97 protein-coding genes and 1 pseudogene (2 of these 98 running past the window's edge) are annotated in these 115,343 nt (G+C 65.6%); 45 read left to right on the forward strand and 53 right to left on the reverse strand.

Annotated elements, in window-relative coordinates:
• A protein-coding gene (locus tag APT59_RS20870; protein WP_059316591.1) for a glycosyltransferase family 4 protein crosses the window boundary here: on the forward strand, positions 1–283 show its 3' portion. Its footprint begins 806 nt before the window's first position; 283 of the gene's 1,089 nt are visible here — the last part of the coding sequence; the start codon falls outside the window, past its left edge; its stop codon occupies positions 281–283.
• Positions 284–391: 108 nt separating this feature from the next.
• Here the strand turns inward: APT59_RS20870 and APT59_RS22495 are convergent, their stop codons facing one another.
• On the reverse strand, positions 392–706 hold the full coding sequence (locus tag APT59_RS22495; protein WP_156428978.1) for a hypothetical protein: 315 nt from the start codon (positions 704–706) through the stop codon (positions 392–394).
• Here APT59_RS22495 and APT59_RS20880 point away from each other — a divergent pair.
• Complete coding sequence (locus APT59_RS20880; RefSeq protein WP_059316593.1) at positions 686–1,885, forward strand: glycosyltransferase family 4 protein; 1,200 nt, start codon at positions 686–688, stop codon at positions 1,883–1,885. The two genes, APT59_RS22495 and APT59_RS20880, sit on opposite strands and share 21 nt — an antisense overlap.
• 3 nt (positions 1,886–1,888) lie before the next feature.
• On the opposite strand, the gene APT59_RS20885 is transcribed toward APT59_RS20880, so the two are convergent.
• Entirely contained in the window at positions 1,889–2,752 is an 864-nt protein-coding gene (locus tag APT59_RS20885) for an isocitrate lyase/PEP mutase family protein (RefSeq protein WP_059316594.1), read from the reverse strand.
• A 272-nt stretch (positions 2,753–3,024) separates the two neighbouring features.
• Between APT59_RS20885 and APT59_RS20890 the strand changes: the two genes are divergently transcribed.
• The 19 genes from APT59_RS20890 (at position 3,025) to APT59_RS20985 (ending at position 31,006) form a co-directional block, all read left to right on the forward strand.
• Positions 3,025–4,263 (forward strand): methyltransferase, encoded by a 1,239-nt coding sequence (locus APT59_RS20890; protein ID WP_059316595.1) that lies wholly within the window; start codon positions 3,025–3,027, stop codon positions 4,261–4,263.
• Positions 4,264–5,081: 818 nt separating this feature from the next.
• The gene (locus APT59_RS20900) at positions 5,082–6,491 is read left to right on the forward strand and encodes an undecaprenyl-phosphate glucose phosphotransferase (RefSeq protein ID WP_059316597.1); all 1,410 of its coding nucleotides are present in this window, start codon (positions 5,082–5,084) and stop codon (positions 6,489–6,491) included.
• Positions 6,492–6,651: 160 nt separating this feature from the next.
• The gene (locus tag APT59_RS22310) at positions 6,652–7,089 is read left to right on the forward strand and encodes a low molecular weight protein-tyrosine-phosphatase (protein ID WP_082696400.1); all 438 of its coding nucleotides are present in this window, start codon (positions 6,652–6,654) and stop codon (positions 7,087–7,089) included.
• Between the two features lie 15 nt (positions 7,090–7,104).
• A complete protein-coding gene (locus APT59_RS20910) occupies positions 7,105–9,321 on the forward strand; it encodes a polysaccharide biosynthesis tyrosine autokinase (protein WP_059316599.1) in 2,217 nt (738 codons plus the stop codon).
• A 204-nt stretch (positions 9,322–9,525) separates the two neighbouring features.
• Entirely contained in the window at positions 9,526–10,401 is an 876-nt protein-coding gene (locus APT59_RS20915) for a glycosyltransferase family 2 protein (protein ID WP_059316600.1), read from the forward strand.
• A complete protein-coding gene (locus APT59_RS20920) occupies positions 10,394–11,134 on the forward strand; it encodes a WecB/TagA/CpsF family glycosyltransferase (RefSeq protein WP_059316601.1) in 741 nt (246 codons plus the stop codon). Before APT59_RS20915 ends, APT59_RS20920 begins: the two co-directional genes overlap by 8 nt.
• Before the next feature lie 83 nt (positions 11,135–11,217).
• Positions 11,218–12,495 (forward strand): hypothetical protein, encoded by a 1,278-nt coding sequence (locus tag APT59_RS20925; protein ID WP_059316602.1) that lies wholly within the window; start codon positions 11,218–11,220, stop codon positions 12,493–12,495.
• 55 nt (positions 12,496–12,550) lie between these two features.
• Positions 12,551–13,822: a flippase gene (locus APT59_RS20930; RefSeq protein ID WP_237140548.1), complete on the forward strand. Its 1,272-nt coding sequence runs from the start codon at positions 12,551–12,553 to the stop codon at positions 13,820–13,822.
• 30 nt (positions 13,823–13,852) lie between these two features.
• Positions 13,853–14,887, forward strand: coding sequence for a glycoside hydrolase family 5 protein (locus APT59_RS20935; protein ID WP_059316603.1), 1,035 nt, complete (start codon positions 13,853–13,855; stop codon positions 14,885–14,887).
• A gap of 284 nt (positions 14,888–15,171) precedes the next feature.
• Positions 15,172–16,284 (forward strand): polysaccharide biosynthesis/export family protein, encoded by a 1,113-nt coding sequence (locus APT59_RS20940; protein ID WP_059316604.1) that lies wholly within the window; start codon positions 15,172–15,174, stop codon positions 16,282–16,284.
• A 335-nt stretch (positions 16,285–16,619) separates the two neighbouring features.
• Positions 16,620–19,370 (forward strand): bifunctional glycoside hydrolase 114/ polysaccharide deacetylase family protein, encoded by a 2,751-nt coding sequence (locus APT59_RS20945; protein ID WP_059316605.1) that lies wholly within the window; start codon positions 16,620–16,622, stop codon positions 19,368–19,370.
• Entirely contained in the window at positions 19,351–22,947 is a 3,597-nt protein-coding gene (locus APT59_RS20950; protein ID WP_059316606.1) for a tetratricopeptide repeat protein, read from the forward strand. The genes APT59_RS20945 and APT59_RS20950 overlap by 20 nt, the downstream gene beginning before the upstream one ends.
• Before the next feature lie 22 nt (positions 22,948–22,969).
• Positions 22,970–23,485, forward strand: a complete 516-nt coding sequence (locus tag APT59_RS20955; protein ID WP_059316607.1) for a hypothetical protein — start codon at positions 22,970–22,972, stop codon at positions 23,483–23,485.
• On the forward strand, positions 23,485–24,858 hold the full coding sequence (locus APT59_RS20960) for a PelD GGDEF domain-containing protein (RefSeq protein WP_059316608.1): 1,374 nt from the start codon (positions 23,485–23,487) through the stop codon (positions 24,856–24,858). Before APT59_RS20955 ends, APT59_RS20960 begins: the two co-directional genes overlap by 1 nt.
• Complete coding sequence (locus APT59_RS20965) at positions 24,836–25,825, forward strand: tetratricopeptide repeat protein (protein WP_059316609.1); 990 nt, start codon at positions 24,836–24,838, stop codon at positions 25,823–25,825. Before APT59_RS20960 ends, APT59_RS20965 begins: the two co-directional genes overlap by 23 nt.
• A complete protein-coding gene (gene pelF, locus APT59_RS20970) occupies positions 25,822–27,345 on the forward strand; it encodes a GT4 family glycosyltransferase PelF (protein WP_059316610.1) in 1,524 nt (507 codons plus the stop codon). Before APT59_RS20965 ends, pelF begins: the two co-directional genes overlap by 4 nt.
• Position 27,346: 1 nt before the next feature.
• Positions 27,347–28,717, forward strand: coding sequence for an exopolysaccharide Pel transporter PelG (pelG, locus tag APT59_RS20975; RefSeq protein ID WP_059316611.1), 1,371 nt, complete (start codon positions 27,347–27,349; stop codon positions 28,715–28,717).
• 80 nt (positions 28,718–28,797) lie between these two features.
• On the forward strand, positions 28,798–29,409 hold the full coding sequence (locus APT59_RS20980) for a hypothetical protein (protein ID WP_059316612.1): 612 nt from the start codon (positions 28,798–28,800) through the stop codon (positions 29,407–29,409).
• 103 nt (positions 29,410–29,512) lie between these two features.
• Positions 29,513–31,006: an aldehyde dehydrogenase gene (locus tag APT59_RS20985; protein ID WP_059316613.1), complete on the forward strand. Its 1,494-nt coding sequence runs from the start codon at positions 29,513–29,515 to the stop codon at positions 31,004–31,006.
• 47 nt (positions 31,007–31,053) lie between these two features.
• On the opposite strand, the gene APT59_RS20990 is transcribed toward APT59_RS20985, so the two are convergent.
• From APT59_RS20990 to APT59_RS21005, 4 genes are all read right to left on the reverse strand, one after another.
• Positions 31,054–31,659 (reverse strand): hypothetical protein, encoded by a 606-nt coding sequence (locus APT59_RS20990; RefSeq protein ID WP_059316614.1) that lies wholly within the window; start codon positions 31,657–31,659, stop codon positions 31,054–31,056.
• 12 nt (positions 31,660–31,671) lie between these two features.
• Positions 31,672–32,166 carry a hypothetical protein gene (locus tag APT59_RS20995; RefSeq protein ID WP_156428979.1) on the reverse strand — a complete coding sequence of 165 codons (495 nt, stop codon included), beginning with the start codon at positions 32,164–32,166 and terminating at the stop codon, positions 31,672–31,674.
• Positions 32,167–32,760: 594 nt separating this feature from the next.
• Entirely contained in the window at positions 32,761–33,381 is a 621-nt protein-coding gene (gene gmk, locus APT59_RS21000; RefSeq protein WP_059316616.1) for a guanylate kinase, read from the reverse strand.
• 10 nt (positions 33,382–33,391) lie between these two features.
• On the reverse strand, positions 33,392–34,252 hold the full coding sequence (locus APT59_RS21005; protein WP_059316617.1) for a YicC/YloC family endoribonuclease: 861 nt from the start codon (positions 34,250–34,252) through the stop codon (positions 33,392–33,394).
• Positions 34,253–34,425: 173 nt separating this feature from the next.
• Here APT59_RS21005 and rph point away from each other — a divergent pair, with 173 nt between their 5' ends.
• From rph to APT59_RS21020, 3 genes are all read left to right on the forward strand, one after another.
• On the forward strand, positions 34,426–35,148 hold the full coding sequence (gene rph, locus APT59_RS21010; RefSeq protein ID WP_058791176.1) for a ribonuclease PH: 723 nt from the start codon (positions 34,426–34,428) through the stop codon (positions 35,146–35,148).
• Between the two features lie 10 nt (positions 35,149–35,158).
• Positions 35,159–35,521, forward strand: coding sequence for a DUF4870 domain-containing protein (locus APT59_RS21015; RefSeq protein WP_007161419.1), 363 nt, complete (start codon positions 35,159–35,161; stop codon positions 35,519–35,521).
• A gap of 283 nt (positions 35,522–35,804) precedes the next feature.
• Entirely contained in the window at positions 35,805–37,097 is a 1,293-nt protein-coding gene (locus APT59_RS21020; RefSeq protein WP_059316964.1) for a hypothetical protein, read from the forward strand.
• A 102-nt stretch (positions 37,098–37,199) separates the two neighbouring features.
• Here APT59_RS21020 and garD read toward each other — a convergent pair whose 3' ends face one another.
• From garD to APT59_RS21065, 10 genes are all read right to left on the reverse strand, one after another.
• A complete protein-coding gene (gene garD, locus APT59_RS21025) occupies positions 37,200–38,756 on the reverse strand; it encodes a galactarate dehydratase (RefSeq protein WP_059316618.1) in 1,557 nt (518 codons plus the stop codon).
• A gap of 21 nt (positions 38,757–38,777) precedes the next feature.
• The gene (locus tag APT59_RS21030; RefSeq protein ID WP_059316619.1) at positions 38,778–40,136 is read right to left on the reverse strand and encodes an MFS transporter; all 1,359 of its coding nucleotides are present in this window, start codon (positions 40,134–40,136) and stop codon (positions 38,778–38,780) included.
• A gap of 166 nt (positions 40,137–40,302) precedes the next feature.
• The gene (locus APT59_RS21035; protein WP_059316620.1) at positions 40,303–41,340 is read right to left on the reverse strand and encodes a LacI family DNA-binding transcriptional regulator; all 1,038 of its coding nucleotides are present in this window, start codon (positions 41,338–41,340) and stop codon (positions 40,303–40,305) included.
• Positions 41,341–41,690: 350 nt separating this feature from the next.
• Positions 41,691–42,731, reverse strand: a complete 1,041-nt coding sequence (locus APT59_RS21040) for a low specificity L-threonine aldolase (protein ID WP_059316621.1) — start codon at positions 42,729–42,731, stop codon at positions 41,691–41,693.
• Positions 42,728–44,539 carry an aminopeptidase P family protein gene (locus tag APT59_RS21045; RefSeq protein ID WP_059316622.1) on the reverse strand — a complete coding sequence of 604 codons (1,812 nt, stop codon included), beginning with the start codon at positions 44,537–44,539 and terminating at the stop codon, positions 42,728–42,730. The genes APT59_RS21040 and APT59_RS21045 overlap by 4 nt, the downstream gene beginning before the upstream one ends.
• A gap of 120 nt (positions 44,540–44,659) precedes the next feature.
• Positions 44,660–44,830: a hypothetical protein gene (locus APT59_RS22605; protein ID WP_167348573.1), complete on the reverse strand. Its 171-nt coding sequence runs from the start codon at positions 44,828–44,830 to the stop codon at positions 44,660–44,662.
• A 119-nt stretch (positions 44,831–44,949) separates the two neighbouring features.
• A complete protein-coding gene (locus tag APT59_RS21050) occupies positions 44,950–45,891 on the reverse strand; it encodes a LysR family transcriptional regulator (protein WP_059316623.1) in 942 nt (313 codons plus the stop codon).
• A 213-nt stretch (positions 45,892–46,104) separates the two neighbouring features.
• Complete coding sequence (locus tag APT59_RS21055) at positions 46,105–49,155, reverse strand: efflux RND transporter permease subunit (RefSeq protein WP_059316624.1); 3,051 nt, start codon at positions 49,153–49,155, stop codon at positions 46,105–46,107.
• Entirely contained in the window at positions 49,152–50,222 is a 1,071-nt protein-coding gene (locus tag APT59_RS21060) for an efflux RND transporter periplasmic adaptor subunit (RefSeq protein WP_059316625.1), read from the reverse strand. Before APT59_RS21060 ends, APT59_RS21055 begins: the two co-directional genes overlap by 4 nt.
• On the reverse strand, positions 50,219–51,322 hold the full coding sequence (locus tag APT59_RS21065; RefSeq protein WP_156428980.1) for an efflux RND transporter periplasmic adaptor subunit: 1,104 nt from the start codon (positions 51,320–51,322) through the stop codon (positions 50,219–50,221). The genes APT59_RS21060 and APT59_RS21065 overlap by 4 nt, the downstream gene beginning before the upstream one ends.
• A gap of 308 nt (positions 51,323–51,630) precedes the next feature.
• Between APT59_RS21065 and APT59_RS21070 the strand changes: the two genes are divergently transcribed.
• Complete coding sequence (locus tag APT59_RS21070) at positions 51,631–51,858, forward strand: hypothetical protein (RefSeq protein WP_059316627.1); 228 nt, start codon at positions 51,631–51,633, stop codon at positions 51,856–51,858.
• A 126-nt stretch (positions 51,859–51,984) separates the two neighbouring features.
• Here APT59_RS21070 and APT59_RS21075 read toward each other — a convergent pair whose 3' ends face one another.
• Together APT59_RS21075 and gabP are read right to left on the reverse strand one after the other, a co-directional pair.
• On the reverse strand, positions 51,985–52,194 hold the full coding sequence (locus APT59_RS21075; RefSeq protein WP_059316628.1) for a DUF1127 domain-containing protein: 210 nt from the start codon (positions 52,192–52,194) through the stop codon (positions 51,985–51,987).
• A 351-nt stretch (positions 52,195–52,545) separates the two neighbouring features.
• Positions 52,546–53,934: a GABA permease gene (gene gabP, locus APT59_RS21080; protein WP_059316629.1), complete on the reverse strand. Its 1,389-nt coding sequence runs from the start codon at positions 53,932–53,934 to the stop codon at positions 52,546–52,548.
• 574 nt (positions 53,935–54,508) lie between these two features.
• Between gabP and APT59_RS21085 the strand changes: the two genes are divergently transcribed.
• The 6 genes from APT59_RS21085 (at position 54,509) to gpmA (ending at position 60,666) form a co-directional block, all read left to right on the forward strand.
• Positions 54,509–55,240 (forward strand): gluconate 2-dehydrogenase subunit 3 family protein, encoded by a 732-nt coding sequence (locus APT59_RS21085; RefSeq protein WP_059316630.1) that lies wholly within the window; start codon positions 54,509–54,511, stop codon positions 55,238–55,240.
• Complete coding sequence (locus APT59_RS21090) at positions 55,240–57,027, forward strand: GMC family oxidoreductase (protein ID WP_059316631.1); 1,788 nt, start codon at positions 55,240–55,242, stop codon at positions 57,025–57,027. Before APT59_RS21085 ends, APT59_RS21090 begins: the two co-directional genes overlap by 1 nt.
• An 11-nt stretch (positions 57,028–57,038) precedes the next feature.
• Positions 57,039–58,382 (forward strand): cytochrome c, encoded by a 1,344-nt coding sequence (locus APT59_RS21095; RefSeq protein WP_059316632.1) that lies wholly within the window; start codon positions 57,039–57,041, stop codon positions 58,380–58,382.
• Positions 58,383–58,438: 56 nt separating this feature from the next.
• Positions 58,439–59,059, forward strand: coding sequence for a DUF2268 domain-containing putative Zn-dependent protease (locus tag APT59_RS21100; protein WP_059316633.1), 621 nt, complete (start codon positions 58,439–58,441; stop codon positions 59,057–59,059).
• 504 nt (positions 59,060–59,563) lie between these two features.
• Entirely contained in the window at positions 59,564–59,791 is a 228-nt protein-coding gene (locus tag APT59_RS21105; protein WP_059316634.1) for a hypothetical protein, read from the forward strand.
• Positions 59,792–59,919: 128 nt separating this feature from the next.
• Positions 59,920–60,666, forward strand: coding sequence for a 2,3-diphosphoglycerate-dependent phosphoglycerate mutase (gene gpmA / locus APT59_RS21110; protein WP_044341142.1), 747 nt, complete (start codon positions 59,920–59,922; stop codon positions 60,664–60,666).
• 191 nt (positions 60,667–60,857) lie between these two features.
• On the opposite strand, the gene APT59_RS21115 is transcribed toward gpmA, so the two are convergent.
• The 4 genes from APT59_RS21115 to APT59_RS21130 all read right to left on the reverse strand — a co-directional run bounded on the left by APT59_RS21115 (position 60,858) and on the right by APT59_RS21130 (position 64,920).
• Positions 60,858–61,847, reverse strand: coding sequence for a YihY/virulence factor BrkB family protein (locus APT59_RS21115; protein ID WP_059316635.1), 990 nt, complete (start codon positions 61,845–61,847; stop codon positions 60,858–60,860).
• Between the two features lie 127 nt (positions 61,848–61,974).
• Complete coding sequence (locus APT59_RS21120) at positions 61,975–62,817, reverse strand: glycosyltransferase family 2 protein (protein WP_059316636.1); 843 nt, start codon at positions 62,815–62,817, stop codon at positions 61,975–61,977.
• Positions 62,814–63,851, reverse strand: a complete 1,038-nt coding sequence (locus APT59_RS21125) for a hypothetical protein (protein WP_237140549.1) — start codon at positions 63,849–63,851, stop codon at positions 62,814–62,816. Before APT59_RS21125 ends, APT59_RS21120 begins: the two co-directional genes overlap by 4 nt.
• On the reverse strand, positions 63,844–64,920 hold the full coding sequence (locus APT59_RS21130) for a glycosyltransferase (protein ID WP_059316637.1): 1,077 nt from the start codon (positions 64,918–64,920) through the stop codon (positions 63,844–63,846). The genes APT59_RS21125 and APT59_RS21130 overlap by 8 nt, the downstream gene beginning before the upstream one ends.
• Before the next feature lie 187 nt (positions 64,921–65,107).
• Between APT59_RS21130 and APT59_RS21135 the strand changes: the two genes are divergently transcribed.
• Positions 65,108–65,839, forward strand: a complete 732-nt coding sequence (locus tag APT59_RS21135; RefSeq protein ID WP_059316638.1) for a glutathione S-transferase family protein — start codon at positions 65,108–65,110, stop codon at positions 65,837–65,839.
• 50 nt (positions 65,840–65,889) lie between these two features.
• On the opposite strand, the gene APT59_RS21140 is transcribed toward APT59_RS21135, so the two are convergent.
• Positions 65,890–66,081, reverse strand: a complete 192-nt coding sequence (locus tag APT59_RS21140; protein WP_059316639.1) for a CsbD family protein — start codon at positions 66,079–66,081, stop codon at positions 65,890–65,892.
• A gap of 244 nt (positions 66,082–66,325) precedes the next feature.
• Between APT59_RS21140 and gloA the strand changes: the two genes are divergently transcribed.
• Together gloA and APT59_RS22790 are read left to right on the forward strand one after the other, a co-directional pair.
• Positions 66,326–66,850: a lactoylglutathione lyase gene (gene gloA / locus APT59_RS21145; protein ID WP_059316640.1), complete on the forward strand. Its 525-nt coding sequence runs from the start codon at positions 66,326–66,328 to the stop codon at positions 66,848–66,850.
• A 240-nt stretch (positions 66,851–67,090) separates the two neighbouring features.
• Positions 67,091–67,213 carry a hypothetical protein gene (locus tag APT59_RS22790; RefSeq protein ID WP_257721103.1) on the forward strand — a complete coding sequence of 41 codons (123 nt, stop codon included), beginning with the start codon at positions 67,091–67,093 and terminating at the stop codon, positions 67,211–67,213.
• A 42-nt stretch (positions 67,214–67,255) separates the two neighbouring features.
• Here the strand turns inward: APT59_RS22790 and APT59_RS23065 are convergent, their stop codons facing one another.
• Positions 67,256–68,128 (reverse strand): methyl-accepting chemotaxis protein, encoded by an 873-nt coding sequence (locus APT59_RS23065; RefSeq protein WP_420480531.1) that lies wholly within the window; start codon positions 68,126–68,128, stop codon positions 67,256–67,258.
• 30 nt (positions 68,129–68,158) lie between these two features.
• Positions 68,159–68,881, reverse strand: a pseudogene (locus APT59_RS23070) (MCP four helix bundle domain-containing protein); the annotation flags it as partial.
• 670 nt (positions 68,882–69,551) lie between these two features.
• Here APT59_RS23070 and APT59_RS21155 point away from each other — a divergent pair.
• The 3 genes from APT59_RS21155 (at position 69,552) to APT59_RS21165 (ending at position 72,722) form a co-directional block, all read left to right on the forward strand.
• A complete protein-coding gene (locus APT59_RS21155; protein ID WP_059316642.1) occupies positions 69,552–70,262 on the forward strand; it encodes a carbonic anhydrase in 711 nt (236 codons plus the stop codon).
• A 210-nt stretch (positions 70,263–70,472) separates the two neighbouring features.
• Positions 70,473–72,032, forward strand: coding sequence for a SulP family inorganic anion transporter (locus tag APT59_RS21160; RefSeq protein WP_059316643.1), 1,560 nt, complete (start codon positions 70,473–70,475; stop codon positions 72,030–72,032).
• 414 nt (positions 72,033–72,446) lie between these two features.
• Positions 72,447–72,722: an HU family DNA-binding protein gene (locus APT59_RS21165; protein WP_017639309.1), complete on the forward strand. Its 276-nt coding sequence runs from the start codon at positions 72,447–72,449 to the stop codon at positions 72,720–72,722.
• An 85-nt stretch (positions 72,723–72,807) separates the two neighbouring features.
• On the opposite strand, the gene APT59_RS21170 is transcribed toward APT59_RS21165, so the two are convergent.
• The gene (locus APT59_RS21170; protein WP_007161456.1) at positions 72,808–72,975 is read right to left on the reverse strand and encodes a rubredoxin; all 168 of its coding nucleotides are present in this window, start codon (positions 72,973–72,975) and stop codon (positions 72,808–72,810) included.
• A gap of 175 nt (positions 72,976–73,150) precedes the next feature.
• Here APT59_RS21170 and APT59_RS21175 point away from each other — a divergent pair, with 175 nt between their 5' ends.
• Positions 73,151–74,299, forward strand: a complete 1,149-nt coding sequence (locus tag APT59_RS21175; RefSeq protein WP_059316644.1) for an MFS transporter — start codon at positions 73,151–73,153, stop codon at positions 74,297–74,299.
• Between the two features lie 55 nt (positions 74,300–74,354).
• Here the strand turns inward: APT59_RS21175 and APT59_RS21180 are convergent, their stop codons facing one another.
• From APT59_RS21180 to APT59_RS21195, 4 genes are all read right to left on the reverse strand, one after another.
• A complete protein-coding gene (locus tag APT59_RS21180) occupies positions 74,355–75,131 on the reverse strand; it encodes a MetQ/NlpA family ABC transporter substrate-binding protein (RefSeq protein ID WP_059316645.1) in 777 nt (258 codons plus the stop codon).
• Between the two features lie 71 nt (positions 75,132–75,202).
• Positions 75,203–75,982, reverse strand: coding sequence for a MetQ/NlpA family ABC transporter substrate-binding protein (locus APT59_RS21185; protein ID WP_059316966.1), 780 nt, complete (start codon positions 75,980–75,982; stop codon positions 75,203–75,205).
• A 104-nt stretch (positions 75,983–76,086) separates the two neighbouring features.
• Positions 76,087–76,752, reverse strand: coding sequence for a methionine ABC transporter permease (locus APT59_RS21190; RefSeq protein ID WP_017639302.1), 666 nt, complete (start codon positions 76,750–76,752; stop codon positions 76,087–76,089).
• Complete coding sequence (locus APT59_RS21195) at positions 76,752–77,759, reverse strand: methionine ABC transporter ATP-binding protein (RefSeq protein WP_059316646.1); 1,008 nt, start codon at positions 77,757–77,759, stop codon at positions 76,752–76,754. The genes APT59_RS21190 and APT59_RS21195 overlap by 1 nt, the downstream gene beginning before the upstream one ends.
• 283 nt (positions 77,760–78,042) lie before the next feature.
• Here APT59_RS21195 and katE point away from each other — a divergent pair, with 283 nt between their 5' ends.
• On the forward strand, positions 78,043–80,172 hold the full coding sequence (gene katE / locus APT59_RS21200; protein ID WP_059316647.1) for a catalase HPII: 2,130 nt from the start codon (positions 78,043–78,045) through the stop codon (positions 80,170–80,172).
• A gap of 454 nt (positions 80,173–80,626) precedes the next feature.
• On the opposite strand, the gene APT59_RS21205 is transcribed toward katE, so the two are convergent.
• The 8 genes from APT59_RS21205 to glcD form a co-directional block, all read right to left on the reverse strand.
• The gene (locus APT59_RS21205; RefSeq protein ID WP_059316648.1) at positions 80,627–81,007 is read right to left on the reverse strand and encodes a RidA family protein; all 381 of its coding nucleotides are present in this window, start codon (positions 81,005–81,007) and stop codon (positions 80,627–80,629) included.
• A 59-nt stretch (positions 81,008–81,066) separates the two neighbouring features.
• Entirely contained in the window at positions 81,067–83,226 is a 2,160-nt protein-coding gene (gene spoT / locus APT59_RS21210; RefSeq protein ID WP_059316649.1) for a bifunctional GTP diphosphokinase/guanosine-3',5'-bis pyrophosphate 3'-pyrophosphohydrolase, read from the reverse strand.
• Positions 83,227–83,229: 3 nt separating this feature from the next.
• Complete coding sequence (gene rpoZ / locus APT59_RS21215; protein WP_007161465.1) at positions 83,230–83,502, reverse strand: DNA-directed RNA polymerase subunit omega; 273 nt, start codon at positions 83,500–83,502, stop codon at positions 83,230–83,232.
• A 154-nt stretch (positions 83,503–83,656) separates the two neighbouring features.
• Positions 83,657–85,831, reverse strand: coding sequence for a malate synthase G (locus APT59_RS21220; RefSeq protein WP_059316650.1), 2,175 nt, complete (start codon positions 85,829–85,831; stop codon positions 83,657–83,659).
• Between the two features lie 37 nt (positions 85,832–85,868).
• On the reverse strand, positions 85,869–86,273 hold the full coding sequence (locus APT59_RS21225) for a heme-binding protein (RefSeq protein WP_017639294.1): 405 nt from the start codon (positions 86,271–86,273) through the stop codon (positions 85,869–85,871).
• Positions 86,274–86,287: 14 nt separating this feature from the next.
• Positions 86,288–87,520, reverse strand: coding sequence for a glycolate oxidase subunit GlcF (gene glcF / locus APT59_RS21230; protein WP_059316651.1), 1,233 nt, complete (start codon positions 87,518–87,520; stop codon positions 86,288–86,290).
• A 12-nt stretch (positions 87,521–87,532) separates the two neighbouring features.
• The gene (gene glcE, locus APT59_RS21235; protein ID WP_059316652.1) at positions 87,533–88,579 is read right to left on the reverse strand and encodes a glycolate oxidase subunit GlcE; all 1,047 of its coding nucleotides are present in this window, start codon (positions 88,577–88,579) and stop codon (positions 87,533–87,535) included.
• The gene (gene glcD, locus APT59_RS21240) at positions 88,579–90,078 is read right to left on the reverse strand and encodes a glycolate oxidase subunit GlcD (RefSeq protein WP_059316653.1); all 1,500 of its coding nucleotides are present in this window, start codon (positions 90,076–90,078) and stop codon (positions 88,579–88,581) included. Before glcD ends, glcE begins: the two co-directional genes overlap by 1 nt.
• A gap of 208 nt (positions 90,079–90,286) precedes the next feature.
• Here glcD and glcC point away from each other — a divergent pair, with 208 nt between their 5' ends.
• Both glcC and APT59_RS21250 read left to right on the forward strand, forming a co-directional pair.
• Positions 90,287–91,054 carry a transcriptional regulator GlcC gene (gene glcC, locus APT59_RS21245; protein ID WP_059316654.1) on the forward strand — a complete coding sequence of 256 codons (768 nt, stop codon included), beginning with the start codon at positions 90,287–90,289 and terminating at the stop codon, positions 91,052–91,054.
• Between the two features lie 136 nt (positions 91,055–91,190).
• Complete coding sequence (locus APT59_RS21250) at positions 91,191–92,555, forward strand: hemolysin family protein (RefSeq protein ID WP_059316655.1); 1,365 nt, start codon at positions 91,191–91,193, stop codon at positions 92,553–92,555.
• 12 nt (positions 92,556–92,567) lie between these two features.
• On the opposite strand, the gene APT59_RS21255 is transcribed toward APT59_RS21250, so the two are convergent.
• Together APT59_RS21255 and APT59_RS21260 are read right to left on the reverse strand one after the other, a co-directional pair.
• Positions 92,568–94,466 (reverse strand): sensor domain-containing diguanylate cyclase, encoded by a 1,899-nt coding sequence (locus APT59_RS21255; protein ID WP_059316656.1) that lies wholly within the window; start codon positions 94,464–94,466, stop codon positions 92,568–92,570.
• A 186-nt stretch (positions 94,467–94,652) separates the two neighbouring features.
• The gene (locus APT59_RS21260) at positions 94,653–95,540 is read right to left on the reverse strand and encodes a M23 family metallopeptidase (protein WP_059316657.1); all 888 of its coding nucleotides are present in this window, start codon (positions 95,538–95,540) and stop codon (positions 94,653–94,655) included.
• 350 nt (positions 95,541–95,890) lie between these two features.
• Between APT59_RS21260 and APT59_RS21265 the strand changes: the two genes are divergently transcribed.
• Positions 95,891–96,691, forward strand: a complete 801-nt coding sequence (locus APT59_RS21265; protein ID WP_059316658.1) for a helix-turn-helix domain-containing protein — start codon at positions 95,891–95,893, stop codon at positions 96,689–96,691.
• Positions 96,692–96,718: 27 nt separating this feature from the next.
• On the opposite strand, the gene APT59_RS21270 is transcribed toward APT59_RS21265, so the two are convergent.
• From APT59_RS21270 to APT59_RS21300, 7 genes are all read right to left on the reverse strand, one after another.
• On the reverse strand, positions 96,719–97,618 hold the full coding sequence (locus APT59_RS21270; RefSeq protein ID WP_059316659.1) for a peptidoglycan DD-metalloendopeptidase family protein: 900 nt from the start codon (positions 97,616–97,618) through the stop codon (positions 96,719–96,721).
• A gap of 77 nt (positions 97,619–97,695) precedes the next feature.
• Positions 97,696–98,616 (reverse strand): response regulator, encoded by a 921-nt coding sequence (locus APT59_RS21275; protein WP_059316660.1) that lies wholly within the window; start codon positions 98,614–98,616, stop codon positions 97,696–97,698.
• A gap of 72 nt (positions 98,617–98,688) precedes the next feature.
• Entirely contained in the window at positions 98,689–99,414 is a 726-nt protein-coding gene (gene phoU / locus APT59_RS21280) for a phosphate signaling complex protein PhoU (RefSeq protein ID WP_059316661.1), read from the reverse strand.
• Between the two features lie 57 nt (positions 99,415–99,471).
• Positions 99,472–100,299, reverse strand: a complete 828-nt coding sequence (gene pstB / locus APT59_RS21285) for a phosphate ABC transporter ATP-binding protein PstB (protein WP_156428981.1) — start codon at positions 100,297–100,299, stop codon at positions 99,472–99,474.
• Between the two features lie 22 nt (positions 100,300–100,321).
• Positions 100,322–101,992, reverse strand: coding sequence for a phosphate ABC transporter permease PstA (pstA, locus tag APT59_RS21290; RefSeq protein ID WP_174523155.1), 1,671 nt, complete (start codon positions 101,990–101,992; stop codon positions 100,322–100,324).
• A 28-nt stretch (positions 101,993–102,020) separates the two neighbouring features.
• Positions 102,021–104,306 carry an ABC transporter permease subunit gene (locus tag APT59_RS21295; protein WP_059316663.1) on the reverse strand — a complete coding sequence of 762 codons (2,286 nt, stop codon included), beginning with the start codon at positions 104,304–104,306 and terminating at the stop codon, positions 102,021–102,023.
• Positions 104,307–104,400: 94 nt separating this feature from the next.
• The gene (locus APT59_RS21300; protein WP_059316664.1) at positions 104,401–105,372 is read right to left on the reverse strand and encodes a PstS family phosphate ABC transporter substrate-binding protein; all 972 of its coding nucleotides are present in this window, start codon (positions 105,370–105,372) and stop codon (positions 104,401–104,403) included.
• 267 nt (positions 105,373–105,639) lie between these two features.
• Here APT59_RS21300 and APT59_RS21305 point away from each other — a divergent pair, with 267 nt between their 5' ends.
• From APT59_RS21305 to APT59_RS21315, 3 genes are all read left to right on the forward strand, one after another.
• The gene (locus tag APT59_RS21305; RefSeq protein ID WP_059316665.1) at positions 105,640–106,938 is read left to right on the forward strand and encodes an MFS transporter; all 1,299 of its coding nucleotides are present in this window, start codon (positions 105,640–105,642) and stop codon (positions 106,936–106,938) included.
• Between the two features lie 11 nt (positions 106,939–106,949).
• Positions 106,950–108,131, forward strand: coding sequence for a M20 aminoacylase family protein (locus tag APT59_RS21310; protein WP_059316666.1), 1,182 nt, complete (start codon positions 106,950–106,952; stop codon positions 108,129–108,131).
• 101 nt (positions 108,132–108,232) lie between these two features.
• Positions 108,233–109,099 (forward strand): hypothetical protein, encoded by an 867-nt coding sequence (locus APT59_RS21315; RefSeq protein WP_059316667.1) that lies wholly within the window; start codon positions 108,233–108,235, stop codon positions 109,097–109,099.
• Between the two features lie 20 nt (positions 109,100–109,119).
• Here the strand turns inward: APT59_RS21315 and APT59_RS21320 are convergent, their stop codons facing one another.
• The 6 genes in view from APT59_RS21320 to arnD are tightly spaced (each overlapping or abutting the next) and all read right to left on the reverse strand, a layout consistent with a single transcriptional unit that may run on beyond the window.
• On the reverse strand, positions 109,120–110,802 hold the full coding sequence (locus tag APT59_RS21320) for an ArnT family glycosyltransferase (RefSeq protein ID WP_059316668.1): 1,683 nt from the start codon (positions 110,800–110,802) through the stop codon (positions 109,120–109,122).
• Entirely contained in the window at positions 110,802–112,199 is a 1,398-nt protein-coding gene (locus APT59_RS21325; RefSeq protein ID WP_059316669.1) for a UDP-glucose dehydrogenase family protein, read from the reverse strand. The genes APT59_RS21320 and APT59_RS21325 overlap by 1 nt, the downstream gene beginning before the upstream one ends.
• The gene (arnF, locus tag APT59_RS21330) at positions 112,196–112,597 is read right to left on the reverse strand and encodes a 4-amino-4-deoxy-L-arabinose-phosphoundecaprenol flippase subunit ArnF (protein WP_059316670.1); all 402 of its coding nucleotides are present in this window, start codon (positions 112,595–112,597) and stop codon (positions 112,196–112,198) included. The genes APT59_RS21325 and arnF overlap by 4 nt, the downstream gene beginning before the upstream one ends.
• Positions 112,594–112,935, reverse strand: a complete 342-nt coding sequence (locus APT59_RS21335) for an EamA family transporter (RefSeq protein WP_059316671.1) — start codon at positions 112,933–112,935, stop codon at positions 112,594–112,596. Before APT59_RS21335 ends, arnF begins: the two co-directional genes overlap by 4 nt.
• Positions 112,932–114,587, reverse strand: coding sequence for a lipid IV(A) 4-amino-4-deoxy-L-arabinosyltransferase (gene arnT / locus APT59_RS21340; RefSeq protein ID WP_237140550.1), 1,656 nt, complete (start codon positions 114,585–114,587; stop codon positions 112,932–112,934). Before arnT ends, APT59_RS21335 begins: the two co-directional genes overlap by 4 nt.
• On the reverse strand, positions 114,584–115,343 hold the 3' portion of the coding sequence (gene arnD, locus APT59_RS21345) for a 4-deoxy-4-formamido-L-arabinose-phosphoundecaprenol deformylase (protein ID WP_059316968.1). It continues 122 nt past the right edge of the window; the window shows 760 of its 882 coding nt (coding positions 123–882); the start codon falls outside the window, past its right edge — the gene reads right to left on this strand; the stop codon is at positions 114,584–114,586. The genes arnT and arnD overlap by 4 nt, the downstream gene beginning before the upstream one ends.

The following is a 115,343-nucleotide window of genomic DNA, read 5'->3' on the forward strand; positions in this document are numbered from 1 at the left end:
CCTCGAAGCCCAGGCGTGCGGCTGCCCGGTGATCTCCGCCAACACCGCCTCCATGCCAGAGGTGCTGCAGGACAGCGTGCTCTACTTCGATCCCCACGAGACCTCCAGCATCACCACGGCGATGTGGACCATCCTGCAGGACGAGCAACTCAGGAACACGCTGCGCACCAAGGGCCTGGCCAATATCCAGCGCTTCAACTGGCAGACCTCCGCGAGCAAGGTCTCCGCGCTGCTGGACAAGGCCCTGGCAACGGCACCCAAGACCACCGACAGGGCTGCCTGAAAACACATCACGACACTAGATCAGTGACCAAGAAAACTCATGGAAGAGACATGCAAAGCCTTGGAAGGCCAGAGTCGTTTTTCTGCCTCCCTGACTCTCGAGAACGCCTCATGCGAGTCCAGACACGTCGTGCAGGCCGCTGATCGCCACGTCCTGGAAGGTGGCTCGAACAACACTGCGGTCGCGGCCGCGGAGCACCTGGAAAACGCCTACTTTTTCGAAAAGCCTGCAACCGACGCCGTCTTTGCGAAAAGCCCAAACATCAAGTTGCACGAACTCGAAAGCGCCGTGGAAGGCATCGAGATTACTCGGCTGCCCTGGGGATATGCAGTGACCAGAAAAACCAGCACTCCATGAATCAGCACCAGCACTTGATTTCATTTCACGCTTAAGGAAGACGACATGAAAATCGCCATCGTTCACGACTGGTTGGTAACCTTTGCTGGCGCCGAACGCGTGCTTGCTGAACTGCTCGATATCTGGCCGGAGGCCGACCTGTTCAGCGTGATCGACTTTCTGTCGGACGAGGATCGGGCGCTCCTGCAAGGCAAGCAGGCGACCACGACCTTCATCCAGCGTCTGCCCCAGGCCAAGAAGCGCTATCAGACCTATCTGCCGCTCATGCCGCACGCCATCGAGCAACTCGACCTGTCCGGCTATGACCTGATCATTTCCAGCAGCCATGCAGTGGCCAAGGGCGTCCTGACCGGCCCGGACCAGCTGCACATCAGCTACGTCCACTCGCCCATCCGCTACGCCTGGGACCTGCAACACCAGTACCTCAAGGAAGCCGGTCTGGACCGCGGCCTCAAGGGCAAGCTGGCGCGCGTCATCCTGCACTACATCCGCATTTGGGATCAGCGCACCGCCGCTGGCGTGGACGCCTTCGTGGCCAACTCCTACTTCATCGCCCGTCGCATCAGCAAGGCCTATCGCCGCGAAGCCAAGGTCATCTACCCGCCGGTCGACATCAGCCGCTTCACCCCGGCTGGCGACAAGGACGACTTCTACCTGACGGCCTCGCGCATGGTGCCCTACAAGCGCATGCCCATGATCGTCGAAGCCTTCAGCCAGATGCCCGACAAGAAGCTGGTGGTGATCGGCGCCGGCCCCGAGTTCGAAAAGGCCAAGGAAGTCGCCGGCCCCAACGTCACGCTGCTGGGTTACCAGGACTTCGACTGTCTGCTCGATCACATGCGCCGAGCACGGGCCTTCGTCTTCGCCGCCGAGGAAGACTTCGGCATCACCCCCATCGAAGCCCAGGCCTGCGGTACGCCCGTCATCGCCTATGGCCGGGGTGGCGTGCTGGAGACCGTGCGGGGCCTGGAAACTCAGCATCCCACCGGCGTCTTCTATCCGGAGCAGAGCGTAGCCTCACTCTGTGCCGCCGTGCGCCAGTTCGAAGCCCTGGAAACGCCGATCAGCCAGCAGGCGTGCCGACAGAACGCCGAACGCTTCGCGACCAAGCGTTTCCGTCAGGAAATGCGTGCCTTCGTCGAAGCCCGGGTTGCCGCGCTGCATCTGCCAACCGACCTGGATCTGGATATCGTGACGCCCTTTCCCAGCAAGGGCCTACAGCCGAGTTCGCTGAACACGGCCTGATCGTTACTCCTTCACGTCCATGAATTCCCGCGCCCAGACTCGATATTCCTGCAATGTCGAGTACTTGGTGGACAGCTCGGAAGCGGACAGATCGGACGCCGTGATGTCGCGCTGCTCTCGCAGGCAATCGTAGGTCGCCTTGATCGCGGCGAAGTAGGCGGCATGACCATTCACCACCACCCGTACCCCGGCCTTGGCCAGGCGTGCGTTGTCGCGCAGCTGGGGATTGCCGTAGGTCACCAGCATCACCGGGACGGTCAGGTGCTGGGTAATCTCTTCCAGATGATCGAAGTCGCGAATGCCGACCATGCAGATGCCATCCGCGCCCGCCGCCTCGTAGGCCTTGGTGCGGGAGATGACTTCCGCGGTGCTCAGTTCGGTGGCATTGGTGCGAGCGAAGATGCTCAGGGCTTCGTCGATACGGGCTTCCAGCGCACCCTTAATCTTGCCGATGCCCTCTTCGACGCTCACCAGGTCGGTGGATTTGCGACCATAGCCAGCCGGCAGCACGGTGTCCTCGATGGTCAGGGCCGCTACCCCGGCCCGTTCGAGCTCGGTGATGGTACGCATGACGTTCAGGGCATTGCCGTAGCCGTGATCGGCGTCGGCGATGATGGGCAGGCGTGCGACCCGGCCAATGCGCGTGGCCTGTTCGACGAACTCGCTCAGGGTGATCAAGGCGAAGTCCGGTGCCGCCAGGACCTGCAGGGAAGCCACCGACCCGCCGAGAATGCCCATTTCGAAACCGAGGTCGTTGGCGATGCGCGCCGACATGGGATCGAAGACGGACGCCGTGTGGTAGCAGCTGTCCGATTTCAGCAGGGCTCTGAACGCTAAACGCAGCTTGTGCGGGGAGGTTGGCTTCATAGGATTTTCCTTCTGGGAGTTACCGAACAGACAATGTTAGCGCGACAAGTAGTGGTCACACGACCAGATGTCTGGCTTTGAGATAAATCGATTCATCAATCTGACTCATGGTCGACACTCAGCCTCGCGTCCGCGATCGCCAGGAGCTAAGGACCCTCGCCGTATCAAGGACCAGGCCGATGGCCACTCCTGTACCGGCGCCGAGAGCCGGAAATTTCGATACCCAAGGCGCCCGGGCGACGTGACAATAGCGGCCAGGTCCTGTCTCTCTCCTGCCGATTCTGTCATTGCCTACTGCCATCATGCTCGCCGATGCCTTTCTAGAACGCTTCACCGCCCTGGATCTCTTTCTGACCCGGCATCAGCATCTCTGGCGACCCAGACCCTTCGTCGAACGGGCGCTGGACTGGGAGGCGGGCTACCCGGAGCTGGCCAGCTGGTTGCGGGCCCGCAGTCTGGAAGAGGCCGAAGAGGCCCATAATACGCCGCAACTGCTGGAGGCGCCTGAACCCTTCCGCGGCCTGGCAGCGACGTCGTTGGCCCTCACCCAGGTCAGCGAACACCCAGACAGCCTGGGCGGCGACCTGCCTGGCAGGCAGGACGTCGACGTGCCGGGGCGCAAATGGCTGCAGATCGAAGCCTTCACCCGCAAGCTGGATTTCCAGCAGCCCGTGCAGCGCTGGGTCGACTGGTGCGCCGGCAAGGGACACCTGGCCAGGCACCTGACCCATCGAGGGGCACCGGCCATCTGCCTGGAGGTCGATACGGCGCTGGTCGAGGAGGGAGAAAGGCTCAGCCATCGGGCTCATGCGCCCGTGCACCATTATCAGGCCGATGTGCTCCAACCGCTGGCAACGGCTCAACTCGGCACCCGCGACACGCCCGTCGCCTTGCACGCCTGTGGCGACCTGCACGCACAGCTGCTCAAGGTAACGGCGGAACGCGGGTGTCAGCAGCTGGCCCTGGCGCCCTGCTGCTATGACCGGATCACCGCCGAGGTCTATTGCCCGCTGTCCACGGCAGCCAGGGAGTCGTCGCTTCGCCTGGACCGTGAAGCCCTGCGACTGGCCCTGTGTGAAACCGTCACCGGCGGACAGCGAGTGCGGCGTGACCGGGATCTGTCCATGGCCCGGCGGTTGGGATTCGATCTCTTGCAGCGCGAGCTCAGCGGATGCGATGTCTATCTCAACACCCCACCGCTGCCCAGCCATTGGCTACGCCAACCGTTCTCGGCCTTTGGCGCAGAGCTGGCACGGCGCAAGGCGCTGACCCTTCCCGCCGGTATCGACTGGTCGCTCTGGGAACGTCGGGGCTTCCAGCGACTGGCGGAAGTTCGTAATCTCGAACTGTTGCGTGGCCTGTTCCGCCGTCCGCTGGAGCTCTGGCTGGTACTGGATCAGGCGCTGTTCCTACAGGAACAAGGTTACAGCGTGAAGTTGGCGACCTTCTGCCCGGCCAGCCTGACACCGCGAAATCTGCTGCTGACCGCGGAAAAGCCTGTCTTGGCCTAGGCCACAGCCGCTCTATCCTGCACGTTTGTCGGAATCTGAGCAGGGAAATGTAAAAAATACCTTTTGGTGATGGACTTCTCACAAAGTCTGCACAATAGTTAGATTGCAATCTCGCAAAAAGCAGGAATAACAAAAATGCGCTACTACCTGCCCGTTTGGACCGGCGTCGCCGGTTGCCTCGTCTTCGCCCAAGCCCAGCTGCCCTGGCTTGCGGTGGCCTCGCTCCTAGTCAGCTGGTCTTTCCTGTTGTTCTCTCCGGATAACTCCAGAAGCTCGGCCTGGCACTCCAAGATTTCCACCCTCCCCGTCAATTCCCCCTTGAGCTTTCAGTCCCACCATCGCCATTGAGGCGTTCCGCAGGCCAGGGACTGGCCTACATCCGATCTGAGCATTCAGCCTGTCTCAATGTTTAGTGAACAGGATCACAAATCCTACATCCCGCGCTCAAGTCCGACGGAACGTTTTCCCCTCTCGTGCTGCCCAGATAAACCACTCATCGCGCCTTGATGCGATAGAAGTGTGCCACCCGTCCGGCCGCGCTGTGACGCACTCCCCCCTTCTTCACATCCCCTCTCCCGCCGCACCTCGTCTGGCGTGCTATTTGCCCTGATTTGGGCTAGCTCGACAGCGCCTCCCTGCCTTTCTACCGTGTGAACCTCTTAATCAGTGCCGAGTCCTAACGTCGCTACAGCCATCATGGCATTTAGCGATCGGTGGTCAGTCATCGGTCCTAGAGCGCCATAGTGAACATTTCATACGCTGGTAGCTGCCCCGCCCAGTTGAAAGTTCGTGCACGGTATACGCACAAGGATGGAACCATGAATTTGAAAGAACGCGGCATTTTGCATACGAATTCCTCGGCAATCTCGCTCGCACACCGCCTGCTCGACCTCGCCGTGATCACGTTGAGCGCCTATGTGGCAGGTACCTGGGCGTCGGAAACCGGCATGCGTCCCGAGCATTGGGTCGTCATCTTCCTGTCCTTGCTGATCTTCCATTTCCTCACCGAGCTGAACCATGTCTATGGTTCCTGGCGCGGTGAGCGCATCACGGATGAACTGCTCAAGATCGCCACCTACTGGGTGCTGACCTTTGCGACCGTATTCATGGTCGACTACTTCTTCTTCGACCAGTCCTACCTCTCGCCCGGCGTGATGCAGGGCTGGCTGGGCCTGACGCTGGGTACGCTCTGCGGCTATCGCGTGCTGTTGCGCTCGATCATGCACTCGCTGCGCAAGGCCGGCATCAATACCCGCCACGTCGCCATCGCCGGCAACGGCATGGTCGCGCAGCGTCTGGCGCACACCATCAGCACGGCGCCCTGGATGGGCCTGCGCATCGCCGGCTTCTATAGCGACAACCAGGACACCGGCGAAGAAGGCGTGCCCAGCCCAGCCCTGAACGGCGGTCTGGACCAGCTCATGCAGGACGTCCGCTCCGGCCAGGTCGACAAGGTCTACATCACCCTGGGCATGGCCGACCAGAGCAAGATCAACTGGCTGGTCCAGGAGCTGAGCGACACCACGGCGTCCGTCTACATCATTCCGGACATCTTCATGTTCCACCTGCTGCACGCCCGCAGCGAGAGCCTGGATGGCCTGCCCAGCATCAGCATCTTCGATACGCCGATGGATGGCGCCAGCCACATCGTCAAGCGTATCGAGGACATCGTGCTGTCCTCCATCATCCTGGCCATGATCTCCCTGCCCATGCTGGCCATCGCCATCGGCATCAAGATTACCTCGCCCGGCCCGATCTTCTTCAAGCAGAAGCGCTACGGTATGGACGGCAAGCCGATCGAGGTGTGGAAATTCCGCAGCATGAAGGTCATGGAAAACGGTGCCAAGGTTACCCAGGCGACCAAGAATGACACCCGGATCACCCCGTTTGGTGCATTTTTAAGACGTACTTCTCTCGATGAATTGCCTCAATTCATTAATGTACTCCGCGGCGAGATGTCCATCGTCGGCCCGCGCCCCCACGCGGTCGCTCACAACGAGCAATACCGCAAGCTGGTGCAGGGCTACATGCTCCGCCACAAGATGAAGCCCGGCATTACCGGTTGGGCCCAAGTCAATGGCTGGCGCGGCGAAACCGACACCCTGGACAAGATGCAGAAACGGGTCGAGTTCGATCTGGACTATATCCACCACTGGTCTTTCTGGTGGGACGTCAAGATCATCTTCCTCACCCTGTTCAAAGGCTTCATCAATAAGAACGCATACTGAGATACGGCCGGGGCCACGGGCCCCGCTACTCAGCACGACGATCTGGAGCCTGGACTCCTGACTCTAATTACATCGGCAGCGAGCAACGCCTGAAGACAGGCCATTGCTGGGCTATCTGCCGTCGATACCTGTTGTCCGGACAACAGGAAGGTTTTGAAGAATGATCAAGTCAATATTGGTTGTATGCGAAGGGAACATCTGCCGCAGCCCGGTCGCAGAAGCACTACTGGCCAAGGCACTGGAAGGCCGTGACGTCCAGGTCAGCTCCGCTGGTATCAGGGCGCTGGTTGGTCATGGCATTGAGAAGACTGCACAGGAGGTACTCCGGGAAAACGGTATCGATTCCACTACCCACAAAGCTCGCCAAGCGGATGCGGAAATGCTGCGCAAGGCGGATTTGATTTTGACCATGGAAGAGTTTCACTCACGCTCCGTCGAAAGTATTGCTCCTGAAGTCAGGGGTAAGGTTTTTCTGATCGGGAAATGGTTGAGCAATCAAGAAGTACCAGACCCTTATCGCCTTTCTAAAGAGATGTTTCAAAATGTGCACATACTTTTGACGCGCTGTGTAGACAGTTGGCTTCCATACATCAAATAGGGAAGAAGGAATTTCATGACTACGATGCCTCGCTTTACTCCCGAAGTTAAGAACGAGTCGGATATTAACTTTTCCGCACTCTTTGGTATGTTGATCGATTACAAATGGCAACTCCTGTCGGTAATCGGTATTTTCGCCGCGCTCGGTATTGGCTACGCCATATTGGCCACCCCGATGTATTCATCCAACGCCATGATCCAGATCGAACTGGAAAAGAAGGGCGTTACCCGACTGACCGATACGTCCACCGGCATGCCGCCGCCCATGCCCGAGGCGGTGACCGAGATCGAGCTGCTCAAGTCGCGCTCGGTGATCGGCAAGGCGATCGAGAACCTCAAGCTGGATATCGAGGTCAAGCCGCGTTATTTCCCGATGATCGGCAACTTCGTCGCCCGTCGCTTCGAGCCGCAGAATGACACCGACGTCGCCTCCCCCCTGCTCGGCCTGAACAGCTTCGCCTGGGGCGGCGAGAAACTGGTCATCGATCAGCTGGAAGTACCTGACAGCAATCTCGACAAGCCGATGAAGCTGAAGGTCGAGGACAATCAGAACTTCACCGTCTTCAACGCCGATGACGAAGTGGTGCTGCACGGTGGCGTTGGTCAGCCCGTGAATAACGCCGGCTACCAGATCAAGGTCGCTACCCTGCAAGCGCGTCCGGGTACCGAGTTCACCATTACCAAGAAGCGCTTCTCCAAGACCATCCAGGAATACCAGGGCCGTATCGTGGCCGGTGAACGCGGCAAGATGTCGGGCATCATCGGCGTCGGCCTGCAGGATCCGGATCCGCTGAAGGCCCAGGCCATCGTCCAGGAAGTGGCGGACATCTATGTTCAGCAGAACATCGATCGCAACGCTGCCGAATCGACCCAGAGCCTGGAGTTCCTGCGCGCCCAGATCCCGGTGGTGAAATCCGACCTGGAAAAGGCCCAGTCCGCGCTGAACTACTACCAGACCAACAAGAAGTCGGTCGACATCGACAGCGAGACCAAGGGCGTCCTGGAACAGACCGTTTCCCTGGATAACCAGATCTCCGAGCTGAACCTCAAGCGCACCGAGATGGACCGCAAGTTCACTCGTCAGCACCCGGCCTACCAGGCGCTGATGAGCCAGTTGGGTCAGCTGCAAGCTGAGCGTGCCAAGCTGCAGAAGCGCGTCGAAGTGCTGCCGGAAACCCAGCAGGAACTGCTGCGCCTGAACCGCGACATCGAGGTGACTGGTCAGACCTACGCCCTGATGCTGAACAAGGCCCAGGAGCTGGAAGTCATTCGCGCCGGTACCGTGGGTAGCGTCCGCATCATCGACAATGCCAACGCCAACGTCGACGATCCTTCGGCCCCCAACAAGCCGCTGATCATCGCCGTCGCCATCATCCTGGGCGGCATCGTCGGCCTGGCCATCGTCTACACCCGCCACACCCTGCGTCGCGGTGTCGAGACCCCGGAAGCCATCGAGCAGATCGGCCTGCCGGTATACGCCTCGATTCCCTACAGCAAGAACCAGGCGGATACCACCAAGGTACTGGGCACCAAGAAGCCGGGCGAATCCTCGCTGACCGCCCTTACCCATCCGACCGATCTGAGCACCGAGGCGCTGCGTAGCCTGCGTACCAGCCTGCACTTCGCCATGATCGAGGCCAAGAACAACATCCTGATGATCTCCGGTCCCAGCCCGGGCGTCGGTAAGTCCTTCGTGTCCTCGAACCTGGCTGCGGTAATCGCCGAGTCCGGTCAACGCGTGCTGCTGATCGACGGCGACATGCGCAAGGGCTACCTGCACAAGCTGATGAACACCAAGCAGCAGGACGGCCTGTCCGATCTGCTCAGTGGCCGTATCGCCCTGAACGATGCCATCAAGAAGACCGAAGTCGGCAGCCTGGATTTCGTCTCTTGCGGCCAGTTCCCGCCGAACCCGTCGGAACTGCTGATGAGCCTGAGATTCACCACCGTGCTGAAGAAATTCAGCGAGCTGTACGACATCGTGATCATCGACACCCCGCCGATCCTGGCAGTGACCGAGGCGGGCATCATCGGCAGCCACGCCGGTACCAGCCTGATCGTCGCACGTTTCGGCGTGAACAGTGTCAAGGAGCTGGAAGCGACCAAGCGCCGCTTCGACCTCAACGGCATTCCGCTCAAGGGTGTGATCTTCAACGCCGTGGAGCGCAAGGCCAGCAACTATGGCTCCTACGGCAACTACCACTACTCCTATGAGCAGGGTAGCCAGAGCTGATGCAGTACCCCGGCTGGGCGGCCTGACCGCCGTCCAGCCAATCCCTTCAGGGATCGCGGCAGTATTCGTACAGGCGCATCGAACGACAAGAAACTACCTAACACAGCGAATTCGAAGGGTTCGATCTGGAACCCGGCCACGCTTGGCAGCCTTGGATCTCGACGCTGTACCGGATTGATGATTCTGAAGAACAGGAACACGCCAATGAACGTAGTCATGGTGCTTAACTACAAGGCTCCCAACGAAACCATCAGTTGCGTGGAGAGCATCCTCAAGCACTGTCCGTCCATCGATCATGTGGTGGTAGTGGACAATGATTCCCAGGACGTCTCCATCGACGTCCTGCAGCGCTGGCAGGCCGACCATGGCTTGAGCCAGGTCACCGTGCTCGCCAGTCCGCGCAACGACGGCTACGCCGGCGGCAACAACTACGGCATGCGCTGGGCGCTGGACAACCTGCCGGTCAAGCATTTCTGGGTCGTCAACAACGACGCCTACGTCAAGGACGATGCCTTCGCTCCGCTGCTGGCCGAGCTGCAACGCGCACCCAGGACGATCGTCGGCTCGGTGATCCTGAGCTCCCAGACCGGTCGCCTGGAATGCTATGGCGGCGGCATCCTCTATCCGCTGCTGGGCAAGTCCAAGCTGCTGGGCAAGGACATCGCCGTCAGCGACATCTCCACGCTGGACCGTGAACCCGACTACATCATGGGGTGCAGCATGGCCTTCTGCGCCAGCCTGCTGACCGAGATCGGGTTCATGGACGAGGCGTACTTCATGTACTCCGAAGAAGTGGACTGGCAGCACCAGGCCAAGCGCAAGGGCGTCGTGCTCAAGGTTTCGCGCACGAGCCATCTTTTCCACTACGGCTCCATGAGCTCGGGCGGACGCAGCGCCTTCTATCACTATTTCCGCAATCGCGCGGCGACCCGGTTCAATCGCAAATTCCACGGCACCTCCTATGCACTGGTGTCCGCGGTGCTGCTGTCCGGCATCACCGTGCTCAAGGAATTCAAGCATCCGAAACTGGCCTGGTCCGGAGTCAAGGGCGCCTTCAAGGGAGCGACGATGCATGTCTAGCCTAAGCACCCAAGCGTTCGGTATCGAGTTCTTCACCGGTACCAAAGACGAGTTGATGAACGCCATCGACCAGGACATCCACCGGCCCTACAGCTATATCGTCACGCCGAACATCGACCATGTCGTGCAGCTGCAGAGCAATGCGGACATGCGCGAGTCCTATCAGCGGGCCGGCAAGCGCATCTGCGACAGCCGCATCCTGATGCCCATCCTCAAGTCGCTGGGCGTCGCCGTGCCCGAGGTCATCACTGGCAGTGACCTCACCCTGAGCATCCTGCGCAAGGCCAACGACGAGCACCTGTCGGTGGTGCTGATCGGCTCGAGCGAGAGTGACGTGGGCAAGCTGCGGCGGATGTATCCCCATATACAGCTGGCGCACTACAACCCGCCGATGGGTTTCATCAACGACCCGCTGGAAACGCAGAAATGCGTCGATTTCGTGATGCGCAACCCCTCCGAGTTCATCCTCTATGCCGTGGGTGCCCCGCGTCAGGAAAAGCTGGCCCGCCAGATCGACAGCAGCAAGCGCACCGGTGTCGGCCTGTGCATCGGGGCCTCCATCCTGTTCGCCGTCGGCACCGTCAAACGGGCGCCGCGCTGGATGCAGAAGGCCAGACTGGAGTGGCTGCATCGGCTGTGTTCGGAGCCCAAGCGTCTGGCCAAGCGTTACGTGCACGATGCCCTGAGCATCCTGCCCATCTATCTCAAGGAACGCAGCAGTCGACGCACCTGAGAGGCTGCTTCGCAGTTTCTTGGCCGCAAGGAAGATGACCACCGGACCAACTGTCCGGTGGTCCCGTCTGGATGGGTAGGTCTATGAGCATTCTCCGTAAAAGTACCGTTTCCTTCGTTCTCCTGATCCCGTTGCTGATCCTGCATCTGGACGTGTTCGGCGAAAGCCCGCACAACCCGGTCGGCATTCTCTATCTGAACGAGCTGTATCTGGCCATCTGCATGGCCTTCACCTTCTTCTACCTGCTGACCAGCATTGGCACCCAGCAGCGTGAATTCAAGATCCTGATGACCTACGCCGTCTATTCGTCGGTGGTCTTCATCGGGCTGCCGGCGATCTTTTCCTTCCTGTTCTATGGCCAGCCGTTGTTCTACGGCCTGATCGAAGAACGGCGGATCCTGTTCAGCTTCGGCTTCGCCACCCTGATGTTCCTGGGGCGTAACATGAGCGCCTCGCAATTCGAGAAGGCCCTGCTGATCACGGCACTGCTGGCCGCCGTCATGGCCTGGATGTTCAAGTTCGGCGTCCTGCCCGACCTGCGTGACAAGCAGTCGTCCTTCGACCGTCCGGATCGCTCCTCCATCGGGGCACCCGCCCTGTGCCTGGCCTATTTCTATTGCATCCAGACCTGGAACAAGGGCATCTCGCCGATCGATGGCTCGCCGCGCAGCAAGACCATCCACATCGTGCTGGCCATGGTCTTCCTGCTGACCCTGGTGTTCGGTACCCAGACCCGGCAGCTGATCGTGCTGGCGCTGTGCTTCACGGTGTTCTGCCTGAAGAGCAAGTCGATCGTCTGGATCTGTGTGTCGGCGTTGCTGCTGTCGCCCTTCTTCATCTTCCCCGACCTGATGAAGGTGCTGGGGCTGAATCTGGACTTCTATGCCCAGTCGGTAGAAGACGGCCCCACCGACGGCGTGCGCGAGCAGACCATCGGCTACATCTTCTCCCACCTCAGCCAGAATCACTGGTTGCCCAGCGGCTCGCTGTCGCTGATGTGGAACAACGGCTTCATCCCCTACTTCGGCGAGTACTTCTTCCTGTCCGACGTGGGCGTGTTCGGTACCCTGTTCCGCTTCGGCTTCCTGGCCTTCATCATCGTCCCGGTCTCGCTGTTCCTCTACTATCGCTGGGCGAAGATGCTGCACCCCGATACCGGCTTCGTGGTGACCGCCACCCTGGCCCAGCTGGTGATCTGGCCGCTGGCCGGCTTCTTCGAGTACCTGCAGGCCACCATCTGCTACCTGATGGTGATCCAGGCCCTGCGCGCGCTGCACCACTACAGCTCCGCTCCCGTCCAGGAGACCTACGTCAGCAGCCCCTACCCGCGCCCGAGCAGCCAGCTGGCCCGCCCGGTCTGATCCCTCGTGCCGCCCGGCGTCTGCCGGGCGGCCCCAAGGAGTTTTCACCCCCACGATGTCGATGATCAAAAACAGCACCTGGAACATCCTGGGTGTCATCATCCCCAGTGCCATCGCGCTGCCCACCATGGGCGTGCTGTCGCGCCTGCTGGGCGTCGAGCAGTTCGGTCTCTTCACCCTGGCCTTCGCCATCGTCGGCTATGCGACGCTGTTCGATGCCGGTCTGTCGCGCGCGGTGATTCGTGCCATCGCCATGCACCATGGCGACAAGCCGCTCAACCGGCTGGTCATGGGCACGGCTACCGGCGCCGTCATCGGCCTGAGTCTGCTGGCGACCCTGCTGCTGTGGTTCGGCGCAGGCAAGGTGGTGAGTCTGCTGCACGTCTCGCCCGAGCATTTCGACAACGCCGTCGCCGGCTTTCGCTGGCTGAGCCTGTGCGTGCCGCCCTTCCTGCTGGCCACGGTCTGGTTCGCCTACCTGGAGGGCAACGAGCGCTTCGGCGAATTCAATATCCTGCGGACCTTCTCCAACAGCCTGCTGGCGATCGCGCCGCTGATCGCCGTGCTGATCGAGCCGAGCTTTTCCGCCACGGTGATCGGCCTGGTGCTGGCGCGGGTGGTGTCCATGGCGCTGGCCTACTGGCCGCTGCACAAGGATTTCCCCGAAGGCATCCGCACCTTCAAGGTCGAGGTATTCAAGGAACTGCTGAGATTCGGCAGCTGGATGACGGTGAGCAACATCATCAGTCCGCTGATGGTCTACTTCGACCGCTTCGTGCTCTCGCACATGGTGGGCGCCAGCCGGGTGTCCTTCTACACCGCTCCCGCCGAGGCGGTCTCGCGGATGCTGATCATCCCCAACGCCGTGGCCCGGGTGGTGTTCCCGCTGCTGAGCAAGAGTGGTAGCGATGCCGCCCGCCAGGCCAACAAGGCCTTCTGGGGCCTGCTGCTCATCAGCCTGGCGATGGTGCTGCCGATCCTGCTTCTCGCGCCCTGGATCATGACCGTCTGGATGGGTCCCGAGTATGGCGGCGATGCGGCGCAGATCTTGCGCATCCTCGCGGTGGGCTTCATCTTCAACGCCCTGGCGCAGATTCCCTTCGCCAAGATCCAGGCCCGGGGTCATTCGCGCACCACGGCGATGATCCACCTGGCCGAACTGCTGCCCTATCTGGGCCTGCTGGTGGTCTGCATCCAGCACTTCTCCATCATGGGCGCCGCCATCGCCTGGACGGTGCGGGTGACCGTGGACTACCTGGCCCTGGAATATTTCGCCCGTCGCACCGCGCCCCTGGTGCAGACGCCGGTTTATCAACAGACCCCTTGAATGGATATAGAGGTGCTGTCCGTGTCACGAGTGAAACGTCGTATCGGTCGTGGCCTGCTGGCCACCGCATTACTGTCCGCGGCGCTTTATGGCAAGGCTCAGGCAGAGCCAGCGACAGCCAAGGTGGATCTCATCGGCATCAACATGTCGGCCGCCGGCTTCGCTGGTCAGGTTCTACCTGGCGTGGAAGGTACCAACTACTTCTATCCCACCGAGGATTACTTCCGCCGCTACAGCGCCAAGGGGATCCGCTTCATCCGTTTCCCCTTCCTCTGGGAGCGGGTGCAGCCCCAACTCGGCGGCGAACTGGATCAGGCACAGGTCGCCCTGCTCAAGCGCACCCTGGATTTCGCCGACAAGTACGGCATCCGGGTGATCCTGGACATGCACAACTATGCGCGCTATCGCGGCCAGCTGATCGGTTCGCCGCAGGTGCCCTATAGCAGCTATGCCGACGCCTGGAAGCGCCTGGCCCAGACCTTCCAGAAGCATCCGGCGCTGTACGGCTACGACGTCATGAACGAGCCCCATGATACCCAGGGGCTCTGGCCACGGGCCGCGCAGACGGCGGTGGACAGCATTCGCAGCCTCGACATGCAGACCCCGATCTTCATCGCCGGCGACAGCTGGTCCAGCGCCCAGCGCTGGCCCCAGGTGAACGGCGACCTGCTGATCAAGGATCCGGCAGACAACCTCATCTATGAGGCCCATATCTATTTCGATGAAGATTCCAGCGGCAACTACGCCTCTGGCACCAAGGGCGTCCATCCCATGATCGGGGTGGAAAGGACCCGACCCTTCATCGAGTGGCTGAAACAGCACAATTTGCGCGGTTTCATTGGCGAATATGGGATACCTGCACACCCACAATGGCTCGAAGCCATGGACAATCTGCTGAGCTATCTGGGCGAACAATGCGTACCCAGTGCCTATTGGGCAGCCGGTCCGGGCTGGGGCGATTACCCCCTGGCCATCGAGCCCAAGAACGGTACGGAAAAGCCGCAGACCGCGCTGCTGGAAAAGCACCTGCACAAACATGACTGCCAGGTCATCGGACCTCGGTAGCGGAGAAGCGACAGATTTCGAACCGCGTCACCTTTTTCCGCCTCTGACGCGCTGAACTCGATGGCTAAAGGCCAGTCTCAGACCAGCAGACTCAGGTGCTCGTACAACTACAAGCTGGGACCCGAGCTCACTCGCACACTGGATAGGCCAGCCGCATGGAACCCGGTCCACTGTCGAAGACCGCCAAGTCTCGCGAAGGAACACCATGAATAACCGGCTCGTTGCTTCTACCTTCCGATTTATTCCTCTTGCTCACACTCAATCAGCAATCAAGGACGAATGACATGAAAACCAAATTTACCGCTCTGGCCTTGCTGTCCGGCATCGTCCTGCAGGGTTGTGCCTACTCCCCGGGTCAGTACCTGGACCAGGACGACCTGAAGAGCGATCCAAGCATCCAGGGCACCAAGGTCCAGCTGATCCCGATCACTAGCTCGCTGCTGATGAGCCAGGATTCCGCGGCCCTGTCCAAGGCTCCCGACCTCAAGCCCCTGCTGGACTACAAGCCGCAGGCTTACCGCGTCGGTGCGAGCGACCTGCTCTACATCACCGTCTGGGATCACCCCGAACTGACCGCTCCGTCCGGCGCCCAGCAGCAGCTGGAAGCCAACGGTCGCCTGGTCCGTCCGGATGGCACCCTGTTCTACCCCTACGTCGGCACCGTGCGCGCCGCCGGCAAGACCCTGGAAGAGATCCGCACCGATATCTCCCGCCGTCTGGCCACCTTCATCGACAATCCCCAGATCGACGTCAGCGTGCTGAAGTTCGGCAGCCAGAAGGTCACCGTCTCCGGTGCCGTGAACAAGGGCGATGCCATTCCGCTGACCACCAAGCCCATCACCCTGGTGGAAGCCCTGGGCCAGGTTGGCGTGGCCAACACCGGTGGTGCCGACCTGACCGGCGTGACCCTGGTTCGCGACGGCAAGGAATACCGCCTGGATACCGACAGCCTGAACCGCAAGGATTCCAAGCTGTACGGCATCTACTTGAAGGACGGTGACAGCATCCACCTGCCCTACAACGATGCCCGCAAGGTCTATGTGGTCGGTGAAGTCCGCACGCCGTCCGCGGTCAGCTACAAGATCACCAACCTGAACCTGATGGAAGCCCTGAGCCAGGCCGGTGGCATCCAGCAGGAAACCGCCAACGCCGATGCCGTCTACGTCATCCGTGGCCCGGAAGACCTGAAGGCTCCGGGCGCCACTGCCCAGGTCTTCCACCTGGCGGCCAAGAACCCCACCGCCTACGTGCTGGCGCAGAATTTCCATCTGCAGCCGCAGGACGTGGTCTTCGTCGGCCCGGCCGGTATCACCCGTTGGAACCGCTTCGTCAGCCAACTGCTGGGTTCCACCAACGTCCTCTCCTCCAGCGCCAGCCTGAACAGCAGCTTCAAGTAATAGTGCCCGCTTGCCGTCATGCCGGTTACCGCCGCGCATGACGGCAATTTCTCTGACTTTTCGCTCCACCCCTCTCTTATCCCCGCCTCATACCCTCTTTATTCTTCCCGCCTGAAAACCTCTAGCTAGACGATTTTCCAGGCAGGGCATTACTTATCTCGATACCTATTTATCCCGGTTTTACTGCCACTCAGCTTGGCAGCGACAGTTTTTCGTCACGCTTTTGCGTAATGTAGCTACCCTGATAGCGAAGTCGGCTCGTGTAAGGACTGGGTGTGGCGTCAGGCAAGGCAACAAGGGCGGTGCCCCGCTTCGGTGGGTGGCGCAAGCTGACAATGTGGTTGTTGGGCTATCTGTCCTTCATGGGCACGGCCCTGGCTGCGCCAGCCAGCGTGGCTTTCTGGTACGCGGAAAAACCACCGATCTCCGAACTGGCCCAGTTCGACTGGGTAGTCCTAGAACCCGGGCACGCCGGCGCTGACGATGTCCGCACCCTGCGGGAAGCCGGCGCCCAGCCATTCGCCTACCTGTCCATCGGTGAGTTCGCCGGAGACGCCGCCGCGCTGCAAAAGGCTGGCCTCAGTGCCGGCGCCAGTCCGGTGGCCAACAAGGCCTGGGGGAGCCAGGTGATGGATCTGGCCTCTCCGGTCTGGCGGAATCATCTGCTCGGGCGGGCCGCCGAGCTGGCCAAGGCCGGCTATACCGGACTCTTTCTGGATACCCTCGACAGCTTTCAGCTGGTCGCGGAAGACCAGCGGGACGCTCAGCGGCTGGCGTTGAAAAGCCTGCTCGCCGAGCTGCATCGCCGCCAGCCCGCACTCAAGCTGTTCTTCAATCGCGGCTTCGAGGTGCAACCGGAACTGCCAGGCGTTGCCGCGGCCATGGCGATGGAGTCCATCTATGCAGGCTGGGATGCGGGCAAGAAGGTCTATCGTCCGGTCAGCGCCCAGGATCGCGAGTGGCTCAAGCCGCGAATCGAGGCGGCCCGCAGTGCTGGTATCCCGGTCATCGCCATTGAATACCTGCCGCCGGAGCAGCGCGACGAGGCTCGACAGCTGGCCAAGCGGCTGCGCGACGAAGGGTACGTGCCCTACATCACCACCCCCGATCTCAATACCCTGGGCATCAGCTCGGTCGCCCTGCAGCCACGGCGCCTGGCGCTGCTCTACGACGGTCGCGAAGGCGCCCTGCGGCAATCGGCGGTGCACCGCTTCCTGGGCAGCGCTCTGGAATATCAGGGCTATCGACTGGACTATTTCGACGCCTCCAAGCCGCTACCGGCCACCTGGCCCAGTGCCCTCTACGCTGGCGTGGTGGTCTGGATGACCAGTGGCCCGCCGACCGACTCGCGGGCCTTCAGCGACTGGATCAGCCAGCGCCTGGACGAAAAGACGCCGCTGCTGATTCTTGGTGGATTGCCGCTGGACAACGAAGCCCTGCTCAAGCGGCTGGGCCTGGGTGTCAGTCGCAAGCCCCTGCCCGACAACCTGACGCTGAAGGTGGCGGACCCTGCCCTCGCCGGCAACTTCGAGGCGCCGGTCAAGTTGCGGACCCGTGGCCTGCCCGCCGTGCAGACGCTGCCGGGCGGACCGACCCCGGTCGTCACCCTCGCCGGCCAGGGTGAGAGCTTCGTGCCCATGGGTGTGGCCAGCTGGGGCGGTTTCGCCTTCACTCCCTACGTGATGGAAGATGGCCCCGAAGCCAGTCGCTGGATCATCGACCCCTTCGTCTTCACCGCCAAGGCGCTGCAGCTCCCCCCCCTGCCGGTGCCCGACCCGACCACGGAAAACGGCCGCCGGATCGCCACGGTGCATATCGACGGTGACGCCTTCCCGTCCAAGGCCGAAGTACCCGGCGCGCCCTATGCCGGTCAGATCGTGCTGGAGCGGTTCATCCAGCCGCATCCCTTTCTGACCTCGGCGTCGATCATCGAGGGCGAGGTCGGCCCCAAGGGCCGCTACCCGGAGCTGACCGCACAGCTGGAGCCCATCGCCCGTCGACTGTTCGCCGATCCCAAGGTGGAGGTGGCCACCCATACCTTCAGCCACCCGTTCTTCTGGCAACCGGCGGTCTCCGAGCAGAGCGAGAACTTCGAAGCCCAGTACGGCTACATGATGCAGATCCCCGGCTACGACAAGATCGATTTCACCCGGGAGATCGTCGGTTCGACGCGCTACATCAACGAACGGCTGACCACGCCGCAGAAGCCGGTGAAGATGGTGTTCTGGTCCGGTGATGCCCAGCCGGACGCCGCCACCCTCAAGCTCGCCTACGACAATGGCCTGCTCAACGTGAACGGCGGCAACTCGCACATCACCCGCGCCCAGCCTTCGGTGAGTGGACTCTATCCCTTCATCCGCCCCACACCGGGCGGCTTGCAGTTCTATGCGCCCATCATCAACGAGAACGTCTACACCAACCTCTGGCGCGGCCCCTATTACGGCTTTCGCGATCTGCTCTATACCTTCGAACGTACCGAACACCCGCGGCGGCTGCGCGGCCTGAACCTCTACTATCACTTCTACTCGGGTACCAAGCAGGCGTCGCTCAAGGTCATGGAAGAGATCTACCAGGGCATGGCCGCCGAGCGACCGCTGTCCCTTTGGATGAGCGACTACCTGCGTCGGCTGCATGGCTTCTACACCGCCAGCCTGGCCCGGGAGGCCGACGGCAGCTGGTCGATCAAGGCCCTCGACGGTCTGCGCACCCTGCGCCTGGATCCGCGCCTGGGCTGGCCGGATCTGCAGCGCTCCCAGGGCATCGCCGGCGTACACGACCTGCCGCAGGGGCGCTATGTCCATCTGAGCGGCGATCAGGCGCGACTGGTGTTGCGCGACAGTCGCGACCCCACCCCCGCCCTCGAAGAGGCCAACATCCCGCTGCAGCGCTGGGACTACCTGTCGCCGACCCGGATCCGCTTCGCCTTCGCCGGGCAGTTCCCGCTGGAGCTGACGCTACGGGCGGCGTCGACCTGCGAGGTCCGCGTCGGTCGCGAGCGCTACAAGGGCCAGCCGGGACAGGCTGGCCTCTGGACGTTCAAACTTCCGCTAACACGAGTGAGTGACGGTGAGATCGTCTGCGGCTAAGAAAACCCGACTCCTGAGTGGTTGGACACTGCTGGGGCTCGCGCTCATCACCGCGGTGGTGCTGGTGCTGACCTTTCATGGCAAACAGGTGTTCCTGCCCGGCGAAGAACCGGCGGACCAGGTGTCCATCAGCTACGCCCAGGTGCTGCTCAAGGCGACCCCGGAGGACACCGGGCTGCGCATGAAACTGATCGACCAGCTGATCGCCCTGGGTCGCATCGACGAGGCGCGTCGCCAGCTGCAGCTGTTGCCGCAGCCCCTGGCCTCGACGCCCTTCTATGCGCTGGAACTGGACATTCTCCAGGCGGAATCCCAGCCGCAGGGTCTGGGCGAAGCCGATCGCGAGCGCCTGGCGCAACGGCTGAGCGCTCTGGATGTGGCGACCCTGAGCATGCCTCAGCTGCAACGGGTGGCCGAACGCGCCTTGCAGCTGGCCGACCCGGCCACGGCGGCGCAGCGTTACGTCGAACTGGCCCGGCGCGATCCGCCGCGCCGCCAGCAGTGGCTGGAGCAGGCGGCGCGCTGGAGTCTGGCCGGTGGCCGTCAACAGGAGGCCGCGCGTCTCTATCTGCGCCTGGCCGACCTGGCCACGTCGGCCGAGCAGCGCCAGGGCTATCGGCACCAGGCGTTCGATGCCTGGCTCGCCGCCGGCCAGGGCGCCGAAGCCGCCGCTCTACTGGAGCAGGAGCTGCCGCGACTGCAACCCGACGCCAGTGGCCTGGCCTGGCTGCAAGCCGGGGTCGCCGCCGCCCAGGGCAGCGGCCGCCTGGACCTGGCCCAGCGGCTCATCGACCGCTGGCGCGAGTGGCAACCGGACGACCCCGCCGCGCTGGAGGCCGCCTATCGACTGGCTCTGGCGCGCGGCGAAACCGAGCGCGCCTGGGAAGAAGGTCAGCAGCTGCTGGCGCTGCGTCCCGACGACGAAGAACTGCTCGCTCAGCTGGCCCAGCTGGGCGAATGGACCGATCATGTGGACGAAGCCCTCGATCTCTGGTTGCGCCTGCTCGCCCGCCAGGACGACCCGGCCCGGCGCGACCATGCCTGGAAGCTGGCCGCCCGAGCCTTTCGTTTCGATGCCGTGGTCGAGCTGCTGGACGTAGCCTCGCAGGAGCGCCAGCTGGATAAGACCGAACTGGATGCCCTGATCTTCGCCTACGAATCCCTGGGCGATCCCGCGGCCGAGGAAAACTGGCTGCGCGGCTACCTAAAACGTCAGCCGAAACAGCGCCTGGCCTGGGAGCGCCTGCAGCAGCTGTTGGCCCGTACCGAACAGGGCGAGGCCGAAGTGGCGGCCTGGGCCGCCTTCGGCAAGCGCTTCCCGCTGACCAATGCGGAGTATCTCGCCTGGGCCGGCACCCTCTGGAAGTTGTTCAAGCCGGAGGAGGCCTGGGCCGTGCTCGAACACCTGCCGGCCAAGCAGCGGCAGGGCGACGACTACTGGCGCCTGCGCGCGGAACTGGCCTGGGAACTGGAGCGCGATAGCGAAGCCCAGTTGGCCTTCGAGCGCCTGGCTGCGAGTAGCAAGGGACTTGCAGCGACCGACGAGGATCGGCTGCTGGAGATCTACCAGCGTACGGCACCGCGCAAGGCGTTGGCGCTGCTGGAAAAGAGCTGGGAGAAGCACAGGAACCAGGAGCGCCTGACCCAGGCGCTGCAATGGGCCGAGCAACTCAAGGACACCGCGGCGCTGGAGCGCCTGCTGGCCAGTGCGGCGCGCGAGCCGGCTTCTGCCAACAATCCCGCGGTCTGGCTGGCGCGGTCAGGTCTCGACTTCCAGCGCGGCCGGATCAGTCAAGCCGAAGAAGGTTATCGGCAGGCGCTGCAACGTTTCCCGGACGACGACCGATTCCGCGAACGCCTGCTGTGGCTGCTCATCGACCAGAATCGCCAGACCGAGCTGGCGACGTTCCTACGCGACTGGAAGGGTCGAGCCCGTGACAGCGACGTACTCTGGCTGCCCTTCGGCAGTGGCCTGGTGCTGCTGGGTGAAGCAGAGGAAGCTCTCAGCTGGTATCGCCGCTATCTGGACGCCCATCCCCAGGACTGGCTGGTCCAGGCGGCCTATGCCGACGCCCTGGACGCCGCCGGCCACCAGGACGCGGCGCTGCGTCTGCGCAAGGCGGTGACGCCGCATCTCGCCAACGACGAAGTGCCGCCCACTCCCGAGCGCTATGCCACCTACCTGCGGCTGCTGTCCAGCCTGCGCGGCCCCCAGGCGGCCCTGGCCCAGGCGCGCGCCTGGCAGGACGGCTCGCCGAGCATGCTGCAGCTGTGGTTCGACCAATGGCTCGACGCCCTCAGCCAGAACAACGACGACGGCCTCAAGGGCGAATGGCTGGCCTGGGCCAAGAGCCGTGGCCTGAAGGTCCGTCAGTACGAGCAGCTGCAAGAGGTGCTGCGCCGGCAGAATCGTGGCGAGCTGGAAAAATTGCTGGCGGCGGGTGATCTGGATCCGGCGCAACGCGTCGAGGTGCTGCAGCGTCTCGGCCACGCTGGCGATGCCCAGGCAGCGGCGCTGACGGCCGCCGGTGACGAGCCGCCTGAGGTCATCCAGCGGCAGCTGCTGCGCCAGGCCACCGAACAGGCCGAGCGCACCCCCAATGGGGTCCAGGCCGGCTGGGAACGGCGCGACTATGGCGGCCTCGTCGAACAGGGCGCCGAGGTACGCGCAGCCCGCCGCCTCGCCGATGACGTCTATGCCGATGTCCAGCTCAAGCAGAATCGCCTGGAGGGCAATGGCCTCAAGTCCGACGCCCTGGGCAACGAGCACCAGATGCTGCTCAAGGTGCTGAAAGACCTGTCCGATGGCGGCCTGGAGACCACCGTGGACGCCAGCCAGCGTGCCGACAGCAATCGCCTGGGCGTGGGCGTCGCCCGCACCTGGCGTATCGATGGCAACACCGAGATCGAGGCGGCGCTGGACTGGCACCGGCAACCCGACGAGAGCGGCTATCTGCGCGCCCTGGGCCGGCGCGACAGCGTCAGCCTGGCCGGCCGCCACAACCTCACGCCGCGGGACCAGCTGAGCTGGCGGGCGGCGCACAACCGCTATTCCAGTCGCGATGGCGATGCCCTGGGCAGTGGCTTCGCCTTCAACCTGGAGCTGAGCCATATGATCTTCTTCGAAGGCCCGACCTGGCAGGTGCGCAGCGGCGTCACCTACCAGCAGAACAAGGCGCGCAGCACCCTGCCCGACAGCGTCACCCGCTACCTGCAGCCCCTGGCCGGCAGCGGCGAGAACGGCGAGATCACCGTGGCCGACCTGGAGGCGCTGGGCGGCACCCAGCTGCTGCAGGATCGCTATGGTCAGCTCTATGTCGGCAGCAGCTGGCGGCGCGGTATTCCCGGTTCGCTCAACCGCACCCATCCCCAGTACACCTGGCTGGTGGATACCCTGGTCGGCTGGCAGTGGACCGAGCGCGAATTCAACTACGGTTTGAATGTCGGCCTGGGCATGGCAGTGCTCGGCGACGACGAACTGGCGTTCACCGCCGGCTACCAGTCCGCACCTCAGGGCAGTGGCGGTCAGGCCGGCAGCACCCTGGGCATTCAATACAGCAATCGAATCGGCCGCTAGGTCGTTTCAAGGGAGAGACCTCATGAACATCACGCGTCTGCTCGCCGCCAGTGTCGCCACCGTGCTACTGGCCGGCTGTTCGAGCTTTACCCGCCCCAGTGGCGAGGCCCTGCCCAAGGATGCGCGCTGGGGCCTGGTGCCGCTGGCCAACTACGCCCAGGCGCCCATGGCCGGCGATCGCGCGGCACAGATCCTGGTCAGCGTGCTCGGCGAGCGTGGCATCCGCCCGCAGGTCTATGACGATAGCCAGGGTGGCAATCCCACCGATGACGAGAAGGCGCGCCAGCGCGCAGCCCTGGACTGGGCGCGCCAGCAGAATCTGCAATACGTGCTCACTGGCAGCGTGGACGAGTGGCAGTACAAGAACGGCCTGGACGGCGAACCGGCAGTGGGCGTGACCCTCCAGGTGGTCGAGCCGGCCAGCGGCCGGGTGGTCTGGAGCAACAGCGGCGCGCGCTCCGGCTGGTCGCGCGAGAGCCTGGCGGCCACCGCGCAGAAGGTCCTGCGCGGCACCGCGCAAGAGCTGCAGCTGCGCTGATGGCCCTGCAATCCGTCCACAAGGACTACACCCTGGCGCCTCGCGCCAGTGGCCGCCTGTCCTGGCTGGAAACCCTGCTGGTCACGGCGGCCGCCCTGGGCCTGGGCTTCTGGCTTGTGCCGGAAGACCCCTTGATGGTCGGCCTGGCCTTTCCCTGGGTGGTGTTCGCGCCCATCCTCATGGGGGTGCGCTATGGCTTCATGCGCGGCCTGGTAAGCGCCGCGCTGCTGGTGGTGGCGCTGCTCTACCTGCACCGCCAGGGCTATCCGGCCTACGAAGAGATTCCACCGTCCTTTATCGTCGGCGTGCTGCTCAGTGCCATGCTGGTAGGCGAATTCCGCGATCTCTGGGACCGTCGCCTGGAGCGGCTGGACCTGGCCAACGACTATCGCCAGCTGCGCCTGGACGAATTCACCCGCGCCCACCATCTCTTGCGCATCTCCCATGATCGCCTGGAGCAACGCGTCGCCGGCAACGACCTCAGCCTGCGCAGCTCCCTGCTGGACCTGCGTCGCCAGCTGCGCGAGGTGCCGCGCGAGCAGGATGCGCTGCAGGCCCTGGCCGAGCCCATCGTCGGCCTGCTGGCCCAGTACGGTTCGTTGCGGGTAGCCGGGCTCTATCGGGTCGACGGCAACGGCCGAGTGGATCGCCGCGCCCTCGCCAGCCAGGGCGAGATGCCCGGCATCGATCCCGACGACCTGCTGGTGCGCCTGACCCTGGAGCGCGGCGAGACCCTGAGCATCCGCCAGGCGCTGCTGGAACGCGGCGAGACCCAGCATTCGGCGCTGCAGGCCTGCGTGCCGCTGCTGGATACCGAGGAGCGGCTGCTGGCGGTGCTAGCCATCGAGCAGATGCCGTTCTTTTCCTTCAATGAGCGCACCCTCAATCTGCTGACCATCCTCGCCGGCCACATCGCCGACCTGCTGGGCAGCGATCCCCAGGCGCTGGCCCTGGCCGACGATGACGCCCAGCAGTTCTCCCAGCACCTCAAGCGCTCGCTGCGCGATGCCCAGCAGCACGCGCTGCCCGCCTGCCTGTTCTGCTTCGAGATGACCGAGGCCGACGGTGGCGAACGGGCCTTGGCGCTGCTGGAAGGCAGCCGCCGCGGCCTCGACCTGCAGCTGCGCCTGACCAATCAGGCTGGCCACCCCTGCCTGCTGGTGCTCCTGCCGCTGACCTCCTCCGATGGCCTGGAAGGCTATCGCCGCCGCCTGCGCCAGCTGCTGGCCGAGCGCCATGGTCAGGACAGCACCCTGGAAAGCCTGGGCGTGCGCAGCCATGAACACGAGCTGCTGCCCAAGACCCGCGCCCAGGAGTTGCGCGTCTTCCTGTTCAACGAGTGTGGTCTGCATGAACAGCAAGTGGCTGTTTAGCGGCGCCTTCGCCTTCGAGGCCAGCAGCTGGGCGCTGCTGTTCGCCAACCTGCCGGTGGCGGCGGCCGCCCTGGCCTTCGCCACCGCCCATGCCGCCGGCAGCGCCCTGCTGGCAGGCGGTGCCTGGCTGCTGCTGCCCAAGCGCTACCAGCGACCGCTGCCCTGGAGTCCGCTTTTTCTTTTCGCCCTGGCCTTCTTCATTCCGCTGCTGGGCGCGGCCGGGGTGATCGCCGCGGTCTTCCCGGCGCTCTATCTGCCGCGCAAGCATCGCGAGATCGCCTGGGAGGCGCGCAGCATGCCCAATCTGCCGTTCCGCCCGCTGGAGCGACGCGAGGAGATGCTGTTCAGCGACGGCGGTCTGCAGGACGTCCTGCGTCATGCGCCCAGTACCGACAAACGCCTGACCGCCCTCTTCGCCACTCGCCGCATGCCCGGACGCGATGCCATCCCCATCCTCAAGCTGGCCCTGCGCGATCCAGCCGACGACGTGCGGCTGCTCGCCTATTCGATGCTCGACCAGCAGGAAAGCCAGATCAACCAGCGCATCGAGACCCAACTCGGCGAACTGGCCACGACCCCGGCCGAGCGCCAGCCGGCGCTGCACGGCACCCTTGCCCGTGGCTACTGGGAGCTGGCCTATCTGGGCCTGGCCCAGGGCAGCGTCCTGCGCCACGTGCTGGGTCAGGCGCGCGAGCACATCGAGCTGGCCCTGGCCGGTGAAGAAAACGAAGAACTGCGCATCCTGGCCGGCCGCATCGCCCTGGAGCAGGGCGAGCCCGAGCGCGCCCTGGAATTCTTCCAGGCGGCCGAGGCGGCTGGGGTACCGACCGCCCAGCTGGCGCCCTTCCGCGCCGAAATCGCCTTTTTGCGCCGCGACTACGCGGTCATCCCGGCGCTGCTCGACAGCCTGCCGGCAGATCTGAAGAAGCGGCCGCCGTTCGCCGCGCTGGTGAAGTACTGGTTATGAAAGACGCCCCCGCCGCGACCGTCACGCCCGATGTCTGCCTGCTGCTGGAGGGCACCTGGCCCTATGTCCGCGGCGGGGTGTCGAGCTGGGTCAACCAGTTGATCCTTGGCCTGCCGGAGCTGACCTTCTCGGTGTTCTTCATCGGCGGCCAGCGCGAGAACTACGAGAAGCGCCACTACGCCATCCCGCCCAACGTGGTGCACATCGAGGAGCACTTCCTGGCCGGCTCCTGGGTGCCCAAGGGCGCGCCCATCAGCCCGCGGCGCCAGGCGCCGGTGCAACTGCTGCGCGATCTGCACGCCTTCCTGCACCACCCCGACGAGCCCAGCGCCGCCCAGGGCGATGCCCTGGTGGACGCCTTCGCCCAGGGCAGCGTGAACCTGGACGACTTCATGTACAGCCGCGCCAGCTGGGAAGCCATCACCGAGGGCTACGAGCGCTATTGCACCGACCCCTCCTTCGTCGACTACCTCTGGACCCTGCGCGCCATGCAGGCGCCCCTGCTGATGCTGGCCGAAGCCGCGCGCCGCTTGCCCCGGCCACGGATGATCCACTCCATTTCCACCGGCTATGCCGGCATGCTCGGCGCCATCCTGCAGCGCCGCTGGGGCTGCAACTTCCTGCTCAGCGAGCACGGCATCTACACCAAGGAACGCAAGATCGACCTGGCCCAGGCCAAGTGGATCGCCGAAGGGCCGGACGAAGCCCTGCGCACCGGGCTGGACGTGGATGTCAGCTACATCCGCCGACTGTGGATCCGCTTCTTCGAACGTATCGGCCTGCTCACCTACAAGGCGGCCGATCCGATCATCTCGCTCTACGACGGCAACCGCCGCCGGCAGATCCAGGACGGCGCCGATCCCGCGCGCTGCCGGGTGATCCCCAACGGCATCAGCCTCACCCAGTGGCAGGACGCCCTGGAGCGCCGCCCGGAAGGCGTACCGCCAGTGGTCGGGCTGCTTGGCCGGGTGGTGCCGATCAAGGACGTCAAGACCTTCATCCGCGCCATGCGCGGGGTGATCAGTGCCATGCCCGAGGCAGAGGCCTGGGTGGTCGGCCCGGAAGACGAAGACGAGGAATACGCCGCCGAATGCCACAGCCTGGTCACCAGCCTGGGCCTGGAGGGCAAGGTGAAATTCCTCGGCTTCCAGAAGATTGGCGACATCCTGCCCAAGCTCGGCCTCATGGTGCTGACCTCCATCAGCGAGGCCCAGCCACTGGTGATCCTCGAAGGCTGGGCGGCTGGCGTGCCGGTGGTGAGCAGCGACGTGGGTTCCTGCCGTGAGCTGATCGAAGGCTCGATTCCCGAGGACCGGGCCCTGGGCACCGGTGGCAGCGTGGTCGCCATCGCCGATCCCCAGGCCACCGCCCGTGCCATCCTCGCCCTGCTGCGCAACCCCGGTCGCTGGCAGGCTGCCCAGCGCACGGGCCTGGCCCGGGTCAATCGCTACTACACCGAGCCGCTGATGCTGGAACGCTATCGCGAGCTCTACCAGGACGCCATCGGGAGGAGCCTCTGACATGGCCGGCATCGGCTTCGAACTGCGCAAGATCCTCGCGCGTGACTCCTACACCGCCACCCTGCGCGCCTATGTCTATGCCGGCCTGATCAGTTCCGGCCCCTGGGTGCTCTCGATCATCAGCGTCATGCTGATCGGCGTGCTGGCCACCGGCATCGTCACCCCCAGCGTGCTGATCCGCCAGTTCCTGGTCACCGTGACCTACCTCATGGCCAGCTCGCTGATCCTGACGGGCGGCCTGCAGCTGTATTTCACCCGCTTCGTCTCGGACCGGCTGTTCGAGGAGAAGCAGACCAGCATCCTGCCCAATCTGGTGGGCATCCTGCTGCTGGTGACCCTGGTCGCTGGCGGCCTGGGCTTCGTGCTGCTGGCCACCCTGTTCGACCAGCCCTTCGCCTACCGGCTGCTGGTGCTGGCCAACTTCGTCACCCTCTGCGACCTCTGGCTGGTGATCATCTTCCTGTCCGGGATGAAGGCCTACAACCGCATCCTGGTGGTGATGACCCTGGGTTACGCCATCATGATCGCCGCCGCCTTCGTGCTGCGCTTCCTGGGCATGGACGGCCTCTTGATGGCCCTGCTGCTGGGCCACGCCGCCCTGCTGTTCATGTTTCTCTACGACATCATCCGCGAGTACCCGGCCGATCGCCTGGTGGCCTTCGACTTCCTCGACCGCAAGCAGATCTTCCTCAGCCTGCTGGCGACCGGGCTGTTCTACAACCTGGGCATCTGGGTCGACAAATTCATCTTCTGGTTCAATCCGCTGACCTCCGATGCCGTCATCGGCCCCCTGCGCGCCTCCATCCTCTACGACCTGCCGATCTTTCTCGCCTACCTCGCCATCATCCCCGGCATGGCGGTGTTCCTGGTACGCATCGAGACCGATTTCGCCGAATGGTACGAGCGGGTATTCAACGCGGTGCGCGGCGGCGAGACCCTGCAGCACATCAGCCAGCTCAAGGAGCAGATGATCCTGGCCATCCGCCAGGGCCTCCTGGAGATCTGCAAGGTCCAGGGCCTGACCCTGGTCCTGGTGTTCCTGCTGGCGCCGCAGCTGCTGGCTTGGCTCGGCATGTCGCACTACTACCTGCCGCTGTTCTACATCGACGTGGTGGGCGTGAGCATCCAGGTGGTGTTCATGGCGCTGCTCAACGTCTTCTTCTACCTGGACCGGCGCGACACCGTGCTGATGCTCTGCACCCTCTTCCTGGGTTTCAACCTGGCGCTGACCCTGCTCAGCATCGAACTGGGTCCGAGCTTCTTCGGCTACGGTTTCACCGTCTCCCTGGCCTGCTGCGTGCTGCTCGGCCTGCACCGGCTGGATCGGGTACTGGACGACCTGGAATACGACACCTTCATGCTGCGGCACTGATGGCCGCTGGCACCGGACGAACGGTGTGACCCGCTAACCCTGGAGGCGTCCAACACAGCTCACCCCTGCAGGACCCTGCCATGAATACCGCCGCCTTGCGCCTCGTGATCCAGACCACCCAGGTGCGTGCTCGGGACAGTGGCGAGGCCAGCCGCACCTTCGCCGACCAGGCGGCGCGCACGGCCAGCGCCGATGCCACCCGCGGCGCGGCCCTGGAGCGCTTCGCCAGTGCCTATGTCGACAAGGTGCCCGACGCCCTCGAAGCCCTGCTGCTGCAGGCGCGGGCAGTGGCCTTCGAAGCACCGCTGGCCGGGGTCCTCGAACGTGCCCTGGCCGGTTTCGCTCCGGCCGCCCTGGCCCAGGCGCCCTCGGCCAGCCTGGCGCTGCTGGCCGCGGCCTACCGCGTCCACCGCCTGCTCGAAGGCATCCAGGAGCGCTTCGCCGCCTGGTGGGGCGCTGCCCGCGCGCCGGCCGCCCCCAGCCTGGGCAATCTCATCGCCCACCAGGTGCTGGGGCAGCTCACCGTCGCAGCCCTGGAAGATGCCGTCGATGGCTGGCTCGATGACCTGGACGCGACCGTCGAATCGCCGCTCACTCGCCAGTGCTTCCAGCCGCGGCAGCGCCGTGTCGCCCTGGCGACCGCCCGCCCAGCCTTGACCTTGAGTCGTCAGCGGCAGCGCAGCGTTCGATAAAACGCACGTTTCGACGCTCCAGCCGGCCAACTGTCAAATATATTGATAACCCTTCCGGGCCGGTTTAGGGTGGCTGCTCACCGCCATTAGCGAGGAGTCACCCATGAGCTTGCCCAGCCGCGCCGAGTGGGAGCAGCGCTTCCAAGGTTTCACCCTGGAAGGTCGCGCCTTCATCGACGGCGCCTATGTCGACGCCGCCTCCGGCGCCATCTTCGATTGCCTGAGCCCGGTGGATGGGCGCTTCCTCGCCAAGGTCGCCAGCTGTGACGCCGCCGACGCCGACCTGGCCGTGGCCGCCGCCCGCGCCGCCTTCCAGAAAGGCACCTGGGCGCACCTGGCGCCCGCCCAGCGCAAGCGTGTGCTGATCCGCTTCGCCGACCTGCTGCTGGCCAATGCCGAAGAGCTGGCGCTGCTGGAAACCCTGGACATGGGCAAGCCCATCGCCGACTCCCTGAAGATCGATGTGCCCGCCTCGGCCAACGCCATTCGCTGGAGCGCCGAGGCCATCGACAAGCTCTACGACGAGGTCGCTCCCACCCCCCACGATCAGCTCGGCCTGGTCACCCGCGAAGCCGTGGGCGTGGTCGCCGCCGTGGTGCCCTGGAACTTCCCCCTGATGATGGCCTGCTGGAAGCTCGGCCCGGCGCTGGCCACCGGCAACTCGGTGGTGCTCAAGCCCTCGGAGAAATCGCCGCTGACCGCCATCCGCGTCGCCCAGCTGGCGCAGCAGGCCGGCATCCCGGCCGGGGTGTTCAACGTGCTTCCGGGCTACGGCCATCAGGTCGGCAAGGCCCTGGGCCTGCACGCGGACGTCGACACCATCGTCTTCACCGGCTCCACCCGGGTCGCCAAGCAACTGCTGGCCTATTCCGGCGAATCCAACATGAAACGGGTCTGGCTGGAGGCCGGTGGCAAGAGCCCCAACATCGTCTTCGCCGATGCTCCCGACCTCAAGGACGCCGCCGCGGCCGCCGCCAGCGGCATCGCCTTCAATCAGGGCGAGGTCTGCACCGCCGGCTCGCGCCTGCTGGTGGAGCGCTCCATCAAGGAAGAGTTCCTGCCGCTGGTGATCGAGGCCCTCAAGGGTTGGAAGCCCGGCCACGCCCTGGACCCGGACACCAACGTCGGCGCCCTGGTGGACACCACCCAGCTGGAAACCGTGCTGCGCTACATCGAAGCCGGCCATGCCGAAGGCGCCACCCTGGTGGCCGGTGGCAAGCGCACCCTGGAGGAAACCGGCGGCGTCTATGTCGAGCCGACCATCTTCGATGGCGTGAGCAATGCCATGAAGATCGCCCGTGAAGAGATCTTCGGCCCGGTACTCTCGGTGATCACCTTCGACACCGCCGAAGAAGCCGTGCAGATCGCCAACGACACCCAATACGGCCTGGCCGCCGCGGTCTGGACCCGCGACATCTCCAAGGCGCACAAGACCGCCCGCGCCCTGCGCGCCGGCAGTGTCTGGGTCAACCAGTACGACGGCGGTGACATGACCGCGCCCTTCGGCGGCTTCAAGCAGTCCGGCAACGGCCGCGACAAGTCCCTGCACGCCTTCGACAAGTACACCGAGCTCAAGGCGACCTGGATCAAGCTCTGATCGCAAACCGACCGGGTCGCAACGACCCGGTCGGCACCCTGCCCCGCCTAGCGGTAGACGTGGTAGGTGGCGTAACGGCTGACCTCCAGGTTGCCGCTCCAATTGCCGATCACCCGCTTGGAATCCCACTCGTACCAGTGACGGCCTGCCGGTTGGCCTACACCTACCGAACAGCTGCCATTCTGTACCCAGGCACCGCGGAACTGGCCGCTCTTCCAACGGCGCTCGATCACCTGAATCGGCTGCACGCGATAACCCGGCTGCACCCTGACACTCCAGGTAAAGGAGGTGCTCATCGAGCGATCCTGTTTGTAGCTGCCATCGACACCGAGAATGGTGAGGTATTTGCCGACGAAGGGCAGCTTGTCCGGGTTGATCTTGACCCCTACCGACCAGCCATAACTGGATGTCTTGGTCTCGCCCCAGGCGTAGGTACAGTCGACGGTGCCTCTGCTCGAACACACGAAGAGCGGTCCGCGCCAGATCCAGTCTTCCCACTTGTTGCGTGCCTGCTGGGTAGCGAAGGCGCGAGACCCATCGCCTAGCATCGCCGGCTCCGTGTGATCGGTGAAGCATTCGCCAGCCTGGACCAGCCCGGTCGAAAGCACGAAGCCGAGCGCACCGTCCAGAGTCGATTTCACGAAGGTATTCATGGCTTCCACTCCCTAGATACCAAAGACATTTTCGATGGTGTTTTCCGTTTCCTGCTTCTTGTTGCTGGCGACTTTGCTTTCGGACAGCGCATCGGACTGCCGCGGGCGATCGACGGGGGTCATCAGCAGCCCCGTCGCATCCTTGGGCTTGTGCACCATCAGGGCGTCCGCCTCAACGCTCATGCCGAGTGCCTTGGCCGCGTTCTCGGTGGCGACCTGCTGTCCAGGCTGGTTGTCAAAAAGTACCCGCTTACCTTGATCGAGGGCGTTGTTGATCTCCCTCTTGATGTTCTCATCGACAACCACGCTAGGGCCAACCACCAGGCAGTCATATTCACTGCCCGAGACGATCTTGGTATCTGCCACCCTCAATCTTTTCAGCACGAAGCCTTCATTACCCAACACCTTCAATCGCAAGTAAGGATCGCTATTCCCAGACTCCGCGGCCTGAACCGTGGACCCCAGTGCGGCGGACAACAGTAGAGCTGCCATAACTTTCAACTTCATGTCGAAATCTCCCTTTATTGCATTAGCGTGAGAACAGCACTTCTTTGGCATGGATACCGAATAGATCCGCCAAACACGCGACTTAGAAGCCTTTACAGAAATGACGGACAGGTGAGTCCCTTATCACAAGGCTGCCCCCGCGAATCCTGTTCACGCTTTAAAACATCGCATGTCATTCGACCAGACGCCGGCAATATCGAAATGGCTTCATTCATGAAAGCAGTTTCGATGCCGCGCCACTAACAAGGCTAGCTGCACTTTTTTAAAACAAATAGAAAAGATTATGACGGGTTAATCGCCATAGTTACGCCGGGCTAACAACCTTCACGCAACAGCGCTTTATAAAGCTATATAAAACCCTGGGAAATACTTTATAGGCAGCGAAGCTAATCCACTAACGACGGAAAAGCTGCATATAAAATAAGATGAATCAATTGGATGCCAAAAAATCGACATGCGCCGATCAGGGTCCAAATCGCCGGACACAGATGTAACAAAATATCTCTAGACCCTTTGCAAAGGGTCCTGCAGACACAGGCGGGGTAACGGGAAACAAGGCGACCCGCGTTGATGGCGCGGGTCGAGGGACGGGCATCAGCCCAGCAGATCCACCAGCAGGTCGTCGTGGCGGCGCTGTTGGCGATCCAGGCGCAGCTGGCGGGTGCGGAAGATCGACTTGAGATCCTCCAGGGCGCTGGCGAAGTCGTCGTTGATGATCAGGTAGTCGTACTCGACATAGTGACTCATCTCGCTCACCGCCTCGCGCATACGGCGTTCGATGACCTCGGCGCTGTCCTGGCCACGATTGTCCAGGCGCTGGCGCAAGGCGGCCTGGCTGGGCGGCAGGATAAAGATCGACTGGGCGTGGGGCAGCTTGCGACGTACCTGCTCGGCGCCCTGCCAGTCGATTTCCAGGATCAGGTCGTGGCCTTCGGCGAGGTCGCGCTCCAGCGCGGCCTGGGAGGTGCCGTAATAGTTGCCGAATACCTCGGCGTGTTCGAGGAAATCGCCGTGTTCGAGCAGGCTGGTAAAGGTCGCGCAGTCAACGAAGTGGTAGTTCACGCCGTCCGCCTCACCCGGGCGCATGGCGCGGGTGGTGTGGGAGACCGACAAGCGAATGTCGGGCAGGGCGTCCAGCAGGGCCTTGACCAGGCTGGTCTTGCCAGCACCGGAGGGCGCGGAAACGATGTAGAGGGTGCCGGGAAGGGCTGTCATGGAGGTCCGCCTATTCGATGTTCTGCACTTGCTCACGCATCTGTTCGATGAGCACCTTGAGATTGATGGCTGCCTGGGAGGCACGGGCGTCGATGGCCTTGGAGCCCAGGGTGTTGGCCTCGCGATTGAGTTCCTGCATGAGGAAGTCCAGGCGCCGCCCGGCCGCGCCGCTGCCGGCCAGGACCCGCCGCACCTCGGCCACATGGGTCTCCAGGCGGTCCAGCTCCTCGGCCACGTCGCTCTTTTGCGCCAGCAGCACCAGTTCCTGCTCCAGTCGCGCCGGCTCGAACTCGACGCCGGCCTCGGCGCAGCGCTCGAGGATACGCCGCCGTTGCAGGGCCAGCAGCTCGGGCAGCAGCGCCCTGAGTGTCGCCACCTCCGCCAGCAACTGAACCAGCCGCTCTTCGATCAGCCGGCCAAGTTCATGGCCCTCGCGGAGCCGACCTTCGAGCAATTCATCCAGCGCCGTCTCGAACAGCGCCAGGGTCTGGGCCTTGAGCTCGGCGCCATCCACCTCGGCACCCGCCAGCACGCCCGGCCAGGCCAGCACGGCCAGGGGATCGAGCTTGGCAGGGCGGGCGATCAGCGCCGCGACGTCCTCGGCGGCCGCCACCAGTTGCGCCGCCCGGCGGGCATCGACACGCAGGGCCGCGCTCTCGTCGCGCGCCTCGCGCAGCACGCATTCCACCTTGCCCCGCGACAGACGGCGCCGCAGCGCCTCGCGCACCCCGGATTCGAGGTCGCGAAAGGTCTCGGGCAGCCGCAGGTGCGGCTCCAGGTAACGGTGATTGACCGAGCGCAGCTCCCAACTCAGGGTGCCCTGGGGCCCCGGCTGCTCGACCCGGGCGAACGCCGTCATGCTGTGCACCATGGCAGGATCCTCGTCTGGCGATGCGCGGGATCCGGAGCGATCCGGACCTCCCACGCACGTAAAACGCACGATTCTAGCGCACCTGATCGGAGCGACCCAACGCATCCGTGTCGCATGAGCCGGACGCTCCCTATACTATGGACCTGATACCCATGCCTTACAGGAAGCCCGCAATGAAGCGTCCCAGTGGCCGCGCCGCCGATCAGCTGCGCCCCATCCGCATCACCCGTCAATACACCAAGCACGCCGAGGGTTCGGTCCTGGTGGAATTCGGCGACACCAAGGTGATCTGCACCGCCAGCGTCGAAGCCGGGGTGCCGCGCTTTCTCAAGGGCAAGGGCCAGGGCTGGCTCACCGCCGAATACGGCATGCTGCCCCGCGCCACCGGCGAGCGGAACCAGCGTGAAGCCGCCAAGGGCAAGCAGGGTGGTCGCACCCTGGAAATCCAGCGTCTGATCGGCCGTTCGCTGCGCGCCGCCGTGGACCTGTCCAAGCTGGGCGAGAACACCATCTACATCGACTGCGACGTGATCCAGGCCGATGGCGGTACCCGCACCGCCTCGGTGACCGGTGCCTGCGTCGCCCTGGTCGATGCCCTGGGCGCGCTCAAGCGCCGCGGCAACCTCAAGGGCAATCCGCTCAAGCAGATGGTGGCCGCCATCTCCGTGGGCATCTACCAGGGCACCCCGGTACTCGACCTGGACTACCTGGAAGACTCCGCCGCCGAGACCGATCTCAACGTGATCATGACCGATGCCGGTGGCTTCATCGAAGTCCAGGGCACCGCCGAAGGCGCGCCCTTCCAGCCAGCCGAACTCAACGCCATGCTCGAACTGGCCCAGGGTGGCCTGCGCGATCTGTTCGAGATCCAGCAAGCCGCCCTGCGCGGCGAGTAAGGAAGTCCTCATGCACGATCTCGTCCCCGCCCCCAGCGCCGAAGCCCGGCGCTGGGCCATGCTCTGTCACTACGCCGCCTTCCTGGGCTTCGTCGTGCCCTTCATCGGCAACGTCATAGGCCCGCTGGTGGTCTGGCAGTTCAAGCGCGAGGACGACCCCTTCATCGACCGCCAGGGCAAGGAGGCGCTGAACTTCCAGCTCACCGTCACCCTGCTGCACATGATCTGCTGGCTGCTGGTGTGGGTGCTGATCGGCTTTCCGCTGATGTTGCTGGTGGCCTGCGTGGCCTTCGTGCTGACGGTGATCGCCGGCATCAAGGCCAATCAGGGCCGCGACTACCGCTATCCGCTGACCTGGCGGATGGTCAAATAGCGGGCTTTTTGTGGCCTGCTTCTGATATCCGCGTTGAGGATTTCCGGTCGGCCCGGCGCCGTTTGACAGGCGCTGCAAGCCCTCCGCTATCATCCATTCGGCTTACGTCTCGCGCTGCTGCCGTGCCCGTTCTCGACGGTCGCTGGCGGTAGCGTGCCCGCCTTTGCGCCTTTGCTTCTGCAGTCCGTCGGTAACGCCAAGGTGGCGTGCCCTGGCGGGCCTCGCTTTTACGTCAGGACTGGTGGCCCATTACGCCATCGGCATCAAGACAGGGATGATCATCATGTCGGTTGCAACCGCCACCCCCTCCCCCTTCCAGCGCGTGCTCGAATGGCGCTATTCCACCCTCATGGTGTGGACTGCCATCAGCCTGCTGGTCGTCGAGACCTTTTCCGGCTTTCTGCGCTATGCCCTGGACATGGTCGGCGCCTCGGCGCTGGTCTATCTGCCCAAGATCGCCTGCCTGGCGCTGTTCGCCCTGCAAGTGGCGACGGTCAAGCTGCCCAGGGTGATCTGGGTGGGCCTGTTCGCCGGCCTGGCCTACGCCGCCCTCGCCCTGCTGCATGGCGGGACCCTCAACAACGTGCTGTTCTCGCTGTTCGTCTACAGCCCGCTGCTGTTCGGCCTGGTCTGCGGCCGCGAACTGCTCAAGCAGCGCAAGCTGCTGGGCCGGGCCATGTTCGTGCTGCTGATCGCCTGCCTGATCGGTATCGCCCTGGACAAGTTCACCTCGGTTCCCTGGAAAGGCTACAGCTACAACCTGGGCGGCAACGACATCGCGGGCAATACCCAGTGGGTCGCCGGCGAAGAGGACCGCATCGCCGGCTTCGCCCGGGTATCCAACGTGCTGGCCGCGCTGATCGCGGTCTATTGCCTGTTCCTGGCGCAATTCGCCCGCTCCAAGACGCTCTGGCTGGTCGTCGCCCTGATCGGCTTCTTCGGCATCCTGCTCACCACCAGCAAGGCGCCGGCGGCGGCCTTCGCCTTCACCCTGGCGCTGATGATGACCCGCCGCTTCCAGTGGCCGACCTACATCCTGATCCTGCTCGCCGTGCTTGGCGGCATGCTGCTGCCGGTGCTGAGCCTGGTGCGCGACTTCGATCCGCTGGTGGTGATGAGCGACAGCGGTCTGGCGTCCTTCTATGATCGCCTGGTCAACACCTGGCCCAATGTGGTGGCGGAGATGACGCGCCATGGCTGGACCCTGGAAGGCGCCGGCTTCGGCCTGTTCGGCAGCTCCATGGCCGCCTTTCCGATTCCGGGGATCGATCTGTTCGTCACCAGTGACAGCAGCGTGGTCTATCTCTGGTGCGTGTTCGGTGTCGTCGGCATCCTCGGTTATGCCATGCAGTTGCCGGTATTCATCCGCCTGCACACCAACCCTGACCGCCTGAGCCACACCCTGCTGGCCATTGCCTTCTGCCTCTGCCTGATCGGCTGGACCACCGACCTGTTCGATATCGGCGTCGGCAACCTTTTCGTCGGCATCATCCTCGGCTACGTGCTGATGCGCGATCCGGAAGACGACGGCCAGCAGCACCTGCGGCCAGTCAGCGGTCGAGCCCTGGGCGACTAGGGGCGCCGCGACGATCACGTTGCCGCTACCGAACCGACGTGAAGTCACCGCATAAAAAAAGGCCGTTCCCAAGGGGATCGGCCTTTTTTATTGCCGCACCTATCAGGTCACCGGGGCCGGATTGAACAACGCCAGGTCGTTATGCAGACGATGGCGCTCGGCCCAGGTCTGGCGGCGACCGCTGGCCACGTCCAGGTAGCACTGGAAGATCTCCCAGCCCATCTCCTCCAGCGACAACCGCCCACTCACCACCCGTCCGGCATCGATGTCGATCAGGTCCGGCCAGCGCTCGGCCAGCTGGGTGCGGGTCGAGACCTTGATCACCGGCACCATGGACAGGCCATAGGGGGTGCCGCGACCGGTGGTGAAGATGTGCAGGTTCATTCCGGCCGCCAATTGCAGGGTGCCGCAGATGAAGTCGCTGGCCGGGGTGGCGGCGAAGTACAGGCCCTTGCCTCTGATCTTCTCCCCGGGCGCGATGACCCCGGCGATAGGGCTGGTGCCCGACTTGGCGATCGACCCCATGGCCTTTTCGACAATGTTGTTCAGCCCGCCCTTCTTGTTGCCAGGGGTGGTATTGGCACTGCGATCGGCCATGCCCCGCTCCAGGTAGCGGTCGTACCAGTCCATCTCGCGGATCAGGGCATCGGCCACCTCGGGGGTGGCGGCGCGCGGGGTCAGCAGGTGGATGCCGTCGCGCACTTCGGTGTTCTCGGAAAACATTACGGTGGCACCGGCCCGCACCAGCAGGTCGGCCGCCACGCCCAGGGCCGGGTTGGCCGTGATGCCGGAGAAGGCGTCGCTGCCACCGCACTGCATGCCTACCACCAGCTCGGACGCCGGCACCGTCTCGCGGCGACGTTGGTCGAGCACCTCCAGGCGCGCCTCGATCAGACCCATGATCTGCTCGACCATGCCGGTGAAGCCATTGGCCGAATCCTGCAGGCGGAACAGCCACTCCTCTTCGTTCTGCCCGGCGGTGAGATCATCACCGGGCATCAGCTGGCTGGCCTGCAGCTTTTCGCAGCCCAGGCCGATGACCAGCGCCTGGCCACCGAAGTTGGGATTGCGGCTGATGTTGTGCAGGGTGCGGATCGGGATCACCGCATCGGGTGCGTTGATGGCCACGCCGCAGCCATAGCTGTGGGACAGGGGCACCACGTCGTCGACGTTGGGATAGCGCGGCAGGAGCTCCTTGCGTACCCGCTCGACACAGTGGTCCAGCACCCCCACCACGCACTGCACGGTGGTGGTCACCGCCAGGATGTTGCGGGTGCCGACGCTACCGTCCGGATTACGGAAGCCCTCGAAGGTATAGCCCTCCAGGGGTTCGCCCACCTGGCCGGGCGCCGTGGCCTTGGGCAGGTTGTCCAGCGCAGGCGGCTCCGGCATGCGCAGCAGCGCCTCGGTGATCCAGCTGCCGGCCGGAATGTCCTGCAGGGCATAGCCGATGACCTCGCCGTAGCGCACCACCTCGGCGCCTTCGACCAGGTCCACCAGGGAGACCTTGTGGCTCTGGGGGATGGCTTCGACGGTGGTCAGGCCATCGCCGAAGGCGGTGCCGGCGGCCACGCCCGGTTCGTTGACCACCACCCCGACATTGTCCTGGGGATGGAGCTTGATGTAGCGCGGCGAATCACGGTGATCGATCAGTTGCATCTTCTTATCCTCCGCTCGGGATCAGGCCCGGGCCGGGTCAGGCTGGGTCGTGCCCAGGATCTCGCCGTCGGCGGTACGCAGCTCGACGCGCTGGATACGGCCGACGATGAACAGGTAGCTGAACACGGCCACCAGGGCATTGGCGCCGACATAGACCAGCGCCCACTTGAAGGAGCCGGTGGCGGCGATGATGTAGCCGATGACGATGGGCGTGGTGATGGAGGCCAGGTTGCCGAAGGTGTTGAACAGGCCGCCGGACAGCCCGGCGATCTGCTTGGGCGAAGTATCCGCGACCACTGCCCAGCCCAGGGCGCCGATACCCTTGCCGAAGAAGGCCAGGGTCATGAAGCCGACCACCATCCAGTCCGCATCGACGTAGTTGCAGAAGATCATGGTGGTGGAGAGCAGCAGGCCGCAGACGATGGGCAGCTTGCGGGCGAAGGTCAGGGAATGGCCGCGGCGCAGCAGGTAGTCGGAGATCACCCCGCCCAGCACCCCGCCGATGAAGCCGCAGATCGCCGGCAGCGAGGCGATGAAGCCGGCCTTGAGGATGGTCATGCCGCGCTCCTGCACCAGGTACACCGGGAACCAGGTCAGGAAGAAATAGGTGATGGCATTGATGCAGTACTGGCCCAGGTAGACGCCCAGCATCATGCGGTTGGTCAGCAGTTGAGCGATGTAGTGCCACTTGGGCCCGCCATCCCGCTGGCGCGCGCTGTTGTCCATGTCCACCAGCCCGCCGTTGTCACGGATGTGCGCCAGCTCCGCGGCATTGATGCGCGGATGCTCCTTGGGATTGTGGATGTATTTCAGCCACGCCAGGGAGAACAGGATGCCCAGGGCACCCATGATGACGAAGACATGCTCCCAGCCGAAGTGGAAGACGATGCCGCCCATGATCGGCGCGAACAGGGCGGTGGCGAAGTACTGCGCCGAGTTGAAGATCGCCGAGGCGGTACCGCGTTCGGCGGTGGGGAACCAGGCGGCGACGATGCGCGCATTGCCCGGGAATGACGGCGCCTCGGCCAGGCCGACCAGGAATCTCAGCAGGAACAGGGTGGTCACCGCCCAGGCCACCGGCAGGCCGCCGACCAAGCCCTGCAGCAGGGTGAAGAAGGACCAGAAGAAGATGCTGCCGGCATAGACCTTCTTCGAACCGAAGCGATCCAGCAGCCAGCCGCCGGGAATCTGCCCGGCCACATAGGCCCAGCCGAAGGCGGAGAAGATGTAGCCCAGGGTCACGGCACTGATGCCAAGGTCTTTCTGCAGGCTGGAGCCGGCGATGGCGATGGTGGCGCGATCGGCGTAGTTGATGGTGGTCACCACGAACAGCATCAACAGGATCAGGTAGCGCACTCGGGTCGGTCTTGTGGCATCCATGGGGATCCCTCTTGCGTGATTGTTTTTATTGAAGACGCGGCTGGAGAAATGATTGCGCAATCATAGAAAGATGCGACAAGGTGTCTCAGGCCTTACGGTAGGCCAAGACTAAGCCATGATTGCGCAACCATACAAGTATGACGTCTAACGACGTGAATGCCGGCGGTCAGGTCGTCGCGCGGTCGATGATGTGAAAACCGGTGTCGATCCGCACGGCCTCGCGAGGGCAGCCACCCTCGCTGAACCGCTGCAGTAGAGCCTCCGCCGCCAGGGTGCCCATGCGGTCACCCTCGACGCTCACCGACGACAGCGCCGGATGCATCTGGGCCGCGCTGGAAAGATTGCCGAAACCCAGCACCGCCAGGTCTTCGGGCAGGCGCAGACCGCGACTCGCGGCTTCCGCCATCACGCCCTGGGCGACGGTATCCGAGCTGCACACCACCACGTCGAAGGTTTCTCCACGGGCGAGCAGCTGCCGTAATCCGGCCCGGCCGGACTCCACCAGGGCAGGGGCCGGCAGGATTTCCACCGGCGGTGTTGGCAACCCCAGCTCGGCCAGGCGCGCCACCAGACTGCGACAGCGGCGCAGCGCGCGCGGATCGTCCACCGACACCACGGCGAAGCGGCGATAGCCACGCGCCTGCAGGTGCTCGGCTTGGGCACGGCCCACCGCCTCGTGGGAAAAGCCCACCTGCATGTCCAGCGGCGCCTCACCCAGGTCCCAGGACTCCACCACCGGAATGCCAGCCGTGGCCAGACGCTGGCGACTGGCCACGGTATGCAGGGTACCGGTGAGCACGATGCCATCGGGCTTGCGCCCCAGCACCGCGGCCAGCAGCTGTTCTTCCTGCTCGGCACTGTAGCCGGTCAGGCCCAGCAGGGTCTGGTAGCCGGCCTGGGACAGGCGCGCCATCAGTGCCTGCACGGTCTCGGCGAAGATGGAGTGGACGATGGTCGGCACGAACAGCGCCACCAGGCGACTGCGGTTCGAAGCCAGGCCGCCGGCCAGCAGATTGGGCACATAGCCGGTGGCCTGCACCGCCGCCAGCACCTTGGTGCGCGCCGCTTCGCTGACGATCTCCGGGCGATTCAGCGCCCGGGACACGGTGATCGGCGACACCCCGGCGACCCGGGCCACGTCAATGAGCGTGGGGGCGCCGGGATTGACCGCGGCAGTGAGGGTTTTACCGGACTTCTTGGCCATGGATCGCCGGGGATGGTGAAGAGAGAGGCCATGGTAACGGCTGACGGGGATGGCGTCCCCGGTGAACGCCGCAGCGTGGAAAACCACGCAACGTTTTCCACATGGGAATGGGTACCGATGGATGAGAGAAGCGAATCCCGTAGGAGCGGCCCATGGCCGCGATACACCCTATGCCAGGTGTGATCGCGGCCATGGCGGTCCGCCGATACCGCCGCCCCTACGAGCTGCCGTAGGTTGGGTTGAGCGCAGCGAAGCCCAACAGTGCCCCGGGAGCCGACAATGTTGGGCTTCGACGATAGAGTTGTCTCAACCCAACCTACGGTCTATCGCCACTCTGGCTACGATACGCCCTAACCCTCCATCGCCAGGCGGATGTCCGCGGCCAGTTCCAGTACCCGCGCCTCTTCGGTGTCCCAGGAGCACATGAAGCGGGCGCCGCCGCTGCCGATGAAGGTGTAGAAGCGCCAGCCGCGGCTGCGCAGGAATTCCAGTGCCGGCTCGGACAGTTGCAGGAACACCGAGTTGGCTTCCACCGGGAACATGAAGTCCACCCCGGGCACGTCGCGCACCCGCTCGGCCAGCAACTGGGCCATGGCGTTGGCATGGCGGGCGTGGCGCAGCCAGGCGTCGTTCTCCAGAACGCCAAGCCAGGGCGCGGAGAGGAATCTCATCTTGGAGGCCAACTGGCCAGCCTGTTTGCAGCGGTACTCGAAGTCTTCGGCCAGGTCACGGTTGAAGAAGAGGATCGCTTCCCCCACCGCCATGCCGCTCTTGGTACCGCCAAAGCAGAGCACGTCGACGCCGGCCTTCCAGGTCACCTCGGCCGGCGTGCAGCCCAGGCCAGCCACGGCGTTGGCAAAGCGTGAGCCATCCATGTGCAGGTGCAGGCCGAGATCACGGCAGGTGGCGCTGATCGCCTGCAGTTCGTTGAGGCCGTAGAGGGTGCCTACCTCGGTGGCCTGGGTGACGGTCACCGCGCGTGGCTTGGGAAAGTGGATGTCGGCGCGCTTGGTGGCGATCTGCTGGATGGCGCCTGGCGTCAGCTTGCCCTGATACGCCGGTGCCAGCAGCAGCTTGGAGCCGTTGGAAAAGAACTCGGGCGCGCCGCATTCGTCGGTCTCGACGTGGGCGGTGTCGGAGCAGATCACGCTGTGGTAGCTCTGGCACAGCGCCGCCAGGGCCAGGGAGTTGGCCGCGGTGCCGTTGAAGGCGAAGAACACCTCGCAGTCGGTCTCGAACAGCTGGCGAAAGCGATCGGCGGCGCGCGCCGTCCAGGTGTCGTTGCCATAGGCGGTCTCGTGACCGACGTTGGCCGCCGCCATGGCCGCCCAGGCTTCCGGGCAGATGCCGGAATAGTTGTCACTGGCGAATTGCTGGGCGTTGCTGCTCATGCGGCAGTCCTCGCGACGGGTTCGGTACGCGCCAGTAGCCAGTCGCGGGCGGCGCCCTCTACCAGCGGCAGCACGCGGCGGCGGACCTCGGCGTGATAGCTGTCCAGCCAGTCCAGCTCGTCGGCACGCAGCAGGGCGAGATCCAGGCAGCGGGTATCCAGCGGGCAGAGGGTCAGGGTCTCGAAGGCCAGGAAGTCGCCGAATTCGGTACTTTCCGCCCGGGTGCACAGCAGCAGGTTCTCCAGCCGCACGCCCCACTGGCCGGGGCGATAGATGCCCGGTTCGTTGGAGGTGATCATGCCCTCGCGCAAGACGTGATGCGGGGTGACCGTGGCATAGAAGGAGATGGTCTGGGGGCCTTCGTGCACATTCAGGAAGTAGCCCACGCCATGGCCGGTACCATGGCCGTAGTCGATACCGGCGGCCCAGATCGGCTCGCGCGCCAGGGCATCGAGCATGGGCGCGGCGACACCGGCCGGAAAGCGCACCCGCGACAGTGCCAGCATGCCCTTGAGCACCAGGGTGAAATCTCGGCGCTGGGCAGCGCTGGGCGTACCGATGGGCACTACCCGGGTGATGTCGGTGGTGCCACCCAGGTATTGGCCGCCGCTGTCGATCAGCAGCAGGCCGTCGCCCTGGAGTTCGGCATGGGCTTCCTCGGTCGCCCGGTAATGCGGCAGGGCCCCGCCGGCATTGAAGCCGGCGATGGTGGCGAAGCTCAGGGAAACGAAGTTGGGTCGCGCCGCGCGTGCCTCGGTCAGCCACTCGTCCACGGTCAGCTCGGTGAGCCGCTCGCCACGGGCCAGGGCTGCTTCGAAGCGGGCGAAGAAGACGCAGAGCGCCGCACCATCCTCTTCCATGGCCGTGCGCACCTGGGCCGCCTCCTCGGCGGTCTTGCACGCCTTGAGCAGGGTCGAAGGATTGATCTGCTCGCGCCGCTCGACGCCCTGGGGCGCGGCCTCGACCAGCCCCAGGGTGACCCGCGCGGGGTCCACCAGCAGGCGGCTACCGACCGGCAGCCGGGCCAGTTCGGCGGCGGCCTGGCTGTAGTCGGTCAGGGTCACGCCATCCGCCACCAGGGCCGCGCGGATTTCGGCCGGCACCTTGGCCGGGTCGATGAACAGCTGGCAGCTGTCCTGACCCAGCAGCAGATGAGCGAGGAACACCGGGTTGTAGGGCACGTCCGCGCCACGCAGGTTGAGCAGCCAGGCGATGTCGTCCAGGGAGGAGATGAAATGCCAGGCGGTGCCAGCGTCGGCCATGGCCTGGCGCACCTGGGCAAGCTTGGCGCTGCGCGGCTGGGGCGCATGGGGTGCGGCGTGGGCATAGATTGGCGCCACCGGCAGCACGGGGCGCTCGCTCCAGATCGTTGCCAGCGGATCGCGGTCGGTGCGCAGCTGGATGCCCTTGGGCTCCAGGGCCCGGCGCAAGGCGGCGGCGGAACCGAGGGACAGCACCTGGCCGTCCACCAGCACCGTGCCACCCTCGGGCACCTGGTCGGCCAGCCACTGCAGGTGGGCCTGGGGCTGGCTGGCAACCTGCTTCATCAGGTCGATGCCGCTGCCCGCCAACTCCTGGGTGGCCTGCTCCCAGTAGCGGCTGTCGGTCCAGACGCCGGCGGCATGCCGGGTCACCAGCAGCAGGCCGGCCGAGCCGGTGAAGCCGGACAGCCAGGCACGGCCCTGCCAGTGTTCGGGCAGGTATTCGGACAGGTGGGGATCGGCGCTGGGGATCAGGCAGGCATCGGCGCCCTGTTCGGCCAGGAAGGCACGCAGGCGGGCAAGTCGTTGAGCGGGAGTGGCGGTCATGAGCACCTCGACAAGGTCAGAGACTCAGTGTGCCGCAGATATAAAAAAGCCGCACCCAGAGGGTGCGGCTGAGAAAGACCAAAGGAGCAAAGAGGGGTGGTCTTTCGAAAACGGAGCGGCTCAGCGACGCAGGTTGGCGGCCGGAGCGGCCTGATCGCCGTAGTGCTGCATGGCGGCGTGGTTCTGGTCGATCAGCTTGTATCTCAGGCTGGGATTGTCATCGGCAGCGGCGAACTGGGCGGAGGTCAGGGCAGCAAGGGTCAGCAACAGGGCGGACAGAGGGCGTTTCATGGCGAACTCCTCAAAGGAATGTGTTCATCGGGGTACAGGACCATTCTAGGCAATGAACGCAGCCTAATAAATAGCATGCTAACTAAATCACTGTTACAGAACCTGCAACAAGCTCTGGCTTAGTCCTTGGCCCAGTACCGCTGATCTTCCAGCACCAGATTCTCCACCTGCAGGCGCTCGGGCAGTTCTTCCTTGAGGAAGTCGATCCAGGTCTTGATCTTGGCGTCGAGAAAGCGCCGCGAGGGGTAGAGCGCATGGATATTGCGCTCGCGCAGGCGGAAGTTGGGCAGCAGCCGCACCAGGCTGCCGTCGCGCAGGTAGTTGACCGCGATATAGCTGGGTAGCAGGCAGATGCCCATGCCCTGCCGCGCCACGCTGGCCAGTGCCTCGGCCACATTGACCTGGAAGACATAGCGCGGCGCCACCTGCAGTTCGCCTTCGGGACCGGCGAAGACCCAGCGCTCGGAAAAATTCGGATCCATCAGGCGCAGGCAATCGTGCTCGGCGAGTTCGGCCGGCACCTTGGGCGCCGGGCGTTGCGCCAGGTAGCTGGGCGCCGCGCAGACGACGCTGTAGACCCCACCCAGGCGCTGGGCGACGAAATCCGAATCGGCCAGTTCGGTGTCCAGCGTGATGGCGATGTCATGCCCATCCTCCAGCAGCGCCGGATGGTTCTGCGAGAGCGTCATGACGATCTCCACATGCGGATAGCGGGCGCAGAAGCGTGACACCAGCGGTGCCAGCAACTGGGTACCCAGGCCGGTCATGGAGTGCAGGCGCAGATGGCCATGGGGTTTGAGATGCGCCCCGCTGGCTTCGGCTTCGGCCTCGCCGACGTCCTGCAGGATGCGCCGGCAGCGTTCGAGGTAGCGCTCACCGGCCTCGGTCAGCGCCAGCCGCCGGGTGGTGCGGTGCAGCAGGCGCGTCTGCAGATGGCTTTCCAGCTCCGCCAACAGGCGCGACACCTGGGCCGTGGACAGGTCGAGGGTATGGGCGGCGGCCGTGAGGCTACCCAGATCCACGACCCGGACGAAGATGCGCATGCCTTGGAAGATATCCATTATTGCCTTTTTCGCAATGGAGTTTCGTCAAGCCGTCACTTTATTGAAAAAGTCACACGCACGATAGTGGTGCGGTGAGCTGCTGTGGATTCGACATTCTGTCCGCGCGAATCCTTCCCTCCGGCAGCGGCTCCTTGGATAGCTCCTTGCGGCCTTCTGGCAGATGTCTTCCGTAGAGACCTCCGCCAGAAGGCCGTTTTTTTTGCCTTCCGATCAGCCCTGACGCTCTGGCTCACGAATGCGATAGCTGGCGATGTACAGCGCCGGCAGGAACAGCAGGGTGAGCAGCGTCGCCGCGACGATACCGCCGATCATCGCATAGGCCATGGGCCCCCAGAACACCTCGCGGGCGATGGGAATCATGCCCAGGCTGGCGGCCGCCGCGGTCAGCAGAATGGGACGCCGCCGGTGCCGGGTGGCTTCCACCACGGCATCCCAGGGCGAGCGCCCTGCCTGCTCGAAGGCATCGATCTGGGTCACCAGGATCACCGAGTTGCGGATGATGATGCCGATCAGCGCCAGTACCCCGAGGATGGCGACGAAGCCCAGCGGCTGGCCGAAGGGGATCAGCCCCAGCACCACGCCGATGAGGCCGAGGGGGGCCACGCTCGCCACCAGGAACAGCTTGCGGATGCTGTGCAGCTGGATCATCAGGAAGGTGGCCATGAGAAACAGCATCAGCGGCACCACCTCGGCGATGGGACCCTGGGCCTTGCTGCTCTCCTCCACCGTGCCGCCCACGGCCACGTCATAGCGTGGCGGCAGCTTGGCGATGAAGGCATCGACGTCCGGCTGCAGCTGCTTGACCAGGTCGGGCGCCTGGGTGTCGCTGAGAATCGAGGCCTTGAGGGTAATGGTGGGCAGGCGATCACGCCGCCACACGAGCGGCTGCTCCAGGGCGTAGTCGATGCGCGCGAAGGCCTTGAGCGGCACCGCGACACCCTGGGGGGTCATGATCTGTAGATTTTCCAGGGTCTCCACCGAGCGCCGCTCGGCTTCGCTGGCGCGGGCCACGACGTTGACCAGATAGATGTCGTCGCGCACCTGGGTCACCGGGGTGCCGGTCACCACGCCGTTGAGGATCTGCGCCACGTCCTGGGAGGAGAAGCCCAGCTGCCGCGCCTTGTCCTGATTGACCTCGACCTTGAGCATCCGCGCCGGCTCGTTCCAGTCGTAGAGGAAGTCGCCCAGCTGGGGGCTCTTGCCCAGCACGCTGGCCAGGGCCAGGGCCTGGCGACGTACCTCGGCGACCTCAGGGCCACTGATGCGGTACTGGATGGGCCGCCCCACCGGCGGGCCCATTTCCAGCGGCTGGACGTAGCCGGACAGGCCGACGAAGTCCTGGCGCAGCCGCTGCTTGAGCTTGGGCAGGAGCCGGTTGCGCGCTTCCAGGTCCTTGGCCACCAGGATGACCTGACCATAGAAGGGGTTCTCCAGCTGCTGGTCCAGCGGCAGATAGAAGCGCACCGCGCCCTGGCCGACATAGGAACTCCAGTGGGCGACATCCGGATCGTCGGCGAGGGTCTTCTCGAATCTGTCCATCTGCGCCCGCGTGGCGTCGAGGGAGGCATTCTGCGGCAGATTGAAGTCGATCAACAGCTCGGGACGATCCGAAGACGGAAAGAACTGGTTCTGCACGAACTTCATGGCGAACAGCGCCGCGGCGAACAGCAGCACCGTCAGGATGATGGTCAGCCAGCGATGACGCATGGCGCCCAGCAGCAGGCCATCGGACCAGCGCGCCAGGCGCCCGGGTTGGTCATGATCCTTCTGCTTCACCTTTTTCGGCAGGATGTGCACGCCGATCACTGGCGAAAAGAACACCGCCACGATCCAGGACAGCAACAGCGCCACGGCGATCACCGCGAACAGGGTGAAGGTGTACTGGCCGGCACTGCTGGAGTTGAGGCCGATGGGCACGAAGCCGGCCACCGTCACGAGGGTGCCGGTGAGCATGGGGAAGGCGGTCGACTCGTAGGCGAAGGTCGCCGAGCGGTGCAGCGACTCGCCCTCCTCCCGCTTGGTCACCATCATCTCCACGGTGATCATGGCGTCGTCCACCAGCAGGCCCAGGGCGATGATCAGCGCGCCGAGGGAAATCCGCTGCATGGTGATGCCGCTGTATTCCATGAAGACGAACACCAGCGCCAGGGTCAGGGGGATCGACAGCGCCACCACCAGGCCGGCGCGCACGCCCAGGCTGATGAAGCTCACCACCAGCACGATGATGACCGCCTCGAACAGCGCCTGGGTAAAGCCGCCGACGGCCTTTTCCACTACCTGCGCCTGGTTGGAGACCACGTGCACGCCGATGCCCACCGGCAGCTCGCCGGTCAGCTCACGCATCTTCTCGGTCAGGGCCGCGCCAAAGGTCTGGATGTTGCCGCCGCTGCTCATGGCGATGGCCAGGCCAATGGCCGGCTGGCCGTTGTAGCGAAATAGCGAACTGGGCGGATCGGCGTAGCCGCTGCGGATGTCGGCCAGGTCGGTGAGGCGATAGAAGCGGTCGTCGATGCGCAGATTGACCGCGGCGAGATCGGCGGTGGAACGGAATTCGCCACTGGTGCGCACGCTGATGCGCTCGGCCCCGGACTCGATGGTTCCCGAGGGCGTCACCGCATTCTGCTGCTGCAGACTCTGCATCACCTGGCGCTGATCCAGCCCCAGGGCGGCCAGTTTTCGGGTGGAGAAGTCCAGGTAGATGACCTCGTTTTCCGCGCCGATCAGCTGCACCTTGCCGATGCCCGGCACGCTGCGGATCTCGCGGCGCACCTGCTCCACCTGGTCGCGCAGCTGGCGCATGCTGAAGCCGTCGCCGGTGAAGGCATAGATGCTGCCGAAGACATCGCCGAATTCATCGTTGAAGGCCGGCCCCTGGATGCCCTGGGGAAAGTCGCCCTGAATGTCCGAGACCTTCTTGCGTACCTGGTACCAGATGTCAGGAATCGCCTTGGCCGGCGTGGTGTCGCGCAGATAGACGAACACGGTCGACTGGCCCGGCCGGGTAAAGCTCTTGGTGTAGTCAAGGGAGTCCAGCTCTTCGAGCTTCTTCTCCACCCGCTCGGTGACCTGACGCAGGGTCTCCTCGGTGGTCGCCCCCGGCCAGCGGGTCTGGATGACCATGGTCTTGATGGCGAAGGATGGGTCTTCCTCCCGGCCCAGCTTCATATAGGAGAAGACGCCCATCAGCAGGGCGACGAACATCAGGTACCAGACGAAGGATTGGTGGCGTAGCGCCCAGTCCGACAGGTTGAAGCCTTTCATGGCCGTGCGCCCTCTTGATCCTTCACCCGCTGTCCCTCCTCGAGACTGTTGACGCCCGCGATCACTACCCGCTCACCGGCGCTCAGCCCCTTGCCGATCCACGCCAGGCCCTCGGCCTCGCGGACGACCTCGACCGGACGCTGACGCACCCGCGCCTGCTCGCCTTTGCCCTCCACCACCCAGACCAAGGTCTGACCGTCCTGGCGGCGTAGCGCCTTCGCCGGCAGCGGTAGGCCGGCGATCGGCGGCGCTTCCAGCTCACCCTGTACCAGACTGCCGATGCGCAGCGCGGCGGGTGGATTATCCAGGGTCAGGCGTACCCGCCGGGTGCGGGTGGTGGCATCGGCCTGGGGCTCGATCTCGCGGACCCGCCCCGTCACCGCGACGTCCGGGTCCAGCGCCATGCGCACCGTTAGCGGCTGCTCAAGCCTGAGGTGGTCGATGGCCGGCGCCGGGAGATCCAGCACCGCCTCGCGAATGTCCGGGCGGGCAACGCGTACCACCGGCTGACCGGCGGACACCACCTGGCCAACCTCGGCCTGCCAGGCGGTGATCACCCCGTCGAAATCGCTGTAGAGCTCGGCATAGTTGCGCTGGTCGCGAGCCTGGCGCTCGGCGCTCCGGGCCTGTTCGCGCGCGGCCTCCAGGGTATGCAACCGGGTCAGTGCCTGGTCCAGCTGGGAGCGTGAGCCGACGCCCTGGTCGAACAACTGTTGCTGACGCCTGGCATCGTTGCGGGCATCGCGCCACTGGGCGTCGGCGTCGGCGGTCTGGCCCTGGCGACTGCGCAGGGCATTGTCCTGGTCGGTGGGGTCCAGCGCCGCCAGCAGCTGGCCGCGCCGAACCGACTGGCCCACGTCCAGCAGGCGCCGGGTCATGCGGCCGCCGACGCGAAAGCCCAGTACGCTCTCGTAGCGTGCCTGGATACTGCCGGCGAAAACCTCACGCTGGGGCGGCGGTGCGCTCAGGGTCAGGGTCGCTACCGGTCTGATCGGCGGTGGCGGGGCCTCGTCGTCGGAACAGCCGGCCAGGACCAGCAGCAGGCAGAGCGGCAGCCAAGGCTTCATGGCCGCACCTCGTTGAAGGTGGACCGCTCGGCGACCTCGACCTTCTGGCCAGGGCTCAGCGCCTGGCCACCGGCGACCACGATGCGGTCGCCGGCCTTGAGGCCATCGCTGACGATGATGCTGTCGCGGGTATAACGCTCGATGCGCAGCGGTTGCAGGCTGACCCGACCCTCTTCATCGAGGCGCCAGACGGCGGGCTGATCGGTGGTGCCGTTCAGCGCCGTCCAGGGCAAGGCGAAACCCTGTCCGGCCACGCCCTCCACCTGCGCATTGACCACCGCGCCGAGGGTCATGGCGGCGGGCGGCCGGTCAAGCTGTACCTTGATGCGCACCGTACCGCTGCTGGCCACCGTTGGGGCGATCTCGCGCAGGGTGCCCTGGGTAGCGACCGCGGGCTGTGCCTGCAAGGCGATGGGCAAGGTCTGGCCGACCTTGAGTTCGCGGGCAAGGGATTCGTAGAGATCGAAGACGGCATCGAGTTCGCCGCTGACCGCCAGATCGAAGATCGCCGCACCGGCCTGCACCACCTGCCCGGCCTCGGCGTGGCGAGCGGTGAGCACGCCCGCGGCGCTGGCGCGTAATTCGGTATAGCCAAGCTGCTTGCGCGCATCGTCGCGCTGGGCCACGGCGGTCTGCAGGGCGCTGCGAGCGCCTTCGAGCGTGGCCTGGGCCTGGTCATACTGGCTGCGGCTGGTATAGCCCTTGGGCAGGAGCGCCGCCTGACGCTCGAAATCGATACGTGCCAGGCGCGCACGAGCCTCCTGGGCCTCCACCTGTGCCTGGGCGGCGGCCAGGTTGTTGCGCAGATCCTGGGGATCCAGCCGCGCCAGCACCTGGCCTGCGTGCACCCGGTCACCCACGTCCGCCAGACGCTCGCTGATCTTGCCACTCACCCGGAAACCGAGCGGCGCCTGTACCCGCGCCTGGATATCGCCCGTGAAGGGGATGCGCTGGGTATCGTTCACGGGACTCAACTGCGCCACCACCACCCGCGCCAGTTCCTCGGTGGGAGGTTGTTCCTGGGAGCAGCCCGGTAACAGTGTCACCAGGGTCAGAGCAACCGTTACCTGGCAGAGGGAAGCAAGGCGGAGAGCCCTCATGATTGTCCTTATCGGTGGAAGAGGCGCGATCTGCGAACTGACCACGCGCGCCGCAGGGGGTTCGTCTCACGAATTGTCCGGCGCAGGGCGACGCTTGGGAAGCGTCATGGCCAGCGTCCTGCGCAGACTACCGGCTTCCGAGCGGCAACTTGCCCACAAATGTTCACAAATGCCCTGGAACCCGGCATTCCGCACCGTAGTCAACTGCAACGTGCGCTGTGGACCTATGAGGCCGCAGCTGATGCCCGCCTCCCTTCCGGACCGGGCCCCATCAGATTCACAGGTTTATTTCGACGAGGCCGTTACTCATGAAAAAGCTGCTGATCACCTCTACCGCTGCTGTGATGCTGTCGATGGCCACGGGTGTCTTCGCGGCCGAAACCTCCAAGAGCGCCACCGCGGTCAATGGCTCTGCCACCGAAGCCGTGCCGGGCAAGACCACTGTCAAGGGTGGTGCCGACGGCGGTGCCGAAGTGCCGTTCAAGACCGAGAAGCCCAACAAGGTCGACGCGCGCAACCAGAACAACATGCAGTAACCCCAGCGCCAGGCTGGCGGTAACGAAAAAGCCCCGGCATGCCGGGGCTTTTTGCTGCCTGCTATCAACGGCAGACAAAACAAACCCCGCCGAGGCGGGGTTCGTGAAACTGTGCAGCAGCCGGGCTTAGCGCCAGAACGGCTTGTGCATTTCCTGGTAGCGCTGGGCCTCGGTGATACCGGCATCGGCCAGCATACGGGCATCCAGGCGGGCCAGTTCATTACGGCTGGCGATGCGACGCTGCCAGGTGGACAGGGTGGAGATAACGCGCAGGGCAGCGGGCACACGGTTGCTGGGCTGGGCGTTGTACAGCGAGGAACTGAAGGTGCGTTCCATGGTGGCTTTCCTTCCCGCTTGTGACGGGTACTGGTCATCGAATGGCGCCATTGTCTCGCCAGGCGAGTGCTACCACCAGTAACAGTACAAAGAAAGGTTCGCGGATCACCAGGCACACAATTGCAACTGTACTGCTGCAGCTTGGGTCATTCTGTAACGCCATGCACCATTGCAGTGCAAAATGTGGTTACCAGAGGGAACATCGAAGAGATTCGAGCTGTACAGTTGGGCTGCGACCAACGAAACAGGAGTGCTGTTCTACCTGTTACCGCGCCTGCTGTCCAGTCAGGACGATGGTGTGCCTCATAAAGAAGCGACTCCGGCACGCCAGGCACCGGAGCCGCCTGTAACTCAACGCGCGGCAGCAGCCAGGGTCGGGGTACCGGGCTGGCGGCGACCTACCCAGGTACCGATGGCCACGACCACCAGGGCCAGCAGACCGGTCGCCAGAATCTCGAAGCGGTGGGCGTCGCTGAACAGCATCACGGTCAGGGCGCCGACGATGAAGACGATCACCGCCCAGGTCAGCCAGGGGAACAGCCACATGCGAAATTCCAGACGCTCACCACGGGCCATCAGCTTGCGTCTCAGGCGCAGCTGGGTCACGGCGATCACCAGGTAGACCAACAGGGCGACGGCACCGGAGGTGGACAGCAGGAAGCTGAACACCGCCTCGGGCATGGTGTAGTTGGCGATGGTGGTCAGGAAGCCGACGGCGGTACTGGCCAACACGGCAGTGCGTGGCACACCGGCACTGGACGCACGACCCATCTTGGCCGGGGCATCGCCGCGGCGAGCCAGGGAATAGAGCATGCGCGACGCGGTGTACAGCGCCGAGTTCAGGCAGCTGGCGACGGCGACCAGGACCACGCAATCGACGATCAGCTTGGCGTTGGGAATGGACAGCACTTCCAGGGCGCGCTGGTAGGAACCCACCAGCGGCAGCTGGGCGTCGTTCCAGGGCACCATGGACACCACCAGGAAGATGGAGACCAGATAGAACAGCGCGATCCGCCAGATCACTGAGTTGGTGGCCTTGCTGATCTGCCGGGACGGATCCTTGGATTCGGCCGCGGCGATGGTGACGATCTCGGTGCCCATGAAGCTGAACATGGTGGTCAGCAGGGCGCCCAGTACAGCGCCAAAGCCATTGGGCATGAAGCCGCCGGTGTGGGCCATCAGATTGCTCAGGCCACTCACCTCGCGACCTGGCAGGGCACCGACCAGCGCAGCCGCGCCCAGGGCGATGAAGGCGACGATGGCAATGACCTTGAGCAGGGCGAACCAGAATTCGAACTCGCCGTACTTGGCAACGCTGAACAGGTTGGTCACGGTCAGGATGCCCGTGATGATCAGGGCGAACTGCCAGGTGGCAATGGCCGGGAACCAGGCATTGAGGATGGCAGCGGCGGCCACGGCTTCCAGCGGAATCACCAGTACCCAGAACCACCAGTACAGCCAGCCGATGGTGAAGCCGGCCCAGCGACCGATGCCCTGTTGGGCATAGGACGAGAAGGAGCCGGTATCGGGCGAGGCGACCGCCATTTCACCCAGCATGCGCATGACCAGTACCACCAGAGTACCGGCCAGGGCGTAGGCCAGCAGCACGGCGGGACCGGCAGCGGCGATGGCATGACCGGAACCGACGAACAGACCGGCACCGATCACTCCAGCGATGGACAACATGGTCACATGGCGCGGTTTGAGCGCCGGAGAGAGGTTGCATTCTACGTTGGACATAAGGTGTTACCTGACAACGGAAAGCCTCCCAAGTGCAACTTGCGCGCCACCCCCGCTGAAATCGGCACAAAATGAACTCAAAGGGTGCAACGCTTCGCGCAAAGCCGCGAAAAAACGGCACTTTGCCTAGCTATTGCACTAACCATTTGATGTGCAAAACGATTTCTTTCGTGTGCCGCTGCGCTTCCACCTTGCTTCGTTAGGTATCACTTTGTGCAACTTGCACCATCATGGTGCTGACAAAGGTGGAACCTCAGGTAACCGCATGTGACGAGGATGCTGCTGCCTCCACCCGGCGAGGCAGCAGGAAGGCCTGACTCTCCTCAAGAAATATCCTTTCCACGGTAAAGGTCCATCGCAGCTGCTCGGACTGACGAAATCAGGACTTTAAAGACCGACAAAGGGGCTTTTGCGCATCGCCGCACGGGTAAAGGGAACTTGAATGGCTGCCAAGCCTCTGCACAGCTGCGACAAAATGTAACTGCAGTGGCCATATATTGGTAATATTCCAACATATTAGCTAGCTAACCATAAGCCCTGCGGATCACGTCGGGCACCTGATGAGACCCTGATCATGTCCGCAGACGATTCCGTCCCGGCCCGTCGCGACTTCCTGCGCAAGTCCCTGAGCCTGATTCCCGTGGTCGCCCTGGCAGGCGGTGCAACCTCAGGCCTGGCACTCGCCGCGCCCACGCCGGAAAACAAGCCCGGCAGCAGTCCGCGCGCCGACCACTACCAGCCGGTGTTCTTCACCGCCGAGGAGTGGGCCTTCGTACAGGCGGCTGTGGCCCGGCTGATTCCAGCGGACGAACTGGGCCCGGGTGCCCTGGAAGCCGGTGCGCCGGAGTTCATCGATCGGCAGATGCAGACCGCCTATGCCCGCGGTGGCCTCTGGTACATGCAGGGCCCCTTCGCCGCCGATGCCGCGCCGGAAATGGGCTATCAGAGTCGCCTGGTGCCGCAGGATCTCTATCGCCTGGGGATCGCTGCAGTGGACCGCTGGACCCGTCAGCAGCACGGCAAGGTATTCGCCGAGCTTGCACCCGCCGAGCAGGACGCAACCCTCAAGGCCCTGGAAGGCGGTGACGCCACCCTGGACGGCGTACCGGCCAAGCTGTTCTTCGCCCAGCTGCTGCAGAACACCAAGGAAGGCTTCTATTGCGATCCGCTGCACGGCGGCAACAAGGAGCTGGTCGGCTGGAAACTGGTGAATTTCCCCGGAGCCCGCGCCGACTTCATGGACTGGGTGGAGCGTGACGAACGCTATCCGCTGCCCCCGGTCTCCATTCGCGGGGAGCGCGGTTGATGGCCAAGGTACTGCCCAGCAAGAACGTGGTGATCGTCGGCTTCGGCTGGACGGGGGCCATCATGGCCAAGGAACTGACCGAGGCCGGCCTGGACGTGGTGGCCCTGGAGCGCGGCAGCTACCGTGACACCTATCCCGACGGCTCCTATCCCCAGGTGATCGACGAACTCACCTACAGCATCCGCAAGAAGCTGTTCGTCGATGTGTCCAAGGAAACCGTCACCATCCGCCACAGCGTCAACGACGTCGCCCTGCCCAACCGCCAGCTGGGCGTCTTCCTGCCCGGCGATGGCGTGGGTGGCGCGGGCCTGCACTGGTCGGGCGTGCACTTCCGGGTCGATCCAGTGGAGCTGCGCCTGCGCAGCCACTATGAAGAACGCTACGGCAAGAAATTCATCCCCGACGGCATGACCATCCAGGACTTCGGCGTCAGCTACGCCGAGCTGGAACCCTACTTCGACTTCGCCGAAAAGGTATTCGGCACCTCGGGCACCGCCTGGAGCGTCAAGGGCCAGGTGGTAGGCGATGGCAAGGGCGGCAATCCCTATGCCCCGGATCGCTCCAGCGACTTCCCGCTGCCGGCGCAGAAGAACACCGTCTCGGCGCAGCTGTTCGAGAAGGCCGCGCGCGAGGTGGGCTATCACCCCTACAACCTGCCGTCGGCCAACACCTCGGGTCCCTACACCAACCCCTACGGTTGCCAGATGGGCCCCTGCAACTTCTGCGGCTACTGCAGCGGCTACGTCTGCTACATGTATTCCAAGGCCTCGCCGAATCTCAACATCCTGCCGGCGCTCAAGCAGGAGCCGCGCTTCGAGCTGCGCAGCCAGGCCCATGTGTTGCGGGTGAACCTGGACAGCACCGGCAAGAAGGCCACCGGGGTGACCTACCTGGACGCCCAGGGCCAGGAGCTGGAACAGCCAGCCGACATCGTCATCCTCGCCGCCTTCCAGTTCAACAACGTGCGCCTCATGCTGCTGTCGGGCATCGGCCAGCCCTATGACCCCAAGACCGGCGAGGGTGTGGTCGGGCGCAACTTCGCCTATCAGAACATGGCCACCATCAAGGCCTTCTTCCGCAAGGATCAGCACCACACCAATCCCTTCATCGGCGCCGGTGGCAATGGCGTGGCGGTGGACGACTTCAATGCCGACAACTTCGACCACGGCCCCCACGGCTTCGTCGGCGGCTCGCCCATGTGGGTCAACCAGGCCGGCACCCGGCCCATCGCCGGGGCGGCCAATCCGCCCGGCACACCCCAATGGGGCAGTGCCTGGAAAAAGGCCCAGGCCGGCTACTACAACCATCAGCTGTCGATGGACGCCCATGGCGCGCACCAGTCCTATCGTGACAACTACCTGGACCTGGACCCCACCTACCGCGACGCCTACGGCCAGCCGCTGCTGCGCATGACCTTCGACTGGAAGGACAACGACATCCGCATGACCCGCTTCATGGCGGCCAAGATGAAGAAGATCGCCGAGGCCATGAATCCCGAGCACATCAGCGTCTCGGTCAAGGATTTCGGCGGGCACTTCAACACCGCCAGCTACCAGACCACCCACCTCAACGGTGGCGCCATCATGGGCACCGATCCCAAGACCAGCGCGGTCAATCGCTACCTGCAGAGCTGGGACGTGCACAACGTCTTCGTGCCGGGCGCCTCGGCCTTTCCCCAGGGCCTGGGCTACAACCCCACCGGCCTGGTGGCGGCCCTGACCTACTGGGCGGCGCGCGCCATCCGCGAGCAATACCTGAAGAACCCCGGCCCCCTGGTGCAGGCATGAGAGGCGCGCCCATGATCCTCCGTACCCTCGCGACCCTGCTGCTGGGCGCCGGTCTGGCCATGACGGCCCAGGCCGCCGAAGACCCTGATCCGGCGCTGGTCAAGAAAGGCAAATACCTGGCCCGGGCTGGCGACTGCGTGGCCTGCCACACGGCGCCGGGCGGTCAGCCCTTCGCCGGCGGCCTGCCCATGCAGACGCCCATCGGCACTCTCTACTCGACCAACATCACCCCGGATCGGCAGACCGGCATCGGCGACTACAGCTTCGCCGACTTCGACGCCGCCATCCGCCAGGGCATCGCCAAGGAGGGACACACCCTCTACCCGGCCATGCCCTACCCCTCCTATTCCCGGGTGACCGAGGGGGACATGCGCGCCCTCTATGCCTACTTCATGCACGGGGTCACACCGGTCGCCCAGGCCAACCGCGACAGCGACATCCCCTGGCCGCTGTCCATGCGCTGGCCCCTGGCGATCTGGCGTCAGCTGTTCGCTCCCGAGGTGGTGCAATTCCAGCCGGCCCCGGACCAGGATCCGGTGGTGGCTCGCGGCGCCTATCTGGTGGAAGGCCTCGGCCACTGTGGCGCCTGCCACACACCACGCGCCCTCACCATGCAGGAAAAGGCCCTCTCGCCTGCCGATGGCAAGGACTTCCTGGCCGGCAGCGCACCCCTGGAAGGCTGGATCGCCAAGAATCTGCGTGGCGATCATCGCGATGGCCTGGGCAACTGGAGCGAAGACCAGCTGGTGCAGTTCCTCAAGACCGGTCGCTCCGCCGACAGCGCCGTGTTCGGTGGCATGACCGAGGTGGTGCAGCACAGTCTGCAATACCTGAGCGACGCCGACCTGCGTGCCATCGCCCGCTATCTCAAGACCTTGCCGCCCAAGGATCCGCACGATGCGCCCTTCCAGCCCGATGGCCGCGCCGCCGCGGCGCTCTGGAACGGTGACGACAGCGCCCGCGGGGCCCAGGTCTATGTGGACAACTGCGCCGCCTGCCACCGCACCGATGGCCAGGGCTACGACCGGGTGTTCCCGGCACTGGCCGGCAATCCGGTCCTGCGCACGGCCGACGCCAGTTCGCTGATCAACATCGTGCTCAAGGGCGGCACCCTCCCCGGCCTGCACACGGCACCCTCGATGATCGTCATGCCGCCCTTCGGCTGGCGGCTGAACGACGCCCAGGTGGCCGACGTGGTCAGCTTCATCCGCGCCAGTTGGGGCAACGACGCCGCCCCGGTCAGCGCCGCCGATGTCGCCAAGTGGCGCACCGATGACAACCGCACCACCTCCGGTGATGACCTGGGCCAGGCCTTTGGTCACGGTCAGCCAGAGCCGCGCGAAGCGGGCAAGTAGCGAACGAAGGGGCGCGACCTCGTCTATAAAGACAGGCCGCCCCCGGAGATGCCTGGATGTCCTGCGTACTACACCTGCTCAACGCCAGCGGTCGCCTGGACCCCTGGCGCGCCATCCTGGAAGAGACCTTCACCGATGCCCTGCCCCGTATCGCTGCGCACCTGCCCGAGCAACGGGTAGACGTGGTGGTGCAGGCGGGCGCCTGGGTGATCCCGGAGTTGGGTCTGAATGGCTACAGCCCGGACGCCGAGCGGGTCTTTCTGACCCTGGACCCCGACAGCCCGCACCTGCAGCAAGCCTTCCCTGACCGCTTCACCGCCCTGCTTGGCCACGAATTGCACCACTGCCTGCGGCATGTCGGCCCCGGTTATGGCAGCACCCTGGGTGAGGCCCTGGTCAGCGAAGGCCTGGCCTGCCAATTCGAGCGCGAGCTGATTGGCCGGCTGCCGTTCTATGCCCAGGCCGCCCCCCAGGACATGGCGGCACATTGGGAAGCCCTAGGTGCTGAACTGGACCAGCCGTACGATCACGCCCGCTGGTTCTTTGGCAGCGGCGACCTGCCTCGCCACCTCGGTTATGCCCTGGGCAGCTGGCGAGTCGGTCGGTACCTGCAGCGTCACGGCCTGACGGCTGCCACCAGCGGGCAACGCCCTGCTGATACCTTCCTCGCAGAATGATCTCAACGCCGCAGCCAAGCCGGATCGACCCCGGCGAATACCTCCGTTAGCCACTCGACCAGGCACGTAGTCGCGGCGAGGTCTGGCCACTGATGTCATTGCGCCGTCTGGTCCTCGCTCACCGACCTTTCGTACAGGGCTGGAGACCATCAAGCCGATCGCCGACCGGCGGGCTTGCGTGGTTGGCATCGATCCTGCTAGCTTGATCGGGTTAGTACCAAGCTGACCCCAATCGCTGGACGCCTTTCCGCTCGTTGTAGCAGCGCGAAATCAGCGTCATCCGGATCGAATCGATCCCTCGATTGCTCAGGATCTGCCGCCCTGGCCTCTGAATCTCGTGCCCGGCCGGTTGCCTGCCTTCCCAAGTACTTACCTGCATGCCTGGGCATCTTGCCCACACGCTGCCTTCCTCCAGCCAGAGATTCAGCCGTCGGCCGTTATGGGTACGAGGTTGCTGGAGTTATTTCACCGCGCCGACTGAGCGTGGGTCCCAAGGATAGACAGATGAACATTCAAAATCAGGCCATCGCGGCCATGCAACACCTTCAAGCGGCCTTTGCACCGTTCCAATGCATCACCACCCCGGCTTCGCGCAAGGGCGGTTTCAGCTTTACCGTGGTCGACGAGCGCGGTGTCGCCTGCCGCAGCGAGCGTCTCTACCCCGAGCAGTACAACGCTGCGGCCGGGCTGGAACGCGTCATCGAACGCACCCGTCGCGCCCTGGTGGCCTGACACCCGACGCGAGTGCCGGACGCATCACGGTTTCCGTGATGCCCATGCCGGAAACCTCCATCTGCGGTATGTTTGGCACAGCTTCGCGTAGGCGTGAGCCAAACAATGAATCCCAAGATGGAGGTCGCATGTCGCAAGTCGTATTCATCCGCCATGGCCAGTCGGCGTGGAACCTGGAAAACCGCTTCAGTGGCTGGGCGGATGTGGATCTGACCGAACAGGGGATCCGCGAGGCCCACGAAGGCGGCCAGGCGCTCAAGGACGCCGGCTTCCTCTTCGACGTGGCCCATGTTTCGGTGCTCAAGCGCGCCGTGCGTACCCTGTGGCATGTGCAGGAAGGCATGGACCAGATGTGGCTGCCGGTCGTGAGCGACTGGCGCCTCAACGAGCGTCACTATGGTGGCCTGACCGGCCTGAACAAGTCCGAGACCGCTGCCAAGTATGGCGAGGAGCAGGTGCTGGTCTGGCGTCGCAGCTATGACGTACCGCCGCCCGAGCAGAGTGTCGAGGAACAGCAGGCCCTGGCCGCCGATCCGCGCTATGCCGGTCTGTCGCTGGATCAGGTGCCGCGCACCGAGTGCCTCAAGGATTGCGTCGAGCGCGTCCTGCCCTACTGGAACGAAGTCCTGGCACCGGCCATCCGCAGTGGTCAGCGTGTGCTGGTAGTCGCCCATGGCAACTCCATGCGCGCCCTGATCAAGTACCTGGACAACATCTCCGACAGCGACATCGTCAGCCTCAACATTCCCAACGGCGTGCCGCTGGTGTACGAGTTCGACGAGAACCTCAAGCCCACCAAGCACTACTACCTGGCCGACCCGGACGAGGTCGCTGCCAAGATGGCTGCAGTGGCCAATCAGGGCAAGGCGAAGTAAGGCGCTTGTTCGCGGCCATGGGCCGCTCCTACAGCCCCCAAGGCAACCGTAGGAGCGACCGCATCGGCGGACCGCCATGGCCGCGATGAGCGATACGCCCAGACCCACAGTGTGGAAAACCGTTTGGCGTTTTCCACACTCAGGGTCGCTGGTGAACGGTGGATAAGGCTGGCGCCGTTATCCACCCTACCTCAGTTGCGACCGTTCGGCCGTTGCACCACCCGTGCTTCACCCAGGACGCCTTCCTGCTGGGTGCCTTCGTCCTGCCCCGCCTGAATCTCTTCGTCGGCTTCCACCCCGCCATCGCCCGGCGTCTTCTCACCCTTTTCCTTGCCTTCGTCACTGTGGTGCTCGATCACCGCATTAATTTCCGCGCCGAACAGCAGCACCGCTGAAGACAGATAGAAGTACAGCAGCAGCACGATGATGGCGCCGATGCTGCCGTAGGTGGCGTTGTAGTTGGCGAAATTCTGCACGTAGTAGCCAAAGCCCAGGGATGCCAGGATCCAGACCACCACCGCCAGCACCGAGCCGGGGGTGATGAAGCGAAAGCTCTGCTTCACGTCCGGGGTGACGTAGTAGAGCGCCGCCACGGCGATCATCAGCAGGAACACCGCCAGCGGCCAGCGGATCAGCGCCCAGAGGGTCACCATATAGTCTTCCAGCCCCACATAGGCGGCCAGCCAGTTCATCACCTGGGGACCCAGCACCATCAACGCTGCGGCGCTGAGCAGCAGGCCAGCGAGGCCTATGGTGTGCAGCACCGACAGCGGGATGCGCTTCCAGGACGGGCGGCTTTCCACCACGTCGTAGGCACTGTTCATGGCGGTCATCAGCGAGCGGAAACCGCCCGAAGCGGACCAGAGCGCAATGATGATACTGAAGGACAGCAGGCCGCCCTGCTGCGTCTGCAGCTGGTCGATGATGGGATTGACCGTGTCCAGCGCGGTGGGCGGCAGCAGGTAGGCAGCCTGTTCGCGCAGGAAGGTGAAGAAATCCGGCAGGTGCAGGAAGCCGATCAGGGCGATCAGGAACAGCAGGAAGGGAAACAGCGAAAACAGCATCTGGTAGGCCAGGGCTGCCGCATAGGTGGGCATGTCGTCAGCAACGAACTCCTGGACGGCACGCTTGATGAGGGTGAACGGCGCAATGCCGCGCAGGTTGAAGGCAAACAAGGACATAACGGCTCCTGACGAACGCTCCCCGGAACGGATTTCTGAGGGCTGTCCGCTAGGGCCTGCGCCCGGCGGCTTTTCAGACCAGCCCTACCTTCAGAGTGGCAGCGGCCGGGTTGGTTGCGCCCAGGTGTCAGAAGCCGGAGCCAGAGGCGTCCCGGCAAGCAGCGACCTCAGCGGCACTGGGCGCCCTGACCATCTCTATTCCGTGGTTTTCATCGAAGTCGATATAGCCGGCGGCGGCGAATTCGCGTAGCCAGCCATCCATGGGCCAGAGCCCCCAGCGTGCCCGAAAGCGTCGCGCATTCTCCAGGATGCTGGCGAAGTGATTGAGCGGCGGATGGTAGGTGGGATGATACTGGTGGAAGGCCCGCGCCTCGGCCTGATAAACGGGCACCTCGGCTTCGCGGGCACGAAAGGCGAAGTCGGTGTCCTCACCGCCATAGCCGCGATAGCCCTCGTCGAAGCCACCGATGCGGTTGAAGGTGGCACGGGTGCAGGCGAAATTCAGCGACCAGAACAGTGGATGGGGAATCGCTTCCCCGCTCGGACGATCCCGGTGCAGCGGATGGACGACGCCGGTGGCGAGCAACTCGTCGGGCGTCCAATCGCCTTCCGCGATGCCGGCCGGCAGGTAGTGGACGAACCCCTGGTGCAGCGCCTCGGGGCGCACTGTCAGCGCCTGGCGATAGGTATCGAGCAATGCCGGTGCGGGGATGCAGTCCACATCGAGAAACACCAGCTCTTCCCCCGGCGCGGCCGCCACGGCCGCATTGCGCGCGGCGGCCAGGGGCAGGACGCCGTCGCCCTCGACGTGGAGCACCTGGATTGGAAAGCCTGGGCTGTGCAGTGCCCGCGGTGGCTCGTTCATCTGCACCACCACCAGGGCGGCAGGCGGCGTTGGAGCCAACTCCAGACCCCGGATGAGATTGGCCAGTTGCCGTTCGCGGCCATGGACCAGGGTCAGGACGATCATGCCAGCACCTCGCGGGCGACTGCCTGGATGCAGGCCGCCGCGCGCTGGGCGCCTTGGCCGTCGCTTATCAGCGTCCAGCGCCCGGGATCGAGCTGACGCGCCCTGGCCAGCAGTCCCGGCCAGGCGTCGGCAACGGGCCAGGACTCGCAGGTCACCGCCAGCCCCTGCTCGGCCAGACGGCGACCGGTGGACAGCTGTTCATCGAACGGCCGGGCTTCCGGCAGGCAGACGAAGCGGCAACGCAGATCGGCCAGCTCCGCCAGCAGACTGTCGCCAGCGGAGCCGACCACCACTTCGGCAGTGGTCAGCCAGGGGCCGGGATCGGCGACGCTTCCAAGGAAGCGCAGATTGGCCGGCGCTGGCGTAACGTCGTCTCCCACCGGGCCCAACACCGTCCAGTGCCATTCGGGACAGGCCTGGGCCGCCGCGGCCAGTCGCGCGCGGCTGAAGGCGGTGCCGCCATGGCCGGCGATGACGGTGACCGTGCCGGGTTCGCGCACGCTGTCGAGCCGTTGCCCGGCATAGCGCGACAGGCTGCCGGCATAGCAGGTCTTGGCCCGCCAGGCGGCCGGGGTAGCGGGCTCTTCCAGGAGGTCCGGATAGGGCGCCAGCAGGCAGCTGGCGCTGGCATAGGCCAGTTCGTGGGCCGCATCGAAGCGACTGCCACGCTGGCGCAGATAGATCGTCGGTACGCCGCACAGCCGCGCCAGCAGCGCCACCTCCACCGAGACATCGACCACCAGCAGGCAGGGCCAGGCCTGGCGGAACCAATCCACCAGCAGGCCCATGCGCTCGCGTAGTCCTTCCACGCCCAACGGCGCGTAGTGCAGGCAGGTGAAGGCTTCGCCCTCGACACCAGGGGCCACGTCGGGCGGCAGCGGGCAGAGCTGGACGTTGGGCAGTTCCACCCGCTCGGGCAGGCGACTGCCAAACAAGGTCAGGGCGCCGTCGAAGGCGGCGGCGATGGCCAGGGCCCGGGTCACGTGACCGGCGCCGTGATGGTGGGCGTAGTAGCCGATGCTCAGTTCAGCCACGGGCCACCCGGCCAGCGGCGACATCGGCGAGCAGGCGCTCATAGCGATCGATCATCAGGCGATGGCTCCATTGAGCCTCGGCCCTTGCCCGACAGGCCTCGCGGGACAGCGACAGGGCCTCGCGCAGGGCCGCGGCCAGGGCCGGAACATCGCCCGGCGGGGCCAGGGCGCCAGTCTCGGCAGTGAGCAACTCGGGCAGGGCGCCGCGCGCGAAGGCCGCTACCGGTGTGCCGCAGGCAAGGGCCTCGGCGACGATCAGGCCGAAGGGCTCGTCCCAGCAGGGAGTGACCAGGCAGGCGCGGGCCTGAGCCACCTCGGCCGCCAGCGCGGTCCGATTCAGATGGCCCAGGTAGACCGCCTGCTCCCCCAGGCGTGGCTCGATCTCCTGGCGGAAGTAGCGCTCGTCGGTGACCTGCCCGGCCAGGCGCAGTGGCACACCGGCCTCCCGCGCGGCATCCAGCGCCAGGTGGGGGCCCTTGTCCGGCACCAGGCGACCGAACCAGAGCGCATGTTCGCCAATCGGGGCGCTGCCCGGTCGCCAGGCGTCGAGGTCGATCCCGTTGGGGATCACATGACAGGCCGTCGCCAGGTGCGCCCAACTGTGGGCATTGGCCTGGGACACCGTGCAGTAATGACCGCCCCCGCGCCGATGCAGCTCGCCGATGGCATTGATCAGCTCGAAGAAGGGCGGGGTGTGCAGCACGGTGAGCATGGGCGTACGGATCAGCCCGGACATGGTCACCGGCACATAGTGCAGGGAGTTGTTGAAGATGACGTCGAAGCCATGGCTGTCGATGCGCTGCAGGCAGTCGAGATAGCCATGGTGCTCGTCGAGGTATTCGGAGCTGAGCACGCCACGCTTGCGCCGGCAGCCGTCCGCGCCGTAATTGCCATCGTCGAGGATGGGCACTACCTCCAGCTCGGGCGCCGAGGCGGAGCTGGCGAACAGGGTCACCGCATGGCCACGCTCGCGCAGCTGCAGGGTGATGTCATAGGTAAAGGCTTCGAGACCACCGGCGAAGGGCTGGCGTACCGGGTGCTTCACGTGGGTGAGAATGCCTATGCGCATGGAACCGTCCGCCTGCTGTTGCCCGTCATCCCACCGTCCTCATCGCTAGCCGCTGGTTGATAGGAGTCTCAGCGATGGGAATTGGTTGTGCGCTTCGTCGTGAAAGGCGCACGACAGGCAAACCTTCGAACCGACCCGACGGTCACGACTCCTGGATCCGTAAATCTGGCAGACGACGGAGGTTCCCATGCGTTACGAACTGCACTACTGGCCCAGCATCCAGGGCCGCGGCGAATTCGTCCGACTGGCGCTCGAAGAAGCCGGCGCGGACTATCTCGATGTCGGCAATGCGCCGGAAGACAAGGGGCTGGGCGTGCCGGCCATGAAGCCCTATCTGGAAGGAGACCAGACCCGGCGTCCGCCCTTCGCGCCACCCTTTCTCAAGGCAGGCGACGACGTCATCTCCCATGTCGCCAATATCCTCCAGTACCTGGGACCACGCCTGGACTTGGTGCCGACCGACGAGCAATCCCAGTTCTGGGTGCATGGCTTGCAGCTGACCATCACCGACCTCACCGCCGAGGCCCATGACGTCCATCATCCGGTAGCCATTTCCCTGACCTATGAAGAACAGAAGGAAGAAGCCCGGCGTCGAGCCAAGGCCTTTGCCGGTGAGCGAATCCGTACCTACCTGAGCTATTTCGAACGAGTGCTGGGTTACAACCCGGCCGGTGATACCTGGCTGGTAGGCGAGCGTCGCTCCTATGTCGACCTGTCGCTGTTCCAGGTGGTGGCCGGCCTGACCTATGCCTTCCCCAATGCCATGCGCCGTCTCGCCCCGGAGATTCCGCGGGTCCTGGCGGTGGCCGAGCGGGTCGCGGCCCTGCCCAACATCGCCGCCTACCTCGCCTCGTCGCGCCGTTTGCCGTTCAACGAGAACGGTATCTTCCGCCATTATCCGGAGCTGGATCCGGCCTGAAGGGCAATAAAAAAGGCCGCCCTCAGGCGGCCTTTTCATAGTGGCTGGACTCAGGCGCGATCGATGGTGTCTTTGACCGCTTCCTTGCCCTTGCCGACATTCTTCTGCAGTTTGCCTTCGGCTTCCTGGGTACGACCCTCGCCTTTCATGCGCGAGTTGTCGGTAGCGTCGCCAACATTCTGCTTGACCTTGCCGGTCACTTCTTTGGCGGTACCCTTGATCTTGTCGCTGGTGCTGCTCATATCAGTCTCCTTGGGGTCGCACAGGCAGTGCGCTTGTAAAATCCGACTGCGGTTCTGGCCGCCTGGTTTCGACCACTCGTCGTACAGCGCCGCAGCGACAGGGCCAGGAAGCTTTGGGCAGCCGCGCCGGAAGCCTTTAGACTGCCCGCCCTTTTTCGTGAGCGACTGCCCAGGCGCCACCCGTTATGGGAACGTTGCGCCGGGGCCGTCTCTCCAATTGCCACACCCTCACAGGAGAATCCTGATGTCGCTGAGCCAATTCGACAACCTGCCGGGCGTGACCGCCCAGCCCGACGCCGCCACCCGTGAGTTCGTCTTCAACCACACCATGCTGCGGGTCAAGAACCTGGAGACCTCGCTGGACTTCTACACCCGCGTGCTGGGTTTCACCGTGGTTGACCACAAGGACTTCCCGGATGCCAAGTTCAGCCTGACCTTCCTTGCCCTGGTCGACCGCAATCAGGTGCCGGCAGACCCGGAGGCCCGTCAGCGCTGGCGCAAGTCCACCCCGGGCATCCTCGAACTGACCCATAACCATGGCACCGAGAACGATGCCGCCTTCAGCTACCACAACGGCAACAGCGATCCGCGCGGCTTCGGCCACACCTGCGTGGCGGTCCCGGACATCCGGGCGGCCTGCGAGCGTTTCGAGCAACTGGGCGTGGCCTTCCAGAAGCGCCTGACCGATGGCAGCATGAAGGAAATCGCCTTCATCAAGGACCCCGACGGCTACTGGGTCGAAGTCATCCAGTTCACCCCGCTGTCCTGATTCCTCCGGGCCCGGCATCCGTCGGGCCCTGCCCTTTTCCGCTAGAACAATCGCTGACAATCCAGGGCTCGACCGCTACCGGCTGGCTACCCGCCCTTGCGGCCCTGTGCCGCACCGAACCGGGTATGGCTTTACCTATCTTTACGCTTTCCTGGCATGACGTCGCCGCTGTCACAGGGGAAAATTGACCCTGGGCGCCTCCCGTGGCGCCGGTTCTCGTTCTCGGAGCTACCTGACGTCATGACGACCTGTCCTACCCCGCGCCGCCCTCGCCTTGGATCCCTGCTGCTGTCCTTTCTCGCCTCGCCCCTGGGCCTGCTGGTGGTGCTGACCGGCGTGCTGCAACTGCTCAGTCCCGACTAGCCCTGAAGCGCCCAGCCACCGAGGCGGCTGGGCGCGCCAGCATTACAGGCGGAAGCGGGCGACCAGGCCGTTGAGATCGATGGCCAGGCGCGACAGCTCGGCGCTCGCCGCGCTGGACTGCTCGGCACCTGCGGCGGTCTGGATCGACAGCTCGCGGATGTTCACCAGATTGCGATCCACTTCGCGAGCTACCTGGGCCTGCTCTTCCGCCGCGCTGGCGATGACCAGGTTGCGCTCGTTGATGCCGCCGATGGCGCCATGGATGCGCTCCAGGGCACTGCCGGCGCCCCGTGCCACTTCCAGGGTGGACTGGGCGCGCTCGGTGCTGCTGCGCATAGCCGCCACCGCCTGGCCGGTGCCCTGCTGAATGGTGCCGATGGAGGTCTCGATCTCGCGGGTCGATTCCTGGGTGCGATGGGCCAGTGCCCGTACCTCGTCGGCCACCACGGCGAATCCACGACCGGCCTCGCCGGCGCGTGCGGCCTCGATGGCGGCGTTGAGCGCCAGCAGATTGGTCTGCTCGGCCACATTGCGGATCACGTCCAGTACCTTACCGATGTCGTTGACCTGCACCGCCAGGTCGCCTACCAGGGTCGCGCCATGCTGGACGTCGTCGCTCATGGTGGCGATGGCGCCCACGGTTTCCTGCACCAGGTCGCGGCCGTCACGGGCCACGCCGGCCGATTCCTGGGAGGCCTGGGAGGTATTGACGGCATTGCGCGCCACCTCCTCTACCGCCGAAGACATCTGGGTCACGGCCGTGGCGGCCTGCTCGATCTCGGCGTTCTGGCGCTGCAGACCGCGGCTCGATTCCTCGGTCACGGCATTGAGCTCTTCGGCCGCCGAGGCGAGCTGGGTGGCGGAGCCAAGGATGCCCTGCAGGGTCTGGCGCAGCTGGCTCTGCATGGTCTTCATGGCCTGCAGCAGGCGCGCGGCCTCGTCGCGACCCTCGCTGTGGATCTCCTCGGAGAGGTCCCCGGTCGCGATCACCTCGGCTGCCCGGACGGCCCGGGCGATGGGCTGGGTGATGCTACGGATCAGCAGCCAGGCGAAGACCACGGTGAGAACGGCGGTGGCCGCCAGCAGCAGCACCAGCCACTGGATGGCATGGCGATAGTCGCTGGCGGACTGGGCGTTGGCCGCGGCGGTCTGCTGATCCACCAGGTCGGTGAGTTGCTTGAGCACGCCATTGACCGCATCGGAGTTGGCCAGCAGGTCTTCGTTGAGCAGGCGCCGCAGGGGCTCCAGCTGATCGGCGGCGGAAAATGCCAGCATGCGCTGCTGCAGACCGTCGTACTGGGTAATCAACTGACCGTAGCGGCTGTAGGCGGTACGCTCTTCGTCAGACTGGATCAGCGCCTCGTAGCGCTGCTGGGCAGCGCGCATCTGGCCGTTGCGCTGCTGGAACAGTGCCTGGGTCTTGGCGATGATCTCCGGCTCGCGATTGAGCAGCAGGCGATAGGACAGCACCCGCAGGCGCAGGGTCAGAGCGGTCAGTTCGTCGAGCGCGGCCACGCGGGGCATGGCGCGGTCTTCGATGGCCAGGCCGGAGGCGCGGATGTCGTTCATCTTGACCAGGGCGGTGCCGCCGAGCAGTAGCAGCAGCAGACCGATAAAGGTGAAACCGAGCGTGGCACGCCGCGCGATGGAGAGGTTGCGAAAGGACATGGAAAGTTTCCGTTGAGCCTGGAAAGCTCCTCCTATCGACCAGCAGGCGCCAATCCTGAGACCGACTATCGGCCTGAATCCGGACAACCTGCAGGTGCAACGCCTGAGCAAAGCCGCCAAACCCTTGTCCCATAGGGCATTGGAGCTATTGAAAGGCTGGCGAAAGGTCTAGGCTGCGGCACTGTGCCGCAGATCACAGGCTGAAAGGAAACGTCGTCCTAGCCGGGCAATATCCGCCAGCGGCATTGCGTTCACATTTTTGCACATCTCTCGCAAGCCCCTGATCGCCAAGGAAATCTGTTCAGCTATCGCGATTCACGTTTTCTTCACGGGGAAAAGCGCGATCCGGTGGCGAAATGTCGAGTTCGTGCAGATAAAAGGTCTAAATGCACTGATCGTGTTGCGATAATGGCGGTATGATCTCAGTAGTAGTTTGAAATATCTTCTGCGTTGTCGGTCACGAGCGATTGTTTCAGCGTGGATTAAGGTTGTGTTCACCAAGATGCGACACCGGGTGCCGGGACGCTGCCCGAATACGCGATGGATCGCCAGACAATGAAGCCACCAGAGCCCAAGAGGCCGGGGCGTATCGAGGCGATGCCAGGGGGCGTCTAGCCACTAACCAGCGCTTGCCGCTGCCATTGCGTACTTGAGAAGAGGTCAGAAACAGATGAGCGACAACACGGATACCCCCTTCGGCGCACCCGACGAGGCCCTCCTGCAGCTGGTCGATGGTTTCAAGCGTTTCCGCCAGGATGTCTTTCCCGAACAGGAAGCGCTGTTCAAGAAACTCGCCAGTGCGCAGTCGCCCAAGGCCATGTTCATCACCTGTGCCGACTCGCGGATCGTCCCGGAACTGATCACCCAGAGTTCGCCGGGCGACCTGTTCGTGACCCGTAACGTCGGCAACGTGGTGCCTCCCTACGGCCAGATGAACGGCGGCGTTTCCACCGCCATCGAATACGCGGTCGTGGCCCTGGGCGTGAAGCACATCATCATCTGCGGCCATTCCGACTGTGGCGCCATGAAGGCGGTGCTCAATCCCGATCCGCTGGAAAAGATGCCGACGGTAAAGGTCTGGCTGCGCCATGCCGAGGTCGCCCGTACCGTGGTCGAGGACCACAGCCATTGCGACTGCGGCCACGGCGGCACCCTGGGTTTCCTGACCGAGGAAAACGTGGTGGCCCAGCTGGTCCACCTGCGCACCCACCCCTCGGTGGCGTCGCGTCTGGCCAGCGGTCAGCTGCAGATCCACGGCTGGGTCTATTCCATCGAGACCAGCGAGATCAAGGCGTACGACGCCCAACAGGAGCGCTTCCTGCCCCTGGACGGCGAAAACATGCCGGTCGCCACCCCGCGTCCGCGCTTGCAACAGGCCTGATCTACCGCGGCCACCCGGTTCGCCGGCTGGCCGCCTTGAGACGGATCAACCGATCCGTCCCTATAACAGCGCACCGCGCAGGGCGATCCCCTCTTGGGGCTCCATGGGGACCGTCCACCCTTCCGCTAGCCGCTTGAATCCCGAACCGTGTCATATGACGTGATATGACGCGCGGGCACCCTTTTCCCTAGTCGCTGGAGGACCAGGACCATGCTTGGCAATCAACAGACCCCGGGGCGCAACCTGTCGCGCGATGCCCTGGCTTCACTCGTGGTGTTTCTGGTCGCCCTGCCGCTGTGCATGGGGATCGCCATCGCCTCCGGCATGCCGCCGGCCAAGGGCATTATCACCGGCATCATCGGTGGCCTGGTGGTCGGCTTTCTCGCCGGCTCGCCGTTGCAGGTCAGTGGCCCCGCCGCCGGCCTGGTGGTGCTGGTGTTCGACCTGATCAACCGACACGGCATCGAGGCCCTGGGCCCGGTACTGCTGCTGGCCGGTCTCCTGCAACTCGTCGCCGGTCTCACCCGGCTGGGCGCCTGGTTCCGCGTCACCTCGCCGGCGGTGGTCTACGGCATGCTGGCCGGCATCGGCATCCTGATCGTGCTCTCGCAATTGCACGTGATGCTGGACGCCAAACCGGCGGCGTCGGGTCTTTCCAACCTGCTGGCCTTCCCGGGTGCCGCCATCACCGCGGCCGGCCAATGGAACGGCAGTGGCAGCGGCGCCCAGGCGGCGCTGATCGGCCTGCTGACCATCGCCAGCATGTGGCTATGGGAAAAATTCCGCCCGCAGACGCTGCGCTTCCTGCCTGGCGCCCTGATCGGCGTGACCCTGGCTACCCTGGCCAGCCTCTGGCTGGCGCTGGACATCCGCCGCGTGGAAGTGCCAAACAATCTGGCCGATGCCATCGACTGGGTGACCTTCGCCGATCTCGGCATGCTGGCCAACGCCGAACTGGTGGTGGCCGCCCTGGCGCTGGCCTTCATCGCCAGTGCCGAGACCCTGCTCTCGGCCGCCGCGGTGGATCGCATGCACAACGGGCCGCGCTCGCACTTCGACCGCGAACTGGGCGCTCAGGGCATCGGCAATCTGCTGTGTGGTGCCGTCGGCGCCCTGCCGATGACCGGGGTCATCGTACGCAGCTCGGCCAACGTCCAGGCCGGTGCCACCAGTCGCGCCTCCACCATCTTTCACGGCCTCTGGCTGCTGGCCTTCGTCGCCGCCCTGCCCTTCGTGCTCAAGCTGGTGCCGGTAGCGAGTCTGGCGGGGGTGCTGGTGTTCACCGGCGTCAAGCTGGCCGATCCCAAGTCGCTGACCGGTCTCAAGCGCTACGGCCGGGCGCCCATGGCCATCTATGCCCTGACCGCACTGATGATCGTCGCCACCGATCTGCTCACCGGGGTGCTGGTGGGCTTCGGCCTGTCGATCGCCTTCCTCGCCGTCAAGGCGGCCCAGCTCAAGGTCAGCCTGACCTATCGTGACGACGAACCCACGCAGGCCGAACTGCGCCTGGTGGGCGCCGCGACCTTCCTGCGGGTGCCTCAGCTGACCAAGGTACTGGACCAGGTCAAGCCAGGCACCACCCTGCATGTGCCGCTGGATCGCGTGTCCTACATCGACCATGCCTGCATGGAGCTCCTGGAGGACTGGGGGCGGACCCAGGCGAGCAATGGCATGCGACTGGTGATCGAGCCCAAGGCGCTGGAGCGGCGCCTGGAAGGCCAGGCGCCAGCCGGGCAATCGGTGATGTCGCCTCAGGTTCCGGCCTGATCCAGGGTGGCGGAGCGTCCGGACGGCGCTCCGCCACCCTTGTCTACCCATCGCAAATCGTTGCAAGACGTTACTGCACGAAAGCGCCCGCCCCTGCCGCTACAGTGGCTTGCCAGAGCCCCTCGCCGTCATCCCTGCCACTCTCGCCCCAGCCATATCGCGGACATTCTGTCCACAAATAACGGCCAAAATCCCCGTTGAACACCAAAGTTGGTGTCGGTCATCCTACCAACGGCTAATAGTCTGCTAATTAACTTTCGCTCTTCTCAGCTTTGCCTTATAACGCTATCTGGTTCGACTTTTGTCGCACCAATGATCTTTGTGTCGGGCCACCCTCTATCTCGGGGGTAATCGCTTTGCCAGGAAAGCCATGCGACGCCCACACGGCTAAAAATGACTCCACGAGAGGTAGCTATGCGCAAGCCTGAATTGGCGACTGTGATCGCTGAAAAAGTCGGACTTCCAAAGGAACAGGCCAACGTCGTGCTCAACACGCTGTTGGACGAGATTGCGAATGCGCTGCACCGCAAGGACAGTGTGACGCTGGTCGGCTTCGGTACCTTCTTGCCGCGTCATCGCGGTGCCCGCATGGGGAAGAACCCCCAGACCGGCGAGCCGGTCAAGATTCGTGCGAGCAACACGGTGGCGTTCAAGCCCGGCAAGGCGCTGAAGGACAGCATCGAAGGCTGATAATCAGACGGCACGGATGGCCGCTACAGCCAAAAGGCATCGCATCGTGCGATGCCTTTTTTGTTTCCGCAGGAAGCGGCGACGATCAGCCGATGGCGATCATCTCGAAATCGCCCTTGCCCACGCCGCAATCCGGGCACAGCCAGTCTTCGGGCACATCTTCCCAACGCGTCCCCGGCGCGATGCCGTCATCCGGCCAGCCCAGGGCTTCGTCATAGATATAGCCGCACACGATGCACTGCCATTTCCGCATGTTCTGTTATCTCTCAACCGGCTTCAGGTAGCGCGCACGCTACGCGAAAGCCCGGCAAAGGCCAACCGTGCCGGAACCCGTACGGGTATCTCCGTCGCCGCGACCCACGCTCCGCGACTATCCGCGATCCGCTTTCATCAGATAGGCTGAATCCATGAATTCCCCGTCTTCCTCCATGCCCTGGGCTATCTATTTCGCCGTGCTGGGTAGCGTCATCAGTGTCGGCCTGGCCATCGGCCTGTCGATGCCGCTGGTCTCGCTGCGGCTGGAGAGCTGGGGCTATGGCAGCTTCGCCATTGGCGTCATGGCCGCATCGCCGGCCCTCGGCATCCTCACCGGCGCCAGCCTGGCGGGCCGCCTGGCCGCGCGAGTCGGCACGCCACGACTGATGCAGCTGTGCCTGGTGACGGGCGCCGCCTCGCTGATCCTGCTCTCGCTGCTGCCCAGCTATCTGCTGTGGCTGCTGCTGCGCCTGGCCCTGGGCGCCATCCTCACCCTGGTCTTCGTGCTGGGCGAAAGCTGGATGAACCAGGTCATCACCGATCGCTGGCGCGGTCGCCTGGTGGCCCTCTATGGCAGCAGCTATGCCCTGAGCCAGCTGGCCGGACCGCTGCTGCTGGGGGTACTGGGCACCGAGGGCGACCAGGGCTTCTGGCTAGGTGCCCTGCTCATGCTCGGTGGCGCCACCCTGCTGCTCGGCCGCCAGGGCGCCCCGGCAGCCGGCGGCCACACCGCCGCCTGGCAGGCGCTGCTCGACTTCTGCCGCGGCGCCCCGGCCATCGCCTGGGCGGTAGCGCTGTTCGCCTGCTTCGAGGCGATGATCCTTACCCTGCTGCCGGTCTATGCCCTCAACCAGGGCTTCGGCCAGCAACTGGCGCTGTACATGGTCAGCGCCGTGGTGGTGGGCGATGCTCTGCTGCAGCTACCCCTGGGCCTGCTCGCCGACCGCCTCTCCCGGCAGGGACTGTTTCTCGGCTGCACCCTGGGCCTGCTGGCGGTCAGCCTGGCCCTGCCACTGCTGCTGCATACCCCGGGCGTCTGGCCGCTGCTGGTGCTGTTCGGCGCCACCGCGGGCGGGCTCTTCACCCTGGCGCTGATCCTGGTGGGCGAACGCTACCGCGACGCCGAGCTGGTCAGCGCCAATGCCTGCATCGCCCAGCTCTGGGGCCTCGGCTGCCTGGTTGGCCCCCTGGTCACCGGCGCCGCCAGCCAGTGGCTCACCGGCCATGCCCTGCCGCTCCTGATGGCAGCGGGTGCGGCCGTGCTGCTGGTGATCATCGGGCGCAGGGGCAGCGTGCCGGCCACCGCCGAGCCAGCAGCCTGACGAGCACCATGAAAAACGCCGGCACAAGGCCGGCGTTTTTTCATTCGGGCAACGCTTAGAACGCCGGGACCACGGCGCCCTTGTACTTCTCTTCGATGAATTGCTTCACCGCCGGAGTATTCAGCGCCTTGGCCAGCTTCTGCATGGCATCGCTGTCCTTGTTGTCCGGACGGGCGACCAGGATGTTGGCGTAGGGCGATTCCTTGCCTTCCAGCAGCAGGGCGTCCTGGGTCGGATTGAGCTTGGCTTCCAGGGCGTAGTTGGTGTTGATCAGCGCCAGGTCGACCTGATTCAGCACCCGCGGCAGGGTCGCGGCTTCCAGCTCCTTGAACTTGAGTTTCTTGGGATTCTCGGCGATGTCCTTGGGCGTGGCCAGGATGTTGGCGCTGTCCTTGAGCTTGATCAGGCCGGCTTTTTCCAGCAGCAGCAGGGCACGACCGCCGTTGGTGGCGTCGCTGGGGATGGCCACGACGGCGCCTTCGCGGACTTCATCGAGCTTCTTGATCTTCTGCGAGTAGATGCCGAAAGGCTCTATGTGCACCTGGGCCACGGTCACCAGGTCCGTGCCACGGCTCTTGTTGAACTCGTCCAGGTAGGGCTGGTGCTGGAAGAAGTTGGCATCCAGACGCTTCTGGGCCACCTGCAGGTTGGGCTGCACGTAGTCGGTGAAGACCTTGATCTGCAGGTCCACCCCTTCCTTGGCCAGCTGGGGTTTGACGAACTCGAGGATCTCCGCGTGAGGCACCGGGGTGGCGGCGACGCTGAGGGTCTCGGCGGCGTGGGCGGTCAGGCTGGCAGCCAGCAGGGCGGCGGTGGCGAGCAGTTTCTTCATGACAGTTTCCTAAGGCGGGGTGGAACCGCCGGCGCCTCTAGCGGGCGCCGGCGGCAGCTGGAGCGAGGTTCTTAGAACGCGGGCACGACCGCGCCCTGGTACTTCTTCTTGATGAATTGCTTCACCTCGGGAGTGGTCAGGGCCTTGGCCAGCTTCTGGATGGCCGGGTCGTTGGCCTTGTCGGCGCGGGTGTAGAGCAGGTTGGCGTAGGGCGACTCGCCGCTCTCGATGAAGAGCGCGTCCTTGGTCGGCACCAGCTTGGCTTCCAGCGCGTAGTTGGCGTTGATCAGCGCCAGGTCGACCTGGTTCAGCACGCGCGGCAGGGTCGCGGCTTCCAGCTCCTTGAACTTCAGGTGCTTGGGATTCTCGACGACGTCACGCGGGGTAGCGGTGACGTTGCTCGGATCCTTGAGGGTGATAAGGCCCTGCTTGGCGATCAGCAGGAGCGCACGACCGGAGTTGCTCGGATCGTTGGGGATGGCCACGGTGGCGCCGTCCTTGAGCTCCTTGATGTCCTTGATCTTCTGCGAGTAGGCACCAAAGGGCTCGACGTGCACCGCCACCACCGGCACCTGGTCGCTGCTCGGGTTGCTCTTCTGGTAGCTGGCGTAATAGGGCTTGGTCTGGAAGTAGTTGGCATCCACCTGCTTCTGATCGGTCTGACGATCGGGCTGGATGTAGTCGGTGAAGACCTTGATCTTCAGGTCCACGCCTTCCTTGGCCAGCTGCGGCTTGATGAATTCCAGGATTTCCGCATGGGGAACCGGATTGACCGCGACGGTCAGGGTCTCGGCCTGGGCGGCGGTGGCAACACTCAGGCCGAAGGCCAGGGACAGCAGGGTACGTTTCAGCGACATCTGGGATTTTCCTTGTAAAAACCGCGAGTGGATGAAGCCTTGGACTTCGCGGAAAGGTGCCTGCGCTCGGCCGGCGACCTTTCCAGCAAAGCCCGCGATCAACGACGACTGAAATGGGCGACGAGGCGATCGCCGACCATCTGCAGTACCTGGACCAGCACCAGCAGCAAGAGCACCGTAACCACCATGACGTCGGTCTGGAAGCGCTGGTAGCCGAAACGGATGGCCAGATCGCCCAGGCCGCCGCCGCCGATCACCCCGGCCATGGCGGTGTAGGACACCAGGGCGATGGCGGTGACGGTGGTGGCCGCGATCAGCCCCGGCAGGGCCTCGGGCAGCAGGGTGCGGGTGACGATCTGCCAGAGACTGGCACCCATGGCCTGGGTGGCCTCGATGATGCCGCGGTCGACCTCGCGCAGGGCGGTTTCCACCAGCCGGGCAAAGAAGGGTGCGGCGCCCACCACCAGCGGCGGGATGGCGCCCTCGACACCCAGCGAGGTGCCGATCAGCCAGACCGTGATGGGGATCATCAGGATCAGCAGGATGATGAAGGGCACCGAGCGCAGCACGTTGACCACGAAGGACAGGATGCCGTAGACCAGCGGCTGCTCCAGCAATTGGCGGCGGCTGGTGAGAAACAGCAGCACGCCCAGCGGCAGGCCGAGGATCAGGGTGAAGAGCATGGACCAGCCGAGCATGGCCAGGGTGTCCTGGGTCGCCTGCCAGATCTCGGCCCAGTCGATGTTGCTGAAGAGTTCGTCCATCAGCGCAGGACCTCCACGGTGACGTCGGCGGCCTGGAAGCGAGCCAAGGCGCCGTCCAGATCACCGCCCACCAGGGCGATGGTCAGCTGGCCATAGGGCTCGTCCCGGATGCGGTCGATGCGACCGCCGAGAATGCTGTAGTCCACACCGGTCTCCCGGGCGACGTGGCCCAGCAGCGGTGCATAGGTGGCTTCGCCGCGGAAGGTCAGGCGCAGGATGCGCCCCTCGACGTGGGCATAGGCGTCGGCCAGGTCGGCCTCGTCCTGGTGCTCGGCCTCGAAAACGAAACGGCGGGTGGTGGGATGTTGCGGATGCAGGAAGACATCGGCCACGGTGCCCTGCTCCACCACGGCGCCGCCGTCGAGCACGGCGACCCGGTCGCAGACGCGACGGATCACGTCCATCTCGTGGGTGATCAGCACGATGGTCAGGCCCAGTTCACGATTGAGCTCGGCGAGCAGTTGCAGCACCTGGGCGGTGGTCTGCGGATCGAGGGCACTGGTGGCCTCGTCGCAGAGCAGGATCTTCGGCTCGGTAGCCAGGGCGCGGGCGATGCCGACGCGCTGTTTCTGGCCACCGGAGAGCTGCGCCGGATACTTGCGTGCCTGGTCGGACAACCCGACCCGCGCCAGCAGCTCCTCGACCCGCTGGGCGATCTGCGCCCGCGAACGGCCACCCGCCAGTTCCAGCGGCAGGGCCACGTTGGCCGCCACGGTCTTGGACGAGAGCAGATTGAAGTGTTGGAAGATCATGCCGATGCGGCGACGGAAATCGCGCAGCTCGCTTGATCCCAGTGCGGTGACCTCGGCACCATCGACCAGCAGGCGACCGCCACTGGGGGCTTCGAGGCGGTTGATCAGGCGCAAGAGGGTACTCTTGCCCGCGCCGGAGTGGCCGATCAGGCCGAAGATCTCGCCGGCGTCGATCCTCAGGTCGACCGGCTGGAGCGCCGCGACCTCGCGACCGCGCGTGCGGTACGTCTTGTGGACAGCGTGGAATTCGATCAATGGAAAAACCTTGAGTGTTTCGTAAGACGGCAGGATGGAGATCCAGCCGCGCAGTTTAACGCGAGCGCTTATATCTGCTTAGCACTTGTTGTCGGGTATTAAGCCAATAAAGGCATATGGCCAGTCCAGGCCGGCCCATTCGGCAGCACACAGCCCGTCGCTCCGTATCACCCAAGCGGAACACCGGCTCTAAACCGCGAGTCACTAGAGGACTGCCTGAATTCGCCCCACATTCCGTAGGGGACGCAAAGAGCGCCTGACAGGCGCCTGATGAGGACCTTCCATGGCTACGCCCCCCAAGAGTGAACTCGCCGGTACCGATACCCTGGATCGCCAGAACACCTCGAAGAAACTCGAACAGCTGGAACAATTCCGCTCCGATGCCACCGGCCAGGCACTGCGCACCAATCATGGCGTGAAGATCGCCGACAACCAGAATTCGCTGCGCGCCGGTACCCGCGGGCCCTCCCTGCTCGAAGACTTCATCATGCGGGAGAAGATCACCCACTTCGACCACGAGCGCATCCCGGAGCGCATCGTCCATGCCCGCGGCACCGGTGCCTATGGCTATTTCCAGCCCTACCAGGACTGGTCCGACCTGACCAAGGCCGCCCTCTTCCGCGACCCCAACCACCAGACCCCGGTGTTCGTGCGCTTCTCCACCGTGCAGGGCCCGCGTGGTTCGGGCGACACCGTGCGCGACGTGCGCGGCTTCGCCATCAAGTTCTACACCGAGGAAGGCAACTGGGACATGGTCGGCAACAACATGCCGGTCTTCTTCATCCAGGACGCCATCAAGTTCCCGGACTTCGTCCATGCGGTGAAGCCCGAGCCGCACAACGAGATCCCCACTGGCGGTAGCGCCCACGATACCTTCTGGGACTTCGTCTCCCTGGTGCCCGAGTCGGCGCACATGGTGCTCTGGACCATGACTGACCGCGCCATCCCGGTGAACCTGCGCAGCATGCAGGGTTTCGGTATCCACACCTTCCGCATGATCAACACCGCGGGCAAGGGGGTCTTCGTCAAGATCCACCTGAAACCCGCCGGTGGCGTGCGTTCCCTGGTGTGGGACGAAGCCCAGAAGCTGGCAGGCAAGGACACCGATGCCCACCGCCGCGACCTCTGGGAAGCCATCGAATCCGGTGACTATCCCGAGTGGGAATTCGGCGTGCAGATCATCCCTGAGGAAGACGAGCACAAGTTCGACTGGGACATCCTCGACGCCACCAAGATCATCCCCGAGGAGCTGGTGCCCATCACGCCCCTGGGCAAGCTGGTGCTCAACCGCAACCCGGACAACTACTTTGCCGAAACCGAACAGGTCGCCTTCTGCCCCGGCCACGTCGTCCCCGGCATCGATTTCACCAACGATCCCCTGTTGCAGGGCCGGCTGTTCTCCTACACCGATACCCAGATCAGCCGCCTCGGTGGCCCGAACTTCCATGAGCTGCCGGTCAACCGCCCGGTGGTGCCGAACCACAATGGCCAGCGTGACGCCAAGTACCGCATGACCATCGACAAGGGTCGCGCCTCCTACGAGCCCAACTCCATCGATGGTGGCTGGCCCAAGGAAACCCCGCCAGCGCCCCAGGATGGTGGCTTCGAGAGCTACTACGAACGCATCGACGGCCACAAGGTACGGGAGCGTAGCGAGTCCTTCGGCGACCACTTCTCCCAGGCCACGCTGTTCTACAACAGCCTGTCGGAAGCCGAGCAGGCCCACGTCGCCGATGCCTATAGCTTCGAACTGGGCAAGGTCGAGCGGATGTGGATCCGTGAGCGTCAGGTCAACGAGATCCTCGCCAACATCGATCTGGACCTCGCGCAGAAGGTGGCCAAGAAGATCGGCGTGACGCCGCCCACCGCACCCACCGTGCAACCGCGCCAGATCTCCATCGACAAGTCGCCGGCGCTGAGCCAGCTCAACCTGCTGTCCGGCAACATCAAGGGCTTCAAGGTGGCGGTACTGATCGGTGACGGCGTCATCGCCAGTGAAGTGGACGCGATCAAGCAGGCACTCAAGGCCGAAGGCGCCCATGTGAAGGTGCTCGGCCCCACCGCCGGCCCGGTCAAGGCCGCCGACGGCAGCGAAGTGGCCGTGGACGGTTCGGCCGAGGGCATGCCATCGGTGGCATTGGACGCGGTCTATGTGCCGGGCGGTGCCGAGAGCGTCAAGGCCATGCTCGACGACGGCGTCATCAAGCACTACCTGCTGGAAGCCTACAAGCACCTCAAGGCTATCGCCCTCACCGGCGAAGCCGAGCAATTGCTCAAGGCGGTCTACCTGAACCCCGACGAGGCGCTGCTCACCGGTAGCGACTTCAAGGCGGTACAGCAGGACTTCTTCGCCGCCATCGCCAAGCATCGCTGCTGGGCGCGGATGCCGAAGATCAAGTCCATCCCGGCCTAAACAGGCAGGCATGAAAAAGCCGACCGTCGCGAGACGGTCGGCTTTTTTGTTTTTTGCCATCGCGGTCGTTGCCTGTTCGGCCCATTGCCACGATGCATCCGTAGGTTGGGCTGAGACGGCTCCATCGTCGAAGCCCAACAAGGCGAGCCATCAGCGCACTCTATTGTTGGGCTTCGCCGCGCTCAACCCAACCTACGGGTTCTGCGTTGGGATCGGCTCCGTAGGTTGGGCTGAGACGGCCTTATCGTCGAAGCCCAACAACGCGGGGCAGACAGCGTGCTCCGTTGTTGGGCTTCGCTGCGCTCAGCCCAACCTACGGGTTCTGTGCCGGGGTCGCCTTGGTAGGTTGGGCTGAGACGGCCTTGTCGTCGAAGCCCAACAACGCGGGGCAGACAGCGTGCTCCGTTGTTGGGCTTCGCTGCACTCAGCCCAACCTACGGGTTCTGTGCCGGGATCAACCCAGCACCAGCACCCCGTCCATTTCCACTTGCGAACCCTTGGGCAGCGCGGCCACGCCGATGGCGGCGCGGGCGGGATAGGGCTGCTGGAAGTAGCGACCCATGATCTCGTTGACGGTGGCGAAGTGCGAAAGGTCGATCAGGAAGATGTTCAGCTTGACGATGTCGGCCAGCGAACCACCGGCGGCCTCGGCCACGGCCTTGAGGTTTTCGAACACCTGGACCACCTGGGCCTCGAAGCCGTCCACCAGCTCCATGCTGGTGGGATTGAGCGGGATCTGCCCGGAGAGATAGACGGTGTCACCGACCTTGATCGCCTGGGAATAGGTACCAATGGCGGCAGGCGCCTTGTCGGTGTGGATCACTTGCTTGCTCATGGGTCGCTCCTGTGCGGGAAAGGCTCGATTCTGCAAGCCCGTGGCGACCCACTGCAACCTCAGCTGCGAACCCGAGTGATACCAGCCACGCCCTTGAGCGTGCGCAGCTTCTTGATCACCCGCGCCAGATGGACACGGTCATGCACGCTGACCACCAGCTGGACCACGCTGATCCGGCCATCGCGTTCGTTCATGCCGATCTTCTCGACGTTGGCGTCCGCAGCGGTGACGTTGTTGGCCAGCATGGCGATCAGGCCGCGCTGATGTTCCAGCTGGACGCGCAACTCGACGCTAAATTCGCCGGTGACGTCCTTGGCCCAGTTGAGCACGATGCACTTTTCGCTGTTGTGCCGGAATTCGGCGATGTTCCGGCAGTTTTCCAGGTGGATCACCATGCCCTTGCCGGCCGACAGGTGGCCGACGATGGGATCGCCCGGAATCGGCGTGCAGCACTTGGCGTAGCTGATCACCAGGCCTTCGGAGCCGCGGATGGCCAGCGGTCCCTGCGGCGTGGTGCCAGGCTGCGGCTCCAGCGGCTCTTCCTGCTCGCTGCCGGACACCAGGCGCCGCGCCACCACGTAGGCCATGCGATTGCCCAGGCCGATCTCCTCGAGCAGGTCCTCTAGTACCACACCCTTGTATTCGCCGAGCACCGAGAGGATGCGCATCGGCGAGATCTTCGACAGCTGGGTGCCAAAGCCGGACAGCGCCTTGTTCAGCAGCCGCTCGCCGAGGCTGATGGACTCGGAGCGACGCTGTTGCTTGAGCGCATGGCGGATATTGGTGCGGGCCTTGCCGGTGACCACGAAGTTGAGCCAGGCCGGATTGGGCCGGGCGCCAGGCGCGGTGACGATCTCCACCGTTTCACCACTGCCCAGCGGCTGCGACAGCGGCGCCAGGCGACGGTTGATGCGGCAGGCGATGCAGCTGTTGCCCACGTCGGTGTGCACCGCGTAGGCGAAGTCCACGGCCGTGGAGCCCTTGGGCAGCTCCATGATGCGGCCCTTGGGGGTGAAGACATAGACCTCGTCGGGGAAGAGGTCGATCTTCACGTTCTCGATGAATTCCAGGGAGTTGCCCGCACGTTGCTGCAACTCGAGGATGCCCTTCACCCACTGGCGGGCGCGCAAATGGCTGGCGCGCGGCTCGTCGCCCCCGGCCTTGTACAGGCCATGGGCGGCGATGCCGTTGTTGGCCATCTCTTCCATTTCGCGGGTGCGGATCTGGATCTCGATGGGCACGCCGTGCATGCCGAACAGGGTGGTGTGCAGGGACTGGTAGCCGTTGGCCTTGGGGATGGCGATGTAGTCCTTGAAGCGCCCCGGGAACGGCTTGTAGAGATTGTGCACCGCGCCGAGCACGCGGTAGCAGGTGTCGACCTTGTCGACGATGATGCGGAAACCGTAGACGTCCATGATCTCGTTGAACGACTTCCGCTTGCCGCGCATCTTCTGGTAGATGCTGTGCAGGTGCTTCTCGCGGCCAACCACCTCGCCATCCAGGCCTTCGCGGGCCAGGCAGTTGGCCAGGGATTCCTGGATCTTGCCGAGGATCTCGCGGCGATTGCCACGGGCCGTCTTGACCGCCCGCTGAATGCGCTCGGCGCGCATCGGGTGCATGGCGCGAAAGCCCAGGTCCTCGAATTCCACATAGAAATCGTGCATGCCCAGCCGGTTGGCGATGGGCGCGTAGATTTCCAGGGTTTCCTTGGCGATGCGCCGGCTCTTGTCCGGCGGCATGGCGTCCAGGGTGCGCATGTTGTGCAGCCGGTCGGCCAGCTTGACCAGGATGACGCGGATGTCCTTGGACATCGCCATGGTCATCTTCTGGAAGTTCTCCGCCTGGGCCTCGGCCTTGGTCTCGAACTTCATCTGGGTCAGCTTGCTGACCCCGTCTACCAGCTCCGCCACGGTCTCGCCGAACTGGCCGACCAGGGCTTCCTTGGCGATGCCGGTGTCCTCGATCACGTCGTGCAGCATGGCCGCCATCAGGCTCTGATGGTCCATGTGCATGTCGGCGAGGATGTTGGCGACCGCCAGTGGATGGGTGACATAGGGCTCGCCGCTGCGGCGGCGCTGCCCATCGTGAGCCTGCTCGGCGTAGTAGTAGGCCCGCCGGACCAGATTGACCTGGTCGGGGGTCAGGTAGCTCGCCAGACGCTCGGCCAGCAGGTCGATGCCGGTCGGGCGGACGTCACCATACGCAGGCTCGGCGGCCATGGCTTAGAGCGCCTCGCCGTCCGCTTCTTCGTTGACTTCGAAGGCGGCGAACAGCGGCTCTTCTTCGACGATGTCGTCCAGACGGATGACTTCCTCGTCGACCAGGCCTTCGGCGATCTCGCGCAGGGCGACGACGGTGGGCTTGTCGTTGTCCCACGGTACCTTGGGCTCCTTGCCGCCGGTGGCCAGCTGGCGCGAGCGCTTGGTGGCGAGCATGACCAGCTCGAATCGGTTGTCTACGTTGTCCAGGCAGTCTTCGACAGTAACGCGGGCCATGGTCTTCCTCGTGGCGATGATGATCCCGGGAACGGGGGACCTGATAGTATAAAAATTCGCCAGTGGCAAGGGAAGAGGCGGTGGTCGGAGGACCACCGGCACCGCTCCTTGTAGAAGTGGCTCCCGCCCGCGCCGGACGGAAGCCTTGGCCGGGTCAGGCCCCCGCTTTCTTCTTCAGGCGCCAGGCGTGCAGCAGCGGCTCGGTGTAGCCGCTGGGCTGCTCGCGGCCCTTGAAGATGAGGTCGCGGGCGGCGCGATAGGCATAGGAGCTGTCGAAGTGGCCGGCCATGGGCTCGTAGAGCGCATCCCCGGCGTTCTGGCCGTCCACCACCTTGGCCATGCGCTGCAGCGTCTCGTCCACCTGTTCGGCGCTGACCACGCCGTGGTGCAACCAGTTGGCGATGTGCTGGCTGGAGATGCGCAGGGTGGCGCGGTCTTCCATCAGGCCGACATCGTGGATGTCGGGCACCTTGGAGCAGCCCACGCCCTGGTCGACCCAGCGCACCACGTAGCCGAGGATGCCCTGGCAGTTGTTGTCCAGTTCCTGCTGGATGGCCTCGGCGGACCAGTCCGGCGACTCGGCCACCGGCACGCTGAGCAGGCCGGCGAGCAGTTCGCCACGGGCGGCGTCGACATCGGTGCGCTCCAGCTCCTGCTGGACCTGCTGGACGTTGACCTGGTGGTAATGCAGGGCATGCAGCACGGCAGCGGTGGGCGACGGCACCCAGGCGGTGTTGGCGCCAGCCTTGGGATGGCCGATCTTCTGCTCCAGCATGGCGGCCATCAGGTCGGGCATGGCCCACATACCCTTGCCGATCTGCGCCTTGCCACGCAGTCCGCAGGCCAGGCCCACCAGCACGTTGTTGCGCTCATAGGCGGTGATCCACTTGGAGGTTTTCATGTCGCCCTTGCGCAACATGGGCCCGGCCAGCATGGCGGTGTGCATCTCGTCGCCCGTGCGGTCGAGGAAGCCGGTGTTGATGAAGGCCACCCGCGCCGAAGCGGCGGCGATGCAGGCCTTGAGGTTGACGCTGGTGCGGCGTTCCTCGTCCATGATGCCCAGCTTGACGGTGTTGGCCGGCAGCCCCAGCAGGGCCTCGACGCGGTCGAACAGCTCGACGGCGAAGGCCACCTCGGCCGGGCCGTGCATCTTGGGTTTGACGATGTAGACCGAGCCGCTACGGGAATTGCCCTGGCGCTTGAGGTCGTGCAGGGCGCAGGTGACGGTCACCACGGCGTCGAGGATGCCCTCGGGAATCTCGCGACCCTCTTCCAGCAATACCGCCGGATTGGTCATCAGGTGGCCGACATTGCGGATGAACAGCAGCGAGCGACCATGCAGGGTCAGCGGCTGGCCGTCGGCGCCCTGGTACTCGCGGTCGGAGTTGAGGCGCCGGGTAAAGGTCTCGCCACCCTTGCTGACCTCTTCGGCCAGGTCGCCCTTCATCAGGCCCAGCCAGTTGCGATAGGCCAGGACCTTGTCGGCGGCGTCCACCGCGGCGATGGAGTCCTCCAGGTCCATGATGGTGCTGACCGCGGCTTCCAGCAGCAGGTCCTTGACCCCGGCGGCGTCGGTCTTGCCGATGGCGCTGTCGCGGTCGATCTGGATCTCCAAGTGCAGGCCGTTATGACGCAAGAGCACCGCAGACGGCGCGGCGGCGTCACCCTGGTAGCCGACGAAGGCGGCCGGATCGGCCAGTTCGCTGGTGCCGCTCTTGAGGTCCACCACCAGGCGACCATCCTGCACGCGGTAGGCGGTGGCGTCCCGGTGCGAGCCACCGGCCAGGGGGGCCACGCCGTCCAGTACCTGGCGGGCGAAGGCCACCACCTTGGCACCGCGGGTGGGGTTGTAGCCCTTGCCGCGCTCGGCGCCATCGGTCTCGGGCAGGGCGTCGGTGCCATAGAGGGCGTCGTACAGCGAGCCCCAGCGGGCATTGGCAGCGTTCAGGGCGTAGCGGGCGTTGAGTACCGGCACCACCAGCTGCGGACCGGCCTGCTCGGCGATCTCGCGGTCGACGCCGGCAGTGCTGGCCTGGACCTGGGCGGGCACGGGCTGAAGATAGCCGATGCCTTCGAGAAAGGCCTGGTAGGCAGGCAGGTCGGTAACCGGGCCGGGGTGGGCGCCGTGCCAGTTGTCGAGCTCCACCTGCAGGCGATCACGCTCGGCCAGAAGCTCGCGATTACGGGGTGCCAACTCGTGCACCAGGGTATCCACCCCCGACCAGAAGGCGGCGGTGTCGAGACCGGTGCCAGGCAGCACCTCTTCGTCGATGAAGCGCTGCAGTTCGGTGGCCACCTGCAGGCGGCCCAGGGTAATGCGGTCGGTCATGATGGCTTTCCTTGATAACGAGAATGTCGAGAGAGGGTTAACCCAGTGCCGCGATGGCCGCCTTGGCGACCTGGGCATCTTCCGGAGCCTTGACGCCGGAGACGCCGACCGCGCCCACCACCTGGCCATCCACCAGGATGGGCACCCCGCCTTCGAGCATGCCCTGCATCAGCGGCGCGCTGAGAAAGGCGGTACGCCCGTTGTTGATCATCTCTTCCAGCACCTTGGACTCCTTGCGCGCCAGGGCGGCGCTACGGGCCTTTTCCGGGGCGATGTAGGCACTGTTGGGCGCGGCGCCGTCGAGGCGCAGCAGGGCCAGCGGATGGCCGCCGTCATCGGCCACGGCGATGCACACCGCCCAGCCCTGGCGTTCGGCTTCGGCGCGACCGGCGGCCAGCAGGGTGTCGATCTCGGCAAGGGTGAGCACGGCTTTGGTCTTCATAGGGCCTCCAGGGTTCAGGGTTGGTTCGGGGCGGCCAGGGCCGCGTCGAGGATTTCGATCCAGTGGCGCACGGGAGTTCTCCCGGCGCCGTCGAGATGGCTCTGGCAACCGATGTTGGCGGTGGCGATCACCTCGGGGTGACCGCTCTCCAGGGCATCGAGCTTGGCGTCGCGCAGCCGCCGCGACAAGTCCGGCTGGGTCAGCGAATAGGTGCCGGCCGAGCCGCAGCAGAGGTGGCCGTCCGGCACCGGCGCCAGCGGAAAGCCCAGGCGTTGCAGCACGCCTTCCACGGCGCCACCCAGGCGCTGGGCGTGCTGCAGGGTGCAGGGGCAGTGGAACGCCAGCCGCGGGGTATCCTTCAGCTGCAGTTTTTCCAGTGGCAGATCACGCAGCACCTCCACCAGATCAAGGGTGCGCGCCGAGACCTCCCGGGCCTTGGCGGCGTAGACCGGGTCGTCCTTGAGCAGGCTGGCGTACTCCTTGACGAAGGCGCCGCAGCCGCTGGCGGTCTGGATGATGGCCTCGGCGCCGCCCTGCAGGGCCGGCCACCAGGCGTCGATGTTGCGCCGGGCACGGTCGAGACCGGCTTCCTGGGCATTGAGGTGATAGTCCACCGCGCCGCAGCAACCGGCGCGGGGCGCGGCGTCCAGGCTGATGCCGAGGCGATCCAGCACCCGCGCGGTGGCGGCATTGGTATTGGGCGACAGCCCCGGTTGCACGCAGCCTTCGAGGATCAGCATGCGCCGGGCATGGCGAGCTGCCGGCCGCACCCCGGGCGCGGCGATGCGCGCCGGCAGTTTGGCCTGGACGCTGGCCGGCAACAGCGGTCGCAGGGTCTGGCCGCTTTTCAGCAGGGCGCCGAACAGCCGTGGCTGCGGCAGCACCTGGCGCAGTCCGGCGCGCAACAGGCGCTGACCCAGGGGTCGCGGCACCCGGCGCTCCACCTCGGCACGGCCGATATCGAGCAATTCGTGGTAGGAGACGCCCGAAGGACAGGTGGTCTCGCAGTTGCGGCAAGTCAGGCAGCGGTCCAGGTGCTCGCGGGTCTTCTCGCTGACCTCTCCGCCCTCGAGCATGCCCTTGATCAGGTAGATGCGCCCACGGGGACCGTCCAGCTCGTCGCCGAGCAGCTGGTAGGTCGGGCAGGTGGCGTTGCAGAAGCCGCAGTGCACGCAGCTGCGCAGCACCCGCTCGGCATCGGCGGCGCGGGGCAGTTCGCGGGCGGCAGGACTCAGATTGGTTTGCATGACATCGCTCCCTTACAGCCCGGCGTACAGCCGACCCGGATTGAAGATCCCCTGGGGGTCCAGGCGCGCCTTGAGGCGACGGTGATAGTCCAGCAGCGCGGCCGGCAGCGGATGCTGGGCCTCGCGTTCGGCGTCGGGCGTATAGCAGAGGGCATGGCCGCCAGCGCGCTCGGCGATCTCGCGCAGGACCGTGGCCGGGGCATCGCTCTTGAGCCAGTACTGGGCACCGCCCCAGTCCAGCAGCCGGGTGCCGGGCAGCTCCAGCAGTGGCGTATTGACCGGTAGCGACAGTCGCCACAGCGGCGCGGGGCCAGCGAAGAAGGCCAGGCGCTGTTCGTTGAGGTCGTCCCAGAAAGCCTCGGTCAGGCTGTCACCGCCAAGGCGATCGACCGCCGAGCGTACCGAACCCTCCCCACCTTCCAGGCGCAGGTGCAGGCGCTGGCCGTCATGGCAGGCCGCCGAGATCGGCAGGGCTTCACGACCCCAGGCGGCGAGGCGCTGCAGGGCGCGCTCGGCGTCCAGCTCCAGACTCAGGCTCTGAGTGCAGCGCGGCTTGGGCAGGACCTTGAAGGACACCTCGGTGACCACCCCGAGGCAGCCTTGGCTGCCGGCCAGCAACCGGGAGACGTCGTAGCCGGCGACGTTCTTCATCACCTCGCCGCCGAATCTCAGGTGTTCGCCAGTGCCGGTGATCAGTCGGGTACCCAGGACGAAGTCCCTCAGGCTACCGGCCCAGGGCCGCCGCGGACCGGAGAGGCCGCAGGCCAGGGTGCCGCCGACCGTGGCGCCCTCCCCCAGCCCTGGCGGTTCGCAGGGCAGCATCTGGCCCTGTTCGGCCAGGGCGGCATTGAGTTCGGCCAGCGGTGTGCCGGTACGGACCGTGGCCACCAGTTCGGTGGGGTCGTAATGCACCAGACCGCGATGGCCACTGACGTCCAGCGGCTCACCGTCCACCGGGTGGCCCAGGTGGGCCTTGGTGTCGCCGCCATGGATACGCAGCGGCTGGCGACGAGTCAGGGCCTCGCGGACCTGGTCAAGGAGCAGTTCCAGGTTGTCCATCAGAAACGCTCCAGTTCGGGGTGGGGCAACTGGCCGTGGTGCACGTGCAGCCCGCCGAACTCGGCGCAGCGGTGCAGGGTCGGCACGTTCTTGCCGGGGTTGAGCAGCCCGGGAGCGTCGAAGGCAGCCTTCACCGCATGGAAGAAGGTCAGCTCGCCCGGCTGGAACTGGGTGCACATGGCGTTGATCTTCTCGCGGCCCACGCCGTGTTCGCCGGTGATGGTGCCCCCCACCGCCACGCACAGATCGAGGATGCGCCCGCCCAGGGCCTCGGCCTGCTCCAGTTCGCCGGGGCGATTGGCATCGAAGAGGATCAGCGGATGCAGGTTGCCGTCGCCGGCGTGGAAGACGTTGCCCACCGCCAGGCCGTATTCCGCCGACAAGGCCTCGATGCCGCGCAGGACCTCGGGCAGGGCGCGACGCGGGATGGTGCCGTCCATGCAGTAGTAGTCGGGCGACAGCCGCCCCACGGCGGGAAAGGCGTTCTTGCGCCCGGCCCAGAATTTCTGCCGCTCGGCCTCGTCGCGGGCCAGGCGGATCTCGGTGGCACCGGCGGTGGCCAGCAGGGTGCTGACGCGCTCGATGTCGGCGGCCACGTCGGCTTCCACCCCGTCCAGCTCGCAGAGCAGGATGGCGGCGGCGTCCACCGGGTAGCCGGCGTGGATGAAGTCCTCGGCGGCTCTCAGGGTCAGGTTGTCCATCATCTCCAGGCCACCGGGGATGATGCCGGCGGCGATGATGTCGGCCACCGCCGCCCCGGCGCGCTCGATATCGGCGAAGCTGGCCATCACTACCCGGGCACAGGGCGGCTTGGGCAGCAGCTTGACGGTCACCTCCACCACCACCCCGAGCAGGCCCTCGGAGCCGGTGAACAGGGCCAGCAGGTCGAAGCCGGGACTGTCCAGGGCGGCGCTGCCCAGGGTCAGGCGCTCACCCTCCAGGGTGACGATCTCCACCGCCAGCACGTTGTGCACGGTCAGACCATATTTCAGGCAGTGCACGCCGCCGGCGTTCTCGGCCACGTTGCCGCCGATGGAGCAGGCGATCTGCGACGAGGGATCGGGAGCGTAGTAGAGATCATGGGGCGCCGCGGCCTGGGAGATGGCCAGGTTGCGCACCCCGGGCTGGACCCGGGCACGGCGGCCATCGGGATCCACCGCGAGGATGCGATTGAAGCGCGCCATCACCAGCAGCACGCCCTGCTCCAGCGGCAGGGCACCGCCGGAGAGACCGGTACCGGCACCGCGCGCCACCAGGGGTACGTTCAGCTCATGGCAGAGGCGCAGGGTCGCCTGCACCTGCTCTACCGTTTCCGGCAGCACCACCAGCAGCGGCGTGGTGCGGTAGGCCGCCAGGCCGTCGCATTCGTAGGGCTTGAGGTCTTCCCTGTCGTGCAGCAGGCAGTGCTCGGGCAGCGCGGCGCGCAGTCGCTGCAACAGCTGCGCCTTGTCCGGGCGGGGCAAGACGCCGTCGAGACGTTCGTCGTAGACCAGGCTCATCGGGTAACCACCCTTGTTGTTGTTCTGGCTGGAGAGGCTTCGTTGTACCCCGACTGCAACGGGCCCGTCCATTGCTCGGCGTACTGGTCATACCAGTTTTTTCGTCTTCTTCGACCAAAGGATTAGCCTGTTTCTGCCGCCTTGACGGCGATGAGCGCCAGTGGCTCACTAGCGCTGAACCTTGTGGTCATACCAGCAGGAAACCAGCATGTCCGCGCCCATCGCCCGCCTTCCCGTCGCCGAGAACGTCAGCCAGCAGATCGAACGCCTGGTGGTGGACGGCGTGCTCAAGGTCGGCCAGCCGCTCCCCTCCGAGCGGCGCCTGTGCGACAAGCTCGGCGTCTCCCGGACCGCCCTGCGCGAGGGGCTGGGCCTGCTGCGTGCCCGTGGCATCATCGAGACGCGCCACGGCCAGGGCAGCTTCGTCGCCCGGCTGGCGGCGCCGGCGGCGGAAAATCCCCTGCTGCACCTGTTCAGCAGCCAACCGCGCACCCTCTACGACCTGCTGGAAGTCCGCGCGCTGTTGGAGGGCGAGGCCGCGCGCCTGGCCGCGCTGCGCGCCACCACCGCCGACCTGGTGCTGATCGGCCGGCGCTACGAGGAGCTCTGCGCCGCCTGCCAGGATCCGGCCAGCCTGCCCGCGGAAACCCATGCCCGCCTCGACCACGCCTTCCACCTGGCGATCAGCGAGGCCTCGCACAACCCGGTGCTGGTGCACACCCTGCAATCGCTCAACGAATTGCTGCTGGGCTCGGTGTTCGCCTGCATCGCCAATCTCTATCACCGCCCGCCGCAGCGCCGCGAAATCGACGCCCAGCACGCCCGCCTCTATGCCGCGGTGAGTGGACGCCTGCCCGACGAGGCCCACGCCGCCGCCCGCGACCATATCCACAGCGTCAGGGACAGCCTGCGCGAGATTGAACAGGAAGAGCAGCGGCTGGTGCGGGCGACCATGCGTCTGGAGGGCTGGACCTGAGCCGGGGCAAAGGCCTGTGCCAGACGTGACGCAAGGCCTGACAGGCGCCAACCCGACCATCCGTCGGGCGCAACATCTTGCAACTGCCCTGCCCCGCCCCCATGCTTAGGCGACCTTTCTCCAGCTCTCGGCCCTAATGGACCCTTCCACTAGTCTTTCCTCGACGTTATTCGCCGATCTCGGCCTCGTGTTCTTTGCTTTCTTCCTCGTGCTGCTCAACGGCTTCTTCGTCGCCGCCGAGTTCGCCATGGTCAAGCTGCGCGCTACCCGCGTGGAGGCCATCGCCAAGAAGCACGGCTGGCGCGGACGCATCCTCAAGAAGGTGCACAACCAGCTCGACGCCTACCTCTCCGCCTGCCAGCTCGGCATCACCCTGGCCTCTCTGGGCCTGGGCTGGGTCGGCGAGCCGGCCTTCGCCGAATTGCTCGAACCGGTGCTCGGTGCCGTGGGGGTCAACAGCCCCGAGGTGATCCACGGCATCGCCTTCTTTTCGGCCTTCTTCATCATCTCCTACCTGCACATCGTAGTCGGCGAGCTGGCACCCAAGTCCTGGGCGATCCGCAAGCCCGACCTGCTTTCGCTGTGGACGGCGGTGCCGCTGTACCTCTTCTACTGGCTGATGTATCCGGCCATCTGGCTGCTCAATGCCAGCGCCAACGGCATCCTGCGCATCGCCGGCCAGGGCGAGCCGGGCGCACACCACGAACACCACTACAGCCGCGACGAACTCAAGCTGATCCTGCACTCCAACCGCGCCACCGACCCGGACAGCCGGGTGCTGGCCTCGGCCGTGGAGCTGGGCGAGCTGGAGGTGGTGGACTGGGCCAACTCCCGCGAAGACCTGATCTACCTGGACAGCAAGGCCAGCCTGGACGAGATCCTCACCCAGATCCGCCGTTCCAAATACAGCCGCTATCCGGTCTATGACGAAGACAGCCAGACCTTTACCGGGGTGCTGCACATCAAGGACCTGCTCCTGGCCATCGCCGGGCTGGACAGCGAAGTCGCCTCCTTCGACCTCGACGACCTGGTGCATCCGCTGGAACGGGTGACCAAGCACATGCCGCTGTCGGAACTGCTGGAGCAATTCCGCCGCGGTGGCGCGCACTTCGTGCTGGTGGAGGAAGCCGACCACAAGGTCATCGGCTTCCTGACCATGGAGGACGTGCTCGAGGTGCTGGTGGGCGACATCCAGGACGAACACCGCAAGACCGAGCGCGGCGTGGTGGCCTACCAGCCGGGCAAGCTGCTGGTGCGGGGCGACACCCCCCTGTTCAAGGTCGAGCGGCTGCTGGGCATCGACCTGGACCACGTCGAGGCCGAAACCCTGGCCGGCCTGATCTACGACAGCCTGAAGCGCGTTCCGGAAGAAGAGACGGTGCTGGACGCCGAAGGCTTGCGCATCATCGTCAAGAAGATGAAGGGCCCGAAGATCGTCCTGGCCAAGGTCATCAAGCTGGATCCCAAGGACGCCCGCCGGCACTCACCCGAAGAACGCTGAGAAGGGGCGCCCTCAGCCGCGACCGCTGCCCAGCCCCGGCAGGCCATCGCTCAGGCAGACGCGGTTGCGGCCGCCGCGCTTGGCGGCATAGAGCGCCCGATCGGCATCTTCCAGCAGCCCCAGGCCGTGTTCGAGGTTGCTCGGCACGGCCACCGCGACGCCAAGACTGAGCGACAGCCGCAACCGCCCCTGCTCGGCTTCCAGCTCCAACCCCGCCACCTCCTGACGGATGCGCTCCGCCAGCACCTGGGCCGCCGCCAGGTCGCTACCTGGCAAGGCGATGACGAACTCCTCGCCGCCGTAGCGCGCCGCCACCTCGCCGGCACGCTGGGTGTGCCGGCCCAGCACCTCGGCCACGCACTTCAGGCATTCATCACCCAGGGTATGGCCATGGGTGTCGTTGACCGCCTTGAAATGATCGATGTCCAGCAGCAGCACTGCCAACGGGCGCTCCGCGCGAATGGCGCGCCGGATCTCCTGCTGGAAGACCCGCTCGAAATGCCGGCGATTGCTCAGCCCGGTCAGGGGATCGGTCTGGCTCTGATGCAGCAGCTCCCGATTCAATCGCTCCAGCGCGGCCTTGGCCTGCTGCAATTCCACCGTGCGCATCGCCACTCGCAGTTCCAGCTCGACAAAGGAGGCCTCTCGCTCCCGCGTCAGGGCGGTCGAGGCTTCCAGCGCCTGGCGCTGCGCCTCGATCCGCGCGCGCCGTCGCAGGCTGAGGCCCTCGCTGAGCCCTATGGACAGGACCACGAAGCCCAGCGCGAAGCCGGTCATCTGACCGTGGAAGGCCAGGCTCGTCGGCGCCAGCCAACCCGCGACCGCCAGCAACTGGACCAGACTGCCCAGCAGCAGCAACGCCCAGGCGGCGCTGAACCACAGCGCCATGCGATTGCCATGCAGCGCCAGGTACGAGGTGGTGCCCAGCAGGCCCAGGCAACTCAGCGCCATCATGCCGAGCAGTTCCTGGAAGCTCAGCAGATTCGGCCAGAACAGCGCGACGACCAGCGCCACGCTCCAATAGCCGATGAGCAGGCGATTGCCAAAGTCGATCCAGCGGCCACCGTGATAGAGACTGAGCAGATAGCGGACGAACAGGCCCGCGCTGAGGAAGCACAGGGCGGCACACACCAGGTGGGCACGCAGGCCGAAGGCCGGACTGTCCGGCCAGAGCAGCCAGGCGCCGTAGCCGGTGGTCACCGCCTGATACCCGATGACGCTGAGCAGATAGAGGGCATACCAGCCAAAACCCGAGCGGCGCCCGAAGCTCCACAGCGTGAGGGTCAGCAACAGGATGGTGAACAGACCACCAAAGAAGCCGCCGATCAGCCAGGCATCCTGCTGTGCTTCCTTCAGATAGACGGTCGGCGTCACCAGGCGCAGCGGCAGGATGAAGGTCTCGCGCGACTCCAGGCGTAGATAGACCTCTTCCACGGCGCCGGCTTTTGGCGTAAGAGCGAATATCAGCTGGCGGCCAGGCAGGGCTCGCGCCGCTACCGGCAAGGCGATGCCACTCCGTTGCAGCGGGCTCCAGCGGCCAGCGCTGTCGCGCGTGCGCACGTCGAGCCGATCCAGCACCGGCCAGCTGGGAATCAGCCACCAGGCCTGGTCATCGCGCCCCTGGATGCAAAAGCGCAGCCAGAGTCCCTGGCGCCCGTCGTGAAGCAGCATCTCCAGCACGCCAGGCGCATGCCAGCCCTGTTCCGTTCCGCTGGGTCGGGCAGCGGCCTCGGCGAAACTCAGGCTGGCCGGCGCCTTGAGGATTTCCAATACTGGCCGCGGATCGTAGGTGCGGGCGGGATCGTCGAGCAGCAGCACCTGCGCCCGGCAGTCGAAGGCGATCAACAGCAGCAACAGACAGAGAGCATGGCGATGCCTACAGGCGCGCAAGGCGACTAAAAGTCCATTCATGGGCAGCGTCCACGGCCTGGAGAGTGATAGGCAGCTGGAAGACCAGCGGGCTAGACGGGAAAAGGCAAGTGATAGCATAACGCCACCTGCCCGGTGCCTGGCAATGGATTTCTAGGCGCGGCGGCGCCCCTGACCGCCTGCCAGACAGGCGGCGACGCTATAGTGGGAACGCCTTTCCCGTGGGTCTCAGCGGTCGCCCAGCGCCATGTTGGGCAGCGCCGCCAGCGGCCGCACGAAGCGGAAGGGAATGGAGACCATTTCGCCGCCTTCGCGAGCCTGGACCACGAAGTGCAGATGGGGGCCGGTGCTGCGTCCGGTATTGCCGGACTCCGCCAGGGGCGTACCGATCTCCACCCGCTCGCCGGGACGCACCTTGACCGAGCCGCGGCGCAGGTGCAGATAGGCGCTCTGACTGCCGTCTTCGTGGGCGATGCGCACGAAGTTGCCCGACGGACTGGGGCCATGGCCGAACTGGCCGTTTTCCACGTCGATCACCGTGCCGGCGCGGGCGGCGCTGATCGGCGTGCCCTCGGGCATGGCGATGTCCACTGCATAGCGGCCCTTGGGCGTGTGGTGACTGAAATCACCCCCGGCGCCCTGGGTCACGTAGTAGTTCCCCTCCCGCCAGGGCCAGGCGTAGCCGTAGCCCAGTCCGCTGCCGGTCGCGCTCGGAGCGCCGTCCGCCAGCGGCGGCAGGGTGCCGACGGCCAGCTGCGGGCTATAGTTGAACGACTGGTCGAAGTGCATGGGAAAGCCCTGCTGGCGCTTGCGAATCACCGCCAGCTGCACGGTGGAGCGCGGCGCCACGACCTGACGGATCGGCCGTTCGGCGCCGGCCACGTTCACGGTGCGTTGCAGGCGCAGTTCGACGCGTACGGGCACGTCGAAATCGTTGCGGACTTCGAAGATGCGACCCTCGCTGGCGTTGCGGACCTTGAGCTTGACCTGCCCCTTGCGGGCCTGGCTCTTGGCAGAGGTCTTGGTCAGGGTCGCCGACTCGGCGGCCGGTGCAACGGCGGGCACGGCCAGGGCGAGGGTCAGGCAGGTGATCAGGGCGGTCAGGCGTCGGTCCATGGCATAGGGCCACCATGATGGGCAAGGACAGACGCTAACAAAGCCGCAGCGCGTGAGCGATGCCCAAACCTTGGCTTTGTGAAGCCGCTGGCAAAGCATCGTCATGAATAAAAAAGCGAGGCACTCAAATCCCTGTGCCACGCTGTCACCGATCGGACGGTAGTTCAAAATACAGGCCTGACGGTTCAGGCAGGTCAGCCAAGCGGCGGGTGTTCTGTGCGACACTCCCGCGAGAGGCATGTCTTCGGCGTGCAGAGGGATCACCCCTGGGCTCGCCTAATGCTCCGGCCATAGTGCTGCAGGTTAGGCCCTAGCGCCTTGACGATGCCCAACCGAAACGGACAGCCGCTATGCAGGAACAGACAATCGACCCGGCGCGGAGCGTGGCCGCGGACGCCCCCGTCCCCGCCGCCGGGCCCCTGGTGTCCCAGCTCAACACCTTCGTCCATGGCCAGGTGTGGCCGCCGCATGTCCACGATCAGGCGCACCTGATGTACACGGTCAACGGTGTGCTGGAGGTCACCACTCACGAAGGGGTCTGGTACGTCCCGCCCAAGCAGGCGATCTGGATTCCCCCGCGCATCGAGCACCAGGCGCGGGCCAATGGCGAAGCCACCCTGCAGGTGGTGGTGATCGAGCTGCCGAGCGGCCTGCCCTGCCCGCAGTCGGCCACCCGCATGGTGCTCATCTCGCCGCTGCTGCGCGAACTGCTGCGCTGCCTGCGCCGGGGCGGCGCCTCCTATGGCGAGGCAGAGCTGGGCAGGCATGTGCGGGCGCTGATGCTGGCGGAACTGGTGTTTCTCGAAGAGACCGCGCTGCACCTGCCGGCGCTGGCCGATCGCCGGCTGCAGACCATCCAGACCAGCCTGCACGCCGATCCCGCCAACGACACGGCGCTGGAGACCTGGGCGCAGCAGCTGCACCTCTGCTCGCGCAGCCTGGCGCGACTCTTCCTCAAGGAAACCGGCACCAGCTTCTCCACTTGGCGCCAGCACACCCGGCTGATGCTGGCCCTGCCACGCCTGGCCGCGGGCGAGCCGGTGACCCGCGTCGCCCTGGATCTGGGCTATGCCTCACCCTCGGCCTTTACCCGGATGTTTCGCCGGGTGCTGGGCGTATCGCCCAGCGAATATCTCAACGCCCAGGGCTAGCGGGTTCTATCTGACAAGCGCCGAGGATCAGGGACCGCCGACGGCGAAATTCGGCAGGCTGTCCACCGCCTGGGCGAAGCGGAAGGGAATGGACTCGACGGCCTCGCCGGTATTGCGCTGGACCACGAAATGCAGGTGCGGCCCGGTGCTGCGTCCGGTGTTGCCGGAAGCGGCCAGCGCCTGTCCGGTGCGCACCCACTGCCCTTCGCTGACCTTGATCGAGCCGCGCTGCAGGTGCAGATAGACGCTCATGGTGCCGTCGTCATGGAGGATGCGGACGAAGTTGCCGGAAGGATGGTTGCCGCGGCCGTCCTGGCCGGTCTCCACCTCGACCACCTGGCCGCTGCGCGAGACCACGATGGGCGTACCCTCGGGCATGGCAATGTCCACCGCATAGCGACTCTTGGGGGTGTGGTGGCTGAAACCGCCGCCAGCGCCCTGGCTGACGCTGAAGGGCCCGCCCAGCCAGGGCAAGGGATAGGCGAAGCCCGCGGTGAAGACCGGCGTGGCGCTACCCATCAGGGTGGTGAGCTGGGGGGTGTAGCGCTGCGGACGGCTTGGATCGGGGGCGACCAGGGTAGCCAGGCGGGTCAGGCTGCGCGCCGGCAGCACCTTGCGGATCGGCGCCTCGCCCACGCCGCTGACGTTCTGCAACGCCGAGAGGCGCAGGGTCACGGTCACCGGCAGGAAACTGTCGTTGCGCACCTCCAGCACCGTGCCACCGGCATAGTGCCGCGGCTGCAGCTTGACCCGCTGGTCCAGCCGCTCGATGGGGTCGTCGCTGAAGGTCATCACCTTGGCGCCCTTCTGCGCCTTGTCGGTGTAGGTGACCACGCCATTGGCATCGACGTACTTGTAGATGGGCGCCGCCAGGGCGGTACCGGACAGCGCGAGCGACAGCAGCAACAGGCGATGGACGAGGGGCATGGGCAGGACGTCAGAAATCCGCGGTATCACCGCCTCAAGCAGTCTCCGTGCCAGCCCCCTCATGGCGCCACCCTGCCCTAGGCGCCCGGCACGTAGTGCCGCTGGGCGGTGCCCTTGGCGATCAGCCGCGACAGATAGTCGAGCTTGGCCGGGTCACGGTCGATGAAGCGGAAATTGACCTGCACCCACTCGCTGGCCGGCGTCGCTTCCACCGCGGTCAGCGAATGCAGGTAGCCGTTGAGACGTGCCACGTCACCGCCGTCTTCGCCCTGCTCCAGGTCGAGCACGGCAGTTTCCAGAATTTGCGGTAGCGGATCACCCCGACGGACCACCAGCAGGGCCTCCTTGATGCTAATGGCCTTGATCAGGCAGGCCATGCTGGCGTTGGGCAGACGCAGTTGCCCCTGACCGAAGTTGGGAGCGGCCTTGCCCCGGGTGGGAGCCGACGGCGCAGCGCCAGTGAGCAAGGCGGCACTGGAGGAAGCGACCGGTGCGGCGGCGGGCGCGGCGGTCGGCTGGACCACCTCGCTACGGCCGGCGGTCAGGGCACCGAGAGAATCGTTGGCGAAACCGGTGGCCGGGCGCGGTTGGGCCCCGGCCTGCAGCTCGGCCAGCTTGCCGGTGCGCTGCAGGGCCTTCTTGACCTTGGCGGCCAGTTGCTCGTTGGAGAAGGGCTTGCCCATGTAGTCGGACACGCCGGCCTGGATGGCCTGGACGACGTTTTCCTTGTCGCCGCGGCTGGTGACCATGATGAAGGGCACGCCCTTGTGGTCCGGCTGGGCACGAAACCAGGTCAGCAGTTCCAGGCCGGTCATGCCGGGCATTTCCCAATCGCAGAGGATGAGGTCGAAACGCTGCTTGCCGAGTATCGTCTGGGCGCGGCGACCATCGGCCGCCTCATCCACCGCGAGCCCGGGAAACAGATTGCGCAGGCCCTTCTTGATCAGATCGCGGATGAAGGGCGCATCGTCCACAACCAGTACGTTCAACTTGCTCATCGGTCACTCCATGCCAAGTCTTGCAGCATAGCAGGCAGCTCCGGGACGCTACCCGGGGAGTGACCGGGCGGATCATTCCCGCGACCGGTTGACCTCTTCGGCCATGCGCTTGAGGCCCATGTGCCGTACATCGGTACCCTGCACCAGGTAGATCACCAGTTCGGCGATGTTGCGCGCATGGTCACCGACCCGCTCCAGGGAGCGCAGTACCCAGATGATGCTCAGTACCCGGGAGATGGAGCGCGGGTCTTCCATCATGTAGGTGGCCAGCTCGCGCAGGGCGGACTTGTACTCGCGGTCGATCAGCTTGTCGTACTGGGCCACCGACAGGGCCAGCTCGGCGTCGAAGCGGGCGAAGGCGTCCAGCGACTGGTGGACCATCTTGCGCACCTGCTCGCCGATGTGGCGGACCTCGACGTAGCCACGCGGGGCCTCGCCGTCCTCGGTCAGCTCGATGGCACGGCGGGCAATCTTCGAGGCTTCGTCACCGATGCGCTCCAGGTCGATCACCGACTTGGAGATGCTGATGATCAGGCGCAGGTCGGATGCCGCCGGCTGACGACGGGCCAGGATGCGCAGGCATTCCTCGTCGATGCCGCGCTCCATGATGTCGATCTGGTCGTCGATGGTGCGCACCTGGCGAGCCAGACCGGCATCGGCGTCGATCACCGCGCGCACGGCGTCGCTGACCTGCTTTTCCACCAGACCGCCCATGGCCAGCAGGTGACTGCGGACCTCCTCCAGTTCGACGTTGTATTGCTGGGAGATGTGCTGCGTGTGACCGTCTTTGTTGATCATGCTGTCAGTCCTGCCTGAGAGGATCGAGTCGCCGGGTGGGCACCGGTCTGCCTGGAACTAGCCGTAGCGGCCGGTGATGTAGTCTTCGGTCTGCCGCTTCGCCGGATTGGTGAAGAGGGTATCGGTGTCGCCGTGTTCGACCAGCTGGCCCATGTACATGAAGGCGGTGTAGTCGGACACCCGCGCCGCCTGCTGCATGTTGTGGGTGACGATGACGATGGTGTAGCGCTGTTTCAGTTCGTGGATCAGCTCTTCCACCTTGAGGGTGGAGATGGGGTCCAGCGCCGAGCACGGCTCGTCGAGCAGCAGCACATCGGGCTGCACGGCGATGGTGCGGGCGATCACCAGCCGCTGCTGCTGGCCGCCGGAGAGGCCCAGGGCCGACTCGTGCAGACGGTCCTTGACCTCGTCCCACAGCGCCGCGCCGTGCAGCGCCCATTCCACCGCCTCGTCGAGCACCCGCTTCTGCTTGATGCCCTGGATGCGCAGGCCATAGACCACGTTTTCGTAGATGCTTTTGGGAAAGGGATTGGGCTTCTGGAACACCATGCCCACCCGCCGCCGCAGCTCGGCGATCTCGGTGCCGCGGGCATAGATGTTCTGGCCATCGAGCAGGATTTCGCCCTCGATGCGGCAGTCTTCCACCAGATCGTTCATGCGATTGAAGCAGCGCAGCAGGGTCGACTTGCCACAGCCGCTGGGACCGATGAAGGCGGTGACGCGCTGGCGCGGGATCTCCAGGGCGATGTCCTGCAGCACCTGCTTCTTTCCATAAAAGAGGTTGAGCCGCGGCACCGACAGGGCCACGCCACCTTCGCTCGCCGCCGGCTGGGCGCTGGCCGCGTAGGCGGCGGCGGTTCTGAAGATGGAGGAATCGGAAGGCATGGGGTCTCCTCGGCCGTAGCCGTTAATCTTCCAGCAGCCGGTATTTTTCGCGCAGCCGGTTGCGCAGCAACACGGCGGACACATTCAGCCCGGCGATCACCAGCACCAGCAATAGCGCGGTGGCGTAGACCAGCGGGCGGGCGGCTTCCACGTTGGGGCTCTGGAAGCCAACGTCATAGATGTGGAAGCCCAGGTGCATGATCTTCTGGTCCAGGTGCAGATAGGGATAGTTGCCGTCCAGCGGCAGCGAGGGCGCCAGCTTGACCACCCCCACCAGCATCAGCGGCGCCACCTCGCCGGCGGCCCGGGCCATCGCCAGGATCAGACCGGTCATCATCGCCGGGCTGGCCAGCGGCAGCACCACCTTCCACAGGGTCTCGGCCTGGGTGGCACCCAGCGCCAGGGAGCCTTCGCGGATGCTGCGGGGAATCCGTGCCAGGCCTTCCTCGGTGGCGACGATCACCACCGGTACGGCGAGGATCGCCAGGGTCAGCGAGGCCCATAGCAGGCCCGGGGTGCCAAAGGTCGGCGCGGGCAGGCTGGCCTGGAAGAACAGCTGGTCCAGGGAGCCGCCCAGCACATAGACGAAGAAGCCCAGGCCGAAGACGCCATAGACGATGGCCGGCACCCCGGCGAGGTTGTTGACGGCGATGCGGATGGTGCGGGTCAGTGGCCCCTGGCGAGCGTATTCGCGCAGGTAGATGGCGGCGATGACGCCAAAGGGGGTGACGATCACCGCCATCAGCAGGGTCATCATCACGGTGCCGAAGATGGCCGGGAAGACGCCGCCCTCGGTGTTGGCCTCGCGCGGATCGGCGCTGAGGAACTCCCACAGCTTGCTGCCATAGAAGCCGAGCTTGGCGCCCACGCCCATGGCGTTGGGCTGGTAGGCGCGCACGATGCGAGCAAGGTTGAGCTCCAGGGTGCGGCCCTCGACGTCGCGCAGCACCACGCTGTCGCGCCGCCGCTCCTGGCGCAGGCCGGCCAGCTGGTCTTCCAGGTCGCTGTAACGCGCTTCGAGTTCGGTACGGCGCGCGGCGAGATCGGCCTGGGCGGTGGCATCGAGGCGGCCGTCCAGCTCCAGGCCACGGCCCTCCAGGCGCAGCCGCTCCAGCGCATGATTGACGCTGCCAATGTCATGCTTTTCCAGGCGCTCCAGGCGCTCGCTCAGGTCACGGGTGCGCAGCAGCCGGCGCTGCAATTCGGGCACGGCCGCCGCGCCCTTGGCCACCTGGCGCCCCTCTTCGCGCACCTCCAGCGCATAGCCGTAGAAGTTGCCCCATTCGCGGCGCTCCAGCACCAGGACGTCGGCGGGGGTCTGCGGATCCTGCAGCCAGTCACCGATCAGCCAGACGAAATCGCTGCCATAGAGGTCGCGATTGCCCAGCTTGAAGAGTTCGCGGGTCAGGGTTTCACCGCTGCCAGCCGGCAAGGTCATTCCGGCACTCTGCAGACGCGCCGCCGATACCGCTTCGCGCTCCACCACCTCGCCCAGCACCAGCCGCGGTTCGAGACCCGGCGGCGTGTAGCGCGCCTGTACCACCTCGGCCGGCCAGAAATGCGCCAGGCCGCGCACGGCGATGATGCCGATCAGCCCCAGGGTCATGAGCACGGCGATGGCCACGGCGCCGCCGCTGAGCCAGACGCCAGGCGCGCCGCCGCGCAGCCAGTGGCCAAGAGAGCGCCGCTTCACGACGCCTCGTCCCTGCGACGCGCTTGATTCAGAGCGCCGCATACTTTTTCCTCAGCCGCTGGCGGATCAGCTCGGCCAGGGTATTCATCAGGAAGGTGAAGCTGAGCAGCACCAGCGCGGCCAGGAACAGCAGCCGGTAATGGGTACCGCCCACCTCGGATTCGGGCATCTCGACGGCGATGTTGGCGGCCAGGGTACGCATGCCCTCGAACAGGTTGGCATCCATGATCGGGGTGTTGCCGGTGGCCATGAGCACGATCATGGTCTCGCCCACGGCGCGGCCCAGGCCGATCATCAGCGCTGAGAAGATGCCGGGGCTGGCGGTGAGCAGCACCACCCGCGTCAGGGTCTGCCAGGGGGTAGCGCCCAGGGCCAGGGAGCCCAGGGTCAGGCTGCGTGGCACGCTGTAGATGGCGTCCTCGGCGATGGAGAAGATGTTGGGAATGACGGCGAAGCCCATGGCCAGCCCGACGATCAGGGCGTTGCGCTGGTCGTAGGCGATGCCCAGCTCCTGGCTCAGCCAGAGACGCAGGTCGCCGGCGAACAGCAGCTCTTCCAGCCAGGGACTGAGCGAGAGTGCCAGCGCCGTGGTCAGCAGCACCACCGGGAGCAGCAGCAGGCTCTCCCAGCCCTCCGGGATCCGCTCGCGCAGACTTAGCGGCAGCCGCGACCAGCCGAAACCCGCCGCCAGGATGCCCAGCGGCAGGAGCAACAACAGGCTGAACAGCCCCGGCAGGTGATTTTCCACGAAGGGTGCCAGGAACAGGCCGGCGAAGAAGCCGAGGATCACCGTGGGCAGGGCCTCCATCAGCTCGATGACCGGCTTGACCGTGCGCCTCATGCGCGGCGCCATGAAGTAGGCGGTGTAGACCGCCGCGGCGATGGCCAGGGGCGCGGCGAACAGCATGGCGTAGAAGGCCGCCTTGAGGGTGCCGAAGGTCAGCGGTGCCAGGCTCAGCTTGGGTTCGAAATCAGTGGTGGCCGCACTCGACTGCCAGACCCGCGCCGGCGCCTCGTAATTCTCGTACCAGACCTTGCCCCACAGCGCCGACCAGGAGACTTCCGGGTGCGGATTGTCCAGGTTGAAGCCGAGCAGCCGGCCGTCCGCTTCCAGCAGCAGGCGATCGGCCCGGGGCGACAGGGCCAGCATCCCGGCAGTCGGCGCGATCTGCTCGCGCAGCAGGGTACGCCCGGCGGTGCTGTGGAAGACGCCGAGCTCGCCTGTGGCGTCCAGCGCCAGAAAGCCCTTGCGCCGCTGTTCGGGCACCAGCTGGACGATGGGCGCAGCGCCCAGCTGGAAGCTGCGGATGTGCCGCAGCACCGGCTCGCCATCCGGGCCGCGGACCATGAACCATTGGCCGATGCCGCCCTTGGCGGTGCCCACCAGCAGCGACACGCCGCCAAGCAGCTGGGCGCTGGCGGTGATCTCGTCATCGGCTGCGTCGAGCAGCTTGTAGTGGCCGTTGAGACTGCCGTCGCGCAGATCGAAGACATCCGCCTGGGCGCGGCCATTGAGGGCATAGAGCCAATGGCCGCGCGGATCCAGGTAGAGGGCCTTGGCGGCGGCATTGAGCGGACCGAATTGGGTAGAGCTCCGCACCGGGCTCGCCGCGTCGCCGGTCACCGGTGGCGCCAGTCCGGCGAGTCGCAGCGCCGTTACCCGATTGCCCTGAGCGCCGGCGAGCACCAGCAGGTCATCGTCACCGGCGATGGCGACGCGGTCCAGGGCCGCGCGCGGAGCGCCCAGGTCCAGCGGCTCGCGCCCGTAGGGGAAGTCGAGCTCGGGGGTGATGACACGGCTACCCTGGGGATAGCGGGAGACATAGCGCTTGTGCGCCACCAGCACGCGGCCATCGGACAGGCCCAGGGCGATCAGCCCGCGGGGGGCGTCCTGGGCCTGGCTGGTGATGGCCACCCCGGGCGGCAGCGGCAGGCGCTCGCGCGTGATCGGCTGGCCGTCGGCCAGGGTGAAGAACACCGCCTCGCCAGCGCGGGAGAGGTGCAGGCCGAGGCGATTCTGCTCATCGATACCCAACAGCAGCGGTGCGCCAGCGGCGGCCAACCAGCTGGGCTGGGGCAGCGGCTGCGCTTCGAGACTGGCGCCGCGCAACAGCGGCAGTACCACATAGGCCAGATAGAAGAAGATCAGGGTGATGGTGGCCAGGACGGCAAGGCCGCCCACCAGCACGGACCCTCGTACCAGTCGATCCTGCAGGGCCCGCCAACGTCGCCGCCGGCGTAGTGCGGGCGTGTTGAAGTCCAGCCGAGCAGGGCCGCGAGGATCGGGCAGGGACGGGGGTACCGGGGATTTCATGGCGCAGAGCCTAATCACGTCGTGTGACAGAAAGGTTACAGCGAATGGGCGGCCGCAGCCGCTACCACCGTGGCAGCGACCGGGCGCCAGGCGCTCAGTAGCCCAGGGTCTTCAACGCCTGCTGCACCACCGGGGCCGGCAAGGGAATGTAGCCATCCTTGACCACGGCCTCCTGCCCCTTGCGCGAGAGGATCAGCCGCAGGAATTCCCCTTCCAGGGGGTCGAGCGGGCGATTGGGCGCCTTGTTCACATAGACGTAGAGATAGCGCGCCAGGGGATAGCGCCCGGACAGGGTGTTTTCCTGGTTGTCCTCGACGTAGTCGGTGGTGCCTTGCCGGGCCAGGGCCACGGTGTGGACGCTGGCGGTCTGGTAGCCGATGCCGGAGTAGCCGATGCCACCGAGGGACTGGCTGATGGCCTGGACCACCGAGGCCGACCCGGGCTGTTCGTTGACGTTGGCGCGGAAGTCGCCACGGCACAGCGCCGCTTCCTTGAAATAGCCGTAGGTGCCCGACACCGAATTGCGACCGAATCGCTGGATCGGCCGCTTGGCCCAGTCACCGGTCAGCCCCAGGTCACCCCAGGTCTTGAGTTCGCGCGGGCCACCGCAGAGGCGGGTGCTGGAAAAGATCGCATCGACCTGCTCCAGGGTCAGCTGGCGCAGCGGGTTGTCCTTGTTGACGAAGATCGCCAGGGCATCGATGGCTACCGGCACCGCGGTGGGCTGGTAGCCGAAACGCTGCTCGAAGGCCTGCAACTCGGCGTCCTTCATCTTGCGACTCATGGGGCCGATGCTGGCCGTGCCCTCGATGAGCGCCGGCGGCGCGGTGGACGAGCCGGCCGCCTGGATCTGGATGTTGAGGTTGGGATACTCGCGCTTGTAGCTCTCGGCCCAGAGCGTCACCAGGTTGGCCAGGGTGTCGGAACCCACGCTCGACAGATTGCCGGAGACCCCGCTCACCTTCTGGTAGTCGGGGATGGCCGGGTCGACGCCCTCGGCCCGAGCGGTCGTGCCACTCAGCGCCAGAGCGAGCGCCACAGCGGTCAGCGGACCTTTGACGTACATGCCGGATTCCTCGCGGGGATGGGAGACGGGCCTGGGCCGCCGACGCTCAGGCGCAAGCGGGCACTCTAGGCGGGCATTGTGACGGATTTATGAGAGAGCGCCAGCCGCACTCGGCGCTTCGACTAGGCTGCAAGGACGCCGCTTCCTGCACCAGGCTGGCGCAGGCAGCGACCACTCGTCCGGCGCCAGGGCTCTGCCTTGCGACTCTCGCGTACCGGACCATCATTTGCATAGCTACGCATTCATCTCAGTGCAGAGGAACGCACCATGGCCCAGGCTCTTCCGACGTCCTCCACCCCGGCCGCTCAGGCAACCACCGCCCCGCCCTCGCGCGCCAAGCTGATCGCCGCGGCCAGCCTCGGCAACGGCCTGGAGATGTTCGACTTCACGGTGTTCAGCTTTTTCGCCGCCATCATCGGCCAGCTCTATTTCCCCTCGGATACCCCCTACGGCTCCCTGCTGATGGCGGTCGGGGTCTTTGGCGTCGGCTTCGTCATGCGGCCGCTGGGCAGCATGGTGCTGGGCGCCTATGCCGACCGTCACGGCCGCAAGCAGGCCATGCTGCTGACCATCTCCCTGATGGGCCTGGGCAGCGCCCTGATCGCCTTTACCCCGACCCACGCCCAGATCGGCCTCGCCGCACCGCTGATCCTGCTCCTGGGGCGCCTACTGCAGGGCTTTTCCGCCGGCGGCGAGATAGGCGCCGCCACCACCCTGCTGCTGGAATCGGCCAGCCCCGGCCGGCGCGGCTTCCATGTCAGCTGGCAGGTGATCAGCCAGGGCGGCAGTGCCCTGCTCGGCGCCGCCTTGGGCGCCCTGCTCACCCGCAGCCTGTCCGAGGCCGAGCTGCACGCCTGGGGCTGGCGTATCCCCTTCCTGGTCGGGCTGCTGATCATCCCGGTCGGCCTCTATATCCGCCGCCAAGTGGTCGAGACCTGGCGCGGCGCCGGCGCGGTCGAGGGCGGTCCGGTGCGCGCCTTCCTGCGCGAGCATCCGCGGCGCTTCGGCCTAGGTCTGTTGATCGTGATGTCGGCCACCCTGCTGACCTACCTGATGCAGTTCTACATGCCCACCTACATGACCCGCATCGTCGGCCTGCCGGCCACCAGCGCCTACCTGGCCGGGGTGGCCTCCAGCGCGGTACAGATGGCCGCCGCCCTGGCCGCCGGCCTGCTGCTGGACCGCTTCGGCCGCTACAAGCCGGTGGCCCTGGTCAGCCTGGCGGTGGCCCTGCTGGGCATCTACCCGGCCTTCGTCTGGTTGAACGACCCCACCACCCAGGGCCTGGCCTTCGCCGCTCGCTTCGTGGTGATCACCGCCATGAGCGTCAACATGACCGCCGGTCTGCTGCTGATCCTCGCCGGATTGCCGCGGCCGGTGCGCGCCACGGGCCTGGCCATGACCTACGCCCTGGCGGTGACGTTGTTCGGCGGCACCGCCCAGTTCATCGCCACCTGGCTGATCGAGGCCACCGGCAGCCCGCTCGCCCCGGCCTGGTACCTGATCGTCATGCTGCTGATAGGATGGCTGGCATTGCTGAGCTATCCCGAACGCCACCTGGACTGAGAGAGATCGCCATGAGCCTTGCCACCGCTGCGGATCAAGACGCCACCGCCCGTCACATCGCCGGCTACCTGCCGGAAATGGTCGCCCTGCGCCGCGACATCCACCGCCATCCCGAACTGGGCTACCAGGAGCAGCGCACCAGCGACCTGGTGGCTGCCGCCCTCGAAGGTTGGGGTTACGAAGTCCATCGCGGTCTGGGTGGTACCGGAGTGGTCGGTACCCTGCGCGCCGGCAGCGGCAGCAAGGTGCTGGGCATCCGCGCCGACATGGACGCCCTGCCGATCCTGGAAACCACCGGGCTCGACTACGCCAGCCAGCACCCCGGACGCATGCACGCCTGCGGTCACGACGGCCACACCACCACCCTGCTCACCGCCGCCCGCTGCCTGGCCGAGACCCGCGCCTTCGACGGCACCCTGCACCTGATCTTCCAGCCAGCCGAGGAAGGCCTGGGCGGCGCCCTGAAGATGATGCAGGACGGCCTCTTCGAGCTGTTCCCCTGCGACCAGGTATTCGGCCTGCACAACATGCCCGGCGTGCCCACCGGCAAGTTCTGCTTTGTCGACGGCGCCGCCATGGCCTCCTCGGATACCGCCCTGCTGCGCATCCGTGGCCAGGGCGGCCACGGCGCGGTACCGGACAAGGCCGTCGACCCCATCGTCGCCAGCGCGGCCACGGTGATGGCGCTGCAAACCGTGGTCTCGCGCAACGTGGCGCCGCTGGACACCGCGGTGGTCACCGTGGGCAGCATCCACGGCGGCGAGGCCTCCAACGTCATCCCCGACGCGGTGGAGATGAAGCTCACCATCCGCGCCTTCCAGGACAGCACCCGCGACCTGCTGGAGCAGCGCATCGGCGCCCTGGTGCGCGCCCAGGCGGAAAGCTTCGGCGCCACGGCCGAACTGGACTACCAGCGTGGCTATCCGGTGCTGGTCAACCATGACAGCCCCACCGCCTTCGCCCGCCAGGTGGCGGTCGAGCACTTCGGCGCCGAGGCCCTGCATCCCTTCGCGCCCATCCCGGCCAGCGAGGACTTCGCCTACATGCTGCAGCAGGTGCCCGGCTGCTACCTGTTCGTCGGCAACGGGCCGAGCGCCAACCTGCACAACGCGGCCTACGACTTCAACGACGCCCTGCTGCCGGTGGGCGCGCGCTACTGGGTCAAGCTGACCGAGGCCTTCCTCACCGCCTGAGGCGCCGCCCCGCCGGCACCCTCACCCAGGGTGCCGGCGACGGAATCTTCACGCGCGGGCCGCTAGACTGCAGGGTCATCCCCCAACCTCGAGAGGTCGCCATGCGACGTGTTTCGCGCCTGGGCTGGCGCCAGGGTCTGGCGCTGGGTGTCGTTGTGCTGGCCGCGGGCTTCGCCTATCCGGCCTGGCGGCATTTCCATCCGGTGAGTGCCGCCGCGGGCTGGAGCTACCGGGAATTCGCCGCCGACATCCCCATGGTCAGTGCCCTGGCCGTGGATGCCGATGGCAGCCTGTTCGTCACCCAGGAGTTCTCCAGTCGCCGCGGCAGCCTGCTGCGCCTGCTGGCCAATGGCGAGCGCCAGCCGGTGCTGGGCGAGCTGTCCAAGCCGGATGGCCTGGTGATGTTCCAGGGCGGTCTGGTGGTCAGCCAGGAAGGCGGTCCGCTGCCGGTGTTTCTCCTGCGCGACGGGCATCGCGACGCCCTGTTCGACGGTAACGATGTCGAGGGCGTCGCCACCGATGGCCAGACCCTCTATGCCATCGAGGACCTGCCGCGCGGGCGTCTGCTCAGCTACGACCCGGTACAGCGACGCCTGGCGGTGCTGCGCGAGGGCCTGGAAGAAGGCGAAGGGGTGGCGCGCTGCCCGGATGGCCGGCTGTTCTATACCGAAAAGGCCAAGGGCTGGGTCAAGCAGTGGCAACCCGGGGGTGCAGACACCCTGGTCGCCACGGGCCTCGACGCCCCCGGTTTCGTGCAGTGCTCGGCCGATGGCCTGTGGATCACCGAGGATGCCACCCACGGCGCCCGGGTGCTGCTGGTCGAGCCCGACGGCCACCTGGTCACGGTGCTCTCGCACCTGCGCTCGGCGCAGACCCTGATCCGCCGTGGCGACGGCCACTATCTGGTCGCCGAGCAGGGGCGCAACCGGATCCTGGAGTTCTCTCGAGAAGCTGGAGCCGACCGCTAGGGCGATCGGCTCCAGGGGCCTCAGGGCAGGCGATACACCAGGCAGGGATTGCCGTTGAGATGGCGGCCCAGCACCGGGGTCAGGTCGGCCAAGGGGGTGCCGGCCAGCAGGCCGCGGTCGTCGCGGGCCAGGATGATCCAGGCGCCGGACGGCAGGTGCGCCAGGTCCGCGACCTGGGGCCGAGCGATGAAGATCGGCTGCTCGTCATGGTCCAGGTTCATCATGTAGCGGATCGCCCAGCTGTCCTGGCCGAGGCCGAAGAACACCAGCGGACCCGGCTGCTGCTGACGCAGGCCTTCCACCTGCTGGACGAAGCCGCGGGTGTCGTACTGCAGGTCCTGCGCCGGCTCCACCACCGCGACCAGCATCAGCCACTGGGCGGCCAGCGCCAGGGCGCTCAGGGCCAGCAGCTGGCGGCTACCGGTCAGCCGACGCCAGCCGACCAGGGCGGCGATCTGCAGGGCGACGAAGACCGGCACCAGCAGCACCAGGGAGACGTCCGGCCAGTAGCCGTGGCGCTGCCAGAGGTGACGGCAGACCAGCATGGCGATCAGGGCGAGCCCCGGCAGGGCCAGTACCAGCGCCGTGTAGAGCGGCGCGACCCGGCGGAACCAGCTCTCCGCACGCAGCAGGCCATGGGCGGCGATGGCGGCCAGGAAGGGCACCATGGGCACCACATAATAGGCCCGCTTGAAGTGCGGGATGGACAGCCCGATCAGGATCAGCAGGCCACTGCCGGCGAGTCCCAGCAGCAGACGACGCTGGGCGGTGTGTGGCCAGCTCAGCAGGCGGCGGCGCTCGGCGATCAGCACCAGCAGCGCCAGGGGCAGCACCGGCAGATAGCGATACAGACCCAGTTGCAGATAGAACCAGAACGGCTTGCCGCTCTCGTCCAGCCGGCCGGTGACCTGCATGTGCCAGACCTCGGCGGCGAAATCCGCGCCGCCTTCATGGTGGGCCAGCTGGATCAGCGTCCACCAGCCCAGGACGAGCAGGGCCAGACCGGCCAGGCCATAGCCAAACAGGCGTTGCAGGGCGAAGGTGCGGCGCGCCGGCTCGCCCCAGGCCACCACCAGCCAGTAGAGACAGACCACGCCGCAGGGCTCGATCAGCCCGAGCGGGCCACGGATGGCGAAGCCCAGGGCGAACAGCGGCAGCACCAGCAGCCGGCGCAGCGGACGACCGTCGCGGTCGGCGCTGTGCATCAGATAGAAGCAGGCCAGCACCACCAGGGCGACCAGCTGGTCGAGGCAGACCGCGCGGGCCTTTTCCAGCCACTGTGGGGTCAGGGCCACCAGCAGCACCGTGAGCAGCGCCCAGGTGCGGCGGGTGTCGGCCAGCAGCCGATAGGTCAGCGCCAGCACGCCGGCCGAGGCCAGGGCCGTGGGCAGGACATTCGCCAGGTGATTGGGCGCGCCGATCACCCGCGCCGCCAGCCAGCTCAGCCAGGTGGCAGTGCCGGGATAGTCCGGATAGGGCTGGCCGTAGGTGGTGGCGAAAAAGGATGGACCATGGCGGAACATCTCGCCGAGAAACACCGCCCAGCGGCCGTCGAAGCCCTGGGGCGCCTGGTTCCAGATGCCGAGGGTGAACATCAGGGTGGCGACCAGTCCGAGCAGCAGGCTTTCACGGCGCAGGCGACTGGCCGCCGGCAGCGTGGCCATGGGCGCGCTGCGTGGGGTCAGGGGCATGGGCGAGACCATCAGGCGGCATCCACGCGGCGGGCGACCTGGGGACCGCCCAGGGCGGCGCCACGACCGATGGCGAAGTATTCGATGCCGCGGCGCTCCATGCGCTCGGGATCGAACAGGTTGCGGCCATCGAAGATCACCGGCTGGTTGAGCTGGCGGGCGATGAGGTCGAAGTCCGGTGCCTTGAACTGTTGCCACTCGGTGCAGATGACCAGGGCATCGGCACCGGCCAGGGCCGCCTCGGGGGTGCCCATCAGCGCCAGGCGCTCGTCATGGCCATAGAGGCGCTGGGCCTCGGCCATGGCCACCGGATCGAAGGCGCGCACCTTGGCGCCAGCAGCCCAGAGGGCTTCCATCAGCACCCGGCTGGGCGCATCGCGCATGTCGTCGGTGTTGGGCTTGAAGGCCAGGCCCCAGAGGGCGAAGGTGCGACCGCGCAGGTCACCGTCGAAGTAGGTGTTGATGCGCTCGAACAGCTTGGTCTTCTGGCGCACGTTGATGGCCTCCACGGCGCGCAGCAGATCCAGCTCCACGGCATTTTCTTCGCCGGTGCGGATCAGCGCCTGCAGGTCCTTGGGGAAGCAGGAGCCGCCGTAGCCGCAACCCGGGTAGATGAAGTGGTGGCCGATGCGCGGATCGGCGCCGATGGCCTGGCGCACCGCCTCGATGTCAGCGCCGACGTGCTCGGCGAGTTCAGCGATCTGGTTGATGAAGCTGATCTTGACTGCCAGCAGGCTATTGGCGGCGTACTTGGCCAGCTCGGCACTGCGCAGGTCCATGCACTGGATACGGTCATGGTTGCGGTTGAAGGGCGCATAGAGTTCGCGCATCACGTCGCGGGCCACCGGCGAGTCGGTGCCCACCACGATGCGATCGGGCTTCTTGCAGTCGGCGATGGCGGCGCCTTCCTTGAGGAATTCCGGGTTGGAGACCACCTCCACGTGCAGGGTGCGGCCCTCTTCGGCCAGCACCTCGTGGATCAGCGCGCGAACGCGGTCGCCGGTGCCCACCGGCACGGTGGACTTGTTCACCACCAGCAGCGGATCGCGGGAGACCGGCTGGCCGATCAGCGGCTCGCGCCGCAGGCGGGCGATGGTCTCGGCCACGGCGAAGACGGCGGACAGATCGGCCGAGCCATCGGCGGCCGGCGGGGTGCCCACGGCGATGAATTGCACGGCGCCATGGGCCACGGCCTCGGCGGCCTCGTGGGTGAACACCAGGCGACCGGCAGCCAGGTTGCTGCGCACCAGCTCTTCCAGACCCGGCTCGTAGAGGGTTACCTCGCCGCGCTTGAGCTTGTCGATCTTGGTGCGGTCGATGTCCATGCACACCACCTGGTGGCCGACTTCTGCCAGCACGGCGGCCTGCACCAGACCCACGTAGCCGATGCCGAAAACGCTGATGTTCATAGGGTATTCCTCAGGGTGGGAGTGGCGCTGGCCCGTGGCCCGCCGACAAGGGCGACGCCGGCCACGACCAGCGCGACGCCCAGGGTTTTCCAGGGGGTGAAGGATTCGGCGGCGCCTGGCAGCCAGGCCGCGCCGAGGTGGACGAACACATAGGAGAGGCCCAGCGCTGCATAGGCGCGGCCCAGCGGCAGGCGCGCCAGGGCCGCCAGCCAGGCCAGCAGCGACAGGCCATAGCAGAGGATGCCCAGGGCCAGCAGCAGACCGGCCGCGCCGAACAGCGCCGACGGCGTGCTCAGCCACGTGGCCATCGCCGGCAGCCGCACCAGGGCGGCGCGCAGGGACAGTTGCGCGAGGGTGGTGAGCAGGATGCTCAGGCCGAGCGGGAACAGGCCGTTCATGCCTGGCCCCCCAGCAGCGCGGCGCCGGCGACGATGCAAAGGCAGCCGCACCAGGCGCGGGCATCCACCCTCTCGCCAAACACCAGCCGGGCCAGCAGGGTCACCGCCAGGGTGTTGAGCGAGAGCAAGGGATAGGCGACGCCCACCGGCACCCGCTGCAGCACCGCGCACCAGACCAGCAGAGCCACGCCCAGGCAGACCAGCGCGCCCCACAGCCAGGGCGAACGCAGTCGCGCGGCCAGGGCACCGCCCGCAGCCACCGCGCGCTTCTGGCCCAGTTGGCCGGCGCTGGTGAGCAGGATCACCAGGGCGATCAGCAGGCCGTCGACGGCGCTCATTGCCCGGTCCTCGGATAGACCAGCAAGACCAGGCGCTCGCTGGCGATGCTCTCGCCTGGCTCGGGCAGGCTGTCGAGCAGCTGGCGGTCACTGGGGCCGTCCACCCGCAGCAGGATGGCCACCGGGCCCTGGTCGCGATGGGCGGCGAGCCAGCCGGCCAGGTCGCGCTCTTCGATCAGGCGCCCGCTGTCGGGTTCACGGGCGAAGCCGTACTTGAGTTCGCCCGGACCGCCTACCAGCACCACGTCGTCGCGGTGGGTGGCCCAGGCCAGGCTGGCGGCCACGCCGAGGTCGTTGCTGACCAGCAGGCCGGCGTGCTTGAAGTGGCCGAGCTGGGCCTGGATGAAGCTGCTCGGCAGCTTATTGTCGACCAGGCCGTTGGGCAGCGCGACGGACAGCAGCGGCAACAGCACCCAGAGCGCCAGGGCCGGCGCCAACAGGGTACGCCGCGGCCAGACCAGCGCCGCCAGACCGGCCAGCAGCAGGGCCAGGGGCGCCAGCAGGGCCAGGCCATGGGTCAGGCCATGGGTTAGGCCTTCACCGGCCGCGTAGAGGCGACCGCCGTAGATCAGCAGGGCCACCAGCCCCGCCAGGCCCAGGAGCAGGTTGCACAGGCCGTTCAGGCGCAGCGCGCCGGTGGCACCGCGGCGTCCGGCCTCCAGCAGGGTACGCGCCAGCAGCGGTACCAGAGCGGCCAGGACGGGCAGCAGGTAGGTGGGCAACTTGCCCCGGCTGAGGCTGAAGAACAGCAGCTGGCCGACCACGGCGATGCCCAGGAAGGCGGTGCCGACATGCCGGCGTTCCTGCCAGGTACGTCCCAGGGTACGCGGCAGGAGGCCGGCCCAGGGCAGGATGGCCACCAGCAGGATGGGGCCATAGAACCAGAAGGGCCGCTCGTGCTGGGCGTCCTGGCCAGCGAAACGCTGGATGTGTTCGTGCCAGAAGAAGAAATTCCAGAAGTCCGGATCGCGATGGGCCACCAGCAGCGCCCAGGGGGCGACCACCAGAGCGGCCACCAGCACCGCGAGGGGACCGCGGCAGAGCAACTCGCCCAGGCGTCCCTGCAGCAGGAAGAAAGGCACGGCGACCAGCACCGGCAACACCAGGGCGAGAAACCCCTTGGTCAGCAGACCACAGCCACAGGCCAGGCCCAGCAGTGCCCACTGGGCCAGGGCCGCGCTACGGGTTTCGGCGGCCTGCGCCTGCCAGAGGGCGAGCAGCGCCAGTGCCATCCAGAAGGCGAACTGGGCATCGAGGGTCACATAGGTGGCCAGCCCCGCCACGGCCATGCAGGAGAGATAGAGCACCCCGGCGAGCAGCGCCAGGGAACGGTCCTGCCAGATCAGCCGGGTCAGACGCACCACTAGGGCGGCGGTGGCGAGACTGGCCAGCAAGGGCACCAGGCGCACGCTGAACAGCGAATCGCCTAGCCAGGCTTGGGCGATGGCCTGGGTCCAGTAGCCGCCGATGGGTTTCTCGAAATACGGCAGGCCGAGGAAGTGCGGCACCACCCAGTCGCCGCGGCGCCAGAGTTCCTGGGCGATCTGCGCATAGCGCGACTCGTCCGGGATCCACAGCCCGCGCCAGCCCAGCGGCAAGGCATAGGCCAGTAGCGCCAGCGGCAGCAGCATCCAGAACCGACGTTGACTCATGCCTGCACGCCCAGCCAGCCCTGGCGTCCGGCCAGGCTGCCCCGCACCAGGTTGCCCGCGGGCAACTGGCGCGGGTCGGCCGGCAGGCGGTCACCCAGGGTCAGAAAGAGAATGCCCTCCTCCCGCGCCGCCTTGAGCAGGGCGCGGAAGTCCTCGGCGAAGGCGATGCCTTCCACCTCGGCGTGCAGGGTGTAGACGTTTAGCGCGCCCGGACGGAAGCGCTTGAGCAGGTAGCTGTTCCAGTTGGCGGCAGCGAGTTCAGGGCCGACCACTTCGTCGAAGGTCGGCATGTCCACCGGTACCTGAGGGGTGCCGTGGCCGCCGTTGCCCAGCCGCGGCCGGAACAGGGCGCTGCCGCGGCAATCGCTGTTGTATCTGAGGCCGAAGGCCTCCTTGGCCAGCACCACGCGCGGATCGGCGCGCCAGCCAGCGGCGGCGGAGCAGTCCACCTTGGCACCGAGGATGTCTTCCAGGGCCTGCAGACCGCGACCGAACTCCTCGCCCAGTCGCTCCAGGCTCCAGTTGCCGGTGTGGGCCTGCCAGGCGTGGTGATCCCAGGCGTGCAGCCCGACTTCGTGGCCGCGGGCGCGGGTCTCGCGCATCAGGTGGCCGAGGTCGCGGCCGATGGGCCGACCCGGCCAGGCAGTGCCGGCCAGCAGGATGTCCCAGCCATAGAGGCTGGCGGCCTTGGACCTGAGCATCTTCCACAGGAAGGTGGGCTTCACCAGGCGCCAGAGGTGGCGCCCCATGTTGTCC

This window comes from Pseudomonas oryzihabitans (genome assembly GCF_001518815.1).
GTDB classification, from domain to species: Bacteria; Pseudomonadota; Gammaproteobacteria; order Pseudomonadales; family Pseudomonadaceae; genus Chryseomonas; species Chryseomonas oryzihabitans_E.

Coding starts and splice junctions, on each gene's coding strand:
- APT59_RS20880 (WP_059316593.1), top strand. CDS start 686: ATGAAAATCGCCATCGTTCACGACTGGTTGGTAACCTTTGCTGGCGCC.
- APT59_RS20885 (WP_059316594.1), bottom strand. CDS start 2,752: ATGAAGCCAACCTCCCCGCACAAGCTGCGTTTAGCGTTCAGAGCCCTG.
- APT59_RS20900 (WP_059316597.1), top strand. CDS start 5,082: ATGAATTTGAAAGAACGCGGCATTTTGCATACGAATTCCTCGGCAATC.
- APT59_RS22310 (WP_082696400.1), top strand. CDS start 6,652: ATGATCAAGTCAATATTGGTTGTATGCGAAGGGAACATCTGCCGCAGC.
- APT59_RS20910 (WP_059316599.1), top strand. CDS start 7,105: ATGACTACGATGCCTCGCTTTACTCCCGAAGTTAAGAACGAGTCGGAT.
- APT59_RS20915 (WP_059316600.1), top strand. CDS start 9,526: ATGAACGTAGTCATGGTGCTTAACTACAAGGCTCCCAACGAAACCATC.
- APT59_RS20920 (WP_059316601.1), top strand. CDS start 10,394: ATGTCTAGCCTAAGCACCCAAGCGTTCGGTATCGAGTTCTTCACCGGT.
- APT59_RS20925 (WP_059316602.1), top strand. CDS start 11,218: ATGAGCATTCTCCGTAAAAGTACCGTTTCCTTCGTTCTCCTGATCCCG.
- APT59_RS20930 (WP_237140548.1), top strand. CDS start 12,551: ATGTCGATGATCAAAAACAGCACCTGGAACATCCTGGGTGTCATCATC.
- APT59_RS20940 (WP_059316604.1), top strand. CDS start 15,172: ATGAAAACCAAATTTACCGCTCTGGCCTTGCTGTCCGGCATCGTCCTG.
- APT59_RS20945 (WP_059316605.1), top strand. CDS start 16,620: ATGTGGTTGTTGGGCTATCTGTCCTTCATGGGCACGGCCCTGGCTGCG.
- APT59_RS20955 (WP_059316607.1), top strand. CDS start 22,970: ATGAACATCACGCGTCTGCTCGCCGCCAGTGTCGCCACCGTGCTACTG.
- APT59_RS20960 (WP_059316608.1), top strand. CDS start 23,485: ATGGCCCTGCAATCCGTCCACAAGGACTACACCCTGGCGCCTCGCGCC.
- APT59_RS20965 (WP_059316609.1), top strand. CDS start 24,836: ATGAACAGCAAGTGGCTGTTTAGCGGCGCCTTCGCCTTCGAGGCCAGC.
- pelF (WP_059316610.1), top strand. CDS start 25,822: ATGAAAGACGCCCCCGCCGCGACCGTCACGCCCGATGTCTGCCTGCTG.
- pelG (WP_059316611.1), top strand. CDS start 27,347: ATGGCCGGCATCGGCTTCGAACTGCGCAAGATCCTCGCGCGTGACTCC.
- APT59_RS20980 (WP_059316612.1), top strand. CDS start 28,798: ATGAATACCGCCGCCTTGCGCCTCGTGATCCAGACCACCCAGGTGCGT.
- APT59_RS20985 (WP_059316613.1), top strand. CDS start 29,513: ATGAGCTTGCCCAGCCGCGCCGAGTGGGAGCAGCGCTTCCAAGGTTTC.
- APT59_RS20990 (WP_059316614.1), bottom strand. CDS start 31,659: ATGAATACCTTCGTGAAATCGACTCTGGACGGTGCGCTCGGCTTCGTG.
- APT59_RS20995 (WP_156428979.1), bottom strand. CDS start 32,166: ATGAAGTTGAAAGTTATGGCAGCTCTACTGTTGTCCGCCGCACTGGGG.
- gmk (WP_059316616.1), bottom strand. CDS start 33,381: ATGACAGCCCTTCCCGGCACCCTCTACATCGTTTCCGCGCCCTCCGGT.
- APT59_RS21005 (WP_059316617.1), bottom strand. CDS start 34,252: ATGGTGCACAGCATGACGGCGTTCGCCCGGGTCGAGCAGCCGGGGCCC.
- rph (WP_058791176.1), top strand. CDS start 34,426: ATGAAGCGTCCCAGTGGCCGCGCCGCCGATCAGCTGCGCCCCATCCGC.
- APT59_RS21015 (WP_007161419.1), top strand. CDS start 35,159: ATGCACGATCTCGTCCCCGCCCCCAGCGCCGAAGCCCGGCGCTGGGCC.
- APT59_RS21020 (WP_059316964.1), top strand. CDS start 35,805: ATGTCGGTTGCAACCGCCACCCCCTCCCCCTTCCAGCGCGTGCTCGAA.
- garD (WP_059316618.1), bottom strand. CDS start 38,756: ATGCAACTGATCGATCACCGTGATTCGCCGCGCTACATCAAGCTCCAT.
- APT59_RS21030 (WP_059316619.1), bottom strand. CDS start 40,136: ATGGATGCCACAAGACCGACCCGAGTGCGCTACCTGATCCTGTTGATG.
- APT59_RS21035 (WP_059316620.1), bottom strand. CDS start 41,340: ATGGCCAAGAAGTCCGGTAAAACCCTCACTGCCGCGGTCAATCCCGGC.
- APT59_RS21040 (WP_059316621.1), bottom strand. CDS start 42,731: ATGAGCAGCAACGCCCAGCAATTCGCCAGTGACAACTATTCCGGCATC.
- APT59_RS21045 (WP_059316622.1), bottom strand. CDS start 44,539: ATGACCGCCACTCCCGCTCAACGACTTGCCCGCCTGCGTGCCTTCCTG.
- APT59_RS22605 (WP_167348573.1), bottom strand. CDS start 44,830: ATGAAACGCCCTCTGTCCGCCCTGTTGCTGACCCTTGCTGCCCTGACC.
- APT59_RS21050 (WP_059316623.1), bottom strand. CDS start 45,891: ATGGATATCTTCCAAGGCATGCGCATCTTCGTCCGGGTCGTGGATCTG.
- APT59_RS21055 (WP_059316624.1), bottom strand. CDS start 49,155: ATGAAAGGCTTCAACCTGTCGGACTGGGCGCTACGCCACCAATCCTTC.
- APT59_RS21060 (WP_059316625.1), bottom strand. CDS start 50,222: ATGAAGCCTTGGCTGCCGCTCTGCCTGCTGCTGGTCCTGGCCGGCTGT.
- APT59_RS21065 (WP_156428980.1), bottom strand. CDS start 51,322: ATGAGGGCTCTCCGCCTTGCTTCCCTCTGCCAGGTAACGGTTGCTCTG.
- APT59_RS21070 (WP_059316627.1), top strand. CDS start 51,631: ATGAAAAAGCTGCTGATCACCTCTACCGCTGCTGTGATGCTGTCGATG.
- APT59_RS21075 (WP_059316628.1), bottom strand. CDS start 52,194: ATGGAACGCACCTTCAGTTCCTCGCTGTACAACGCCCAGCCCAGCAAC.
- gabP (WP_059316629.1), bottom strand. CDS start 53,934: ATGTCCAACGTAGAATGCAACCTCTCTCCGGCGCTCAAACCGCGCCAT.
- APT59_RS21085 (WP_059316630.1), top strand. CDS start 54,509: ATGTCCGCAGACGATTCCGTCCCGGCCCGTCGCGACTTCCTGCGCAAG.
- APT59_RS21090 (WP_059316631.1), top strand. CDS start 55,240: ATGGCCAAGGTACTGCCCAGCAAGAACGTGGTGATCGTCGGCTTCGGC.
- APT59_RS21095 (WP_059316632.1), top strand. CDS start 57,039: ATGATCCTCCGTACCCTCGCGACCCTGCTGCTGGGCGCCGGTCTGGCC.
- APT59_RS21100 (WP_059316633.1), top strand. CDS start 58,439: ATGTCCTGCGTACTACACCTGCTCAACGCCAGCGGTCGCCTGGACCCC.
- APT59_RS21105 (WP_059316634.1), top strand. CDS start 59,564: ATGAACATTCAAAATCAGGCCATCGCGGCCATGCAACACCTTCAAGCG.
- gpmA (WP_044341142.1), top strand. CDS start 59,920: ATGTCGCAAGTCGTATTCATCCGCCATGGCCAGTCGGCGTGGAACCTG.
- APT59_RS21115 (WP_059316635.1), bottom strand. CDS start 61,847: ATGTCCTTGTTTGCCTTCAACCTGCGCGGCATTGCGCCGTTCACCCTC.
- APT59_RS21120 (WP_059316636.1), bottom strand. CDS start 62,817: ATGATCGTCCTGACCCTGGTCCATGGCCGCGAACGGCAACTGGCCAAT.
- APT59_RS21130 (WP_059316637.1), bottom strand. CDS start 64,920: ATGCGCATAGGCATTCTCACCCACGTGAAGCACCCGGTACGCCAGCCC.
- APT59_RS21135 (WP_059316638.1), top strand. CDS start 65,108: ATGCGTTACGAACTGCACTACTGGCCCAGCATCCAGGGCCGCGGCGAA.
- APT59_RS21140 (WP_059316639.1), bottom strand. CDS start 66,081: ATGAGCAGCACCAGCGACAAGATCAAGGGTACCGCCAAAGAAGTGACC.
- gloA (WP_059316640.1), top strand. CDS start 66,326: ATGTCGCTGAGCCAATTCGACAACCTGCCGGGCGTGACCGCCCAGCCC.
- APT59_RS22790 (WP_257721103.1), top strand. CDS start 67,091: ATGACGACCTGTCCTACCCCGCGCCGCCCTCGCCTTGGATCCCTGCTG.
- APT59_RS23065 (WP_420480531.1), bottom strand. CDS start 68,128: ATGAAGACCATGCAGAGCCAGCTGCGCCAGACCCTGCAGGGCATCCTT.
- APT59_RS21155 (WP_059316642.1), top strand. CDS start 69,552: ATGAGCGACAACACGGATACCCCCTTCGGCGCACCCGACGAGGCCCTC.
- APT59_RS21160 (WP_059316643.1), top strand. CDS start 70,473: ATGCTTGGCAATCAACAGACCCCGGGGCGCAACCTGTCGCGCGATGCC.
- APT59_RS21165 (WP_017639309.1), top strand. CDS start 72,447: ATGCGCAAGCCTGAATTGGCGACTGTGATCGCTGAAAAAGTCGGACTT.
- APT59_RS21170 (WP_007161456.1), bottom strand. CDS start 72,975: ATGCGGAAATGGCAGTGCATCGTGTGCGGCTATATCTATGACGAAGCC.
- APT59_RS21175 (WP_059316644.1), top strand. CDS start 73,151: ATGCCCTGGGCTATCTATTTCGCCGTGCTGGGTAGCGTCATCAGTGTC.
- APT59_RS21180 (WP_059316645.1), bottom strand. CDS start 75,131: ATGAAGAAACTGCTCGCCACCGCCGCCCTGCTGGCTGCCAGCCTGACC.
- APT59_RS21190 (WP_017639302.1), bottom strand. CDS start 76,752: ATGGACGAACTCTTCAGCAACATCGACTGGGCCGAGATCTGGCAGGCG.
- katE (WP_059316647.1), top strand. CDS start 78,043: ATGGCTACGCCCCCCAAGAGTGAACTCGCCGGTACCGATACCCTGGAT.
- APT59_RS21205 (WP_059316648.1), bottom strand. CDS start 81,007: ATGAGCAAGCAAGTGATCCACACCGACAAGGCGCCTGCCGCCATTGGT.
- spoT (WP_059316649.1), bottom strand. CDS start 83,226: ATGGCCGCCGAGCCTGCGTATGGTGACGTCCGCCCGACCGGCATCGAC.
- rpoZ (WP_007161465.1), bottom strand. CDS start 83,502: ATGGCCCGCGTTACTGTCGAAGACTGCCTGGACAACGTAGACAACCGA.
- APT59_RS21220 (WP_059316650.1), bottom strand. CDS start 85,831: ATGACCGACCGCATTACCCTGGGCCGCCTGCAGGTGGCCACCGAACTG.
- APT59_RS21225 (WP_017639294.1), bottom strand. CDS start 86,273: ATGAAGACCAAAGCCGTGCTCACCCTTGCCGAGATCGACACCCTGCTG.
- glcF (WP_059316651.1), bottom strand. CDS start 87,520: ATGCAAACCAATCTGAGTCCTGCCGCCCGCGAACTGCCCCGCGCCGCC.
- glcE (WP_059316652.1), bottom strand. CDS start 88,579: ATGGACAACCTGGAACTGCTCCTTGACCAGGTCCGCGAGGCCCTGACT.
- glcD (WP_059316653.1), bottom strand. CDS start 90,078: ATGAGCCTGGTCTACGACGAACGTCTCGACGGCGTCTTGCCCCGCCCG.
- glcC (WP_059316654.1), top strand. CDS start 90,287: ATGTCCGCGCCCATCGCCCGCCTTCCCGTCGCCGAGAACGTCAGCCAG.
- APT59_RS21250 (WP_059316655.1), top strand. CDS start 91,191: ATGGACCCTTCCACTAGTCTTTCCTCGACGTTATTCGCCGATCTCGGC.
- APT59_RS21255 (WP_059316656.1), bottom strand. CDS start 94,466: ATGAATGGACTTTTAGTCGCCTTGCGCGCCTGTAGGCATCGCCATGCT.
- APT59_RS21260 (WP_059316657.1), bottom strand. CDS start 95,540: ATGGACCGACGCCTGACCGCCCTGATCACCTGCCTGACCCTCGCCCTG.
- APT59_RS21265 (WP_059316658.1), top strand. CDS start 95,891: ATGCAGGAACAGACAATCGACCCGGCGCGGAGCGTGGCCGCGGACGCC.
- APT59_RS21270 (WP_059316659.1), bottom strand. CDS start 97,618: ATGCCCCTCGTCCATCGCCTGTTGCTGCTGTCGCTCGCGCTGTCCGGT.
- APT59_RS21275 (WP_059316660.1), bottom strand. CDS start 98,616: ATGAGCAAGTTGAACGTACTGGTTGTGGACGATGCGCCCTTCATCCGC.
- phoU (WP_059316661.1), bottom strand. CDS start 99,414: ATGATCAACAAAGACGGTCACACGCAGCACATCTCCCAGCAATACAAC.
- pstB (WP_156428981.1), bottom strand. CDS start 100,299: ATGCCTTCCGATTCCTCCATCTTCAGAACCGCCGCCGCCTACGCGGCC.
- APT59_RS21295 (WP_059316663.1), bottom strand. CDS start 104,306: ATGAAATCCCCGGTACCCCCGTCCCTGCCCGATCCTCGCGGCCCTGCT.
- APT59_RS21300 (WP_059316664.1), bottom strand. CDS start 105,372: ATGTACGTCAAAGGTCCGCTGACCGCTGTGGCGCTCGCTCTGGCGCTG.
- APT59_RS21305 (WP_059316665.1), top strand. CDS start 105,640: ATGGCCCAGGCTCTTCCGACGTCCTCCACCCCGGCCGCTCAGGCAACC.
- APT59_RS21310 (WP_059316666.1), top strand. CDS start 106,950: ATGAGCCTTGCCACCGCTGCGGATCAAGACGCCACCGCCCGTCACATC.
- APT59_RS21315 (WP_059316667.1), top strand. CDS start 108,233: ATGCGACGTGTTTCGCGCCTGGGCTGGCGCCAGGGTCTGGCGCTGGGT.
- APT59_RS21320 (WP_059316668.1), bottom strand. CDS start 110,802: ATGGTCTCGCCCATGCCCCTGACCCCACGCAGCGCGCCCATGGCCACG.
- APT59_RS21325 (WP_059316669.1), bottom strand. CDS start 112,199: ATGAACATCAGCGTTTTCGGCATCGGCTACGTGGGTCTGGTGCAGGCC.
- arnF (WP_059316670.1), bottom strand. CDS start 112,597: ATGAACGGCCTGTTCCCGCTCGGCCTGAGCATCCTGCTCACCACCCTC.
- APT59_RS21335 (WP_059316671.1), bottom strand. CDS start 112,935: ATGAGCGCCGTCGACGGCCTGCTGATCGCCCTGGTGATCCTGCTCACC.
- arnT (WP_237140550.1), bottom strand. CDS start 114,587: ATGAGTCAACGTCGGTTCTGGATGCTGCTGCCGCTGGCGCTACTGGCC.